General features: G+C 73.5%; 105 protein-coding genes, 1 pseudogene and 2 riboswitches (2 of these 108 cut by a window edge). Of the genes and pseudogenes, 56 read left to right on the forward strand and 50 right to left on the reverse strand.

All coding sequences use genetic code 11. From position 1 onward, the window contains the following. From DSM112329_RS02940 to DSM112329_RS02960, 5 genes are all read left to right on the forward strand, one after another. A protein-coding gene (locus DSM112329_RS02940; RefSeq protein ID WP_354700316.1) for a hypothetical protein crosses the window boundary here: on the forward strand, positions 1-5 show its final stretch. Its footprint begins 457 nt before the window's first position; 5 of the gene's 462 nt are visible here — the last part of the coding sequence; its start codon lies off the left edge, out of view; the stop codon is at positions 3-5. Between the two features lie 151 nt (positions 6-156). Next, on the forward strand, positions 157-1,326 hold the full coding sequence (locus DSM112329_RS02945; RefSeq protein WP_354700317.1) for a PQQ-binding-like beta-propeller repeat protein: 1,170 nt from the start codon (positions 157-159) through the stop codon (positions 1,324-1,326). 112 nt (positions 1,327-1,438) lie between these two features. Beyond that, positions 1,439-2,191 (forward strand): flavodoxin family protein, encoded by a 753-nt coding sequence (locus DSM112329_RS02950; RefSeq protein WP_354702541.1) that lies wholly within the window; start codon positions 1,439-1,441, stop codon positions 2,189-2,191. Further along, on the forward strand, positions 2,188-2,691 hold the full coding sequence (locus DSM112329_RS02955) for a redoxin domain-containing protein (protein ID WP_354700318.1): 504 nt from the start codon (positions 2,188-2,190) through the stop codon (positions 2,689-2,691). Before DSM112329_RS02950 ends, DSM112329_RS02955 begins: the two co-directional genes overlap by 4 nt. After that, positions 2,688-3,152, forward strand: a complete 465-nt coding sequence (locus tag DSM112329_RS02960) for a hypothetical protein (RefSeq protein ID WP_354700319.1) — start codon at positions 2,688-2,690, stop codon at positions 3,150-3,152. Before DSM112329_RS02955 ends, DSM112329_RS02960 begins: the two co-directional genes overlap by 4 nt. Before the next feature lie 16 nt (positions 3,153-3,168). Here DSM112329_RS02960 and DSM112329_RS02965 read toward each other — a convergent pair whose 3' ends face one another. The 3 genes from DSM112329_RS02965 to DSM112329_RS02975 form a co-directional block, all read right to left on the reverse strand. Then, positions 3,169-4,353 (reverse strand): diguanylate cyclase, encoded by a 1,185-nt coding sequence (locus DSM112329_RS02965; protein ID WP_354700320.1) that lies wholly within the window; start codon positions 4,351-4,353, stop codon positions 3,169-3,171. Between the two features lie 133 nt (positions 4,354-4,486). Beyond that, positions 4,487-6,073: an aldehyde dehydrogenase family protein gene (locus DSM112329_RS02970; protein ID WP_354700321.1), complete on the reverse strand. Its 1,587-nt coding sequence runs from the start codon at positions 6,071-6,073 to the stop codon at positions 4,487-4,489. Further along, positions 6,070-7,521 carry a proline dehydrogenase family protein gene (locus tag DSM112329_RS02975; RefSeq protein WP_354700322.1) on the reverse strand — a complete coding sequence of 484 codons (1,452 nt, stop codon included), beginning with the start codon at positions 7,519-7,521 and terminating at the stop codon, positions 6,070-6,072. The genes DSM112329_RS02970 and DSM112329_RS02975 overlap by 4 nt, the downstream gene beginning before the upstream one ends. A gap of 85 nt (positions 7,522-7,606) precedes the next feature. Here DSM112329_RS02975 and DSM112329_RS02980 point away from each other — a divergent pair, with 85 nt between their 5' ends. Both DSM112329_RS02980 and DSM112329_RS02985 read left to right on the forward strand, forming a co-directional pair. Continuing rightward, positions 7,607-8,668 (forward strand): helix-turn-helix domain-containing protein, encoded by a 1,062-nt coding sequence (locus tag DSM112329_RS02980; RefSeq protein WP_354700323.1) that lies wholly within the window; start codon positions 7,607-7,609, stop codon positions 8,666-8,668. Positions 8,669-8,875: 207 nt separating this feature from the next. Next, on the forward strand, positions 8,876-9,481 hold the full coding sequence (locus tag DSM112329_RS02985) for a hypothetical protein (protein WP_354700324.1): 606 nt from the start codon (positions 8,876-8,878) through the stop codon (positions 9,479-9,481). Between the two features lie 29 nt (positions 9,482-9,510). On the opposite strand, the gene DSM112329_RS02990 is transcribed toward DSM112329_RS02985, so the two are convergent. The 3 genes from DSM112329_RS02990 to DSM112329_RS03000 are packed head-to-tail and all read right to left on the reverse strand — an operon-like array spanning position 9,511 to position 11,836. After that, positions 9,511-10,167, reverse strand: coding sequence for an MOSC domain-containing protein (locus DSM112329_RS02990; RefSeq protein ID WP_354700325.1), 657 nt, complete (start codon positions 10,165-10,167; stop codon positions 9,511-9,513). Beyond that, the gene (locus tag DSM112329_RS02995) at positions 10,164-10,850 is read right to left on the reverse strand and encodes a pentapeptide repeat-containing protein (RefSeq protein ID WP_354700326.1); all 687 of its coding nucleotides are present in this window, start codon (positions 10,848-10,850) and stop codon (positions 10,164-10,166) included. The genes DSM112329_RS02990 and DSM112329_RS02995 overlap by 4 nt, the downstream gene beginning before the upstream one ends. Before the next feature lie 32 nt (positions 10,851-10,882). Then, a complete protein-coding gene (locus DSM112329_RS03000; RefSeq protein ID WP_354700327.1) occupies positions 10,883-11,836 on the reverse strand; it encodes an EamA family transporter in 954 nt (317 codons plus the stop codon). Between the two features lie 70 nt (positions 11,837-11,906). Here DSM112329_RS03000 and DSM112329_RS03005 point away from each other — a divergent pair, with 70 nt between their 5' ends. The 7 genes from DSM112329_RS03005 to DSM112329_RS03035 all read left to right on the forward strand — a co-directional run bounded on the left by DSM112329_RS03005 (position 11,907) and on the right by DSM112329_RS03035 (position 17,430). Beyond that, a complete protein-coding gene (locus DSM112329_RS03005; RefSeq protein WP_354700328.1) occupies positions 11,907-12,842 on the forward strand; it encodes a LysR family transcriptional regulator in 936 nt (311 codons plus the stop codon). A 138-nt stretch (positions 12,843-12,980) separates the two neighbouring features. After that, positions 12,981-13,160 carry a CsbD family protein gene (locus DSM112329_RS03010; RefSeq protein WP_354700329.1) on the forward strand — a complete coding sequence of 60 codons (180 nt, stop codon included), beginning with the start codon at positions 12,981-12,983 and terminating at the stop codon, positions 13,158-13,160. 171 nt (positions 13,161-13,331) lie between these two features. Then, positions 13,332-14,015, forward strand: coding sequence for an HAD family phosphatase (locus DSM112329_RS03015; protein ID WP_354700330.1), 684 nt, complete (start codon positions 13,332-13,334; stop codon positions 14,013-14,015). Positions 14,016-14,050: 35 nt separating this feature from the next. Further along, the gene (locus DSM112329_RS03020; protein ID WP_354700331.1) at positions 14,051-14,647 is read left to right on the forward strand and encodes a hypothetical protein; all 597 of its coding nucleotides are present in this window, start codon (positions 14,051-14,053) and stop codon (positions 14,645-14,647) included. A 127-nt stretch (positions 14,648-14,774) separates the two neighbouring features. After that, positions 14,775-16,205, forward strand: a complete 1,431-nt coding sequence (locus DSM112329_RS03025) for a fenitrothion hydrolase (RefSeq protein ID WP_354700332.1) — start codon at positions 14,775-14,777, stop codon at positions 16,203-16,205. 5 nt (positions 16,206-16,210) lie between these two features. After that, positions 16,211-16,390 (forward strand): hypothetical protein, encoded by a 180-nt coding sequence (locus tag DSM112329_RS03030; protein ID WP_354700333.1) that lies wholly within the window; start codon positions 16,211-16,213, stop codon positions 16,388-16,390. Beyond that, positions 16,387-17,430, forward strand: coding sequence for a hypothetical protein (locus tag DSM112329_RS03035; RefSeq protein ID WP_354700334.1), 1,044 nt, complete (start codon positions 16,387-16,389; stop codon positions 17,428-17,430). The genes DSM112329_RS03030 and DSM112329_RS03035 overlap by 4 nt, the downstream gene beginning before the upstream one ends. A 21-nt stretch (positions 17,431-17,451) precedes the next feature. Here DSM112329_RS03035 and purT read toward each other — a convergent pair whose 3' ends face one another. After that, a complete protein-coding gene (gene purT, locus DSM112329_RS03040) occupies positions 17,452-18,657 on the reverse strand; it encodes a formate-dependent phosphoribosylglycinamide formyltransferase (protein WP_354700335.1) in 1,206 nt (401 codons plus the stop codon). Between the two features lie 31 nt (positions 18,658-18,688). Between purT and DSM112329_RS03045 the strand changes: the two genes are divergently transcribed. After that, positions 18,689-19,885, forward strand: coding sequence for a lysylphosphatidylglycerol synthase transmembrane domain-containing protein (locus DSM112329_RS03045; RefSeq protein ID WP_354700336.1), 1,197 nt, complete (start codon positions 18,689-18,691; stop codon positions 19,883-19,885). 92 nt (positions 19,886-19,977) lie between these two features. Here the strand turns inward: DSM112329_RS03045 and DSM112329_RS03050 are convergent, their stop codons facing one another. From DSM112329_RS03050 to DSM112329_RS03070, 5 genes are all read right to left on the reverse strand, one after another. Next, positions 19,978-20,760: an alpha/beta fold hydrolase gene (locus DSM112329_RS03050; protein ID WP_354700337.1), complete on the reverse strand. Its 783-nt coding sequence runs from the start codon at positions 20,758-20,760 to the stop codon at positions 19,978-19,980. Between the two features lie 47 nt (positions 20,761-20,807). After that, positions 20,808-21,830, reverse strand: a complete 1,023-nt coding sequence (locus DSM112329_RS03055; protein WP_354700338.1) for a hypothetical protein — start codon at positions 21,828-21,830, stop codon at positions 20,808-20,810. 66 nt (positions 21,831-21,896) lie between these two features. Then, complete coding sequence (locus tag DSM112329_RS03060; RefSeq protein WP_354700339.1) at positions 21,897-23,201, reverse strand: TerD family protein; 1,305 nt, start codon at positions 23,199-23,201, stop codon at positions 21,897-21,899. A gap of 48 nt (positions 23,202-23,249) precedes the next feature. Beyond that, complete coding sequence (locus DSM112329_RS03065) at positions 23,250-23,939, reverse strand: hypothetical protein (RefSeq protein WP_354700340.1); 690 nt, start codon at positions 23,937-23,939, stop codon at positions 23,250-23,252. An 81-nt stretch (positions 23,940-24,020) separates the two neighbouring features. Beyond that, positions 24,021-24,287, reverse strand: coding sequence for a hypothetical protein (locus DSM112329_RS03070; protein ID WP_354700341.1), 267 nt, complete (start codon positions 24,285-24,287; stop codon positions 24,021-24,023). A 31-nt stretch (positions 24,288-24,318) separates the two neighbouring features. On the opposite strand from DSM112329_RS03070, the gene DSM112329_RS03075 reads away from it, so the two are divergent. Next, complete coding sequence (locus DSM112329_RS03075) at positions 24,319-25,068, forward strand: alpha/beta fold hydrolase (protein ID WP_354700342.1); 750 nt, start codon at positions 24,319-24,321, stop codon at positions 25,066-25,068. Further along, positions 25,065-25,844 (forward strand): SGNH/GDSL hydrolase family protein, encoded by a 780-nt coding sequence (locus DSM112329_RS03080; RefSeq protein WP_354700343.1) that lies wholly within the window; start codon positions 25,065-25,067, stop codon positions 25,842-25,844. Before DSM112329_RS03075 ends, DSM112329_RS03080 begins: the two co-directional genes overlap by 4 nt. A 47-nt stretch (positions 25,845-25,891) precedes the next feature. On the opposite strand, the gene DSM112329_RS03085 is transcribed toward DSM112329_RS03080, so the two are convergent. Beyond that, the gene (locus DSM112329_RS03085; protein ID WP_354700344.1) at positions 25,892-26,953 is read right to left on the reverse strand and encodes a class I SAM-dependent methyltransferase; all 1,062 of its coding nucleotides are present in this window, start codon (positions 26,951-26,953) and stop codon (positions 25,892-25,894) included. A 10-nt stretch (positions 26,954-26,963) separates the two neighbouring features. After that, positions 26,964-28,091: a saccharopine dehydrogenase NADP-binding domain-containing protein gene (locus DSM112329_RS03090; protein ID WP_354700345.1), complete on the reverse strand. Its 1,128-nt coding sequence runs from the start codon at positions 28,089-28,091 to the stop codon at positions 26,964-26,966. An 88-nt stretch (positions 28,092-28,179) separates the two neighbouring features. On the opposite strand from DSM112329_RS03090, the gene DSM112329_RS03095 reads away from it, so the two are divergent. Genes DSM112329_RS03095 through DSM112329_RS03105 form a run of 3 tightly spaced genes read left to right on the forward strand, consistent with a single transcriptional unit; the run spans position 28,180 to position 32,182 of the window. Next, positions 28,180-29,208, forward strand: a complete 1,029-nt coding sequence (locus DSM112329_RS03095; protein WP_354700346.1) for a hypothetical protein — start codon at positions 28,180-28,182, stop codon at positions 29,206-29,208. 57 nt (positions 29,209-29,265) lie between these two features. After that, positions 29,266-31,254, forward strand: a complete 1,989-nt coding sequence (acs, locus tag DSM112329_RS03100) for an acetate--CoA ligase (RefSeq protein ID WP_354700347.1) — start codon at positions 29,266-29,268, stop codon at positions 31,252-31,254. Positions 31,255-31,258: 4 nt separating this feature from the next. Beyond that, entirely contained in the window at positions 31,259-32,182 is a 924-nt protein-coding gene (locus DSM112329_RS03105; protein WP_354700348.1) for a hypothetical protein, read from the forward strand. A 314-nt stretch (positions 32,183-32,496) separates the two neighbouring features. On the opposite strand, the gene cobS is transcribed toward DSM112329_RS03105, so the two are convergent. From cobS to DSM112329_RS03120, 3 genes are all read right to left on the reverse strand, one after another. Further along, positions 32,497-33,720: an adenosylcobinamide-GDP ribazoletransferase gene (gene cobS, locus DSM112329_RS03110; protein WP_354700349.1), complete on the reverse strand. Its 1,224-nt coding sequence runs from the start codon at positions 33,718-33,720 to the stop codon at positions 32,497-32,499. Positions 33,721-34,085: 365 nt separating this feature from the next. Continuing rightward, positions 34,086-35,918, reverse strand: coding sequence for a nicotinate-nucleotide--dimethylbenzimidazole phosphoribosyltransferase (gene cobT / locus DSM112329_RS03115; protein ID WP_354700350.1), 1,833 nt, complete (start codon positions 35,916-35,918; stop codon positions 34,086-34,088). Between the two features lie 45 nt (positions 35,919-35,963). Continuing rightward, positions 35,964-36,716, reverse strand: a complete 753-nt coding sequence (locus DSM112329_RS03120; RefSeq protein WP_354700351.1) for a GNAT family N-acetyltransferase — start codon at positions 36,714-36,716, stop codon at positions 35,964-35,966. Positions 36,717-36,947: 231 nt separating this feature from the next. Next, positions 36,948-37,025: riboswitch (cobalamin riboswitch) on the forward strand. 79 nt (positions 37,026-37,104) lie between these two features. Between DSM112329_RS03120 and DSM112329_RS03125 the strand changes: the two genes are divergently transcribed. From DSM112329_RS03125 to DSM112329_RS03195, 15 genes and pseudogenes are all read left to right on the forward strand, one after another. Next, positions 37,105-37,773, forward strand: coding sequence for a histidine phosphatase family protein (locus DSM112329_RS03125; protein WP_354700352.1), 669 nt, complete (start codon positions 37,105-37,107; stop codon positions 37,771-37,773). After that, complete coding sequence (locus tag DSM112329_RS03130) at positions 37,770-38,801, forward strand: cobalamin biosynthesis protein (RefSeq protein ID WP_354700353.1); 1,032 nt, start codon at positions 37,770-37,772, stop codon at positions 38,799-38,801. The genes DSM112329_RS03125 and DSM112329_RS03130 overlap by 4 nt, the downstream gene beginning before the upstream one ends. Then, entirely contained in the window at positions 38,798-40,327 is a 1,530-nt protein-coding gene (locus DSM112329_RS03135) for a cobyric acid synthase (protein WP_354700354.1), read from the forward strand. The genes DSM112329_RS03130 and DSM112329_RS03135 overlap by 4 nt, the downstream gene beginning before the upstream one ends. After that, positions 40,321-44,142, forward strand: coding sequence for a cobaltochelatase subunit CobN (cobN, locus tag DSM112329_RS03140; protein WP_354700355.1), 3,822 nt, complete (start codon positions 40,321-40,323; stop codon positions 44,140-44,142). The genes DSM112329_RS03135 and cobN overlap by 7 nt, the downstream gene beginning before the upstream one ends. Further along, on the forward strand, positions 44,139-46,250 hold the full coding sequence (locus tag DSM112329_RS03145) for a VWA domain-containing protein (RefSeq protein ID WP_354700356.1): 2,112 nt from the start codon (positions 44,139-44,141) through the stop codon (positions 46,248-46,250). The genes cobN and DSM112329_RS03145 overlap by 4 nt, the downstream gene beginning before the upstream one ends. Before the next feature lie 206 nt (positions 46,251-46,456). Next, a pseudogene (gene cobO / locus DSM112329_RS03150) lies at positions 46,457-46,987 on the forward strand (cob(I)yrinic acid a,c-diamide adenosyltransferase); the annotation flags it as partial. Further along, positions 46,981-47,982 (forward strand): hypothetical protein, encoded by a 1,002-nt coding sequence (locus DSM112329_RS03155; protein WP_354700357.1) that lies wholly within the window; start codon positions 46,981-46,983, stop codon positions 47,980-47,982. The pseudogene cobO and the gene DSM112329_RS03155, both read left to right, overlap by 7 nt. Further along, positions 47,979-49,352 (forward strand): cobyrinate a,c-diamide synthase, encoded by a 1,374-nt coding sequence (locus DSM112329_RS03160; protein ID WP_354700358.1) that lies wholly within the window; start codon positions 47,979-47,981, stop codon positions 49,350-49,352. Before DSM112329_RS03155 ends, DSM112329_RS03160 begins: the two co-directional genes overlap by 4 nt. 115 nt (positions 49,353-49,467) lie before the next feature. Further along, positions 49,468-51,126 carry a bifunctional adenosylcobinamide kinase/adenosylcobinamide-phosphate guanylyltransferase gene (locus tag DSM112329_RS03165; RefSeq protein WP_354700359.1) on the forward strand — a complete coding sequence of 553 codons (1,659 nt, stop codon included), beginning with the start codon at positions 49,468-49,470 and terminating at the stop codon, positions 51,124-51,126. Then, the gene (gene cbiE / locus DSM112329_RS03170) at positions 51,123-52,331 is read left to right on the forward strand and encodes a precorrin-6y C5,15-methyltransferase (decarboxylating) subunit CbiE (protein WP_354700360.1); all 1,209 of its coding nucleotides are present in this window, start codon (positions 51,123-51,125) and stop codon (positions 52,329-52,331) included. Before DSM112329_RS03165 ends, cbiE begins: the two co-directional genes overlap by 4 nt. Further along, on the forward strand, positions 52,328-53,089 hold the full coding sequence (gene cobM / locus DSM112329_RS03175; protein WP_354700361.1) for a precorrin-4 C(11)-methyltransferase: 762 nt from the start codon (positions 52,328-52,330) through the stop codon (positions 53,087-53,089). Before cbiE ends, cobM begins: the two co-directional genes overlap by 4 nt. After that, the gene (gene cobF / locus DSM112329_RS03180; RefSeq protein WP_354700362.1) at positions 53,086-53,844 is read left to right on the forward strand and encodes a precorrin-6A synthase (deacetylating); all 759 of its coding nucleotides are present in this window, start codon (positions 53,086-53,088) and stop codon (positions 53,842-53,844) included. Before cobM ends, cobF begins: the two co-directional genes overlap by 4 nt. 5 nt (positions 53,845-53,849) lie before the next feature. Next, positions 53,850-54,596, forward strand: a complete 747-nt coding sequence (locus tag DSM112329_RS03185; RefSeq protein WP_354700363.1) for a cobalt-precorrin-6A reductase — start codon at positions 53,850-53,852, stop codon at positions 54,594-54,596. A gap of 85 nt (positions 54,597-54,681) precedes the next feature. Next, positions 54,682-56,142, forward strand: coding sequence for a hypothetical protein (locus DSM112329_RS03190; protein WP_354700364.1), 1,461 nt, complete (start codon positions 54,682-54,684; stop codon positions 56,140-56,142). Between the two features lie 130 nt (positions 56,143-56,272). After that, positions 56,273-56,458: a DUF5679 domain-containing protein gene (locus DSM112329_RS03195; protein WP_354700365.1), complete on the forward strand. Its 186-nt coding sequence runs from the start codon at positions 56,273-56,275 to the stop codon at positions 56,456-56,458. Here the strand turns inward: DSM112329_RS03195 and DSM112329_RS03200 are convergent. Next, positions 56,395-57,111 carry a TetR/AcrR family transcriptional regulator gene (locus DSM112329_RS03200; RefSeq protein WP_354700366.1) on the reverse strand — a complete coding sequence of 239 codons (717 nt, stop codon included), beginning with the start codon at positions 57,109-57,111 and terminating at the stop codon, positions 56,395-56,397. The genes DSM112329_RS03195 and DSM112329_RS03200 overlap by 64 nt on opposite strands. Positions 57,112-57,212: 101 nt before the next feature. On the opposite strand from DSM112329_RS03200, the gene DSM112329_RS03205 reads away from it, so the two are divergent. From DSM112329_RS03205 to DSM112329_RS03215, 3 genes are all read left to right on the forward strand, one after another. Beyond that, positions 57,213-58,085, forward strand: coding sequence for a PHB depolymerase family esterase (locus tag DSM112329_RS03205; RefSeq protein WP_354700367.1), 873 nt, complete (start codon positions 57,213-57,215; stop codon positions 58,083-58,085). Then, positions 58,082-59,827 carry a hypothetical protein gene (locus DSM112329_RS03210; RefSeq protein ID WP_354700368.1) on the forward strand — a complete coding sequence of 582 codons (1,746 nt, stop codon included), beginning with the start codon at positions 58,082-58,084 and terminating at the stop codon, positions 59,825-59,827. The genes DSM112329_RS03205 and DSM112329_RS03210 overlap by 4 nt, the downstream gene beginning before the upstream one ends. Before the next feature lie 84 nt (positions 59,828-59,911). After that, complete coding sequence (locus DSM112329_RS03215) at positions 59,912-60,736, forward strand: ABC transporter permease (RefSeq protein ID WP_354702542.1); 825 nt, start codon at positions 59,912-59,914, stop codon at positions 60,734-60,736. Positions 60,737-61,158: 422 nt separating this feature from the next. Here the strand turns inward: DSM112329_RS03215 and DSM112329_RS03220 are convergent, their stop codons facing one another. From DSM112329_RS03220 to DSM112329_RS03230, 3 genes are read right to left on the reverse strand one after another with little or no spacing between them, the layout of a single operon-like run. Next, positions 61,159-62,670 (reverse strand): precorrin-2 C(20)-methyltransferase, encoded by a 1,512-nt coding sequence (locus DSM112329_RS03220; protein ID WP_354700369.1) that lies wholly within the window; start codon positions 62,668-62,670, stop codon positions 61,159-61,161. 52 nt (positions 62,671-62,722) lie between these two features. Then, positions 62,723-63,349, reverse strand: a complete 627-nt coding sequence (locus DSM112329_RS03225; RefSeq protein ID WP_354700370.1) for a precorrin-8X methylmutase — start codon at positions 63,347-63,349, stop codon at positions 62,723-62,725. After that, on the reverse strand, positions 63,346-64,818 hold the full coding sequence (locus tag DSM112329_RS03230) for a precorrin-3B synthase (protein WP_354700371.1): 1,473 nt from the start codon (positions 64,816-64,818) through the stop codon (positions 63,346-63,348). Before DSM112329_RS03230 ends, DSM112329_RS03225 begins: the two co-directional genes overlap by 4 nt. A 62-nt stretch (positions 64,819-64,880) precedes the next feature. Further along, positions 64,881-65,017: riboswitch (cobalamin riboswitch) on the forward strand. 39 nt (positions 65,018-65,056) lie between these two features. Between DSM112329_RS03230 and DSM112329_RS03235 the strand changes: the two genes are divergently transcribed. The 3 genes from DSM112329_RS03235 (at position 65,057) to DSM112329_RS03245 (ending at position 67,779) form a co-directional block, all read left to right on the forward strand. Next, complete coding sequence (locus tag DSM112329_RS03235) at positions 65,057-65,275, forward strand: CbtB domain-containing protein (RefSeq protein WP_354700372.1); 219 nt, start codon at positions 65,057-65,059, stop codon at positions 65,273-65,275. 18 nt (positions 65,276-65,293) lie between these two features. Further along, positions 65,294-66,043 (forward strand): CbtA family protein, encoded by a 750-nt coding sequence (locus DSM112329_RS03240; protein WP_354700373.1) that lies wholly within the window; start codon positions 65,294-65,296, stop codon positions 66,041-66,043. 155 nt (positions 66,044-66,198) lie between these two features. Further along, positions 66,199-67,779 (forward strand): AMP-binding protein, encoded by a 1,581-nt coding sequence (locus DSM112329_RS03245; protein WP_354700374.1) that lies wholly within the window; start codon positions 66,199-66,201, stop codon positions 67,777-67,779. Between the two features lie 4 nt (positions 67,780-67,783). Here DSM112329_RS03245 and DSM112329_RS03250 read toward each other — a convergent pair whose 3' ends face one another. Further along, the gene (locus DSM112329_RS03250; protein ID WP_354700375.1) at positions 67,784-68,161 is read right to left on the reverse strand and encodes a MarR family transcriptional regulator; all 378 of its coding nucleotides are present in this window, start codon (positions 68,159-68,161) and stop codon (positions 67,784-67,786) included. A gap of 103 nt (positions 68,162-68,264) precedes the next feature. On the opposite strand from DSM112329_RS03250, the gene DSM112329_RS03255 reads away from it, so the two are divergent. The 3 genes from DSM112329_RS03255 to DSM112329_RS03265 all read left to right on the forward strand — a co-directional run bounded on the left by DSM112329_RS03255 (position 68,265) and on the right by DSM112329_RS03265 (position 70,441). Beyond that, the gene (locus tag DSM112329_RS03255; RefSeq protein WP_354700376.1) at positions 68,265-69,746 is read left to right on the forward strand and encodes an MFS transporter; all 1,482 of its coding nucleotides are present in this window, start codon (positions 68,265-68,267) and stop codon (positions 69,744-69,746) included. Beyond that, positions 69,743-69,919, forward strand: a complete 177-nt coding sequence (locus tag DSM112329_RS03260) for a hypothetical protein (protein WP_354700377.1) — start codon at positions 69,743-69,745, stop codon at positions 69,917-69,919. Before DSM112329_RS03255 ends, DSM112329_RS03260 begins: the two co-directional genes overlap by 4 nt. A 129-nt stretch (positions 69,920-70,048) precedes the next feature. After that, positions 70,049-70,441: a DUF2237 domain-containing protein gene (locus DSM112329_RS03265; protein ID WP_354700378.1), complete on the forward strand. Its 393-nt coding sequence runs from the start codon at positions 70,049-70,051 to the stop codon at positions 70,439-70,441. Between the two features lie 57 nt (positions 70,442-70,498). Here the strand turns inward: DSM112329_RS03265 and DSM112329_RS03270 are convergent, their stop codons facing one another. The 11 genes from DSM112329_RS03270 to DSM112329_RS03320 all read right to left on the reverse strand — a co-directional run bounded on the left by DSM112329_RS03270 (position 70,499) and on the right by DSM112329_RS03320 (position 82,136). Next, the gene (locus DSM112329_RS03270; RefSeq protein WP_354700379.1) at positions 70,499-71,155 is read right to left on the reverse strand and encodes a universal stress protein; all 657 of its coding nucleotides are present in this window, start codon (positions 71,153-71,155) and stop codon (positions 70,499-70,501) included. Continuing rightward, positions 71,152-72,306, reverse strand: a complete 1,155-nt coding sequence (locus tag DSM112329_RS03275; RefSeq protein WP_354700380.1) for a histidine kinase — start codon at positions 72,304-72,306, stop codon at positions 71,152-71,154. Before DSM112329_RS03275 ends, DSM112329_RS03270 begins: the two co-directional genes overlap by 4 nt. Before the next feature lie 3 nt (positions 72,307-72,309). Then, complete coding sequence (gene kdpB, locus DSM112329_RS03280; protein ID WP_354700381.1) at positions 72,310-74,382, reverse strand: potassium-transporting ATPase subunit KdpB; 2,073 nt, start codon at positions 74,380-74,382, stop codon at positions 72,310-72,312. Next, complete coding sequence (locus DSM112329_RS03285; RefSeq protein ID WP_354700382.1) at positions 74,379-75,020, reverse strand: potassium-transporting ATPase subunit C; 642 nt, start codon at positions 75,018-75,020, stop codon at positions 74,379-74,381. The genes kdpB and DSM112329_RS03285 overlap by 4 nt, the downstream gene beginning before the upstream one ends. Positions 75,021-75,041: 21 nt before the next feature. Then, entirely contained in the window at positions 75,042-76,796 is a 1,755-nt protein-coding gene (kdpA, locus tag DSM112329_RS03290; protein ID WP_354700383.1) for a potassium-transporting ATPase subunit KdpA, read from the reverse strand. Positions 76,797-76,802: 6 nt separating this feature from the next. Then, on the reverse strand, positions 76,803-76,892 hold the full coding sequence (locus tag DSM112329_RS03295) for a potassium-transporting ATPase subunit F (RefSeq protein WP_354700384.1): 90 nt from the start codon (positions 76,890-76,892) through the stop codon (positions 76,803-76,805). A gap of 155 nt (positions 76,893-77,047) precedes the next feature. Next, entirely contained in the window at positions 77,048-77,731 is a 684-nt protein-coding gene (locus tag DSM112329_RS03300) for a response regulator transcription factor (RefSeq protein ID WP_354700385.1), read from the reverse strand. Then, the gene (locus DSM112329_RS03305) at positions 77,728-79,161 is read right to left on the reverse strand and encodes an ATP-binding protein (RefSeq protein WP_354700386.1); all 1,434 of its coding nucleotides are present in this window, start codon (positions 79,159-79,161) and stop codon (positions 77,728-77,730) included. The genes DSM112329_RS03300 and DSM112329_RS03305 overlap by 4 nt, the downstream gene beginning before the upstream one ends. 41 nt (positions 79,162-79,202) lie before the next feature. Then, positions 79,203-79,646, reverse strand: coding sequence for a hypothetical protein (locus tag DSM112329_RS03310; protein ID WP_354700387.1), 444 nt, complete (start codon positions 79,644-79,646; stop codon positions 79,203-79,205). A 120-nt stretch (positions 79,647-79,766) separates the two neighbouring features. After that, entirely contained in the window at positions 79,767-81,377 is a 1,611-nt protein-coding gene (locus DSM112329_RS03315) for an FAD-dependent thymidylate synthase (RefSeq protein WP_354700388.1), read from the reverse strand. A gap of 60 nt (positions 81,378-81,437) precedes the next feature. Next, entirely contained in the window at positions 81,438-82,136 is a 699-nt protein-coding gene (locus DSM112329_RS03320; RefSeq protein ID WP_354700389.1) for an intradiol ring-cleavage dioxygenase, read from the reverse strand. Positions 82,137-82,292: 156 nt separating this feature from the next. Between DSM112329_RS03320 and DSM112329_RS03325 the strand changes: the two genes are divergently transcribed. The 4 genes from DSM112329_RS03325 to DSM112329_RS03340 are packed head-to-tail and all read left to right on the forward strand — an operon-like array spanning position 82,293 to position 86,008. Further along, positions 82,293-83,324 carry a sulfate ABC transporter substrate-binding protein gene (locus DSM112329_RS03325; protein WP_354700390.1) on the forward strand — a complete coding sequence of 344 codons (1,032 nt, stop codon included), beginning with the start codon at positions 82,293-82,295 and terminating at the stop codon, positions 83,322-83,324. Next, complete coding sequence (cysT, locus tag DSM112329_RS03330) at positions 83,325-84,215, forward strand: sulfate ABC transporter permease subunit CysT (protein WP_354700391.1); 891 nt, start codon at positions 83,325-83,327, stop codon at positions 84,213-84,215. Further along, a complete protein-coding gene (cysW, locus tag DSM112329_RS03335) occupies positions 84,208-85,014 on the forward strand; it encodes a sulfate ABC transporter permease subunit CysW (protein ID WP_354700392.1) in 807 nt (268 codons plus the stop codon). Before cysT ends, cysW begins: the two co-directional genes overlap by 8 nt. 4 nt (positions 85,015-85,018) lie before the next feature. After that, positions 85,019-86,008, forward strand: a complete 990-nt coding sequence (locus DSM112329_RS03340) for a TOBE-like domain-containing protein (RefSeq protein ID WP_354700393.1) — start codon at positions 85,019-85,021, stop codon at positions 86,006-86,008. 13 nt (positions 86,009-86,021) lie between these two features. On the opposite strand, the gene DSM112329_RS03345 is transcribed toward DSM112329_RS03340, so the two are convergent. From DSM112329_RS03345 to DSM112329_RS03420, 16 genes are all read right to left on the reverse strand, one after another. After that, positions 86,022-86,483, reverse strand: coding sequence for an Rrf2 family transcriptional regulator (locus tag DSM112329_RS03345; protein ID WP_354700394.1), 462 nt, complete (start codon positions 86,481-86,483; stop codon positions 86,022-86,024). Between the two features lie 399 nt (positions 86,484-86,882). Continuing rightward, a complete protein-coding gene (locus tag DSM112329_RS03350) occupies positions 86,883-88,454 on the reverse strand; it encodes an NADH-quinone oxidoreductase subunit N (RefSeq protein WP_354700395.1) in 1,572 nt (523 codons plus the stop codon). Beyond that, positions 88,454-90,268: an NADH-quinone oxidoreductase subunit M gene (locus DSM112329_RS03355; RefSeq protein ID WP_354700396.1), complete on the reverse strand. Its 1,815-nt coding sequence runs from the start codon at positions 90,266-90,268 to the stop codon at positions 88,454-88,456. The genes DSM112329_RS03350 and DSM112329_RS03355 overlap by 1 nt, the downstream gene beginning before the upstream one ends. After that, entirely contained in the window at positions 90,265-92,268 is a 2,004-nt protein-coding gene (nuoL, locus tag DSM112329_RS03360) for an NADH-quinone oxidoreductase subunit L (RefSeq protein ID WP_354700397.1), read from the reverse strand. Before nuoL ends, DSM112329_RS03355 begins: the two co-directional genes overlap by 4 nt. A gap of 6 nt (positions 92,269-92,274) precedes the next feature. Further along, complete coding sequence (gene nuoK / locus DSM112329_RS03365) at positions 92,275-92,574, reverse strand: NADH-quinone oxidoreductase subunit NuoK (RefSeq protein WP_354700398.1); 300 nt, start codon at positions 92,572-92,574, stop codon at positions 92,275-92,277. Continuing rightward, positions 92,571-93,239: an NADH-quinone oxidoreductase subunit J gene (locus tag DSM112329_RS03370; protein ID WP_354700399.1), complete on the reverse strand. Its 669-nt coding sequence runs from the start codon at positions 93,237-93,239 to the stop codon at positions 92,571-92,573. The genes nuoK and DSM112329_RS03370 overlap by 4 nt, the downstream gene beginning before the upstream one ends. Before the next feature lie 18 nt (positions 93,240-93,257). Continuing rightward, a complete protein-coding gene (gene nuoI / locus DSM112329_RS03375) occupies positions 93,258-93,698 on the reverse strand; it encodes an NADH-quinone oxidoreductase subunit NuoI (RefSeq protein WP_354702434.1) in 441 nt (146 codons plus the stop codon). 104 nt (positions 93,699-93,802) lie between these two features. Beyond that, complete coding sequence (nuoH, locus tag DSM112329_RS03380; RefSeq protein WP_354700400.1) at positions 93,803-94,831, reverse strand: NADH-quinone oxidoreductase subunit NuoH; 1,029 nt, start codon at positions 94,829-94,831, stop codon at positions 93,803-93,805. Next, the gene (gene nuoG, locus DSM112329_RS03385; protein ID WP_354700401.1) at positions 94,828-97,305 is read right to left on the reverse strand and encodes an NADH-quinone oxidoreductase subunit NuoG; all 2,478 of its coding nucleotides are present in this window, start codon (positions 97,303-97,305) and stop codon (positions 94,828-94,830) included. Before nuoG ends, nuoH begins: the two co-directional genes overlap by 4 nt. Beyond that, complete coding sequence (nuoF, locus tag DSM112329_RS03390) at positions 97,305-98,612, reverse strand: NADH-quinone oxidoreductase subunit NuoF (RefSeq protein WP_354700402.1); 1,308 nt, start codon at positions 98,610-98,612, stop codon at positions 97,305-97,307. Before nuoF ends, nuoG begins: the two co-directional genes overlap by 1 nt. A 28-nt stretch (positions 98,613-98,640) precedes the next feature. Next, positions 98,641-99,297 carry an NAD(P)H-dependent oxidoreductase subunit E gene (locus DSM112329_RS03395; protein ID WP_354700403.1) on the reverse strand — a complete coding sequence of 219 codons (657 nt, stop codon included), beginning with the start codon at positions 99,295-99,297 and terminating at the stop codon, positions 98,641-98,643. A 2-nt stretch (positions 99,298-99,299) separates the two neighbouring features. Further along, positions 99,300-100,568, reverse strand: coding sequence for an NADH dehydrogenase (quinone) subunit D (gene nuoD / locus DSM112329_RS03400; RefSeq protein ID WP_354700404.1), 1,269 nt, complete (start codon positions 100,566-100,568; stop codon positions 99,300-99,302). Then, complete coding sequence (locus tag DSM112329_RS03405) at positions 100,569-101,087, reverse strand: NADH-quinone oxidoreductase subunit C (protein WP_354700405.1); 519 nt, start codon at positions 101,085-101,087, stop codon at positions 100,569-100,571. Then, the gene (locus DSM112329_RS03410) at positions 101,080-101,781 is read right to left on the reverse strand and encodes an NADH-quinone oxidoreductase subunit B family protein (protein WP_354700406.1); all 702 of its coding nucleotides are present in this window, start codon (positions 101,779-101,781) and stop codon (positions 101,080-101,082) included. Before DSM112329_RS03410 ends, DSM112329_RS03405 begins: the two co-directional genes overlap by 8 nt. Beyond that, positions 101,772-102,131 carry an NADH-quinone oxidoreductase subunit A gene (gene ndhC / locus DSM112329_RS03415; RefSeq protein WP_354700407.1) on the reverse strand — a complete coding sequence of 120 codons (360 nt, stop codon included), beginning with the start codon at positions 102,129-102,131 and terminating at the stop codon, positions 101,772-101,774. Before ndhC ends, DSM112329_RS03410 begins: the two co-directional genes overlap by 10 nt. A gap of 82 nt (positions 102,132-102,213) precedes the next feature. Continuing rightward, positions 102,214-102,951, reverse strand: coding sequence for a hypothetical protein (locus DSM112329_RS03420; RefSeq protein ID WP_354700408.1), 738 nt, complete (start codon positions 102,949-102,951; stop codon positions 102,214-102,216). Between the two features lie 176 nt (positions 102,952-103,127). Here DSM112329_RS03420 and DSM112329_RS03425 point away from each other — a divergent pair, with 176 nt between their 5' ends. From DSM112329_RS03425 to DSM112329_RS03435, 3 genes are read left to right on the forward strand one after another with little or no spacing between them, the layout of a single operon-like run. Further along, positions 103,128-104,021: an ABC transporter ATP-binding protein gene (locus DSM112329_RS03425; protein WP_354700409.1), complete on the forward strand. Its 894-nt coding sequence runs from the start codon at positions 103,128-103,130 to the stop codon at positions 104,019-104,021. Continuing rightward, positions 104,018-104,821 carry an ABC transporter permease gene (locus DSM112329_RS03430; protein WP_354700410.1) on the forward strand — a complete coding sequence of 268 codons (804 nt, stop codon included), beginning with the start codon at positions 104,018-104,020 and terminating at the stop codon, positions 104,819-104,821. The genes DSM112329_RS03425 and DSM112329_RS03430 overlap by 4 nt, the downstream gene beginning before the upstream one ends. Further along, positions 104,818-105,264, forward strand: coding sequence for a hypothetical protein (locus tag DSM112329_RS03435; protein WP_354700411.1), 447 nt, complete (start codon positions 104,818-104,820; stop codon positions 105,262-105,264). Before DSM112329_RS03430 ends, DSM112329_RS03435 begins: the two co-directional genes overlap by 4 nt. 215 nt (positions 105,265-105,479) lie before the next feature. Here the strand turns inward: DSM112329_RS03435 and DSM112329_RS03440 are convergent, their stop codons facing one another. Further along, a complete protein-coding gene (locus DSM112329_RS03440) occupies positions 105,480-105,956 on the reverse strand; it encodes a hypothetical protein (RefSeq protein WP_354700412.1) in 477 nt (158 codons plus the stop codon). Between the two features lie 42 nt (positions 105,957-105,998). Here DSM112329_RS03440 and DSM112329_RS03445 point away from each other — a divergent pair, with 42 nt between their 5' ends. The 5 genes from DSM112329_RS03445 to serS all read left to right on the forward strand — a co-directional run. After that, positions 105,999-106,421 (forward strand): c-type cytochrome, encoded by a 423-nt coding sequence (locus DSM112329_RS03445; RefSeq protein WP_354700413.1) that lies wholly within the window; start codon positions 105,999-106,001, stop codon positions 106,419-106,421. Positions 106,422-106,562: 141 nt separating this feature from the next. Continuing rightward, positions 106,563-109,442 (forward strand): peroxidase family protein, encoded by a 2,880-nt coding sequence (locus DSM112329_RS03450; protein ID WP_354700414.1) that lies wholly within the window; start codon positions 106,563-106,565, stop codon positions 109,440-109,442. A 3-nt stretch (positions 109,443-109,445) separates the two neighbouring features. Further along, positions 109,446-110,780, forward strand: coding sequence for a cytochrome P450 (locus DSM112329_RS03455; RefSeq protein WP_354700415.1), 1,335 nt, complete (start codon positions 109,446-109,448; stop codon positions 110,778-110,780). Between the two features lie 14 nt (positions 110,781-110,794). Then, positions 110,795-111,766: a DUF2330 domain-containing protein gene (locus DSM112329_RS03460; RefSeq protein ID WP_354700416.1), complete on the forward strand. Its 972-nt coding sequence runs from the start codon at positions 110,795-110,797 to the stop codon at positions 111,764-111,766. Between the two features lie 38 nt (positions 111,767-111,804). Then, positions 111,805-112,519, forward strand: partial view of a serine--tRNA ligase gene (gene serS, locus DSM112329_RS03465; protein ID WP_354700417.1) — the 5' portion only. The gene runs 542 nt beyond the window's last position; 715 of the gene's 1,257 nt are visible here — the first part of the coding sequence; it begins with the start codon at positions 111,805-111,807; its stop codon lies off the right edge, out of view.

Below are 112,519 nucleotides of genomic sequence, written 5' to 3' on the forward strand. Positions count from 1 at the left end.
CGTGATCGCGATGCTGCGAGGTGCACCGGCGCTGGGCTGACACGGGCTGACGCGATGGTCCGAGCGCTCAGCGCCTGCGGGGCGACCGTGCTCGTGATGGCGGCGGCCATCACGGGTTGCGGCGCGGAGATGGACGCACGGCGAGGACCGGTGTCCATGCCGGCACCGGGGCCGGTGACACCGGTGGCGGCTCGGAGCCCGCCCCCGTCGGAGCCGCCTCCGGCCTCGTACGCCCCGTGGCCCGCGGCCGGCCATGACGCGCGGCACAGCGGGTCTGCGCCGGTCGTCGGTCCGCAGCGGGGGAGGGTGAAGTGGCGTCGCCGGCTCGAGGGACCCGTCGTCCCCGGGCCGATCGTGGGGCGCGACGGCACGGTCTTCGCGGCTTCGGGCGGCGGCGTCCTCCACGCGCTCGACCCAGCGAGCGGCCAAGACCGCTGGCGGTTCGACGGCGGTGGCGCCTACGGGAGCGACCTGTCCACGTCGCCGCTCCTGCTCCCGGACGGCCGGCTGCTGCTGTGGCCCGGCCCGGGCGACAGCTTGTACGCGATCGACGCGAGGACCGGCCAGGCACTGTGGCGGATCGCGTTCGGCGGCATGGTCCTCTCGCCGGCCCTCGGCCCGGACGGGACCGTGTACGTCGCGGACATGGCGGGCGGGCTGCGTGCGCTGCGGCCCACGGCGGGCGGCGCGCACGAGCGGTGGCGGATCGGCATCGGCGGAACCGGCTACGCAAGTCCCGCAGTAGACCGCCGTGGCGGCGTGACCACCGTGTACGTCGCAGCGGACGAGAGCCTCGTCGCCGTCCGCGACGAAAGGAGCCGCGGCCGGGTCAGCTGGCGCCGCGCCACCGGCGCGCTGATCGAGGTGTCGGCGTCGGTCGCGGTCTCCGGCACGGTGACGATCGGCTCCAACGACAAGCGCCAACATGCGTTCACCCCGAGCGGCCGCAAGCTTTGGGAGGCGCCGCTCGCGTCGCTGACCTACTCCTCGTCCGCGTCGGCCGTCGATGGGAGCGTGCTGGTCGGTGACCATCGTGGGGCGGTCAGCCGGCTGGCGGGTGCCGACGGGCACGTCCTCGCGCGGTACGTCGGCATCCCGCAGACGCCGCGACAGCGATCGGTCGGGGTCTGGACGGCGCCGGCCACCGACGCGCGCGGGAACGTCTACTTCGGCACGCGCGTCGGGCACATCTACGGCTTCGCGTACTCGGGTCGCCGGCTGTTCGACGTCAAGACGGGGGCGACGGTCGACTCGAATCCTGCGCTCGGGCCTGACGGGACGCTCTACGTCGGGTCCGAGGACGGTTACCTCTACGCGATCGGCTGAGGGCTCCGCGCTGCGGAGCGACCCGGGACGGTGCACGTTGCCGAAGTCTTACGCTGCCGCGCAGACGCTGACATCGATCGGTTGCGATGCGAGGATCGGCGCCGTGTCCACCATCCCCGCCGCCATCCAGCGCTTCATCGACGACCAGGCCGACAAGGCAACCACGCGCTACGACGACCTGCGCGCCGTCGTCTTCAACGGGACGCTCAAGCGCTCGCCCGAGCCGAGCCAGACCGACGGCCTGCTCGCCGTCGCGCGCGGCGTGCTGGAGCGTGTCGGGGTGCAGGTCGACGTGGTGCGGACGGTCGACCACGTCATCCCGCCCGGGGTCTGGCCCGACATGACGACCCAAGGGTACGAGCGCGACGACTTCCCGCAGATCTACCGCGAGCTCGTCGCGCCGGCGGACATCGTCCTCATCGCCGGGCCGATCTGGCTCGGCGACCAGAGCTCCCAGACGCGCGTTGTGATCGAGCGGCTGTACGGCTACTCCGGCGAGGTCAACGCCGCCGGGCAGTGGTCGTACTACGGCAAGGTCGGCGGCGCGCTCACCACCGGCAACGAGGACGGCGGGAAGCACGTCTCCGCTCAGGTGCTGTACGCGCTGCAGCACATCGGTCTGACCGTCCCGCCGCAGTCGGACGCCTACTGGAACGGCGAGGCCGGACCCGGCGCCTCGTACAGCGACCCCGGCAGCGGCGGCCCCGAGAACGCGTGGACCACCCGCAACACCGTGTTCATGGCATGGAACCTCCTGCACATCGCGCGCATGCTGAAGGACGCCGGCGGCATCCCGGCGTACGGCAACTCGACGCACGACTGGGACCTCGCCCAGCCCGAGCACCCGAACCCCGAGTACCGGTGAGCGCCGCGAGCCTGCGCGCGGGCGAGCGCTTCCCGGACCTCGACCTGCCGGACCACAGCGGGCGTGAGCGGACGCTCGCCGAGATCGCCGGCGGCGACCCGCTCGTGCTGCTGTTCTCGCGGGGCTGGTGGTGCCCGAAGGAGCAGCGCCACCTCCGCGAGCTGACGGCCCTGCAGGACGAGTTCGAGGTCGCGTACAGCCGCGTCGTGGTCGTCAGCGTCGATCCGCCCGAGGTCCAGGCGGCCCTGCGCGCCGGCCTCGGCGCGCGCTACCTCTTCCTGTCCGACCACGAGCGCCGCTGGCTGTCGCGGCTCGGCCTGCTCGAGGAGGACGACACGGTCCACGCCCCGTACCGCCCGACCGCGTTCAGCCTGTTCCCGAACCGCACGATCCACCGCCGCTACGACGGCTACTGGTACTGGGGACGGCCGACGGCCGAGGACCTGCGGCAGGACATGCGAGCGATCTCACGCGCGGTCCGCGCCGACTTCGAGCGATGAAGGCGCCCGTCGCCGGCGCCGCGGAGCTCACCTTCGACGGCGCGGGACTCGTCCCGGGGCCCGCATCGGGACGCGCGTTCCAGGTCGACGCCCGCTGCCTGGAGGGCATACCGGTGGCGGGGGCGTACGCCCACGTCTGCGCCCTCGTCGACCCGGCGGCGAGCGTCCCGTTCGACGATCCCGCCGTGCAACAGGCGCGCCGCGACGCCTACGCCTGGTGGATCGACCGGCTCGGGGCGGCGCTCGTCTGCATCAGCACGCTGGCCCTCGACGGGTCACGCTACGGCGGGGCGATCACCGTCACGCGATCACCGGCGCCGTGGCGGGAGGACCCGTTCGCCCGCATCTTCCCCGGCACCGTGCTGCGGACCGGGGTCTTCTGCGCGGTCCCGCCGCCGGCCGGGCCGGTCATCGAGCGGTACGCCGGGGTCGCATGGCCCGGCGGGACGTTCGCCGGCTGACGCTGTGTCCGCAGCGTCAGGCCGGGACGCGCGCCGCGTACATCGCGCGGTCGGCCGCCGCCATGAGCTCGGCCGGGGTCACGCGGTCCGCCGGCCCGAAGCACGCGAGGCCGAGCGTGGCCGCGAGCGCGACACTGCCGCCGGCGTGCTCCACGGCGACACGGCCGAGGACGTCCTGCAGCCCGGCGAGGACCGTACGCGCCTGGTGCGGCGTGGCGACCGGGAGCAGGACGGCGAACTCGTCGCCGCCGACGCGCGCGACCACGTCGGTCTCGCGGCAGCGCGCGACCATCGCCGCGCCCGCGCGCCGCAGCAGGGCGTCGCCGGTGTCGTGGCCGAAGGAGTCGTTGACGGCCTTGAAGCCGTTGAGGTCGACGTAGATGAGCGCGCCGCCGTGCCCGTGACGGGCCGATAGCGCCAGGGCATCGCGCAGTGCGCCGTCCAGCCGGCGGCGATTCGCCACGCCCGTGAGCGGGTCCTGCTCGGCCAGCTCGCGCAGCTGCGCCTCGAGCTCCTTGCGCCCGGTGATGTCCTGGAACTGGCCGAGCCACATCAGCGGGAGCCGGTCGTCGTCGCGGAGGAACGACATGTTCGCGATCGCCCAGACGACGGCGCCGTCAGGGCGGACGAAGCGCTTCTCGGTCTGCCAGGTGTCCGTCTCGCCGCGGAGGATCCGCCACGCGGCGTCGACATCGGACTGGCGGTCGTCGGCGTGGGTCAGCTCGGAGTCGCGGCGACCGAGCAGCTCGTCCTCCGAGCGGTCGAGCAGTGCGCACAGGGCCCGGTTCACGCGGATGTAACGGCCTTCGGTGTCGAAGAACGCCATGCCGATCGGCGCGCTGTCGAACGCGGCGTCGAGGTGCGCTGCCGAGTCGCCGAGCAGCACCGACTCCGGGACCTCCTGGAGCAGCGACAGGGCCGAGCCGTCGGGCCGTACGGTCGTGCTGACGTCGACGACGAACGGGACGCCGGCCGCGGAACGGGTCTCGCCGCGCCAGCGGGCACGACCGTGACCGAGGTCCTGGCGGGGCCCGCAGCCGACCACATCGCCGAAGCGGTCGCCGGTCGGGTCACGTCCGAGGAGCTCGACGGCCAGCGCGTTGGCCGCCGCGATGACGTCGGAAGCGTCGATGTCGAGCGCCGCCGCCGGGATGGCCGCGAGCGTGACGGAGCGCCGTGCGTCGTCGTCGGTCGCGGACATGGGCCCCCATGCATCGGCGCGCGACGCCCGCGACTTGATGGGTCTGGAACCGATCTATCCGTCGTGGCGTTCGCGTGCTGCCATCACGAGCTCGATGTTGCCCTCCGCCCAGTCGTGGATCGCGCCGAGGGCGTCAGACGACCATGCCGTGCCGGACCGTGTTCTCGACCACCACGCGACCCTCCACGAACGCCAGCAGGTAGTCCGGGCCGCCCGCCTTCGTCCCGCCCCCCGACAGCCGGTTGCCGCCGAACGGGTGCCGGCCGACCCGCGCACCGGTGATCTCCCGGTTGACGTACAGCGAGCCGACGGGCGTCCGGGCGGCGACGTGCGCCACGACCGCCGGGTTGCGGCTGAACAGCCCGCCGGTCAGCGCGAACGGCGAGGCGTCGACGATGTCGCAGGCGGCGTCGATCGACGCGACCGGCTCGATCGACAGCAGCGGCCCGAAGATCTCCTCGTGCAGGATCGGGCAGTCGGCGGGCAGGTCCGCCACCAGCAGCGGGGGCGCGAAGAAGCCGGGGGTCGCCACGGCGTCATCGCCGTCCGGGAGCGTCGCCTCGGCGAGCACCGTGCCGTCGGCGCGCGCCATCTCCGCGTAGCGGGCGACCCGGGCGACCGACTCGGCGTCGATCACGGGCGGCACGTCGACGCCGAACGTCTCGGCGCCGCTCACCTGCAGCGTCGCGACCGCGCCGGCCAGTCGGGTGGCCAGCTCGTCGTAGAGGTCCGCGTGGACCAGGACCCGCGCTGCCGCGGAGCACTTCTGGCCCGCGAACGCGAACGCGCTGTGCAGCAGCGCAGGGACGACGTCGTCGATGTCGGCGTCGCTGTCGACGATCACGATGTTCTTGCCGCCCATCTCGCACACGACGCGCTTCAGGTGGTGCTGGCCGGGGACGACGTCGGCGGCCCGGCGCAGGATGTCCCGGCCCGCGGCGCTCGACCCGGTGAAGGCGATCGTGTGGACGTGCGGGTGCGCGACGAGCGCCTTCGCCGGCTCGTCGCCGCCGGGCAGGACGTGCAGCGCGCCGGCCGGCAGCCCCGCCGCCTGCAGCGCGTCGTAGAGCGCGGCGGCGCAGGCCGGCGCCTGGTCCGCGGGCTTCAGGACGACGGTGTTGCCGGTGACCAGCGCCGCGGCGATCATCCCCGCCGGAATCGCGAGCGCGAAGTTCCACGGCGCGATGACGGCGCAGACACCGCGAGCCGCGTACGTCATGACGTTGCGCTCGCCCGCGACGTGGACCAGCTCGCGCGGGCCGGCGAGCGCCACCGCCGCCCGGGCGTAGTACTCCAGGAAGTCGATCGCCTCGCAGACGTCGGCGTCCGCCTCCGGCCAGGGCTTGGCGGTCTCGCGCAGGAGCAGCGCGGTGAGCTCGTGGCGGCGGGCGCGGAGCTGATCGGCGGCCCGGATCAGCACCGCGGCGCGGTCCTCGGCGTCGCGCGACGACCAGTCGGCGAAGGCCCGGCGCGCAGCAGCGACCGCGGCATCGGCGTCGTCGACCGACGCATCCCCGGACAGCGCCACGACACGGTCCGGACGGGACGGGTCGACCGAGCGCAGCGGCAGCTCCGTCCCTGCCCGGCCGTCGATCACGACCGGCGCGCGCAGCGGGAGCCGCGCGTCGAGGGCGGCCAGCGCGGCGACGAGGTCGGCCCGCGGCTGCGGGCGGCGCAGCTCCAGGAGCGGCTCGTTGCGGAACGGGGCGGTGTCGGTCATGGGGCCTCCAGGAGGCGGTCGAGGTCGGTGCCGCTCGCGTGCGCGCGCAGGAAGGAGTCGTTGGCGGTGTTCTCGAGCAGGCGGCGGACGAGGTAGGCCATGCCCGCGACGAGGTCGCCGATCGGGCAGTAGGTGCGCACGCGCAGCCCTTCGCGGGCCAGCGCGTGCCCGAGCGGGTCGCCGAGCCCGCGCAGGACCTGGTACTCGACGGCGTCCACGGGCAGCCCGCGCGCCTGCTGGCCGGCGATCGCGTGCGCGACCGACCGCAGGTTGTGCGACGCGATCAGCGGCCGCACGACGTCGGCGTGGTCCAGCAACCGGTCGGTGAGCGCCTCGAACGCGCGGTCGCACGCACGGCGATCGGTGTGGACGGGGACGGTCCAGCCGTTCTGCTCGGCCTCGACGACCTCGTGGTCCCAGTAGGCGCCTTTCACGAGGCGGATCGCGAGCGGGTGGGCGCGGGGAGTGCGGCGGGCCCAGTCCAGCAGCAGGTCGAGCTCCTCGCCGGCGTCGGTGAGGTACGCCTGGTGGACGATGCCGGCGGACGGCCCGGCGGCGAACTCGTCCTCGGCCAGCACACTCAGCGTGAGGTCGCGGACGGCCTCGCGGGAGTCGAGCGACTCCATGTCGACGTGGACGTGGGCACCGAGCTCGCGGGCGGTCCGGAGGATCGCGCGCAGGCGCGGGGCGGCGCCGGCGGCACCTCGCTGCGGCGCGTCGGCGCGCAGGTGCGGCGTCAGCGCCGAGACCTTGACGGACAGGTTGACCCGTGCGACCTGCCCGTGGGGGTCCTGCTCGAGCAGGGCGTTCGGCGCCCACGCGGCCATGCCGACGGACAGCGTCTGCAGGACCTCGACGCAGCGCTCGGCGTAGGCGTCGGCCTCCGCCTCGGACACCGTGGCCTCGCCGAGGAGGTCGACCGAGGTGGCGACCCCGTCCCGCCAGAGCCGCCGCACGGCGGGCAGCGCGTCCGCCGCGCCGGAGCCGACGATGAACCGGCCCGCCATCGCGCGGACGCCGGCGGCGCTTGCCACGCCGACCACCGTCTGCCATGCGGCGCCGCGTCCGGCCAGCGAGCGCGCGAGGCCGAATGGGGCGGCGGGGGTGTCGACCTCGTCGAGCAGCGCCGCCAGGTGCGCGGCGATGTCGGTGTAGCTGTGACACGCCGGGCGCACGTCGACCAGCCGGAAGAGCGCCGCGCGCAGGTCGTCCCGGCTGGCGATCCGGTCCATCATCCGGGCCTCGATCGCCGCCCGTGGATCGTGGTGGGTCCCCATGCCGGCGGCCAGGCGCCGGCCGATCGCCGGGACCCGGGCCTCGACGTCGGCCGGTGCCGGGCGCGGCGCCGGCGGGTCGCTGTCCGATGGCGCCGCGGTATCGCCGGGTGCTGCCGCGCCGGGCGGTCCCGAGAGGCGACGGGCGGTGGCGCGGACGGCGGCGGAGGTCACGTATCGGACGCTACGCCGGGCGTCGAGCCCTGGGGGCGGACAGGAGTCGCCCCCGGCTTGCACGGGGTGAGACGATCGTCTCACCGTGTCCGACGCCGACCAGCTGCAGGAGCTCCTCGACCGCCTCGCCGCGCGCGTGGGGCACGCCGTCTCCCTGGAGGATCCGCAGCTGCGGCTGATCGCCTACAGCCAGACCGGCGAGGACGCGGACCCCGTGCGGCTGCGCTCGATCCTGCGCCGCGAGAGCCCGGAGGACGTCCGCGCCTGGCTCTTCGGCCACGGCCTGCATGAGCTGCGGGAGCCGACGGTGCTGCCGCCGCTGGTCGACCTCGGCATGCGCGAGCGCGTGGTCTGCCCGGTCCGCCACGCAGGGGCGCTGCTCGGCTACCTCTGGGTCCAGGAGTCGGGGGACGCGGACCTGATCGCTGCCGCCGCGACGGCCGCCGAGGCCGCGGGCGTCATCCTCTACCGGCGCCGCCTGGAGCAGATGTCCGGCCGCGCACGCGAGGTCATGGAGCTCGCCGCCGGGGTCTTCGGGGACGAGGGCCGCGGAGGCGGGCTCGCACCCGTCGCCGTCGTGCGCACGGGCGTCCTGGGCGAGACGGCGGCGCTGGACCTGCACGCCGCGTTCGAGCAGGCGCTCCGCCGGCAGACCGGCGGGGCGGGCGGTCGCTGCCTGCAGCAGGAGGCGGACCTCGTCCTGGCCGGCGCGCCGGTGGCCGACCTGCAGGCGGCGCTGGCCGCCGTCGGGAGCGGGCTGCCGGCCGGGGTCGGCGGGCCGCTCGTCGAGGCCCGGCGAGCGGCGCTGCTGGCCGAGCTGCTCGGCGCGACGGTGCCGCTGCAGCTGGGGGACGTCCCCCTCGAGGCCCACGTCCTGGCGGCCGCCGGCGACGACCCGGCGCGGATCGAGGTCCCGCTCGTCGCCGCCACCCTGCTCGCCACGGACCCCGTCCTGGCCGCGACGATCGAGACCTACCTGGACCACGGCGGGGACATCGCCGCGACCACCGCCGCGCTCAGCGTCAGCCGCGCCGGCCTCTACCGGCGGCTGCACCGGGCCGAGACGGCGGGTGGGTTCGCGCTCCACGACGGCGCGCAGCGCACGCTGCTGCACCTCGGGCTGAAGGCGGCGCGGCTGACCCGCTGACCCCGGCTCGTCGGTCGCTCGATGTGCCACCACAGGCCACCCGCGCACGTGGTGGCACATCGGCGGACGGCTGCGCGGGGTGCCCCCGGGGCCGTGGGGCGCTCGATGTGCCACCACCTGCCACCCGCGCACGTGGTGGCACATCGGCGACGGGTCGGGAGGCAGCGCCCTGGTTCCCGGTGCGCTTTGCTGACACGATGCGCAGCGATGCCCCGCCCGCCGCGCGCCGCCGCCGCCCTGATCGTCGCCTCCTGCCTGCTGGGCCTCACGTTCGGCGCCGTCGGATGCGGCCGGGACAACGCCCCGCCCAAGCGCGCGGAGGACAAGGACAGCGCGGCCACCCGCCAGATCCCGGAGGACCGCGCGGCGGCCAACCGCGCCGCGATGCGCGACTGCGCCCCGCCGGACGACGACCTGGTGTCCGCGCTCCCGGACGACCTCGAGCTGGAGCCGGTGGAGAACGACCCGAACCTCGCCCTCCTCGGGGACGCCGCGCCGTCGGCGGAGGGGGTCTCGCTCAAGCAGGGCGGCACACTCGTGGGGTCGATCGTGGCCTTCCCCCTGCTGGCGGGCGAGGAGGACACGTACACGCAGACCGTGCTCAGGACCGTGCGCCGGCGCGCGAGCGTGCGCCGGCGCACGAGCGTGCGAGTCCGCAAGGGCAGGGTCGGGGGCGTCACCGCGACCCGGATCGACGTCGCGCCCGGCGGGACGCTGTACATCATCCGGCGCGACTGCCGGATCCTCGAGATCCGGGCACGGACGCCGCGGTTGGCGAAGGACCTCGCGCTGCGGCTCGCCGACCAGCCCTGACCGCCGCGCCGCCCTGAGCGCGGGGTGGCTCAGGCGTGCTCCGCCACCCAGTCGCGCCAGAACTGCGGCAGCGCGGGAGCGTGCAGCAGCTTGGGTCGCAGCGACGCGTCGTGCAGCAGCGCCTGGAACATCAGCGCGCTCGTCACGTTGTGATCCGGGCGGAAGACGACCTCGATCGCGTCTCCTGCCCCTAGGTCGCCCTCCTCGAGGATCCCGAGATACGCACCCGGCCGCCCGGCCTGCGCGAACGCCCTCACGAACAGCGGGTCGCGCATCCGCAGGCCGAGCTTGAAGCAGGGGATGCGCGTCTGGCGAACCTCGAGCAGCGTGGTGCCGACCCGCCAGCGGTCCCCGATGCGCGCGCCCGAGAGGTCAAGTCCGCGGGTGGTGAGGTTCTCGCCGAACGCACCCGGCCCGAACTCGCGCCCCGTCTGGGTCGCCCACCACGCGCTGTCCTCGCTCGCGTAGGCGTAGACCGCCTTGTCCGGCCCGCCGTGGACCGTGCGGTCGGCCTGGTCGTCGCCGGCGAGGTTCACGCCCTGCACCGGGACCCGCCACGTGACCGGCGACTTCCAGATGCCCGTCTCGATCACGCGGCTGCCGACGTGGACGTCGCGCACGCCGCCGACGCTGACGGCGAGCAGCTCGCCGGTGAGGGTCTCGGTGGACGGGGTCTGCGTGCTCATCGGCCTCGGTGCTCCTGATGGTCGTCGTCGTCGTCGTCCAGCGCGCGGACGCCCAGCGCGCCCGCGAAGATCGTGGCGGCCGCGACGATGTCCGGCAGCGGCATCGCCACCCCGCGCAGCCGCTCGGTCGCCCGCATCCGTTCGATCTCGCAGCCGCGCAGCTCGCAGCCGGTGCCGAAGCGCGTCCCCGTGAGGTCGACGCCGGTCAGCGTGCAGTCCTGGAACACGGCGGCGGTCAGCCGGCAGTCGGCCAGGTCGCTGTCGGTCAGGACGCAGTCGTCGAAGCTGACCCGCTCCAGGCGCGAGGCGGCGAACGACGCGAGGTCGATCAGGCAGCCGGTGAAGCTCACGTCCCGCAGCGTGGCCTCGGTCAAGCTCAGGCCGGTGAGGCGCACGCCCGCGAACGCGCAGCGCTGCACCGTCGCGCCGCGGCCGCGGAGGTTGGCCAGGCTGCCGCCGGTCACGCGCACGTCGCGCAGCGACAGGTGCGGCAGGTCGGCGCCGGACAGGTCGGCGTCGATCAGCTGCGACTCGTGCACCTCCAGGCCGCGCGACCGGACGCCGGGCCGGGCGCCCGTGATGTGCGCGTCCTGCACCGCCGACTCGTCCTCGAGCGCCTGCTCGGCCAGGTCGAGCGGGGCAAGGTCCGACGGGACGCGGGGTGTCGTGATCGGCCGGGCCACCGGCGTCCAGTCTACGCCGGGCCGCAGGCCGTTCAGACGGGCTGCGGCGATGGCTCGCGCGCGATTGCCTCGGGGGTGTCGGCGGTGGCCGTGAGCGGGCCCGCGCCGCCACCACCGCCGCGGCTGGGACGCCGGAGCCTGACGCCCGCCGTCAGGCCGAGACCCGCCATCACCACCGCGCCGCCGCCCAGCTCGGCGGCGGTCGGCCGCTCACCCAGCGCGATCCACGCGGCGGCGATCCCGACGACCGGGACCAGCAGCGTGAACGGCGCCACGATGGACGCCTCGTAGCGCCGCAGCAGCCAGTTCCACACGCCGTAGCCGAAGAACGTCGAGCCGATCACGATGTACGCGAGCGCGAGCAGCCCGCCCGCTCCCACGCCGGTGATCGCGTCGCCCATGCGGTCCGGGCCCTCGAGCGTCAGCGACAGCAGGCCGAGCGGGATCGGGGGGACGAGGCTGGACCAGACGAGCAGCGCGATCGCGTCCGGTGGCCGCGACCGGCGCACGATGATGTTCCCCGTCCCCCAGGAGGCGCTCGCCCCGATGCAGAGCGCGAACGCGAGCAGCGGGACGCCCTCGGCGCGGCCGGCGGCGATGATGGCGATCCCGGCCAGGGCGACGGCCGAGCCCGCGAGCTGACGGCGGCCGGGGCGCTCCCCGAGGAACGCGACCGCGAGCGCGACGGTGAAGACCGCCTGCAGCTGCAGGACGAGCGACGCGAGCCCGGCGGGCATCCCCTCGTGCAACGCGCTGAAGAGGAACGCGAACTGCCCGGCCGACAGGAACAGGCCGACGCCGATCACGTTGCGCGCCGGGACCTGCGGGCGGCCGACGAGGAAGACGGCGGGCAGCGCCACGAACACGAAGCGCAGCGCCGCGAAGAGCAGGGGCGGAAAGTCCTTCAGCCCGACGTGGATGACGACGAAGTTCACGCCCCAGACGACCATCACGGCGACGGCGAGGAGGGCGTGGCGGCGCGGCATGGGCGCAGCATGGCGCAGACGATCGTGCAGAGCGACTCGTCCTTCTGAGCGATACCCGTAAGCTCCACTGATGCTTCATCTCGGTCGTCTGCGCACGCTGCGCGAGGTCGCCGACCGCGGGACGATCGCCGCGGCCGCCGACGCCCTGCACCTGACCCCGTCAGCCGTCTCGCAGCAGCTGAGCGCCCTGGAGCGTGAGATCGGGCACCGGCTGGTGGAGAAGGACGGCCGCACCATCCGCCTGACCCCGCTGGCCGAGGTCCTGGTCCGCCGGGCGGACGCCGTCTTCGCCGAGGTGCAGGTCCTGCAGGCCGAGGTCGCCGCCCACGCCGCCGGCGAGCAGGCCCGGCTGCACGTCGCGGCCTTCGCCACCGCGATCACGAGCCTGATCGCGCCCGCGGCGATCGCGCTCCGCGAGAGCAGCCCCGGCCTGGAACTGCGCGTCACGATGGCCGAGGCGCCGGAGGCGTTCGCGGGCCTCGGGCGCCAGGAGCTCGACATCGTGATCTCGATGGAGGCGTCCGGGGCACCGACCCACGACGACCCGCGGTTCGCGCGGGAGGAGCTGCTCACCGACGTGCTGGACCTGGTCGTCCCCGCCGGCCATCCGCTGGCCGGCGCGGGACCGGTCCCGCTGACTGCCGCCGGCGCCGAGCGCTGGGTCGTCCCGCCCGGCGGCTGGACCTGCGAGCAGGTGGTCGTCGGCGCCTGCCACGCAGCGGGGTTCACGCCGCGCGTCGCCCATCGCTCGGCCGACTGGAACGCGGTCATGGCGCTGGTCGCGGCCGGCTTGGGCGTGGCGCTCGTCCCGCGGCTGGCCCGCACCGCGATCGTCCCGGGGGCGGTCGTCGTCCCGGTCGAGGGCACCGCGCCCGCGCGGCACCTGTTCGTCGCCTGCCGCCGCGGCCACCAGGACGCACCGGCGCTGCGGCGCACCATCGACGCCCTTCACACCGCCGCCCGCGGGACGGTCGGCCACGACGCGCCGGTCATGCTCGCCGCCTGACCGGGATCGACGTCCGTCGTGTGACAAAGCTCACGGAGCGCGGTGGTTTGGTGCCGCGCGGCGCGGGCAAACACCTGTTGCGGCGGTCGGCATCACCGCCCGCCGCCGAGACTTATCCATCGACCTCAGGAGCACCGTATGTCCGGTACCGCCGACAACGTCAAGGGCAACATCAAGGAGACGGCCGGCGCCGTCACGGGCGACAAGGACCTCGAGAACGAGGGCAAGGCCGATCAGGTCGTCGGCAAGCTCAAGGACGCCGTCAGCGATGTCAAGGACGCCGCCGAGGGCGCCATCGACAAGGTCCGCGGCAAGTAGCCACCCCCCCTTCGCGGTCGGCTGCGGCGCGCGTCATCGATTCTCCCCCGCCTCAATGACCTGACGCGCCCGCCGCCCGCGTAGAGCAGTACCCCAAGAACCATCCCCGACCTCGGGCGGCCCCTACGGCCGCCCGTCGTCGTTCAGCCTCATCCGCCATCATCGGCGCCGATGACCCCCCGCCTGCCGCCCGCACGTCCGCTCGCCGTCGTCTTCGACAACGACGGCCTGCTCCTCGACACCGAGGAGGCGTGGACGCGCGCCGAGGAGACGCTCTGGGCCCGGCGCGGGCTGACCTTCACGCTCGAGCAGAAGCTGACGCTGATCGGCAGCTCGGGGCCGGTGTTGCAGGGCAAGCTCGAGGCGCTCCTCGGTGAGCCGGCGGGCACCGGGCCTGCGCTGGTCGACGAGCTGCACGAGCTCGTCATGGAGGAGGCGCTGAAGCCCGTGAATCCGCGTCCCGGCGCGCTCGCGCTGATCGCGCGGCTGCAGGAGCTCGGGCTCCCGCTCGCGGTGGCGTCGAACTCGCCGCGGGTGTTCCTCGACCGCGTCCTGACCGGGGCGGGTCTCCACGAGCCGGGCGCGCCGTTCCTGGCGACGATCGCCGGGGACGAGGTCGCGAACTACAAGCCGGCACCCGACATCTACCTCGAGGCCTGCTCGCGGCTGGGCGTGGCGCCGGCGGACGCGATCGCGTTCGAGGACTCGCCGCCCGGGGTCGCGGCGGCCCGCGCGGCCGGCATCCACGTCGTCGGGGTCCCCTACGTGGCCGACACGGAGCTGCCCGAGGCCGACGCGACAGCCCCCGCGCTCGACCATCCGAGCGTCCTCGCGCTGTTTGAAACGCCGGCGTAACAAGGGCGAAACCCGGAGTAACCTAGTCTGTGCCCGTGGCCGGTCCCCGCTCACGCCTGCGCCTCATCGCGCTTCTCAGCGTCGCCGCCTGGTCCGTGCACCAGCTGCGCTACGCGCTGGCGTTCGGCTCCGGTCAGGGTGACGCGCTCGGGCGGACCGGGCACGGGTACCTTGAGCTCGCCGGTCCCGTCGTGGGGCTGCTGCTGCTCGCGGGCGCGGCCCAGGTGCTGAGCACAGTCGGCCACCGGCGCGCGCTGCCCGCCGGTCGCGGCGCGTTGCCGCTGCGGTCCCTGTGGCTGCTGCTGTCGGGCATCCTGCTCGGTGTCTTCTGCGCGCAGGAGCTGCTGGAGGGCGCGCTCAGCGCAGGCCATCCGAGCGGCGCCGACGCCCTCGTCCTGCACGGTGGCTGGCTCGCCGCGCCGCTCGCGCTGGCGGCCGGCCTCGCCTCGGCCCTGATCCTGCACGAGGCCGAAGCCGCCGGGTCGGCGACGCCCGTCCGGCTGCGCGGCATCCTGCGCTGGCTCGCGCTCCCGCCCGCACCCGCCGCGACCCCCGCCCGCGTGGTGCGCCTGCGCCGCCGCGGCACCCAGCAGGCCGGGCGTGGCCCGCCGGCCGCCTGCCCGGCCCCGTAGGCACGCCCCGCCACCGTCCGCCGGTCGCCCGCCCAGCCCTCGCTGCGGCGCCGCGCCCGGACCGGTCCGGCGCCCCGGCCCGCACGCTCGTGCGCGCCGATCGCCCGCTGTACCCGAGAGGACCCGCATGACCGCCTTCATCCGGCGCCTGGCCCTGCCGGCGCTCGCCACCCTCGCCGCCGCCCTGGTGGCCGCCGGCCCCGCCCAGGCCCACGGCCTGGTCGGCAAGCAGGACCTGCCCATCCCCAAGTGGCTGTTCGCCTGGGCCGCCTTCGCCGTGCTCGTGATCTCGTTCGTCGGGCTCGCGACCCTGTGGCGCACGCCGCGGTTCGCCGAGCTGCGCGAGCAGGCGACGCTCAGGCTGCCGGCCTTCCTGGAGCCCCTGTGCGGCCTGATCGGCATCCTGATCTTCTCCGGCGTGATCTACGCCGGGTTCGCCGGCACCGACGAGTCGGCCGCGAACGTCGTGCCGACCTCGATCTACGTCATCTTCTGGGTCGGCATCCCGATCCTGTCGCTGTTGTTCGGCGATGTCTTCCGCGCCTTCAACCCCTGGCGCGCGGTCGGCCGCGCTGCGGGCTGGGTCATGGGCCGCGTCGCCGGCGACGGGCCCGAACCGGTCGCCTACCCGGACCGCCTCGGGTACTGGCCGGCGGCCGCCGGCATCTTCGGCTTCGCGGTCCTCGAGCTCGCCATCCCCGTCACCGATCGCCAGGACCCGAGCACGCTCGCGGTCCTGGGCCTGATCTACGCCGCCGTCCAGCTGGTCGGCATGGCGCTGTTCGGCGTGAAGGCGTGGTCGGACCGCGGCGACGCGTTCGGCGTCTACTTCGGGCTGTTCGCCACGCTCTCCCCACTGCGGTGGACGGGCCGCCAACTGGTGCGCCGGCCGCTGCTGGCCGGGACGGCGACCCTCGTGCCGGCGGCCGGCCTGGTCGGCCTGATCTGCGTGATGATCGGGTCGACGAGCTTCGACGGCTTCACGGCCAGCTCGCTGTGGACCGACACCTTCGCGGTCCCGCTCCAGGGGCGCTTCGTGGACGCCGGCTTCAGCCGCGAGCACGCGAACACCCTCGTCTTCACCGGCGGGCTGATCGCCATGACCGGCGTGATCAGCGCCCTCTACCTGCTCGGGTGCGCCGGCATGAAGTCGGCGATCACGGGCGGGACGGACTCCACCACGGAGCTCGCAAAGCGCTTCGCGCCGACGCTCATCCCGATCGCGCTGGCCTACGTCGTCGCGCACTACTTCGGGCTGCTCAGCTACCAGGGGCAGGCGATGGCCTACCTGCTCTCCGACCCGCTCGGCGACGGCTCCGACTACCTCGGCCAAGCCGACTACCGGATCGACTACACCTGGATCAGCGCCACCGCGATCTACTACGTCCAGGTCGTCGCGCTGATCGCCGGCCACGCTGCCGGTCTCGCGCTCGCCCACGACCGCGCGCTGCTCAGCTTCTCGTCCGTCCGCACCGCGACCCGTTCCCAATACTGGATGCTGGCCGTGATGGTCGCCTTCACCAGCCTTGCCCTCTGGCTCCTCTCCAACTCCTCGTGATCACCATGACCTCACCACCGCTCGCGCACGCCGGCCACTGGGCCGTCGGGCTCATCTACCTCGCACCCGTGGCGATCCTCGTCGTCACGCTGCTCGTCATCAGCCGGCGCGACCGCCTGGCCGAGGCCGAGGAGCTCCGCCAAGGGGGCGGCGGCGCCGCCGCCAACGACGCGGGCGGCTCATGAGCATGCGTCGCCTGCGCCGCACCACCACGCTGCCCGCCCTCGCGGCGGCCGCCGCCGCCCTGCTGCTCGCCGGCTGCGGCGGCTCGGACGGCGGCTCCTCGACCGGGGACGCGCCGGCCCCCCGCGGGCCCTCGTCCGCCAAGCTCCGCACCGAGCTGGACAGGGCGACGAAGGTCACCGCCACCTCGTTCCCTGCCACGGGCGGACGCACGCTGCGGCAGGTCGCCGACAGCCTGGACGGCACCGGCCCGCAGGTCGCGTTCGCGACGCAGACGATCGTCCCGGGCCCGAAGCAGCGCCTGGCGTTCGGCATCGTCGACGCCAAGACGGGCTTCGTCTACGCGCCGACCGCGCTGTACATCGCGACCGCGGAGAACGCGAAGGCGTCCGGTCCGTACACGGCCCCGGCCGACCTGCTCATCACCGACCCGCCGTTCCGCAGCCAGAACGCGGCGACCGAGAGCGACCCGTTCGCCGCGATCTACGAGACCACGGCGCCGTTCGCGAAGCCGGGCCAGTACCCCGTCCTGGCCGTCAGCGTCATCAACGGCAAGCGCGTGGGCGCCGCCGGGCTGATCACCGTCAGCTCGGCGCAGTCCGACGACGTCCCGGACGTCGGGGAGGCGGCGCCGAAGGTCGCCACCGACACGGTCGCCTCGGCCGGGGGTGACCTGAAGAAGATCGACACCCGCGTCCCGCCGTCGGACATGCACGAGGTCAGCCTGAAGGACGAGCTCGGCAAGAAGCCGATCGCACTGCTGTTCGCCACGCCTCAGCTCTGCGCGTCGCGGGTCTGCGGCCCGGTCGTCGACATCGCCGCGCAGCTGAAGAAGACGTACGGCAGCCGGATGGAGTTCATCCACCAGGAGGTCTACGTCGACAACGTCGTCAGCAAGGGCCTGCGCCCGCCGCTGCAGAGCTTCAAGCTCCGCACCGAGCCGTGGCTCTTCATCATCGACAAGGACGGCAAGGTCACGTCGCGCATGGAGGGCTCGTTCGGCTTCCGCGCGTTCGAGGAGGCCATCAAGACGGGCCTGTAGCCGGGGCCGGCCCCGGGCGGTTCAGCGGACGGTGATCGCGCCCGCGGCCGCCACGGCCCGGGCGCGCGCGGTGTCCACGTCGTCCGCCGTCGCCAGCGCGACGCCGAGGCGGCGGGGCTTCGGCGCCTCGGGCTTGCCGAACAGGCGCACGCTGACCGTCGGGTCCGTCGCGAGCGCCTCCGCGAGCCCGCCGATCACGGGGGCGCCCGCCGCCGCGCTGAGGACCACCGCCGACGCGCCGGCCGGCGCGATCAGCGGCACCTCGCCCGCCGGGACGGGCAGGCCCAGGATCGCGCGGGCGTGCAGCGCGAACTCGCTCAGCGCCTGTGTCGCCATCGTCACCATGCCGGTGTCGTGGGGCCGGGGAGACACCTCGCTGAACAGGACCTCGTCGCCGCGGACGAACAGCTCGACGCCGAACAGGCCGCGGCCGCCCAGGGCCTCGGTCACCTGCTCGGCAATCTCGCGGGCCCGGGCCAGGGCGCCGTCGCTCATCGCCTGCGGCTGCCACGACTCGCGGTAGTCGCCGTCGACCTGGACGTGGCCGATGGGCGCGCAGAACGACGTGCCGCCCGCGTGGCGGACCGTGAGCAGCGTGATCTCGTAGTCGAAATCGACGAAGCCCTCGACGATCACGGCGCCGGCGTCGGCGCGCGTGCCGGCCTGCGCGAAGTCCCAGGCCGCAGGGCCGCCGTCCGCTGCGCGGACCACCGACTGCCCCTTGCCGGACGACGACATCACCGGCTTGACGACGCACGGGACGCCGACGGCGGCGACGGCCTCCGCGACCTCGTCCGCCGACGAGCAGAAGCGGTACGGCGATGTCGGCAGGCCGAGCTCCTCGGCGGCCAGGCGACGGATCCCCTCGCGGTCCATGGTCAGCCGGGCGGCGCGGGCGGTCGGGATGACGTGCAGGCCGTCCGCCTCCAGTTCGACCAGCACGTCGGTCGCGATCGCCTCGATCTCGGGGACGACGAGCAGTTCGCCGTGTGCCCGCGCACGCTCGGCGGTCAGCAGCTCGCGCAGCGCTGCAGCGTCCGTCATGTCGATCACCGCGCTGCGATGCGCGACCTGCATCGCGGGCGCGCCGTCGTAGCGATCGACGGCCAGGACCTCGCAGCCCATGCGCATCGCCTCGAGGGCGACCTCGCGGCCCAGCTCACCGCTGCCGAGGAGGATCAGGCGGACTGCGTCCGCGGTGCCGGGGGTGCCGATCGTGATGCTCATCCGGCGGGCGATCTTGTCAGAGTGTGGGCCGGTGCTCCCTCTCGCCTCACTCGGAGACGACGTCTCGGGCTTCTCCGATTCGGTCTCCTCGTTCCTGGACTCGATCGGCAACATCCAGCTTCCGGCGCTCTTCATCGCGCTGGTGAGCTTCGGGATCTACCTCTCGCTGCGGTCGCGCGCCTTCTACCACGTGCTGCGCGCCGCGTATCCGACCGAGCGCATCCAGGCGCGGCGCATCTGGGGCGCCTACATCGCGGCGTACGGCTTCAACAACGTCGTCCCGGCCCGTGGCGGCGACGTCATCAAGCTGTTCCTCACGCGGACGTCGATCCCGAACTCGTCCTATCCGGCGGTCGCCGCGGCGTTCTTCGTCGAGGGCGTGTTCGACCTCGCGATGGGCGTCTTCATCCTCACGTTCGCCTTCACGCAGGGCGTCTTTCCCAAGCCGCCGGACTTCTCGAAGCTGAACGCCTTCGACCTCTCGCTGCTCGCCTCGCACCCGCGGTTCACGCTGTTCCTGCTGACGGCGCTCGCGATCGCCGGCCTGGCCGGCTTCGCGATGCTGTCCCGGCGCGTCCAGGCGTTCTGGGCGCGGGTCCGGCAGGGGCTGACGATCCTGTTCGACCGGCCGAAGTACATGCGCGAGGTCTTCCTCGTCCAGTTCGTCGCGTGGCTGTTCCGGTTCACGGCGTTCTGGTTCATGCTCGAGGCGTTCAACGTCGGCGGGTCGGTGAAGAACGTGCTGCTGGTCCTCGGCGTCAACGCCGTCGCAGCCGTCGTCCCGTTCACGCCGGGCGGCGCCGGCGTCCAGCAGGCGTTCCTCGTGAAGGTCTTCGCGGGGACGGCCGCGGGCGCGACGATCGCCGCCTACTCGGTCGGCCAGCAGATCGCGATCGCGCTCTTCAGCCTCGGCCTCGGGTTCGTCGCCCTGCTGACGATCTTCAAGTTCCGCTCGTTCAAGGAGGTCATCGCGGCGGGCAAGGCGGCCCGCCAGGCGGAGCAGACGGGGGCGGACGTCGTCCTGGCCGAGGGCAGCGGCGCGGCGCTCGCGGTGGCCGACGACGGCGAGATCGTCAAGCGCCGCTCGGCCCCGGCCGACCTCTTCGACGACGCGGACCTCGACTTCGAGCCGACCGTCCGCCAGCCGATCACGCGCACGTCCGAGCGGCGCGACCGCGACCGCAGCGGCAAGGGCGGCCGCCGCCTGGGCCGCCGCCGCAAGCCCTGACGGGGGCGGAGGGTCGGATCAAGCGCAGCGAACGACGCTCGCTGACAGGTTCTGCCCACCCGGCGGTGCACAACCTGACACCCGGGGGTCGGTCAGCCCGTGTTCGCGAGGATCAGGTCGATCGTCTGCCGCGGCTGGTCCCAGTGCGGGAAGTGGCCGCACTTGTCGATCAGCTTCAGCTCGGCGTCCGGGAACAGCTCGAGCGCCCGGGCCGACTGACCGGGGGGCGTGACGCGGTCCTGCTTGCCCCAGACCAGCAGAACCGGGGTGCTCAGCGTGCCGGCCGGCGCGCCCTCCTGCGGGACCGCGGTCAGGTTGCGGAACGCCGACTTCGTCGACGGCGCGGTGAAGCCGCGCAGCTCCGGCAGGACCGTGTCCCGCTGGAGCGCCCACGGCCGCGCGGAGAACTGGATCAGCAGCAGCGTCCGGGTGACGGGGTTGCCGGTCAGGAAGGGCAGCAGCGGGCGGATCAGGTTCACGAGGGCGATCGACGCGCCGACCGAGCCCTTGAAGAACCGCTTCGTGCCGGTCCCCCAGAACCCGCCCGGGTCCAGCGCGACGACCTTGCCGACGACGCCGCCACCGCGCCGGGCGAGCTCGACCGCCAAGCGCGCGCCCATCGAGCTGCCGACGACGTCCACGCCGCGCAGCCCCTGGGCCTCGATGAAGCCCGTGACGGCGTCCGCGTAGGCCGGGATGGTGGCCTCGCCCGGGAGCGGCGGCGTGTCGCCGAAGCCCGGCAGGTCGATCGCGATGACCTCGCGGTGCTGCGCGAGCTCGTCGATGATCGGATCGAACGAGCCGCGGCTCCCGGCGAGTCCGTGGATGAGCAGGAGGGGCGGGCCGCTGCCCGTGCGCTTGTGGTTCAGGTCCATCCTCCGAACGTACTTGACACCGTGTCGCGCGCCCCCGGAGTTGGCGCTCAGAAGATCGCGTACTCGCGGACGACCGGGGCCAGGCGGCGGTCGTCGAACAGCAGCGACAACAGGCCGCTCTGCAGCTGGGCGGCCAGGGACCGCAGCTCGGTGAACGCCACTGACCGCGCCGCTCCGTCGTCCGTCAGCTCGATCAGGTGGCGGCGGACCTCGGGGTCGCCGAGCAGGGTGAGGACCCGGTCGTACGCGGCCAGCACGCGGATGCCGAGGTCGATCGCGTCGTAGCGCAGGAAGGCCGCGGCGATCCGGTCGGTCGCCGGAGCGGCGAAGTCCGCCGCCAGCGCGTCGAGCATCTCGTGCGCCTGCAGGCGGTGGCACTCCAGGATCGGCAGCAGGCCGCTGGCGAACAGCAGCTTGCGGGACGTGCGCAGCTTGGCCGCCCGCAGGCCCCAGCCGTCCCCGCCGCGGCTGCGGTCCTTGCCCTCGAAGTCGACCGTGATGGTCCGCCAGTAGCGGACGATGTCGTTGAGGAAAAACCGCGGCGGCCGGTAGTCGCGCGAGCGGTCGTCCAGGTACCCGGCGAGCACCGCACGGCGCGCCGCCGACCAGGCGGGTTGCCCGGTCACCGCGACCGACTCGAGGACCAGCAGCATCCGCCGCGTGAAGTTCGCGTTCGTGTCCGCCGCCAGGCCGATCTGGTCGCGGAGGTCGTCGCGGAAGGCGACCGTGCCGAACAGGCCCTCGGTGCCCGGCGGGACCTCGTCGAGCGCCAGCGCGACGGCGGCGGGCAGCGGCTGCACCTGGGGACGGGCGGGGCCGTCCACCAGGACCCACCAGTCGTCGTCGCTCGCGCTCGTGACCTCGCCGCGGCCCCACGACCCACACAGGACGACCGCCGTGTCGCGGTCGTGCGGCAGCCCGCGCAGCGCGGTGCGGCGCGCGTCGAGCCGCGTGGCGGTCAGCGCCCGGGCGGCGAACAGCGTCGGCAGGTCGGTCCCGGCCCGCTCGGCCAGGCGCACGAGCGCACCGGCGGCCGGCTCGGCGGCCAGGGGGGTGTCGGGGACGGACATCCGTCCGCTGTTCGGCCCGCCCGCCGGCTTTCCTCGCCCTGCACCGCGGCGTGCGCGGCCGGGGGCCTAGCGGCCGAAGAGCTTCTTGCGTGCCGGCCGGCCGCCGCCGGAGCCGCCGAAGTAGCCCTCGATGACGGGCATCAGGCCCTTGTACGTCCGGCCGCCGCCCATGTCCCCGCGGGCGGTCATCGTCCACGAGTCGCCGGCCCGCTCGAGCGTCGCGAGGACGACGCCCTTGTGCTGGCCGAACGGCGACGAGCCGCCGCTGATGCTCTTCTGCGTGGAGAGGTCGTAGCGGACCGCCTCGCTGCCGCTGCCGTCCAGCAGTCGGCAGAACGCGTTGGCGACCTCGGAGAACTTCTGCCCGCCGAACGAGTTGACCGTGAACGCGAGCATGTGCACGTTGGCCGGGACGCTCGCCAGGTCGACCTTGATGACCTCGTCGTCGCCGTCGCCCTCACCGGTGAGGTTGTCCCCGGAGTGGATGATGCTGCCGTCCTTGCTCTTCAGGTGCATGAAGTAGACGGCCTCGACCTTCGCGCCGCTGGAGTCGAGCATCACGCAGCCCGCGTCGAGGTCGATGCTCTTGCCGCTCGCGGCCGGGTCCCAGCCGAGCCCCATCGTGACCTTGGTCAGCGCGCGGCCGTTCTTGCGCAGCGTCACGCCCTCGCCCTTGGTGAGCTTGACCGCGCCGGCGCTCGGCAGGTCGGGCTTGGTGAGGTCGACGCCGCCGCCGCCGGAGGGGGCCGGGGTCTTGCTGTACGACGGCGGGGCGGACGGGGTGGGCGCCGGGGTCGCGGCCGGTGGCGGCGGCGGGACCGCGGCCGCCCGCGGCGGGGCCGGCGGCGGGGCGGCGGCCGGGGCCGGCGCCGGATCGCCGGACGTCTCGATCCCGTGGACGCTCAGCAGCTTCGCGAGGCCGGCCGCGTAGCCGTCCCCCAGCGCCCGGACCTTCCAGGTGCCGCCGCGCTGGTACAGCTCGATGAGCTGCACGGTCGCGAACGCCGGCGGGCGGTCGAAGCGCACGCTGGCGGCGGGGGCGCCGTCGGCCGTGATGCTGACGCTGACGCCACCGGTCTGGTCGATGGTCGGCGCGGTGTCCGCGTTGGCGACGACGAGCACGCGCTCGACCGCCGGCGGCAGCGACGTCAGGTCGACGGTGACGCGGTCGGCGGCCGGGTCCAGGCGGACCGCGCCGCCGGCGCAGACGGGCTGGCTGAAGAGCGCGACGCCGCTGTCGCCGTCCGCCTTGTCGCTCGCGTCGAGCAGGATGCAGATGACGTCGGCGTGCTGCCGGTCGTAGGTGACGGCGACCTCGATGCGGCCGGCGGGGGGCAGGGCGGCGTTCGAGCCGGGAGTGAGCACGGTCACCCGCCGGACTCTAACGCGGGGCGAGCGGCTACCCGCCGATTGGGCCGCTCAGCCGGCGGGCGCTTCGAGCAGCCACGGCACGTCGACGCAGCGGCGCAGCACCGGGCGGAAGCGCTCGGCGTCGTCGGCGGTCAGCGGGACGTGCTCGCCGTCCACCAGCGACGAGACGTGCAGCTGGCGCAGGCGCGCGCCGAAGCAGTCCAGCAGCTCGTGAGCGAGCTCCATCGACGGGTCGACCGCGGTGACGTGCGCGACGTCGAGGCAGAACCCCGCCTCGGGCAGGAGGGCGAACAGCGGCTGCAGGTCGGCCGGCGTCTGGCCGGCGGCCTTGCGCGCGTCCATGTTCTCGATCACGAGCCGGCTGCCGACCCGCGCATAGGCCGCGGGGTCGCGCAGGACGTCGGGGTGTACGACGATCGAGCGGACGGCGGCGGGCAGCCCGGCCAGGCGGGCGATCAGGGCCGGCTCGTCCTCGTCGAGCTCCTTGACGGGGGCGTGGACGCTGAGGTAGCGGAACGGCAGCGGCGGCAGGGTGTGCAGCCAGGCCTCGAGCGTCGCGAACTCGGGCAGCGACAGCGCGGCGAGCTCGGCGGCGAACGGCGAGACGGCGGCCGCGGCGCGGGCCTGGGCGGCCCAGTCGCCCACGTCGCGCAGCCACCCCGTGGAGGCCCCGACCGGATGGTGGGCGCCGAGCACGGTGGCGGGGGATGCGGGGCGGTCGTCCAGGGCGGTCACCATCGGGAGGCGCGAAGCTAGCAACGCCTCCAGACGGAGCGGGCAGGAGTTCCCGCAAGCTGCGGGAAACCGCTGGGCGGGTGGCTACGACAGGCCGGAGCGTGCTTCGCGCACGAGCGTCACGGCCTCGGGGAAGACCGTGGCCATGACCTGGCGGATCTGCTCCGCCTGCTGCTCGGTCGTGCCCTGGATGTTCACGCGGTTGATGGCCGCGACGGTCAGCGAGACCGCGAGCTGGATCGCGTTGTCCGCGCCCACCAGCTTCTGCTGCCCCGCCATGTTCTCCGCGAACTCCGCCATGCGGCGCTGCAGCTCGTCGGGGTCGCCGAACAGTCCTCCGAAGCCTTCCATCACCCCATGGTAGCCGTAGGGTGGCGTGCGGATGACCAAGCTGATCGAGGGCGCGGGCGTGGAGCTCGCCGTGGACGAGCACGGCCCGCCGGAAGGCGCCGTCGTCCTGCTCGTCCACGGGCAGGCGTCGGACGCGCGCGCCTGGCAGCCGGCGGCCCGCGACCTGGCCGCCGGCGGGCTGCGCATCGTCACCTACGACCGCCGTGGCTACGGGCGGTCGGGCGCACCGCAGCCGTACACCGGCACGACGGTCGCGGAGCAGACCGGCGACGCGGTGGCGGTGCTCGACGCCTTCGCCGCAGGACCCGCGGTCGTCGCGGGCGACGGGTTCGGCGCGCTGGTCGCGCTGGACCTCGCGCTGCGGTTCCCCGAACGCGTGCGCGCCCTGGCCTGCGCGGACCCGCCGCTGCTGGCCTTCGTCCCCGACGCCGCGCAGGAGCTGGCGGCGGAGCGCGCGCTGCTGGAGGACGCGCTCCGCGCGGGCGGCCCGGCGGCCGCGGTCGCCCGCTGGCTCGAGGGCCGCACCGACGCCGACGCCGACACCCTGGCGCGCGCGCAGTCGGCGGCGCGGGGGTTCTTCGCGGACTACGCGGGCCTGTCGAGCCTCGCGGTGACCCGTGCGGAGCTCCGTGCCCTTAGCGTCCCTGCGGTGATCACCACCGGACCGCTGACCCCGCCTGGCGTCGTCGCCGCTGCCGACGCGCTGGCCGCGCTGCTGCCCGGCGCCCGGCGCGACCCGGCCGGCGACCTCGCCGGCGCGGTCCGCGCGGTGACGGCATGAGGCGCGCGGCGTCCGTCCTCGCGGCCTGCGTCCTCCTGGCGCTGGCGCCGGCGGGCTGCGGTTCGGACAACGAGGGCGACAGCGGCGCGCCCGGCGTTGTAGCGACCGGGCCGGCCAGCAGCGTTCCCGCGACGCGCGTTCCCGGGGTCTCGGGCAACGTCCCGGTCAACCCGACGCCGCGCCCGCGGTCCGGGACGGTGGCCGTCGCGGCCCTGGGCGACTCGATCACCGCCGGGACGCCGCTCTACGACCCGGACCCGGACGTCCGCAAGCAGATCGGCGACGACCTCGACGAGCGCTCCCAGTGGGAGTACTGGTTCACCGCCGCCCATCCCCGCTACGAGATCCGCAACTGCGGGGTCAACGGCGAGCGGACCGACGAGATCGCCAGGCGCCTGCAGACCTGCGCGGCCGGCGCGAAGGTCCTGGTCGTCCAGGGCGGCATCAACGACATCGCGCAGGGCCGGTCGGTGGAGGACGCCGCGAGGAACCTGCGCGTCATGTACGCGGCGGGCAAGAAGCTCGGGCTGGACGTCTACGGCGTCGAGGTCCTGCCGTGGAACAACGGCTACCCGCAGGCGGCGCCGCTGGTCACCCGGCTCAACACGCTGCTGCGGGCGGCGGCCAAGGCCGAGGGCGTGACCGTCTTCCCGTGGTACGCGGCGCTCGAGGACCCGGAGAACCGGGGGCGCATGCGCGCGGAGCTGACGATCGAGGGCAACCACCCGACGGTCGCCGGCTACAAGAAGCTCGCGGAGGCGATGGAGCTGCCCTGAGTCGCCGGTCCGCGTCGGGCTGACGGGCGGGCGTGCGGGCGTGCGGCTCAGACCCGGCGGCGGGCGATGACGGCGACCGTCCCGCCCCGCCGGCACAGGCCCGCGACCAGTTCGGCGAGGACCGCCAGCGGGATCAGGACGGTCCCGAGCGCGACCGCCGCGAGGTCCCGGGCGTTCACGGGCGCGCTGCGCTTGAGCAGGTGGTAGAGGTAGGACGGCCGGTGCGTGAGGCGGCTGACCCCGGACTCCCACATCCCGTACGGGTTGTGCTCGGCGAGGACGTGCACCGTGCGGACGGTCTCGAACCCGTGCGCGTCCAGCAGGCGCCGCAGCCCGGGCGCGGTGAAGTGGGTGCGGTGGCGCGGCAGGTCGAGGTGGAACCAGACCCGGCCCGACAGGCGCGCCTGCCACGAGGCGAGGTTCGGGCAGCCGACGACCAGCACGCCGCCGGGGCGCAGCCAGGCGTGCAGGACGTCGAGGACCGCGGCCGGGTCGTCGACGTGCTCCAGGACGTGCCACAGCGTGACCGCGTCGGCCTCGCCGTCCGGGCGACCGGCGTCCTCGATCCCGGCGCGCTGGAGCGTCACGCCGTAGCGCGAGCGGGCGGCGTCCACCCCGCGCACCGTCGGCTCCACACCGGTGGCCAGCGGATAGCCCTGGGCGCGCGCGTGGGCGACGAACCGGCCGCGGCCGGCGCCGGCGTCCACGAGGCGCGTCCCGGCAGCCGCCGATCCGCCGCCGGTCGCCCAGCGGACGAGCCGCAGGCGCTGGCGGTCGAACAACCGCAGCAGCGGCGCGGCCAGGGTCGCGCCGCGCGGGGGTGCCGGCGCGTAGTCCCCGGTCTCGTGCAGGTCGACGCCGTCCGGGACCGGGGTCAGCGTGACCGCGGTGCCGCACTCCGGGCAGCGTGCGAGGTCGATGTCCCCGGCGTCGTACGCGGCGCCGGGTGCGGACATCCAGGCGGACGTCGCCGTCCCGCACGCGGGGCAGGCGGGCAGGCCGGCCCCGCCGACGCCGACGCCGACGCCGACGCCGACGCCGGCGGTCGGGACGGACCGGGCCGCGCCGCCGGGCGTGCCGCCGTCGCTGCCCCTGCCACCGCCGGTCATCGGGGCCGGCTCAGCGGACCGCGATCGAGTAGCTGATCCCGTGCGGCGCGAGCGCGTCGAGGAACGACGCGGCGTCGTAGGCCTCGGCCGGGGCCAGCCCGCCGGCCTTGTCGTAGCCCGCTGCGGTCATCAGCTCCGCTGCATGCGCGGTGGTGACCGCGGTGATGCCGTAGATGTCGCTGCCGTGCAGCACGCCGCGGCGGACCGGCCCGCCGTCCGCCGGGGTCGCCTCGCACACGAGCGTGTAGGCGACGGCGCGGCGCGCATCCTCGGCCGGGCCGGCCGGCAGCCGGTCGATGCCCTTCGCCAGCAGCGACCGCAGCGGCGTCTTCAGCAGCAGCCCGATCGCCGGGGTCGTGATCGGGACGACGGACTCCATCAGCGGGTGGGGGGCGAACGTCGCGGCCGTGATCAGCGACGTCACCTGAGCGGTGTCGACATGACGGGGGACCGTGATGACCTCGCCGGCGGGGTAGCGCGCGACGGTCTTCACGCCCAGGCCGGGGCCGTAGTCGAAGGTCCGCCCGAGCGGCTGGCGGACGGGCGCGGGCCGCAGCGCGCCGTCCGTGTAGACGTCCTCCCCGGAGGCGAGCATCAGCAGCGCCGACTTCGCGGTGCCGCGCGTCGCGCCGAAGCCCTGGATCGCGTAGGCGATCGTGAGGTCGCTCAGCGGGCCGGCGCCGGCCGCCGTGACGTTGCACAGCAGGTCGCCCGGCAGGTAGTCGAAGCCCATGCCGCTGACGAGCGCGACGCCGGCGTTGCGGGCGCCGGGTCCGTACTGCTTGACCACGGCCTTGATGAACGGCTGCTCGCCGGTCGTGTCCACGTAGTGCGCCCCGGCCGCGACGGCGGCCTGGACGACGCCGTGCCCGTGCTGGCCGAACGGGCCCGCACACGCGATGACGGCGCCGCAGCCGGCGAACGCGGCGGTCAGCGCGGGGAGGTCGTCGGCCGCGGCGGCGCGCACGGCAGCGCCGGGGTCCAGGCCGTGCTTCGCCGCCACCGCTGCGAGCGCATCCGGCCGGCGGCCGCTGAGGACGACGTCCAGCCCGCGCCGCCGCAGCTCGGCCACGACCAGATCGCCGGTGTAGCCGGTGGCGCCGTAGACGGCGATCGGACGCGTGCTCGGGGCGGTCATCCGCCGTGAGGGTAGTGGAGGGACACACGGGGGGTGGGCGTGTATCACGCGACGCCGCGCCGCCGTCTGCATCATGATCTGTGCTCGCATGGCTGACGCTTCCCTCCCTTCCGTCGACGAGACCCTCGCCTGGGAGTCCGCGCAGAAGACGCGCGCGGGCCTGCTCGCCCTCGTCGCAGGCAACCTCACCCTGTTCGGCGGGATCGCCGCCTCGATCCAGTTCCAGGACTTCCCGAAGGTCTCGGGGCTCGACGGGTTGCGGGACGCCGCCGGCGACAAGCTGAGCCCGGCGCTCGGCGAGGGCCTGCGCACGAGCCAGCTGCTCTTCTACGACGACAAGGCCGTGACGCTGCTGTTCGTGGCGGTCGTGCTGGCGATCGGCTCGGCGTCGATGGCCGGTGTCCTCGGCTACCTGTTCCGGGCGACGCAGGCCCGCAACCCGAACCTCCCGCGGATGGCGCTCTACGGCGCGCTGCTCGGCCCGATCCTGCTGGGCGTCTCCGAGCTCGCGCTGCAGATCGGGATCAGCGTCAAGGCCGGGGAGTTCGTCGACGGCAAGGACTACTCGACCGAAGCGGCCCACGATGCGCTGCAGGGCGGAGTCGTCCTCGCCGCGCAGGTCCTGCGCCAGGCCGGCGTCCTGCTGATGGCCTTCTCGCTCGTGCTGCTGAGCCTGAACGCGATGCGCGTCGGCCTGCTCACGCGGTTCATGGGGATCCTGGGCATCATCGTCGGCGCCCTGTTCGTCATCCCGATCGGGGGGAACCTCCCGGTCGTGCAGTGCTTCTGGCTGATCGCGATCGGCTTCCTGATCATGGACCGCTGGCCCGGTGCGGTCGGCCGTCCGCCCGCGTGGACGACCGGCAAGTCCGAGCCGTGGCCGACCCAGCAGGAGCTCCGCGAGCAGAAGGCGCTCGCCGGCGCGGCGGCGCGGGGCGCGGACCCGGACACGGACTCCGGCTCCGAGGACTCCGGCGACGGCGAATCCGTCGATCTCGGCAAGCGCTCGTCGGGCCCGCAGACCGGGACGGATGGCCTGCCCGGCACGGCCGCCCGTCGCCCGGACGGCGTGCCGCACTCGGCCTCGAAGAAGCGGAAGAACCGCAAGCGGCGCTGACCGGGCCGCGCCCGGCCGCAACGTTGCCGCAACGCGGGGCGCGGGTAGGCTCCGCGCATGGCCGCCAGCACGAACGAGACCGCACTGCAGACACGCCTCGGGGAGCTTCTGGAGCAGGAGCGCTTCCCGCCCCCGGTGCCCTTCGCGGGCTCCGCGCTGATCTCCGACTCCTCCGTCCACGACGCCGCCGCCGCCGACCCCGCCGCCTGGTGGCTCGAGCAGGCGCGCGAGATCCTCGACTGGGACGTCGTCCCCGAGCAGGGGCTCGACGACTCGGCGCCCCCGTTCTACAAGTGGTTCGCGGACGGGAAGCTGAACGCGTCGGCGCAGTGCCTGGACCGCCACGTGGATGCGGGCCACGGCTCGCGCGTGGCGTTCCACTGGTACGGCGAGGAGGGCGAGACGCGGGACATCACGTACGCCGAGCTGCTGGCGGACGTGCAGCGGATGGCGAACGCGCTGCTCGCACGGGGCGTCAAGGCGGGGGACGTGGTCGGGATCTTCCTGCCGATGATCCCCGAGGTCCTCGTCGCGATCCTCGCCTGCGCCCGGATCGGCGCGCCGCACAACGTCGTCTTCGGCGGCTTCAGCGCCGGGTCCGTGCGGGAGCGGATGGAGGTGTCGCAGGCGAAGGCGCTGATCACGGTCGACGGCGCGCGGCGCAAGGGCAAGACGGCGCCGGTGAAGGCGTCGGTCGACGAGGTGATCGGCGACGTCGCGTCCCTGGAGACGATCTTCGTCGTGCAGCACACCGGGATCGACGTGGAGATGCAGGACGGCCGCGACGTGTGGGTGCACGAGGCGATGGCGGCCGCCGACCCCGAGTGTCCCGCCGAGGCGTTCGACGCCGAGCACCCGCTGTTCATCCTCTACTCGTCCGGGTCGACGGCGGCGCCGAAGGGCATCCTGCACTCGACCGCCGGCTACATGACCGGCGTGACGTGGACGCACCGCAACGTCTTCGACCTGCGGCCGGAGGAGGACGTCTGGTTCTGCAGCGCCGATGTCGGCTGGATCACCGGCCACTCGTACATCGTGTACGGCCCGCTGAGCAACGGCGTGACGTCGGTGATGTACGAGGGTGCCCCGGACTATCCGCACAAGGGGATCTGGTGGGAGCTGTGCGAGAAGTCGCAGGCGACGGTCTTCTACACCGCGCCGACGGCGATCCGCGCCTGCATGAAGTGGGGCGCCGAGCACGTCGAGAAGGCGGACCTCTCCAAGCTGCGGCTGCTGGGGTCGGTCGGCGAGCCGATCAATCCCAAGGCGTGGCTCTGGTACTGGGAGGTCGTCGGCGGCGGGCGCTGCCCGGTCGTCGACACGTGGTGGCAGACCGAGACCGGCGCGATCATGATCACGACGCTCCCGGGCGCGCAGGACGCGAAGCCCGGGTCGGCCGGGACGACGCTGCCGGGGGTCGCCGCCGCGGTCGTGGACGAGGAGGGCAACGAGGTCCCGCGCGGCGAGCAGGGCCTGCTGACGCTCACCCAGCCGTGGCCGGCGATGCTGCGGACCCTGTACGGGGACGACGACCGCTACGTGTCGACCTACTGGGAGAAGTTCGGCGCGACGACCTACCTCGTGGGGGACGCGTCGCGGCAGGACGAGGAGGGCTACGTCTCGATCATCGGCCGCATCGACGACGTCATCAACGTCTCCGGCCACCGGCTGTCGACCGCCGAGGTCGAGTCGGCGCTCGTCTCCCACCCGCAGGTCGCCGAGGCCGCGGTCATCGGGCAGGCCGACGAGGACACCGGGCAGTCGATCGCGGCGTTCGTGACGCTCGAGGGGGACCTGGCGGGGGACGACGAGATGGTCGGCGTCCTGCGCGAGCACGTCGCCGCGCGGATCGGGAAGCTCGCGCGGCCGAAGCGCATCCTGTGGGCCGACGACCTGCCCAAGACGCGGTCGGGCAAGATCATGCGGCGGCTGCTGCGGGACATCGCCGAGGGCCGCGCGCTGGGCGACGTGACCACGCTGCGCGACCCGGACGTGATGAAGGAGCTCGAGTCGCAGGTGAAGGCAGCGCAGGCCGCCGAGGGCTGAGCGCGTGGACGCGGGGGCGCTCCTCGACCGCTGCGACGCGGCGCTCGGGGCGCGTGGCCTCCGTGGCCACCGGTGGCCGTGGCTCCGGGACGACGACGGGGAGCCCGTCGTGGTCGACGCGTTCTGGCCGGACGACGCGCTGGCGGTGGTGCTCGTCGATCCACCGGCCTCGCCGGCGTGGGTGACGGCCGCCGAGACCGCTGCGGTGCGCGGGATCACGGTCGTCGGCCTGCCGCCGACGCTGGCCGGCGACAGCGACGAGCGGCTGCTGCGGATGGTGCTGCTGCTGGAGCCGCGGGCGTCGCGCTCGTCGCTGACCGCGGAGGGGGCGGCGTTCTGGCAACGCTCCGAGCCGACGGTCGTCGGGGTGTTCATGGGGGACCTCGATCCGCGGCTGACGGCAGATTGGGAGGACCTCGACGACGACGAGGACGACTTCGACGCCTTCGACCTCGGGGATGACGAAGACGAGGACGGGGACGGGGACGAGGACGACGACTGGGACACGCCGCGGGTCGAGCTGGGCTGGCGGACGCGGCCGCTGGCGCTGGCGGCGCTGGGGGCCGTCGCGCTGGCCAACCGGGCGTTCGCGGACGGCATGCCGGGCCGCCTCGACCCGGTCGCGTTGCAGCTGCTGGTGGCGGTCGCGGTCGCCGAGGGGGACGCGTCCGGCGGACCGGCCGACGACCTCGCCGGGCTGGCGGCGCGGCTCGGCGTCCGCTGGCCGGCGGAGCTGCGCCACGTGCAGGAGGACCTGGTCCAGGCGCGGCTGATCGTCGCCACGCCGCCGTTCGACGACGGCGACCTCGAGCCGCCGTCTCTCACCGAGGCCGGGCGTGAGGTCGTCGAGCGCTGGCTCGCCCAGGTCGCGCCGCTGTTCCGCGACTGGCCGCCGGAGCATCCGGGCGTGGATGACGCAGTCGGCTGACCGGGCGGGGGCGTCCGCGCCGGGTGAATGTGGATTCACGGGGGTGGGAGCCGTGCGGTCCGCCAGTGGTGCCCCACATGGCGGTGAATGACGATTCACCGGGGTGGGAGCCGTGCGATCCGCCGGCGGGACCCCCTTCGGCGGTGAATGTGGATTCACCGGGGTCGGAGCCGTGCGATCCGCCAGTGGTGCCCCCCCATGGGCGGTGAATGTCGATTCACCGGGGTCGGAGCCGTGCGATCCGCCAGTGAGCACGCACGCCGGAGACGCCTGCGGTCTCGCGTCCGGCCCTCAGCGGCCGACCGCGTGGTGGATCAGTTCGCCGCGAGCACGGCCAGGAGCACCGCGACCTCGGTGACGACCACCGTCGCCCCGAGCGTGTCGCCGGTGTATCCGCCGACCGCGACCTCGGCCCACAGGCCGGCCGCCGCGACCGCGACGACCGCGGCCAGGATCGCCGCGACGCCCGCACCGAACCCGCAGGCGACGAACGTGACGACGACGGCCGTCCCCGCGCCCGCCAGAACAGCGGTCGACGTCGGGGCGAACGCCGCGCCCAGCCCGTCGCGCCGGGCGGACGGCGTGCGGTAGGCGTGCGCCAGCACCGCCCAGCGGCCGAGCGCGGCGCTCGCGATGAGCGCCCCCGCCGCGTCGCGGGTCGACAGCTGCGCGAGCGTGGTGGTGGTCAGCAACAGCCAGAACCCGAGGGCGAGCGTCCCGAAGCTGCCGATGGCCGAGTCCCGCATGACCTCCAGGCGGCGCGCGCGGTCACCGCGGACGCCGAGCCCGTCGGCGCAGTCCGCGAGGCCGTCCTGGTGCAGGCCGCCGGTGAGGACCGTGGTCGCGAGGACCGCGAGGATCGCCGCGGCGAGCGCGCCCAGAGACGGCCGGGCCGCGGTCAGGACGAGTGCCCCCACACCGCCGATCGCCGCGCCGACGATCGCGTAGAAGGTCGGCGCGAGGTCGCGTCCGTGCGGACCGGTTCGAAGCGGGACGATCGTGAGGAACGTGACGGCGTGCAGCAGTCCGCCCGCCCAGCCGGGGGCGGGCTCGGGGCCGGCGATGCCGGGTCCGCCGGGCGGTGAGGACGCTGAGGGGTGCGGCCCGATGTCGGCCTGGCCGTCCTTGGCCAGCGCGTGGGGCGCGGACTCAGGGTGGGCCTGCGCGTCGGGACCGCCCTCGCGGCCGGCCGCGAGCGGCGCGGACGGTGGGGGGTGGGGACCCGGGTCGGCTCTGTCGTCCTTGCCGGGCGCGGGGTGCGCGGATCCGGGAGGGGCCTGCGCGTCGGGACCGCCCTCGCCCCCGGCCGCGAGCGGCGAGGACGCCGGCTGGGCCTTGGAGTCCGTGTCGCTGGGCCCGCCGGGTGCCCGCGGCGACGGCGCCGGCCGGGCCTCGGCGTCGGCGGCCGCCCCGCGGTCGGTGGCGACCGGCCGGGACGGACCAGGAACGCCGGGCGCCGCCGCGCGCTCGCCCGTCGGCTCCGCGCCCGTCGGCTCCGCGCCCGCCGGTCGTCCCCCGATCGCCTCCCGGGGTACCACCGGCCTGTCCGGCGACCGGTCAGGCGCGGGCTGTCCGGCGCTCGGGGGCGCCGGCGGGACCTCGGGTGCGGCGTCCCGCGTCGGCGTGGGCTGACGACGGGTGGGCGCGTCCGCGGGGTCGTCGACCGGTGCGGGGTCGTCGCCGCCCGGCCTGGTCGCGGGCTCGCCGCCGTCGCCGGCCCGCGTCCCACTCGCGGGATCGTTGCCGCCGGACCTCGTCCCAAGGCGCGGACGCGGCCGGCCGGGGATCCACGACCGCGCGCGAGCGGGTGTGTCCGCGGGCGGGACGGGTTCGTCGTCCGGCGACGGCGGGTCGGGCCGGCCGTCGTCCTCCGGCTGCGGGCCCGACCAGAGTCCACCGCCGCTCATGCGCCCGCCCCGTCGGCCGGGGTCACGCCCGCGTCGGCGAACGTCGCCATGTCGCGGTGCAGGGCGCCGGCCGCCTCGATCATCGGCAGCGCCAGCAGCCCGCCGGACGCCTCACCCAGGCGCAGCCGCAGGTTCAGCAGCGGCTCGAGGCCGAGCTCCGCCAGGACGAGGTCGTGGCCCAGCTCCGCGGACCGGTGACCCGCGACCAGGACCTCGCCCGCGAGCGGGTCAAGCCGGATGGCGGCGAGGGCGGCCGCGCCGACCGCATAGCCGTCGAGGACGACGGGCAGCCCGCGGCGGGCGGCCTCGAGGATCGCGCCGGTGAGCGCGGCGAGCTCGAGCCCGCCGACCGCGAGCAGCGCCGCCCGGGGGGAGGCCCCCGCGTCGGGGTGGCGGGCGAGGGCCGCCGTGACGACCGCCCGCTTGCGGTCCAGGCCGGCCGCGTCCATGCCGGTCCCGCGGCCGACCGTCACATCCGGCGAGGCGCCGGTGAGCGCGGTCACGAGGGCGGCGGTCGTCGCGGTGTTCCCGATGCCGATCTCGCCCAGGACGAGGCAGTCGGCGTGGCCACCGGAGGCCAGCTCGCCCGCCAGGCGCGCGCCGGCGTCGAGCGCGCGGTTCAGCTGCGCGTCGGTCAGGGCGGGCCCGTCCAGCATGTCGGCGCTGCCGCGCGCGACCTTCTCGTCCCGGACCCCGGGCGGGGTGGGTCCGGCCAGGCCCAGGTCGGCAATCAGGAGCGGGTGCCCGCCGCGCCGGGCCAGGACGCCGACCGCGGACTCCCCACGGGCCGCGGCCGCAGTCACCTGCGTGGAGACCTCGCTCGCGAACAGGCTCGTGCCGTGGGTGGTGTGGCCGTGGTCGGCCGCGCACACGAGGACGCCGGCCCGCAGCGGTGCGGGCGGCGGCGCGCCGGTGATCGAGGCCCAGCGCTCGACGACGGCCTCGAGCGCCCCCAGGGAGCCGGCGGGCTTGATCAGCTGATCGCTGCGATCGCGGGCGGCGATCGCCGCCAGCCGGTTCGGGGTCGCCGTCGCGGCCGTGCTCGCGGTCACGGGCGGGACGGGACGGCCGGGCACGTGGCGGTTCGCGGCCGGGGTCACGTCGCGATCGTCCCAGCGCTCGTGCATGACGACGTCGTCCAGGCTCATCCGCTGCGACCAGCCGGCCGACTCGAGGCCCGGGCGGACCGGGCGCTCGTCGGGCCAGCCGACGGCGAGGTACGCCATCGGGTCGACGCGGCCCGGTATGCCGAGCAGGTCCCGCAGGTCCTGCGGGCGGTAGTAGCTGACCCAGCCGACGCCGAGGCCCTCGGCCCGCGCGGCGAGCCAGAGGTTCTGGATGGCGCACGCCGCCGAGTAGACGTCGGTCTCGGGGATCGTCCCGCGGCCCAGGATCTCGGCCTCCGGGTCGCCGTGGTCGCAGCACAGGACGATGCCGAGCGGCGCCTCGACGACACCTTCGATCTTCTGGTCCAGGAAGTGCCGCGCGCGCTCGTCGAAGCGGTCGGCCTGCAGCACCCGCTCGCGCTGCGCGAGGCGGCGGACGGCGCTGCGGGTCGCGATGTCGGCCACGACGATGATCCGCCACGGCTGCATCAGGCCCACCGATGGCGCCCGGTGCGCCGCTTCGAGCACACGCTGCAGGACGTCGCCCGGGACCGGGTCGGGGCGAAACCGCCGGATGTCCCGCCGCTCGGCGATGACGCGGTGCACGATCGCGCGCTCGTCCGCGGTGTAGCGCCAGCCGTGCGGGTCGGCCGCGCGCTCGGCGGCCCGGGAGGCGTCGAAGCCCTCCGGCGTCTCCGGTCGCGGTAGGTGGTCGGTGGCCACGCACCGGAGGGTAGACGGGCCGCCCGGCCCGCGCCGCGCCGGCCCTCAGCCGGGGAGCAGCAGCGTCAGCGCGGATTCCAGGACGACGAAGCCGCGGTCGACGTACAGCGTCTGCGCCGGGTTGCCGTCGGTGACCGCCAAACCGACCTGGATGCCGCCCACGTCCCGGACCGCCGCGACGGCGTGGTCCAGGAGCAGGCTGCCCAGGCCGCGTGTCGCCGGGCCGGGGCGGCGGAAGATGTCCGTGATCCACGGTCCGGACGCGGGGCGGTCGTTCACGAACACCGCGCCGAGCGGGCTGGCGTCCGCGCCGATCGCCATCCGGGTCGCGGGATGGAGGGGCCCGGTGACGAGGCCGTCGGCGATGCGCTGCAGCTCCGCGAGCGCGCTCGCAGCGGTCTCGCCGGGACGCGCGTCCGGGTGGCCGGCGGGGTACGCGGCCAGGTTCGGCTCGCCGAGACCGGCCGGGAGCTCGCGCGGGTCGAGCGCGGCGACGGTGACGCCGGGCGGGGCGGGCGCCGGGGGACGGGGCGGGACGCGCGCGAGGTCGAGCCGCATCACGTGGGCATGCCGGCGCAGCGTGGCGCCCGCGGCCAGGAGCGCGTCCCCGAGCGGGCCGGGATGCACCGCGACCAGCCAGCCGGGGAACGTGTCGACGGCAGCGGCGGCGACCACGTGCGGCGCGGCGCCGTCGCGCGGTCGCAGCCGGTCGGCGAGCGGGAGCCCGTCGCGCGTTCCGCGCACGTACGTGGCGCAGGCCACGCCGTCGGGTCCGGCCAGCACGGTCCGCGCAGTCACGCCGGACAGCCTGGCAGCTGCGGGCGACGTCGACCCCGGGTTCCGGCCCCCGGACGAGGCCCGAGCTCCTGCTGACACCGCGTCACCCGCGGCGCTTCCGGTGACCCGTCGTTCCGGCCCCGCCACGGTGGTCGATCTCCTGATGACGCTGCGTCAGCGCGCTGTCGTCCTTCGGGCACGGGACGCCGCAGGGCGGCCGGTAACATGCCCGGCACTACCGCGTGGCGGCGTGAGGAACCCGGCGAGACTCCGGGACGGTCGCGCCACTGTGTCCCGGACGGGTTCTGCGTTCCGGGGAGTCAGGAACTCCTGCCGCCGCGACCAAGCCCTCGACGCGAACGGGACGCGAGATCCCGTGGAGGACCGTTCAGATGGACTTCACCCCGACGTGAGGCGCCTGCTCCTCGTCCGGCATGCGGCGACGCCTGCCACGCGCACGCTCACGTTCCCGGCGGACGAAGCGCTCGACGCCCGCGGGCTGACCGATGCGGCGGCGCTCGCCCGCGCGCTGCCGGCCGACCCGGGCGAGGTCCTGTGCAGCCCGGCCGGACGCTGTCGGCAGACCGTCACGGCGGCCGGGCTGGCGACGCCCGTCGTCGACGCGCGGCTCGCCGAGGGTGACTTCGGCACCTGGGCGGGCCGCACGCTCGAGGAGATCCACGCGGACGACCTCGCCGCCGCGACGGCGTGGATGACCGACCCGGACGCCGCCCCGCACGGGGGCGAGTCGCTCACGACCTTCAGCGCGCGCGTGGGCGAGTGGCTCGACGAGCAGGGGCAGCTGGACGGCCGGGCGGTGGCCGTCACGCACGGCGGGGTCATCAAGGCGGCCATCGTCCGCGCGCTCGGCGCGCCGGTCATGAGCTTCTGGCGGGTCGACGTCGCCCCGCTCTCGATCACGACGCTGCACGCTCACCAGGGCCGCTGGACGGTGGTGCGGACCAACGCGCTCACGGCGACCAAGCGCGTCGGCGCCCCGGCCGCTGCCGCCCAGGCCCCCGGTCTCGCGCTCGGGTCTGCCGGTGTCCGGCCGGCCGACCAGGGGGTCGACCGATGACCGGCGCAGGACTCGCGGGCGGGTACGTCGCCGACCTCCTCCTCGGCGACCCCGCGCGCCGGCACCCGGTTGCGGGCTTCGGGCAGGCGGCGTTGCGCGCGGAGGCCGCGCTGTACGCGCCGTCCCGGCCGCGAGGCGTCGTCTACGCCGGCGTCCTCGTCGGCGGCGCCGCCGCAGCCGGCGCCCTCGCGGGACGGACCGGCGCGGCACTCGGCGGCGCGCTGGGTGGGGACGCCGGGCGCCGCCGCGGGGCGACCGCGGTCCTGGCCGCCGTCACCTGGGGCGCACTCGGCGGGCGCTCGCTCACGCGGGTCGCGGGGCGGCTGGCGGACGACCTCGAGCGCAGCGACCTGGCTGCGGCCCGCACGACGCTGCCGTCGCTCTGCGGGCGCGACCCCGAGGCGCTCGACGCGGACGGCCTGGCGCGCGCGGCCCTCGAGTCGGTCGCCGAGAACACCAGCGACGCGGTCGTCGGCGCGCTCTTCTGGGGGGCCGTCGCCGGCCCGGGAGGGGTGGCGGCGTACCGCGCGGCCAACACGCTCGACGCGATGGTCGGCCACCGCAGCGACCGCTACCGCGAGTTCGGCTGGGCCGCGGCCAAGCTGGACGACGCGCTGAACTGGCCACCGGCCCGCCTCGCCGCGGGCCTCACCGCTGTCTGTGCGCCCGTGGTTGGCGGGGCGCCCGACACGACGCTGGAGACCGTCCTGCGCGACGGCGCCAAGCACCCGTCCCCCAACGCGGGCCGGGTCGAGTCCGCGTTCGCGGGGGCACTCGGCGTCCGGCTCGGCGGTCCGCTGGCCTACGCGGGCCGCGACGAGATCCGCCCGACGATGGGGGACGGTCGCGCGCCGACGGCTACCGACGTGCACCGCGCGACCCGCCTGAGCCTCGCGGTCGGCGCCGCGGCGACCATCGCGTGCGCGGCCGCCCGCACGCTCATCGTCCGCCTCCGGACGCCGAAACCCGTTGTTCGTCACCCAGTCCGATGGAGAACGGGTCTCGGCGCGAAACGGGGCGGAACATGAAGGGGGCCGTGCTCGTCGCCGGGACCCACAGCGACGCCGGCAAGTCGCTCGTGACCGCCGGCCTATGCCGCTGGCTGAAGCGCCGGGGCGTCAGCGTCGCGCCGTTCAAGGCGCAGAACATGGCGCTGAACTCGGTCGTCGCCCGCGGCGGCTTCGAGATCGGGCGCGCGCAGGCGATGCAGGCCGCGGCCGCGGGGATCGCGCCCGAGGTCGCCATGAACCCGATCCTTATCAAGCCGTCCGGCGACCGTCACTCGCAGGTCATCGTCATGGGCAAGCCCTACGCGGACGTCGGGGCGACGACCTACCAGGGGCTGAAGGACGAGCTGCGGCCGATCGTCGCCGACGCCCTGAATGACCTCCGCACCCGCTACGACGTCGTCGTCTGCGAGGGCGCCGGCTCGCCTGCGGAGATCAACCTCCGCGCCGCGGACCTCACGAACATGGGCCTCGCCCGCGCCGCCGACCTGCCCGTGATTCTTGTCGGCGACATCGACCGCGGCGGCGTGTTCGCCTCGCTGCTCGGGACCGTCGCCGCGCTCGAGCCCGCCGACCAGCGCCACATCGCGGGCTTTGTCATCAACAAGTTCCGCGGGGACGCGTCGATCCTCGCGCCGGGCCTGGAGCAGATCAGCGCGCTCACCGGCCGCCCGATGTTCGGCGTGCTGCCGTTCGCGGAGAACCTGACGATCGACGCCGAGGACTCGCTCGCGATCGCGGCACCCCGCCAGGATGTCGACGGCGGCACCGGGACCCTGGACGTGGCGGTGGTGCGGCTCAGGTGGATGTCGAACTTCACCGACCTCGACGCCCTCGCCCGTGAGCCCGGCGTCCGCGTCCGCTTCACCCGCAGCCCCGTCGACATCGAGCGCGCGGACCTCGTCGTCGTCCCCGGCACCAAGGCCACCGTGCAGGACCTGCAGCGCCTGCGGGACGACGGCCTGGACCTCGCCCTGCAGCAGCGGGCGGCCACGGGCGACCCGATCCTCGGCGTCTGCGGCGGCTACCAGCTGCTCGGCGAGCACATCTCCGACGACGTGGAGTCCAGAGCCGGAGCGGTCGCGGGCCTGGGCATCCTCCCGATCACCACGCCGTTCGAGCGCGACAAGGTCCTCGCCAACGTGCACGGTCACAGCGCGTTCCTGCAGAGCGCCGTCGGCGGCTACGAGATCCGCCACGGCCGCCCGCGGCCCACCGACCCGGCAAGCGCGGCGCAGCCCCTGATCGTCCGCAACGACGGCGAGCCCGAGGGCTGCGTCGCCGGCGCGACCATCGGCACGAGCTGGCACGGCCTGCTCGAGCACGACGAAGCGCGCCGCGCGCTCCTGCGCTGGACGGCAGCGCAGCGCGGCCTGCCCTTCGTCCCTGCGACCATCGACTTCCACGCCGAGCGCGAGCGTCAGCTCGACCGCCTCGGCGATCTCATCGAGGACCACCTCGACACCGCCGCGCTGCTCGAGCTGATCGAGCGCGGCGTCCCGACGGACCTTCCCGACCTGCTGCTGGAGCGTGCTGCCACGTGCTGAGATTCATCACGACCGCCGACACCGAGATCCTCGCCACCGCCGCCGCGGTGCGCCGCCTGCCGGACGACTTCCCGGCCGTCCGCTGCGCGAACCCGAAGGGCACGCGTGACATCGATCCGTTCCTGGACCACGTCCTGGAGGACGCGCGCGTTGTCGTCATCCGCGTCCTCGGCGGCCGCCGTGGCTGGCAGGGTGGGGTCGACCGCCTGGCCGAGCGCTGCCGCGAGCAGCGCATCGTCCTGATCGCGCTCGGCGGCGAGTCGGCCCCGGACGCCGAGATGACCGCGCTGTCGACGGCACCGTCGGGCGCCGTCGCCCAGGTCGGCGAGTACCTGTCCAGCGGCGACGTCGACAACATCGAGCAGCTGCTGCGCTTCCTGGCCGACACCTTCCTGCTGGAGGGCTACGGCTTCGAGGAGCCCAAGCCCGTCGAGAAGCTCGGCATCTACCTGCCCGGCCGCGGGGACGTCACGATCGAGGAGGCGCTCGAGGGCCGGGACCCGCAGCGGCCCGTCGTCGGCATCACCTTCTACCGCTCGCACCGCCTGACCGGGAACACCGACTTCATCGACGGCCTCTGCGCGGCGATCGAGCGCAAGGGCGGGCACCCCGTCCCGGTCTGGGCCTACACGATGAAGCGCGACCACGCGGGCGGCGCCGTCCCGGCCCTGGATCTCCTGCGCGGCCACGTCGACGTCCTCATCACGACGATGCTCGCGACCGGCGGCGCCAACGCGGGTGACGCAGCGGGGGACATCGCCGCGGCGGACGGCGGCCACGAGGAGCAGATGGCGTGGGACTCGAGCGCGCTGGAATCGCTGAAGGTCCCCGTGATCCAGGCGCTGTGCGTGACGATGTCCCGCGAGCGCTGGGGCGAGGGTGGCGAGGGGCTGCTGCCGATCGACGCCGCCACGCAGGTCGCGATCCCTGAGTTCGACGGCCGCATCATCGGCGGGCCCATCTGCTTCAAGGAGATGGACGCGACCGACTCGCCGGTCGGCACCGCGGTCCCGCGCTACGTCCCGGACGCCGAGCGTTGCGACCGGCTCGCCGGGCTCGTCATCCGGCACGCCAAGCTGCGGCCCGGCGCCTGGAACGACGACGGTGCCGCGCGGCGGAAGATCGCCGTCGTCCTGACCGCGTTCCCGACCAAGCACGCACGCATCGGCATGGCGGTCGGGCTCGACACGCCGGCGTCTGCGATCGGGCTGCTGCACCAGCTGAAGGCGGACGGCATCGACGTGCAGGACATCCCTGCCGACGGCGACGCGCTGATGCACGAGCTGATCGCCGCGGGTGGGCACGACCCCGAGTTCCTCACCGATCAGCTGCTGCAGGACGCCAAGCTGCGCATCTCGGTCGCCGACTACCTGTCCTGGTACGAGTCGCTCCCCGCCGAGCTGACCGACGACATGGTCGACAAGTGGGGCGAGGCTCCGGGTGACCGCTACCTGGACCAGTCCGACACCGCATCCGACGGCGGCGGGGACCTCGTGGTCGCCGGCGTCGAGTACGGCGACGTCGTCGTCCTCATCCAGCCGCCGCGCGGCTACGGCGACGACCAGGTCGGCATCTACCACGACCCCGAGCTCGCGCCCGCGCACCACTACATGGCGGCCTACCGCTGGCTGAACGCGCACTGGAAGGCGGACGCGATCGTCCACCTCGGCAAGCACGGGACGCTCGAGTGGCTGCCCGGCAAGATGCTCGCGCTCGGCGAGTCGTGCGCCCCCGACGCCGCGCTCGCGGACATGCCGCTGGTCTACCCGTTCGTCGTCAACGACCCCGGCGAGGGCGCGCAGGCCAAGCGTCGCGCGCACGCCGTCGTGATCGACCACCTCGTCCCGCCGATGATGCGCGCGGAGTCCTACGACGAGCTCGCCGACCTCGAGGCGCTGATGGACGAGTACGCGCGCCTGGAGGTGCTGGACCCGTCCAAGCTGCCCGGCCTCGGGGCGGAGATCTGGAAGGCCATCCAGGCCGCGAACCTGCACGAGGACCTGGGCCTCAACGCCGAGCACGAGCCGGACGACGCGGGCACGCTGGTCGAGCATCTCGACGGCTACCTCTGCGAGGTGAAGGACGTCCAGATCAAGGACGGGCTGCACGTGCTGGGCGTCGTCCCGGAGGGTCCGCACCTGCGCGGCCTGGTCGCGGCGATCGGCCGGCACGGCAGCGGTGACGTCCCGGGCCTGCGGCGCGCGGTGGCGGACGCGTTCGGGCTGCACGAGGAGACGCTGGTCGCGGACCCGGGCGTGAAGGTGGACGAGGCGCGATCGCGCGCGCTCATCGACCGCTTCCCCGGTACCGCGTACCGCGGCAGCGACCTGCTCGACCGCCTGGAGGAGGCGCAGCACGCGCTGCTGACGTCGCTCTCGGAGCACGACTGGGACGTGGCGCGCTGCGAGGAGCTGACGCGATCGGTGCTCGGCCGTGAGCACGCCGGCGTGACCTCCGCCCTGCGGTTCGCCGCCGGCCAGATCGTGCCGAAGCTGCTGCAGACGACGGACGAGATGACCAACACCCTGGGCGCGCTGCGCGGGCAGCACGTCCCGGCCGGCCCGTCCGGCGCGCCGACCCGGGGGCGCTTCGACGTCCTGCCGACCGGGCGCAACTTCTACTCGGTCGACCCGCGCGCGCTGCCGTCCGAGCTGTCGTTCGCGACCGGCGTCAAGCTCGCCGACGCCGTCATCGAGCGCTACGTCGCCGACAAGGGCGAGCTGCCGGAGATGGTCGGCCTGGTCGCCTGGGGCACCGCTGCCATGCGGACCCAGGGGGACGACGCCGCGGAGGTGCTCGCGCTGCTCGGCGTGCGGCCGACGTGGCATCCGTCGTCCCGCCGGGTCGTCGGGCTTGAGGTCATCCCGCTCGAGGAGCTGGGCCGGCCGCGCGTCGACGTGACGCTGCGGATCTCCGGCTTCTTCCGCGACGCGTTCCCGCACCTGCTCGGGCTGCTGGACGACGCGGTGACGATGGTCGCGGGGCTGGACGAGCCCGACGAGCAGAACTTCGTCGCCAAGCACGCGCGAGCGGAGGCGGCGTCGCTGGCGTCGTCCCTCGACAAGTCCGCCGCCTGGCGCCGGGCGACCACGCGCATCTTCGGCTCCAAGCCGGGCACGTACGGCGCCGGCCTGATCCAGCTGCTGGAGACGCGCGACTGGCGCGACGACAAGGACCTCGCCGCGGTCTACGAGGCGTGGGGCGGGTTCGCATACGGCCGCGGCCTGGGTGGCGTGGCGGCGGGGGACGCGATGCGCTCCTGCTTCGAGCAGATCGACGTCGCGGTGAAGAACGTCGACTCGCGCGAGCACGACCACCTCGACAGCGACGACTACTACCAGTACCACGGCGGCATGATCGCCACGATCCGGGCGCTGTCGGGGTCCGAGCCGGAGGCGTACCTGGGCGACTCGTCCGACCCCGCCAAGGTCAAGGTCCGCACGCTCGCGGAAGAGACGCGGCGCATCTTCCGCGCCCGCGTCGCGAACCCGCGCTGGATCGGCTCGATGGTCCGCCACGGGTTCAAGGGCGCGGCCGAGCTGGCAGCGACCGTCGACTACCTGTTCGGCTACGACGCGACGACCGACGTGGCCAGCGACTGGATGTACGAGCAGGTCGCCGACAAGTACCTCCTGGACGAGGAGGTCGCCGCGTTCATGGACCAGGCCAACCCGTGGGCGGCGCGGTCGATCGCCGAGAAGCTGCTGGAGGCGGCGGATCGCGGGCTCTGGGCCGAGCCGCCCGCCGAGACGATCGACGCGATCAAGGCGCGGTACCTGTCGCTGGAAGACGCCCTGGAGGGCGCGACTGCATGAGCGCGTCGGTCCCCTATCCGCTGAGCGCCATCGTCGGTCAAGCAGATTTGATCGAGGCCCTGCTGGTCTGCGCCGTCAACCCCGTGGTGGGCGGCGTGCTGGTGCGCGGGGAGCGGGGGACGGCGAAGTCGACGGCGGTGCGCGCGCTCGCGCCGATGCTGGGGGACGGCGCGCCGCTGGTCGACCTGCCGCTGGGCGCGACGCTCGACCGGCTGGTCGGGACGCTCGACCTGCGTGCCGCGCTCGACGGCGAGCACCGGGTGGAGCCGGGTCTGCTGTCGCGGGCCGACGGCGGCGTCCTGTACGTCGACGAGGTCAACCTGCTGCCCGACCACCTGGTCGACGCGCTGCTGGACGCGGCGGCCTCCGGGTCGGTGACGGTCGAGCGGGACGGGGTCTCCGTCGTGCAGGACGCGCGCTTCCTGCTCGTGGGGACGATGAACCCGGAGGAGGGCGAGCTGCGGCCGCAGCTGCTGGACCGGTTCGGGCTGGGCGTGCAGATCGCCGGTCCGCGCGACGCGGCGGTGCGCGCGCAGATCGTCCGGCGGCGGATGGAGTTCGACGCAGGCCCGGCCGCGTTCGCCGCGACGTGGGCGGACGCCGAGCGCACGCTGGCCGTCCGGATCGCGGCGGCACGCGCGGTGGTGGGGCGGGTCCGCATCAGCGAGCGCGAGCTCCTGCGCATCACCCGCGTCTGCGTCGAGCTGGACCTGGACGGGGTTCGCGGCGACCTCGTCTGCGCGCAGGCGGCACGCGCCCTGGCGGCGCTGGACGGCGTGGAGGACGTCGACGCATCCCACGTCGAGCGCGCCGCGCACCTGGCGCTGCGCCACCGTATGCGGCGGGACCCACTGGCGCCGCCGCCGTCGGGCGGTGGCAACGACCCGGCGATCGACGACGCGCTGGAGTCGGCGAACGATGCGGACGACGGTGACGCGGACGACAGCGACGCCCCGGACGCGAGTGGCTCCCCCGACGCGGGCGCGGACGGAAGCCCGGACGCGGATGGGAGCACGAACGCGGACGGCGACCCGGAGACGGACGGCGGCCCGGACACCCCCGCCGACGGTCTGACGACCAATTCTGGTCGTCAGGACGACCAAAACCGGTCGTCAGACGGTGTGGGGGGTGCGCCGCCGCCGTCGTGGGCGCCGGACCCCGACCTCGTCCCGCCCCCGCGTGCCGCACCGCCGCCCTCGGCCGATGGCGACGACCAGCGCCGTCCGCCGCGCCGGCCGACCGTTCCCGCCGCGATGGCCGCGCGCCTGCCGGAGGACGCCCTCGGCCTGACCCGTGGCCGGACGCCGCGCGCCGCCGCGGCCGCTGCCGGCCGCCGCGCACACGACCCCGCCACGCCGTTGCCGAGCGGCCGCGCGCCGGGCGGGAACCTCGCGCACCTCGACAGCCGGCCCGCACGGGACGGCGATCCGATAGCCGTCCTTCCGACGATCCTCGCTGCCCTCCGCGCGGGAGCCGCGTCCCGTTCTCCGCGTCCCGGTGCGGACGAAGGGACGCCGCTGGGCGCTCCGGTCGCCGGGATCCGGCCGTACACCGCCATCGTCGGCGGTGGGCGCGGCGCGCTGCTGTGCCTCGTCGTCGACACCAGCGGCTCGATGGCCGCGCAGCGTCGCCTGGCCCGTGTGAAGGGCGCGCTGGAAGCGGCGCTGCGCCGTGCGTATGCGCGCCGCGACCTCGTCGCCGTGGTCGGCTTCGGCGGCGACGGCGCCCGGACGCACGTCGCGCCCGGGGCACCGCTCGAGCAGGCCGCCGCCGCGTGCCGGGCCCTGCCGGCCGGCGGTCGCACGCCCCTGGCCGCCGGCATCGACCACGCGGCGCAGCTGCTCGAAGCGCTCGCGCGCGACCCCCGGCCGAACCTGGCCGGCCGCGCGCGCGTCGCCGTCCTGCTCACCGACGGTCGCGCGCCCGACCCGGACGGCCACGCCCGTCGCGCCCTCGCCCGGCTCGCGAACGCCGCCGACCGCACCGTCGTCGCCGACCTCGAGGACGGCCCCGTCAGACTGGGACTCGCCGCGGAGCTGGCCCGCGCCGTCGGCGCCGACCTCACCCGCCTCATCACGAACGACCCGCCACGAAGGAACGCCGCGTAATGAGCGACCACACGAAGACCGAACGCCCCGCCGGGTACGTGGCCAAGTGCTCCTTGCGCGGCGCCGCCCCGGACCCCGAGGACGCGCCGATCGAGCGCCAGTTCCGCAAACCGGAGACCGACGCCGAGGCCCTCGCGCGCAACACGGCCCCCGGCGTCGACGTCCCGCACGCGCCCACCGACAGGGGCACCGCCGAGCCCCGCCGCCGCAAGCCGCGCGACAAGCCGCTGCTGATCGTCGTCACGGGCGAGGGCAAGGGGAAGTCCACTGCCGGCTTCGGCATGCTGCTGCGCTCGTGGAACCGCGACTACCGCTGCGGCGTCGTGCAGTTCATCAAGTCGGGCAAGTGGAAGGTCGGCGAGCAGCGCGCCGCCGAGGCGCTCGGCGGCATCGACTGGATGAAGATGGGCGACGGGTGGTCCTGGATCTCGAAGGACATCGTCGAGTCCGCCGACCTCGCCCGCGCCGGCTGGGAGCAGGTCAAGCAGTTCGTTGCCGAGGAGCGCTACGAGTTCCTCATGCTCGACGAGTTCACGTACCCCCTGAAGTGGGGCTGGATCGACGTCGACGAGGTGGTCGACGTCCTGGCGAACCGGCCGGGCTTCCAGCACATCGTCATCACCGGCCGCGACGCACCGCAGGCCCTGATCGACGCCGCGGACCTCGTGTCCGAGGTCACTCTCGTCAAGCACCAGATGGAGCAGGGCATCCGCGGGCAGCAGGGCATCGAATGGTGACCGAGGTCGTCGTCATCCTCGACGGCGCCAGCGAGCGGCCGGACGACACGCGCGAGACCTCGCTCGAGCGCGCGTGCACCCCGACGCTCGACGCGCTGGCCCGCAGCGGCAGCCTGACGCGGCTGCGCACGGTGCCGCTCGGCCTTCCGCCCGGGACCGAGGTCGCGGTCCCGACGCTCCTGGGCTGGACGCCGGACGCGCCGGTCGACCGCGGCGCGATCGAGGCAGCGGCGCACGCGATCGTCGTCCCGTACGGTGCCCGCGCCTGGCGGGTCGACGTCCTCGCCGCCGGCGGCGCTCGCGCCGACGAGGACGCTGCGGTCCGCGCCGCCGTCGCCCTCCGGATGGGGGCGCCCGGACACCAGGTCCACCGCCTCGGCGGCCACCGCCTGCTGGTCGTCGGCCCCGAGCCGTTGCCCGCCGCGGTCCGCGAGCCGACAGGGCTCGACCTGCACGTGTGGCCCGAGGGCCTGCTGGTCCCGGCGACGCTGGACGCCGGCACGGTGATGATCGCGGCCGCCGGCGCGGCGGCCGGTGTCGCACGGCTGATGGGCGCCGAGGTCGTCATCCCCGACGGCGCCACCGGCACCGCCGCCAGCGACCTGGCCGCGAAAGCGGCGGCGGCGATCGCAGCGATCGGCGGCGGCGCTAGCCGTGTCGTCGTCCACATCGGCGGCACCGACGAGGCATCCCACCTGCACGACCAGGCCGCCAAGATCGATGTCCTCGAGCGCGCCGACGAGCTGCTGATCGCCCCCCTCGTGGCCGCGCTGGAGAAGGCCGGCGGCGGCAAGCTGCGCGTCTGCCCCGACCACGGCTGCGACCCGGGAACGGGCCTGCACCTCGCCGACCCCGTGCCGTCCGTGACCTGGTCGCCGGCGACCGCCGCCGAGCATCCCGACGAGCAGCCCCCGCGGCGCCTGACCGAGAACGCCGTCGCGAAGCTGCCGCTCACCGACCTCACCGTCCCCGCCGTTCAGGAGCCTGCCGCGTGATCCCCCGCATCGTCGTCGCCGGCACCAGCTCCGGGGCCGGGAAGACCACCGTCGCCTGCGGCCTCATCGGCGCTCTGCGCGCCCGCGGGCTCAAGGTGCAGGGCTTCAAGGTCGGCCCGGACTACATCGACCCGAGCCACCACGCGCTCGCGTCGGGCCGGCCCGGTCGCAACCTGGACGCGTTTCTGTCCGGGCCCGACCTGATCGCGCCGCTCGTCCGCCACGGCAGCGGCGACGCCGACATCGCCGTCATCGAGGGCGTGATGGGGATGTTCGACGGGGCGTCGGGCCGCGGCGAGCTCGCGTCGACTGCGCACATCGCCAAGCTCCTCGGCGCGCCGGTGCTGCTCGTCCTGGACGCGGCCGCCATGGCCCGCTCGGCGGCGGCGATGGTGCACGGCTTCCGGACCTTCGACCCGGAGGTGAACGTCGCGGGCGTGATCTTCAACAAGGTCGGGTCGGACATCCACGAGCAGCTGCTGCGCGAGGCCGTGGAGGACAGCGGGCTGCCCGTCCTCGGCGCCCTGCGGCGGGACGAGCGGGTGACGACGCCCGAGCGCCACCTCGGCCTCGTCCCGGTGGCCGAGCGCGAGCACGACGCACGCGCGGCCCTCGACGCGCTCGCCGATGCCGCGGCACGATACGTCGACATGGATGCCGTGGTCCGGCTGGCCGGCACGGCGCCCGACACGCCCGGGCCCACCTGGTCGCCGGTCGCGGAGCGCCCGGTCGCGCGGGGGACGCGGATCGCGATCGCCCGCGGTCCCGCGTTCTCCTTCCACTACCAGGAGAACCTCGAGCTGCTCGAGGGTGCCGGGGCGGAGCTCGTCGGCTTCGACCCGATGGTCGACGAGGCGCTGCCGACCGGCGCCGGGGCCCTGGTGCTCGCCGGCGGGTTCCCGGAGATCTTCGGCGCCGAGCTGTCGGCGAACGCGCCGCTGCGGGCGCAGGTCGCCGCGTTCGCCGCGTCGGGCCGGCCGATCCTCGCCGAGTGCGGCGGGCTGCTGTACCTCTGCAGCGAGCTGGACGGGCACGAGATGTGCGGCGTCCTGCCGGCGCGTGCGTTCATGGCGGGACGGCTGACGCTCGGCTACCGCGAGGCGGTCGCCGCGACGGCGACCCCATGGCTGGCGGCCGGCCACGCGCTGCGCGGGCACGAGTTCCACTACTCAAAGGTCGAGTCCCTCGACCCGCGCGCCCAGGCGGCCTGGCAGCTGTCGACGCGGACGTTCGAGCGCCCCGAGGGCGTCGTCAGCGGCGGCGTCCAGGCCGGGTACCTGCACGTGAACTGGGCGGCGTATCCGGAGGTCGCCCACGCCTTCGCCCGCGCGGCCGCGCCGCTCCGCGCCGTGGTCTCGGAGGTCGCGTGAGGAACTCGGGGCCGGCCCCGGGCACCTTCGAGGGGTGTGGCAGCGTCAGCTGTCGGAGAACGACACCTGGTGCTGCCACCCCCCTCGTAACGGCGGCCGCCGGCGGTGCGGTCGGGTGAGCCTGACGGTCGTCACCGGCGGCACGCGGTCCGGCAAGAGCGCCCACGCCGAGCGGCTCGCTGCAGCGAGCGGCCTTCCCGTCCGGTACGTCGCCACCGGCGACGCCTCGATGGGGGACCGCATCGCGGCCCACGTCGCCCGCCGACCGGCGGACTGGACGACGGTGATCGCGGGCCCCGACCTCGCCGTCGTGCTGGGCGGCGCGTCGGCGGCCGCGTCGTGCGTCCTGATCGACGGGCTCGGCCCGTGGATCGCGAGCGCGCTGCACCACGCGGGCGCGTTCGATGACCCCGGCCGCCTTCCGGCCGTCAGCGACGCCGTGCTCACCTCCGTCGACGCGGCCGTGCGCGCGTCCCGTGACGCCGCTGCGGTGATTGTCGTCGCCGAGCAGGCGGGGTCCGGCGTCACGCCCCCCGACCCCGCGTCGCGTGCCTGGGTCGACCTCCTGGGCGCTGCCACCGAGCGCTTCGCGGCCGCGGCGGACGACGTCGTCCTGGTGGTCGCGGGCCGCCCCGTCCCCCTCGCGGGACCGCAGGACGAGGGTGTTGCCGACCACCCGTTCCGCACGGTCGACCCGCGGAGCCGTCCCGGGGCGCGCACCGATGACGCCGATCTGCGCCGCCACGGCGACCGCGACGTGCGCCCCGGGGACGCGGACCATGCCGTGAACGTCGTCGCCGGCGGCCCGCCCGCGTGGCTGCGCGCCGCGCTCGATGCGGCGCTCGACAACGGCGCCGCGCAGTACCCGCGAGAGGACGACGCGATCGCCGCCGTCGCGGCACAGCACGGCCGCGGCACGCGCGAGGTGATCCCGACCAACGGCGGCGCCGAGGCGCTCTGGCTGCTCGGGCCGGCCCTGCGGCCGCGCCTCGCGGCCTGTGTCCACCCGGCCTTCACCGAGTCCGAGGCCGCGCTGCACGCGCACGGGATCCCCGTCGTCCGCGTCCAGCGCGACCCCGAGCGCGGTTTCGCCCTCGAGCCGGAGGCCGTCCCGGACACCGCCGACCTGGTCATCGTCGGCAACCCCGCGTCGCCCAGCGGGACGCTCGACCCGGCGTCGGCGATCCTCGCCCTCCGGCGGCCCGGCCGGATCGTCGTCGTCGACGAGGCGTTCATGGACCTCGTCCCCGGTGAGCCCGGCTCGCTCGCGGGCGAGCCGCTGGACGACGTCATCGTCGTCCGGAGCCTCACGAAGGTGCTGAGCGTCCCCGGCCTGCGTGCCGGGTACGCGCTGGCGCCGCCGCCCGTCGCCGACCGGCTGCGCGCCGTACGCCCGCCGTGGTCCGCCAACGCCCTGGCGCTCGCCGCGCTGCAGGCCGCGGCGGCGAACCCGCACGAGCTGCACGCGATCGCCGAGCGCGCCGCCGGCGAGCGGGCCGACCTCCACGCGCGCCTGCTCGACATCGACGGCGTCCGCGTCTGGCCGGGCGCGGCGAACTTCCTCCTGGTCGGGGTGGACGACGGGCCGCGCGCGGTCGCCGCCCTCCGCGGGCGCGGGATCGCGGTCCGTCCCGCGGGATCGTTCCCCGGCCTGGACGAGCGCCACATCCGCGTCACCGCCCGGGACCCGGAGCAGAACGCGCTGCTGGCCGCCGCCCTCACCGCCGCCCTCACCGCCGCCGTGGCCGGCGCCACGACGGGGACCACCGCGTGATCACCGTCGTCGGCATCGGGGCGGACGGCTGGGACGGCCTGACCGGCCCGGCCCGAGCGGCCCTCGGCCAGGCTGCGCAGGTGGTCGGCTCCGCGCGGCAGCTCGACCTGCTCCCCGCCCGCGAGGTCGCCGCCGTCCGCACGCCGTGGCCGTCCCCGCTGGCGCCGCTCGCCGACGAGCTCGCCGCGCGCGCAGCGCAGGACGACCGCATCGCGGTCCTCGCCAGCGGCGACCCGATGCTCCACGGCATCGGCGCGACCCTCGTGCGCGCGGCCGGCGCGCAGCACGTCAGCGTCATCCCGCACCCGTCCGCGTTCGCGCTGGCCTGCGCCCGGATGGGCTGGCCGCAGGACGACGTCGAGCTCGTCAGCACCGTCGCCCGCGACCCTGCCGTCGTCCTGCGCGCCCTGCAGCCCGGCCGCCGGATCGTCGCCTACGTCACCGGGACGGACGGCGCGGCGCGGCTGGCCGCAGCGGTCACCGGCCACGGCGCCGGGGCCAGCGCGTTCACGGTCCTGGAGCAACTCGGCGGGCCGGGCGAGCAGCGCCACGACACGACCGCGGCGCGCGCCCTGGACCACGTCGCCGACCCGCTCCACGTCGTCGCGCTGCAGGTCGCCGGTGGCCGCGGCCACGCGCGGACCCCCGGCCTCCCGGACGACGCGTTCGTCGCGTCCGACGGCCAGCTGACCAAGCGCCACATCCGCGCGGTGACGGTCGCGGCGCTCGGGCCGCTCCCGGGTGAGCTGCTGTGGGACGTCGGCGCCGGCAACGGCTCGGTCGCGATCGAGTGGCTGCGGGCGGAGCGGACGACCCGCGCGATCGCCGTCGAACCGCGCGCCGACCGCCTCGGCCGCATCGCCCAGAACGCGGCGGCGCTCGGCGTCCCGGAGCTGGACATCGTCGAGGGTCGCGCGCCCGCAGCGCTCGCCGGACTCGCGGCGCCCGACGTCATCTTTGTCGGCGGCGGGCTCAGCACGCCCGGTCTCCTCGACGCTTGCTGGAACGCGCTGAAGCCCGGCGGCCGCATCGTCGCGAACGTCGTCACGCTCGAGGGCGAGCAGGCCGCGTTCGCCGCGCAGCGGTCCCGCGGCGGGACGCTGACGCGCATCGACGTCGCCCACGCCGAGCCGATCGGCACCTTCACCGGCTGGCGCGCGCAGATGACGGTCGTGCAGTGGTCCGCGACGAAGGCGGCGACATGACGGTCCACTTCATCGGCGCCGGCCCCGGGGCGCCCGACCTGCTGACGCTCCGCGCCCAGCGGCTCATCGCCGCGGCACCGGTCGTGCTCTACGCGGGCGCGCTGGTGCCGGCCGAGATCCTCGGGCACGCTCCGGCCGAGGCGCAGGTGATCGACACGCAGCACCTGCAGCTGGACGAGATCATCGCCGCCTGCCAGGCCGCGCACGGCGCCGGACACGACGTCGCCCGTCTGCACTCCGGGGACCTGTCGATCTACAGCGCGGTCGCCGAGCAGACCCGCCGCCTGGACGCGCTGGGCATCCCCTGGGACGTCACGCCAGGCGTCCCCGCGTTCGCTGCGGCCGCCGCCGCGCTGCGCTGCGAGCTGACGGTGCCCGAGGTCGCCCAGACCGTGATCCTCACCCGCTACGGGAAGCTCGCGTCGAAGATCCCGGCGGGGGAGGACCTCGCGTCGCTCGCCGCGCACGGCACCACGCTCGTGGTGCACCTCGGGACGCAGGCGATCGACGAGATCGTCGCGGCCGTGACGCCGCACTACGGTCCCGACTGCGCCGCCGCGGTGGTCGCCCGCGCGAGCTGGCCGGACGAGCTGGTCCTGCGCGGGACGCTGGCGACCATCGCCGCCCAGGTCGCGGACGCCGGCATCCGCCGCACCGCCACGATCCTGGTCGGCCCCGCGCTCGCCGCGCACGACTTCCGCGAGAGCCACCTGTACTCCAAGGCGCGCGACCGCCCCGCCGCGGGCGACGACGCATGAGGACCGTCCTGCTGATCGGCATCGGCGCCGGCGACCCGGGCCACGTGACCCAGCAGGCGGTCGCCGCGCTCCAGCGGTTCGACGTCCTCTTCGTCGTGACCAAGAACGCGGCGGACGAGCTGGTCGCCCTGCGCCGTCAGGTGGTCGACACGCACCGCGCACCCGGCCGGTCGTACCGGACCGTCGAGCTGGCGGACCCGCCGCGGCCGTGGCGGGATGCGCCGGACTACCGGGCCGCCGTCGATCGCTGGCGGCAGCAGCGCACCGACCTCTGGGGCGCCGCGATCGCGCAGCACCTCGGCGAGGACGAGACGGGTGCGTTCCTGGTCTGGGGCGACCCGTCGCTGTACGAGTCCACGCTCGCGGTCGTCGACGAGGTGGCCGCCCGTGGGGAGGTCGCGTTCACGCACGAGGTCGTCCCCGGCGTCAGCTCCGTCCACGCGCTCACCGCCCGCCACCGCATCCCGCTGAACCGCGTCGGCCGGGCCGTGCAGATCATGCCCGCGCGGCTGCTGGCCGGCGGGATGCCGGACGGCGTCGACGACGTGGTCGTGATGCTCGACGCCGGCGCGACGTTCGCGACGATCCCGGCGGACGGCATCGACATCTACTGGGGCGCGTACCTGGGAACGCCGGACGAGCTCCTGCGCAGCGGACCGCTCGCGGAGGTCGCGCCGCAGATCGTCCGCGACCGGGACGCGGCGAAGGCGCGCAAGGGCTGGATGTTCGACATCTACCTGCTGCGGCGCCGATGACCGGGGTGGGCGCTCCCACCGTCCTGATCCTGGGCGGGACGGCCGAGGCGCGCGCGCTCGCCGCGACGCTGGACGCCGCCGGCGTCGTTGTGCTCTCGTCGCTGGCCGGCCGCGTGGCACGGCCGCGCCTGCCCGTCGGCGCAGTCCGGATCGGCGGCTTCGGCGGCCCGGATGCGCTCGCGGACTGGCTCGTCGAGCACGGCATCGAGCGCGTCGTCGACGCCACCCACCCCTTCGCCGAGCGGATCTCCGGCTCCGCGGTCCACGCGTGCGGGGTGGCCCAGATCCCGCTCCTGCGCCTGGAGCGCCCGGGGTGGACGGCCGGTCCGGAGGACCGCTGGCACTGGGTCGACGACCTGCCGCAGGCCGAGACCGCGCTGCGGGAGCTCGGCGCGCGCCGCGTCCTGCTCACCAGCGGGCGCCAGGGCCTGGCCGCGTTCACCGCCAACGCAGACGCCTGGTTCCTCATCCGCTGCGTCGACCCGCCCGCGCCCGCCGACCTGCCACCGCAGCACGAGGTCCTGCTCGACCGCGGGCCCTACACGCTCGAGGGCGAGCTGGGGCTCATCGACTCCCACGCCGTCGACACCATCGTCACGAAGGACAGCGGCGGGCCGCTCACCGAGGCGAAGCTGCACGCGGCCCGGGCCCGCGGCCTGCCGGTGATCGTGGTCCGGCGGCCGCCGCGCGCGGACGTGGAGACCGTCGCCACGGTCGACGACGCCGCCGGCTGGGTGTTGTCCCAGCGCTGACCGGCCGGCGGAACCTCGCGGGGCCGTCGGGCGTTCGGAGAGGGCGGTGCGGGCCGCGCCCGTCCCCCGACCCGAAGGACCACCCATGCCGCACCCTCTCTTCCGCCTGATCCCCGGCTCGCGCCGGGTCCGCCCGGCCCTCGGCAGTCTGGTCGCCGGCACGGCGGCCACCGCCGTCGCCGCGGCGATCGTCGTCCCGGGCTTCACCGCTGCGGCCGCGGCCGCCGGCCCGGGCGGTGCCCCAGGGGCCTGGGGGCCGGCGACGCCGCTGCGCTACGGCGGGCCGGCGTCGCTCGCGGGCAACCCCGCGCTGGCGCTCAACGCGGACGGCCTCGGGGTGGCGGTGTCCGACGTCGGGGGCGGCGACGCACCCGGACCGCGTTCGGATGCGAGTGCGTTCACCAACGGCGTCTTCCTGGACCCGCTGCCGTTCAGCACCGGCAGCACCCGCGTCGGCCTGGGCTTGGGCGGCGTCGCCGCGTACGGCCGGGGCGGCCTCATCGCTGCGGGCGTCAGGGCGCGAGCGGACAGCTCGCAGGCCGTCCTGGCCCTCGGCAGCCTGTCGGCGAACCGCGCGCAGCTGGGCACCGTGCACCCGGTCGGTCCGGCCGCCATGCACGCGTCGGCGCCCGCTCTGGCGGTGAACGCGCGTGGGGACGCCGCGCTCGTGGTCCCCGTCTGCCGCGACGGCGGCTGCCGGCGGTCGATCATCTACCTGGCCGTGCGCCGCATGGGCTCCAGCCGCATCACGACTACGCGGATCGCGGAGCCCACGCGCACGCTGCCGCGCGTGGCCGCGGCGATCAACGAGCGCGGCGACGCGCTGGCGGTGTGGACGGACAACGAGGCCGTGAACGCCCGCGTCCGCACGCTCGGCGGTTGGCTCAGGGCGACGCAGCGGGCCGGGACGACGGTGCGCGGATCGCTCGCTGCGCCGAGCGCGTCCCTCAGCCTGCACCGCGCCGAGCTCGTCGGCTGGTCCACGCAGGTGGTCCACGAGGGGGACGGGACGGCCGGCGCGGTGCGGGTCGCCCAGGCGCGGGACGGCGGTCGCTTCTCGGCCGCCGCCGAGCTCGCGCAGCTGCCCGCTCTCAGCGGCCGGTCGGCGAGCGGCGCCGTCGTCCGGGTCGACATCGACCCGAACGGCCTGCGCCACCTGGCGTGGACCGGGTACGCCGACGGGCACTTCACGGTGAGCAGCGCGCTGCTGAACGGCGCGGCCGACAGCGGGACCGCCAAGCCGGTGGACCGGCAGACGCTGACGGCCCCCGGGACCGACGCCGTGCTCGAGGACCTCGACACGGGTGCCGACGGGAGCGAGGTCGTGACGCTGCGGACCGGCGTGCGCGGCGACGAGCCGGTCGACGGACACGCGGTGGTCGCGGTCGCCACCCGCGCGTCGGCGGACGCGTCCTACACCGTGACCGCGCTCTCGGCTGCGGACGAGCTCGCGACCAGCGCCCAGACGGTGCTGCAGCCCGGCCGCGCGATCGTCGCCTGGGGCACGGCCGCGGCCGGTGCGCGTTACGCGGAGCGCATCGGCTGAGACGGACCGCCGGACACGCCGGGCTGGGCGCACGGGGGTGTGGCGGTACCAGGTGTCGTTCTCCGGCACCTGGTACTGCCACGTCGCTCCCGCGCGGCCTCGGGGGCCGCGTCGATCTATCCTGCGGTGGATGAGCGACGCCGCCGTCCCCGACCCGTCGACCGCCATGGGCTGGTGCGTCTGCGGCGAGAAGGTCACGATCGCCGACGCGCAGGCGGTCACCCTGACGAACGGGAAGCCCGGCTGGCAGGGCTACTGCCCGGAGTGCGGGGCGCCGCTGTTCGCGATCCGCCGCGCCCCGAAGGCCGCCACCTGAACGACGGGGCGCGTTGCCGCCGTCACGATCAGCTCCGTCGCCACCGCGACGACATCGTCCAGGCTGTCGTCCCACGCGGAGTCACCCGCCCAGGTGTTCACCAGCCCGTTGATGGCGCCGACCAGCGCGATGGCGGTCAGCCGGAAGTCACGCGCCGGGATGAGGCCGGCCTCGGCCAGCCGCGTGAACTCCAGCTGCAGCAGGTCGGCGAACCGCTGGATCGCCTCGCGGCGATGGCGCTCGGTGGTCTGGCTCACGCCGACCGACTCCACGATCGCGATCCGCGCCCAGCGGCGATCTGACGTCACCACCGTGAAGTAGGCGCGCACCCCGGCGCCCGCGCGGCCGGGAAGGTCATCCGGGTCGACGGCGGCGACCGCCTCGGCGACGGCGGTCAGCGCCCGGGCGTTGAGGTCGTCGTGCAGGGCGAGCAGCAGCGCCTCGCGGCCGGCGAACAGCTCGTAGAAGTTCCGCGTCGAGACGCGGGCCTGCGCGCACAACTGCTCGATCGACGTCTGCCCGTAGCCGGTGGTCCCGAACGCCTCCAGTGCGGCGGCGACGAGGCGGCCGCGGCGGTCCTCGCTGCGCTCCGCCGCGGTGCGGTCGCCGTAGCGGCGGCCGGGCTCGGCATCGGTGGGCGGCGTCCTCGTCACGGACGCCGGATCATATCTGGTCAGAGCACTTGTCAGAAGCGGTAGGCCGCTGGTAGCGTCCGTTCCCGAATCTGGTCAGCCGTCGTTTCAAAGGAGAGAGCATGAGGTCGACTCGTCGCATCCTGGGGGCCGCGCTGTCACTCGCGGCCATCCTCACCGCCGGCAGCGCAGGGGTCGCCGGCGCGGCCACCCGTGCCGCGCCGTCCGCGTCGGCCGCCACCGACGGCTGCTCGCTAGCGCCGACGGCGGGCACCGTGACCCGCACGGTGGGCCGGCGCAGCTACCGCGTGAACGTCCCGGCGGGACTCAGCGGCCCGCGCGTCCCGCTGCTGCTGAGCCTGCACGGTGCCGGGAGCACGGGGGCCCAGGACGAGCTCTTCACGGGCTGGACGCCGTTCGCGGCGTCGCACCCCTTCATCGTCGCCTACCCGCAGGCGCGCGGCGTCTCGTTCTCCGGTCTCTGGGACCCGTACACGCCCGTCTCGACCGACGTCGCCGACCTGAAGGCGATGGCGGCCGACATCGCTGCGCAGTGGTGCGTGGACCCGCAGCGGATCCACGTCGACGGGTGGTCGAACGGCGCGGTCATGAGCCAGCGCGTGGCCTGCGACGGAGCGGACACGTTCGCGTCGGTGACCTCCTACGCCGGCGGCACCCCGAGCCTCGCGGGACTGGCCGCGCCGTGCTCCCCGTCGCGCCCGATCGCGGTCGGCCTGATCGCCGGGCAGTTCGACTTCACCTACGGCGGCCTGGCCCAGAACACGGACGAGTGGACCGGGATCAACGACTGCGCTGCAACCCCGGCGCGCTCCACCGATGCGTTCGGAACGTCCGAGCTCTACACGTGCGCGGGCGGGGTGAGGGTGCTCTCGCGCGTCGTGGGGCTCACCTCGCACAACTGGCCGTCCGGCGCCCGGGGCGAGGATCAGCGCAGCCGCATGTGGGCGTTCTTCGAGGCACACCCACGCCCGTGAGCGCGCGCGCCGCGGCGGCCCTTGTCGTCCTCCTGGGAGTAGTCACGGGGGCCGCCGCCGCGCCCGGGGCAGCCGCGGCCGCCACGCGGACGTGGTACGTCGAGGCGGGCGCCGCGGACGGCGGGCGGGGGACGACGCGCGCGGCGCCGCTGGCGACCCTGGCCGCCGTGGAGGCGAAGTCCCGAGCGGGCGACCGGATCGTCGTCCTGCCGGCCGTGACCGCGCTCGACGGAGGGCTGCAGCTCAAGCCGCGGCAGCGGCTGATCGGGGACGGCCGGTCCGTCACCGGCGGCCTGCCGGCGGACGCGCCGGCGCCGCGCCTGACGAACTCGACGGCCGTGCACCTCGAGGGCGACGCCGTCCGCCTGGCCGACCGCACCACCGTCCGCAACATCCGCGTCACCGGTGCGCGGCGGGGCGGGGTCTACGGCACCGATGTCCGCAAGGTCAGCGTTCTCGCGAGCGACATCAGCGGCCACAACGTCGGCTGCACCCGCGGCTTCCTCATCCCGCCCTTCAACGTCCCGACGACGGTCGCGGGCGTCGGCATCCCGATCAGCGCCGGCCTGCACAACGGCTGGGCTGGGATCATGGTGGACATCGGCTCCGGCCGCTCCCAGATCGCCATCCGCGGCAACCAGGTCCACGACGCCGACTGCGGCGACGGCATCGACATCCGCGTGTCGGGCGACGCCGACGTGCGCGCGACCATCGCGGGCAACGACGTGCGCGAGCTGCGTCAGGGGGACGACCTGGAGTCCGTGCTCGCCATCGGCCTGCAGACCCGCGAGCGGTCCCGGCTCGTCGCGCGCGTGGAGGGCAACCGGCAGTCCGGCCTTGGCAACGACGAGGACCCCGGGCTCGGTCCGGCCGGGGCGGATTCCGAGGGGGTCTTCGTGAACGTCGTCGGCCCGTCGAGCCTGCGGGCGACGATCGTCCGCAACCGCTACACGCACACCCCCGGCCGCGGCGGCTTCTCGGCGAACGGCCTGGAGTTCGTCAGCATGGGGGACGGCGGGCGCGGCCTCGTCGAGGTGTCGGACAGCACCTTCTCCGGCACCCCGGGGGACGTGATCGAGCAGCTCGCGCTCGGGACCGGCGCGCGCCTGCGGATGCGCCTGGACAACGTGGTCGCCTCGGGCTCGACGGGCTTCGGGGGTTCGGGCTTCGGCGACACGGTCGTCATCCCGGGCAACAACGCCGACTGCCTGATCGCGGCGAGCGGCGGGGCCCGCAACGTCGTCGACCTCGCTGTCCGGCGGAGCCGGCTGACGGACTGCGCGAACAACGGCCTCACGTTCGGCTCGTCGGTCGCCAACGGCACGGGCCCGACCCAGGAGCTCGCCCTGCACGTCAGCGACTCGACGATCGCGGGCAACCACGCGGGCAACCTGCGGATCGCGAACGCCGGGGCGGTGTCGCGCCTCTCGGCGCTCGTCCAGCGGACGGACCTGTCCGGCAGCGGCGGGGTCGGGTCGACCCCGGCGAACCTCACGATCGAGGACCTCGGTGACGCGTCGAACGCGACGATCGACCTCGGTGGTGGGGGGCTCGGGTCACTGGGAGGGAACTGCCTGCAGGGCGGCACCTTCGCCGCCGCGGTCGTGGGCTTCGACGTCTCGGCGCGAGGGAACTGGTGGGGCACGCCGGGCGGTCCCGCTCCGGGACGCGCGTTGGCGATCGGGGGCGCGCTGGACACCGGTGCGCCCCTGCCTGCCGCGCCGGCGCGTTGCCGTCCGTGACCGCTCGTGTCGCGTGTCCGCTCGAGTCGCGTGACCGCTCGAGTCTGGGGTGGCGCGCGGGCCGCGGTGCCGCTGCGCCGAGCCATGCCGCGGTCCTGGTTCGCGCTCGCGCCTGATCGAGGGCCCGTCTCGGGATCGCAGCGGCCGGGGCGGGCTCGCCCGCGGGTGCCGTCGTGTCTCTCCCTAGCGGCCGGCGGCGGGACCTGCCAGCGCCGACACGTTCCGCCGAATCGCCTGCGCTTTCGGCGAGACCCGCCCGGGCCCGTCGGGTGTCGCGCGGCCGCTGCCGACGATTCCGCGGAATCGGCTGTCGCCCGGCCGTCCGTCTGCGGGGGTCGCCGGATCGCCTTCCCGAACGCTCCTCGCCGGTCGTCGCCGGCCGGTCGCGAGTCGCTCGCTGTCGACGATTCCGCGGAATCGGCCGCTGCTCTGCGCAGGATCTGCCGCGGAATCGCGCTGCGGTGGCGAAGTCGGCACGGCCAGCATGCACGCACGCGACGATTCCGCGGAATCGCCCGTCCGCCCTTTCGGTCGTCCGCCCGTCGTCCGCCTGGTCGTCGTCCGGCGCCGGACGCGGTCGCCTCGTGGTCACGACGCACGGGCAGGAGCGCCGGCGCCGTCTCTGACACGCTGCTCCGCGCCCTCGCGGGCGTCGCCTTCGCCGCGATCGCCGCCGGCCTCGCTTACCGCCTGCGCCTCGGTCTCGCGCGGGAGATCGCCGTCGCCGCGCTGCGCGCCGTGGTCCAGCTCGCCGTGGTCGGGGCGGCCATCGTGCTCGTCCTCGTCCTCGAGGTCGAGGTCGAGGTCGAGGCGCTTGCGCTGCTCTTCGTCGCGGTCATGGCGGCGACCGCGGGCGCGACGGCCGGCGGACGGCTGCAGGGGCGGCATCGCGCGCGGATCCGCGCCTGATCGCGATCGCCGCCCCGGCCCGCGCCGCGACCGGGCTGCTGCTCGCGGTCGAACTCGCCGCGGCGGTCCTGATCGGCGAGCTCATCCAGCGTGCGGTGATCAGGCCGGGCGAGCGCGTCGAGGCGCCGACCGGCCGTCGCTGATCGACGCCGGGACGACTCCCCCGGCGCTTGGTCTGCGTCGGCGCAGCGCATTCCCCGGTCGTCGCTGACCGCCCTCGCGCAGACCCGCCCGATCTCGTGCGACCCAGCGCGTTCCCCCGGCCGTTCGTCCGGCCGTCGCTGTCCGGCCGCCGACTCAGACACACCGGCGCCCGGCCTGCGTGCGACGCAGCGCACGACCCGGCCGCCTCCGCGTCTCACGGAGGACCCGGCCCACGCAGGACCCCGCCTCAGCGTGACGACGGACTCCGAGAGAGAGGCTCAGGCGGTCGGCGGGTACGTGCGCGGCGTGTAGACCTGTCCGCTGCCCGCGATCGTCTTCGTCTGCGAGGAGCCGACGATCAGCAGCGTCCGCATGTCGACCGCGTCCGGGTCGAGCTCGCCGAGCGTGACGACGGTGACCGTCTCCGCGGCCGGGTCGCCGACCGCCCGCGCGATCACCACGGGGGTCGACGGCGCGCGGTGCTCGCGCAGGATCGCGACCGCGCGGTCGAGCTGCTCGCGCCGCGTCTTCGACGCCGGGTTGTAGAGCGCGAGCGCGAAGTCCGCGGCGGCCGCGGCGGCGAGGCGCTGCTCGACGACGGGCCACGGCTTGAGGATGTCCGACAAAGAGACGACCGCGAAGTCGTGCCCCAGGGGTGCACCGACGCGCGCGGCCGCGGCCTGCATCGCCGAGAGCCCCGGCACGATCCGGACGTCCACGCCGGCGAACTCGTCGGCGGCGCCATCGAGCACCTCGAGCACGGCGGTCGCCATCGCGAAGATCCCCGGGTCGCCGCTCGAGACCACGGCGACACGGCGGCCGGCCACGGCGAGCTCGAGGGCGTGCCGGGCGCGGTCGGCCTCGACGCGGTTGTCGGTCGGGAAGCGCTCCTGGCCGGGACGATGGGGGACCCGGTCCACGTAGGTCTGGTACCCGATCAGGACATCCGCGGCCGCAAGCTCGGCCTGGGCCTCGGGGGTCAGCCACTGCGCCCCGGCGGGCCCGAGCCCGACGACGGCCACGCTGCCGACCGCTGCCGGCGGGCGTGCGGTGGAGCTCCAGTCGGTCGGCACGAGCACCAGCGACATGTACGGCACGGTCGCAGCGTCGACGTCCAGGAGCGGCGTCGTCTGCTCCCGCTCGGAGGACGCGCGCTCGACGTACTGCGCACGGTCGGCGACGCCGGCGGCACGTGCCGCGTCGCGGACCTTCTCGAAGGTCCGGCCGAGCTTCATGACGACCGCCGCCTCGGCCGTCCGCAGGCGCGTCGCGAGGACGTCGGGGGGCAGCGTCCCCGGCAGGATGGTGAGGACGTCGTCCCGCTTGACGAGCGGCGTCCCCGCGGCGGCGGACGCAGCGCTGAATGACGTGACCCCCGGGACGACCTCGGTCACGTAGCGATGCGCGAGCCGGTCGTGGATGTACATGTACGAGCCGTAGAAGAACGGGTCGCCCTCGCAGAGGACGACGACGTCGCGGCCCGCGTCCAGGTGCACGGCCAGCGCGGCGGCGGACTCGTCGTAGAAGTCGACGATGGCGGCCTCGTAGCCGCCGGGATGGTCGCTCTCCTCGACGGTGATGGGGTAGACCATCGGCACCTCGATCACGTCCGGCCGCATGTGCGACGCAGCGATCGAACGCGCGACGCCGCCGGTGGTCGAGCGCGGCGCGATCGGGAACGCGATGACGTCCGCCGCTGCGATCAGGCGATGTGCCTTCAGGGTGACGAGCTCGGGGTCGCCGGGACCGACGCCGACGCCGTAGAGCCGCCCAGGCCCTGTGCCGCTCACCGGACGACCTCCGGCTTGGGCGAACGAGCACCCTGGACGACGCCTTCGACGCTCATTCGTCGGGACTCGCGAGCGCGTTGACAGCCGCGGCGGCGATCGCGCTGCCGCCGCGCCGGCCGTGGACGACGAGGTACTCGAGGCCGAGGTCGTTCGCGGCCAGCGCCGCCTTGGACTCCGCCGCGCCGATGAAGCCGACCGGGATCCCGATGACCGCCGCCGGCCGCGGGCCACCGGCGGCAACGAGGTCGAGCAGGTGGAAGAGCGCGGTCGGCGCGTTGCCGAAGACGACGAGCGCGCCCTCGAGGCGCTCGCGCCACAGCTCGACGGCGGCCGCCGTGCGGGTGTTGCCGATCTCGGCGGCCAGCGGCGCCACGCGCGGATCGGTGAGGGTGCAGACCACGTCGTTGCCCGCCGGAAGGCGACGACGGGTGACGCCCGAGGCGACCATGTTCGTGTCGCAGAGCACCGGGACGCCCGCGCGGAGCGCGGCCTCCGCCGCGGGCGCGAACCCGGGCGACGCCGCCACGTCCGGCACCAGGTCGACCATGCCGCAGGCGTGGATCATGCGCACGATGGTCCGCTCGAGGATCGGCTCGACGCCGGCCAGGTCCGTCTCGGCGCGGATCGTCGCGAACGACTGCCGGTAGATCTCGGCGCCGTCGCGGATGTAGTCGGTCATGGCGTGAGTCCTTCGCGGGAGGCAGGGGAGGGACGCGCACGGTCGGCGGTCGCCAGGAGGTCGAGGGCGGCGGGCACGTCTGCGGCCCGCAGCGGGTCGTCGCCGGGGCGGTCGACGAGCAGGCCGCCATCCGCGCTCGCGCGGATCGTCAGCGCGCCGGAGGGGGACCCGCAGCCACGCTCGCACGCGGTCCAGTGCTCGCGCACCGGCCCGTCGCCGCCGGCGGGTCGGTCGCTGCCCGTGCCCGCCGCGCGTGCCGCGGCTCGCCCGGCCGCGAGCGCCCGCACATCGAGGAGCGCGCTCGCGCAGGCACCCTGCCCGGCGCACGCGGAGAGCCCGTCCCAGCCAGATCCCTCCATGGTGACGAAGCCCAGCGCGCCGAGCTCGGCCAGGACGGCGTCGGCGTCCCCGGCGGGAACATCGGCCAGCGTCAGGGTGCGGTCAGGCGACAGGCGCACGTCGCCGCCGTGGCGGGCGGCGAGACGGGACAGCGGCATGAGCGTGTCCTGCGGGAGCCGTCCCAGGGGCGGAAGGACGGTCAGCGCGACGCGCCCGTCGGCCTGGGTGGTCGTCCCGATCGCGAGCGGGCGCCCGGCACCGAGCACCGCGCCACCGGTCAGCGCGCCGCCCAGCGCGGCGGCGATCCGCGCCGTCCCGTCCGGCAGGTCGCTGATGCGCCATGTGCGCTCGGCGTCGACCGGCAGGGCACGGAGGAAGGCGTGGGCCGCCGAAAGCATGAGCTGCGCAGCACCGCCCGCGTCGGTCGTGAGCGTGGTCGCCGCACCGGCCAGGTACAGCCGCAGGGTGGTCGCCCGCACGCCGCGTCCCGCCGCGGTCCCGCCGACCGCGTCCCCGCCGACCGCGTCCCCGCCGACCCCGCGGCCGCCGACCACGGGCCCGGCGGCCGCCAGCTGGGCCACCAGGGTGACGTCGGCGCCGTGCCGGGCGAGGGTCGCGCTGCCGTCCTCGATCGCGAACAGGAAGCGTCCGGGCAGGCCGGCCAGCACCGGGTCCGCGCACAGCGCGCGGTCGAGCGCCGCAACCAGCGCGTCGGCGTCGACGAGCGCCGCCGGATGCCGGGGACCGAGCGGCGGCGCGACGACGTTGCGCACGCGATCGTGACCCGGCGACGGCAGCAGACCGGCGGACCACAGGCGGTCGGCGGCGGCACGCGAGTCGCCCGCGTCGAGCCCGCGGACCTGCATGCTCGCGCGCGAGGTGAGCTCGACGAGGCCGTTGCCCAGTCGGCTCAGGTCGGCGATCGCGTCCAGGCCGGCGGCCGGGAGGCGCCCGCCGGGGAGTCGGACGCGCGCCAGCGCGCCGTCGGCGGCGTCGTGAAGGCGCAGGACGCCGGGACAGCGGTCGTCGTTGACGACGGCAGGGATGATCGTGCGCTGCGGCATCACCAGGATCGACGGCCCGCGGTCGCGGATCCGGCTGCGACGGCTCGGAACATCGGTCGCGAGCATATCCAGCGCCCCTGCGAAAGGCCTCCCCGCCCGGGGGTCGCGGGGCGCGCCGTGCTCGCGTGGCCAGGGGCGCTCGGGTAGTATCCGCCGGACGTTCGACGACGGAGGAAGCCGGTGCAAAACCGGCGCGGTCGCGCCACTGTGAACGGGCTGCAAACGGCCCGCAAGCCAGACACTCCACCGCCGGACGACAACCACTGACTGACGGGACGCGTGATCCCGAGGAAGGCCTCACCAGATGTCCGAGACGCTTGTTGAACGTGGCACCGGAGCCGTCGCCGGCCCCATCGCCTCGCCGAAGGAACTGCTGCCCTACGCGATCTTCGGGGGCTTGCTCATGTCCCTCCTCGTGTACTTCGTCGGCGCCGAGGAAGGCGCCGCATCGCTGATCGGTGGCAGCTCCGTGCACGAGTTCGTGCACGACGCGCGGCATCTTCTCGGCTTTCCCTGCCACTAGCGGCACGGGCTCAGCGACATGGTTCGTTCCCTCCTGATCCGGGGGATGCTGGTCGGCCTGCTCGCAGGCCTGCTCGCGTTCGCCGTCGCCTACATCTTCGGCGAGCCCCAGGTCCAGAAGGCCATCGACTACGAGGGCGCCCTCGCGGCGGCCGCCGGTGAGGCCGGCGGGGAGCCGCTCGTCAGCCGCGGCGTCCAGCGCTCGATCGGCCTGGCCACCGGCACGATCGCGCTCGGTGTCGCCCTCGGCGGCATGTTCGCGCTCGTGTACGCGTACGCGTACGGCCGCATCAGCGTCAAGGGCGCTCGCTCCACGGCCGCGGCACTCGCGCTGACCGGCTTCGTGACGATCACCCTGGTGCCGTTCACCAAGTACCCGGCGAGCCCGCCCGCGCTCAACGCGGACGACACGATCGACCGGCGCACCCTGCTGTTCTTCGCGATGGTCGCCATCTCGATGCTGGCGTTCGTCGGCGCCGCGCGCATCCGGCGCGAGTTCCTCGATCGCCTCGGCCCCTGGAACGCGGCCATCCTGGCCGGGGTGACGTTCATCGCCGTGATCGTCGTCGCGCAGCTGATCCTCCCGGCGGTGCACGAGACGCCGGCGACCTACCCCGCCGACGTGATGTACCGCTTCCGCGTCGCCTCGCTGGCGATCAGCGCGACGCTCTGGGCGACGATCGGCCTGGCCTTCGGGGCCGCGGCCGAGCGCCTGCTCGCCCCCGTCGCCGCACGGCGCTCAGCGCCCGCCGGCGCCGAACCCGCCTGACGGACGTCCCGCCGGGGCCGGCCGCCCGGCCGTCGACCGGATGCAGCCAGTCGCGCTCAGCGTGACTGGCTGCATTCCGTTTCCGCGACGGCTCCCGGTGGGGCCGCGCACGTCGCTGTTGCGCTCTCCCGGCGCGGGGCGCGAGACTCGGCAGCATGAGCACCACCGAGCGCACGTACGACCAGGCTGTCGCCGACCATCGCTGGGAGGTGCCCGACCGCTACAACATCGCCCAGGACGTGTGCGAGAAGCATCCGCCGGAGCAGCTGGCGATGGTGCACGAGCACTTCGACGGGACGGTCCGCGAGCTCGCGTGGGGTGAGCTGCAGGAGCTCGCGAACCGCGCGGCGAACCTGCTGCGCGAGGCCGGGGTCCAGAAGGGCGACCGCGTCGCCGTCGTCCTGCCGCCCACACCCGAGACCGCGGCGCTGTTCTTCGGCACGTGGAAGCTGGGCGCGGTGCTGCTGTCGATGTCGGTCCTCTACGGGGACGACGGGATCGGCTACCGGCTGGAGGACTCCCGGTCGAAGGTGCTCGTCACGGACGCGGCCAACGTCGGCCGCTTCGACACCTCGCTGGTCGAGACCGTGATCGTGCTCGACGCCGACGTCCTGGCGGCTGCCGACGCGACCCCGGTCCTCGCCGACACGCACAAGGACGACCCGGCCCAGCTCTACTACACGTCGGGCACCACGGGCACGGCGAAGGGCATCGTCCACGCCCACCGCTACCTGCTCGCCCACAACGAGTTCGTCTACGCCCACGACGTGCAGCCCGGCGAGCGGTTCCACGGCATGGGGGAGTGGGCGTGGGCGGCGGGGATCGCGCCGCTCCTGGGGCCCTGGCGGCTGGGCGCGGTGCAGTGCGTGCTGCAGCGCGAGGGCGGCTTCGACGGTCGCCGGCAGCTGGACTTCCTCTCGCGCCACGAGGTCACGAACGTCTTCACGACGCCGACGGCGATGCGCTCGATGATGTCGATCGCGGACGCGGGCACGACGTACCCGCAGAAGTTCCGTGTCGTCTGCAGCGCCGGCGAGCCGCTGAACCCGGAGGCCATCCGCTGGTTCCGCGAGCAGTTCGGCCTGACGTGCCTGGACTACTACGGGATGACCGAGTCCTACCCGATGGTCGCCAACTACCCGTTCATGGAGGTCCGGGAGGGGTCGATGGGCAAGCCCTGCCCCGGGTGGGAGATGGCGATCCTGGACGAGGACGGCGTCCCGGTCACCGAGCCGGAAACCCGTGGCGAGATCGCCCTCAAGGCGCGGTCGAACCCGCACTACCCGCTGGGATACTGGAACCGTGACGAGGACACCGAGCGCGTCTTCGGCGGCGAGTGGTTCCGGACGGGCGACGCCGCCAGCGCCGACGCCGACGGCTACTACTGGTACGAGGGCCGGGCGGACGACCTCATCATCGCCGCCGGCTACCGCATCGGTCCGTTCGAGGTGGAGTCGGCCTGCCTGGAGCATCCGGCGGTCGCCGAGGCGGCGGCGGTCGCCTCACCCGACGAGCGCCGCGGCCATGTCGTCAAGGCGTTTGTCGTCCTCGCCGGCGGCCACGAGCCGACCGACGAGCTGGCGGACGAGATCAAGGCCTTCGTCCGCGAGCGGCTGTCGGCGTACGCCTACCCACGGCTCATCGAGTTCGTCCCGGACCTGCCGAAGACGCTGACCGGCAAGATCCGCCGGATCGAGCTGCGCCAGCAGGAAGCGGAGCGGGCGAAGGGCGGCTGAGCCGTCAGTCGCGGAGCGTGCGCTCGAGCACCGCTTCGTGCGTCGGCTTGGCCTCGGCGAGCCGCTGCCGGCCGGCGTCGGTGATCACCGCGAAGATCCCGCGCCGGTCGGAGGTGCAGCTGCGACGCTCGACCAGGCCCTCGTCCGTGAGCCGGCCGATCAGGCGTGAGAGCGCGCTCTGGCTCATGTGGACGTCGTCCACGAGCTGCTGAAGGCGACAGCCGTCCACGTCGTTCTCCGCGAGGTGCTGCAGCGCCTCGAACTCCGTGACCGACAGGCGGTGATGGCGTTCGAGCTCACGCTCGAGCGCTTCGTTGACCCTGGCATGACGGGCGAGCAGCTCGCGCCATTCACCCATGAGAGACGACCCGGTTGTGCTCATGGTTCGCTACACAGTAGCTCATAGTGCATGCATGCGGTGTCAATGCATGGTCAATCAATGAATGCGGTGACATTGCATGCACATGCATGTATAGTCTCGCCGCATGCCTTCCACCCACATCACCGACGACCGTTTCGACAAGCGGGCCTGGGCCCTGCTGCTCGTCGTCTGCGGCGCGGTCTTCCTCGACGGACTCGACGTCTCCATGGTCGGCGTCGCGCTTCCGTCCATCGACTCCGACCTCCACCTCTCCACCACCAGCCTGCAGTGGATCGTCTCGGGCTACGTGCTCGGCTACGGCGGGTTCCTGCTGCTCGGTGGCCGTGCCGCCGACCTCCTCGGCCGGCGCCGCGTCTTCCTCGCCGCGCTCGTCGTCTTCGCCCTTGCGTCCCTGCTCGGCGGCCTCGTCTCCGACGGCACGCTGCTCATCGCGACGCGCTTCCTGAAGGGCATCGCCGCCGCGTTCACCGCGCCGGCCGCCCTGTCGATCGTCACCACCACCTTCTCCGAAGGGCCGGCGCGCAACCGCGCCCTGGCCATCTACGCCGCGACCGGGGCCACCGGCTTCTCGAGCGGCCTGATCTTCGGCGGGGTCCTGACCGAGCTCGGCTGGCGCTTCACGTTCCTGGTCCCCGTCGTCCTGACGGCAGGCCTGCTCGTGCTCGCCCTCAAGTACATCCCGGACACGGGCGTGCCGGAGCGGGACGGGCGCACGTTCGACATCCCCGGCGCGTCCCTGATCACGGGCTCGATGCTGCTCGCGGTCTTCACGATCGTCGAGGCCCCGAATGCCGGGTGGACCTCGATGCGGACCCTCGGCGGCGCGTTCGTCGCCCTCGCGCTGGTCTCGCTCTTCATCCAGATCGAGCAGCGCAGCAAGCATCCGCTGGTGCGCCTCGGCATCCTGCGCTCGGCGAAGCTGCGCCGCGCGAACCTGACAGCCATGACGGTCTTCGGGGCCTGGATCGGCTTCCAGTTCGTCGGGACGCTGTACATGCAGCAGCTCCGCGGCTGGTCGGCCTTCGAGATGGCCGGGGCGTTCCTGCCCGCCGGCCTGATCGTCGCCTTCGGCTCGCCGCGCTCGGGCACCCTGGTCAACCGCTTCGGCACCGCCCGGGTCGTGACGGCCGGCATGGCGTCGTTCGTCGGCGCCTACGCGCTGTCGACCGGGATCACCGCCGACTCGAGCTACGCCACCGGGATCCTCCCGACGATGGTGCTCGGCGGCCTCGGGTTCATGTTCACCTTCGGCCCGCTCAACATGGCGGCGACCGAGGGGATCACGGACGACGAGCAGGGCCTGGCGTCCGGCCTGCTGTTCACCTCCCTGCAGTTCGGCGGCGCCGTCGCGCTCGCCATCGCCACCGCGGCGATGGACGCGGCGACCGACGCCTCGCAGTCCCCGGCCGGCTCCGCCGCCGCCCAGCTCGACGGCTACCACGCCGCCCTGCTGGTCTCGGTCGCCGTCGCCGTGATCGGGTTGGGGGTGGCCGCCTCCGGGCTGGTCGGCCCCGCACGCGCCTGGGCGGGACGGTTCCGCTCGGCGTGGCAGACGTCCTACAACGCAGCCGGAGATCACCGATGAGCCCGATGACCCTCACCCCGCCCACCATCGAACCCGCGGCCGTCGCGGCGCGCCGGGACCTGACCGTCCCGCCGGTCGCCGACGCCGCCGCCTCCCGTCGGGCCCTCCGGGCGATGGCGGGGGCCCAGGCCACCTGGCTGCGCGAGCGGCCGGGCGGCCGGCGCCCCGCCTGACGTCCCGGAGCAGCCTGCGCCCCCGGGCGCCGAGCGTCCATTCCCCCGTCTCCACGCGCGGGGAAATCGACGTTCGGCGCCGGGAGCGGGTGTCACGCGCCGGGGGCCCGTCCGCGCGATACTCATCGAGTGAGCGATCGCAACGTGCTGGGTGGGGAGCTCGAGCTGTGCGGTATCGACCCCGTCACCGGCTTCTTCCGTGACGGCTGCTGCACCACCGGGCCTGAGGACCTCGGCAGCCACACGATCTGCGCCGTGGTGACCGCCGAGTTCCTCGAGCACCAGCGGGCGATCGGGAACGACCTCGGCACGCCGATGCCGCAGTTCCAGTTCCCGGGCCTCGTCCCGGGTGACCGCTGGTGCGTGACCGCCGCCAACTGGCTGCGGGCGCACGAGGACGGCGCCGCCGCGTTCGTCGTGCTCGCCTGCACGCACGAACGGGCGCTGGACATCGTCCCGCTCGAGATCCTGCGCGAGCACGCGGTCGACGTCCCGGCCGACCCGGGCACCCTGGCGGACTAGGAGCGCCGACCGCGCGCACGGCTCGGGTCAGTCCGCGCAGGCCGGTGCCGACCTGCGTCAGAAGTGGCCGACGACGTTGTCCGCCGAGACGCGCCGGTCATCCTCCGGGGCGGGCCGCAGGATCAGCACCTCGGTCGGCGCCTTGGTGAGCAGCCACTGCAGGTCCTGGGCGCTGGGCCCGCCACGCGGGTTCGCGGACGCCGACACGATGATCCGGTCGACCGGCTCGTCGGCGATCACCTGGCGCAGCGCGTCGCGGAACGAGCGCCCGCGGCCGACGCGGGCGTCCACCCGGACGCCGGCGGCGATCGCCCGTTGCTCGATCGCCTCCAGCAGCGGCATCGCCTGCAGGCACTGCGCGGGCAGCGGGGCCCCGAGCGGCAGGTGCCGGGGGACGCTGGCGAGGAACGCGGGCATGATGATCGCGTCCTCGGCGCGGGCCAGGCGGATGGCCGCCTCGAGGGACCGGCGGGAGATCGACGTGCCGGTGAACGGCAGCAGGATCCGGCGCGCCGTGCCGCCGTCGCTGTCGCCGGACTCGTCCCGCCTCCGGCCACGGCTACCACGCGGTCCGCGGCCGCCGCGGGAGCGCCTTGGCAACGCGCGCCCCGGCAAGGAGCGCGACGGCCGCGAGCGCCGTGGCAGCAACCAGGCGACGATCAGCCCCGCCGCAAGGCCGGTGACGACTGCGGCCGTCAACAGCAGCGCGGTCACGGTCCGTCCGTCCGGTCGTGCCGCGTCGACCGGTCCGCGACGATCCGCACGTCGACCGCCGGCAGCGCGGACATCAGGCGCTGGGGCAAGGGTGTCGCCAGCCGGCCGAGGCCGCGGGCCGGACGCGAGCGACCGAGCAGGATGTACGTCGTCCCGCGGGTGCGGGCCACGGCGGCGACCGTCCCCGCGACGTCCCCGGACGCCTCGACGAGGAACGTTGCGCCCAGCAGCGACGCGAGCTGGCGCAGGGCGCCCAGCTGCCGCTCGACCTCGCCGTCCGCGCGGCCGCCGGCGTAGGCCGGGGGCGCCACCCAGAGCAGGTCCAGATCGGCGCCGAGCCGCTGGGCCGACCGCCAGGCGCGGCGGACGAGGCGCTGCGCGGCCGGGACGGGCTCGACCAGCGCGAGCAGCCGCTCGCCGACCGCCTGCGGGGTGTCGCGGGCCAGCGCCTGCGTGCGCGTGCCGACGGCCCCGGTGACGAGCCGCCGGGACTCGACCTCCTCCGCCACCTGTCGCAGCGCGACCTCGCGCAGCGCCGCCAGGTTCTCGATCCGGAAGAACCCGTTGAGCGACGCCGCGATCCGCGCGGCCGGGTAGACCTTCCCGTCGCGGAGGCGCGCCAGCAGTGCCTCGGGGGTCAGGTCGATCAGCACCACCTCGTCCGCGCGGCCGAGGACGGCGTCGGGGAACGTCTCGCGGACGCGCACCCCGGAGAGCTCGGCGACCTGGTCGTTCAGCGATTCCAGGTGCTGGACGTTGACGGTCGAGAGGACGTCGATGCCGGCGGCGACCAGGGCCTCGACGTCGTCGTGGCGCTTGGGGTGCTCGGTGCCCGGGGCGTTCGTGTGGGCCAGCTCGTCGACGAGGCAGAGCGCCGGGGCGCGGGTCAGCAGTCCCGGCAGGTCGAGCTCGTCGAGGGTGACGCCGCGGTGGACCAGGGTGCGGCGCGGCAGGACCGGCAGACCCGCGACGAGCGCGGCCGTCTCCGCCCGGCCGTGGCTCTCGACCACGCCGACCACGACGTCGCGCCCGGCCGCAAGCGCCGCGTGCCCGTCCTGGAGCATGCGGAACGTCTTGCCCACCCCCGGGGCCATCCCGAGGTAGATGGTCAGGTGACCGCGACGGCCGACGGTGCCCGCGTCCTCGCCCACGGCCTACGCTCCGAAGACCCCATGGACCACGAGGTCGATCAGCTTGATCCCGGCGAACGGCACGATCAGCCCGCCGAGCCCGTAGATCAGCAGGTTGCGCTGCAGCAGGGCCGAGGCGCCCACGGGCTTGTACTGCACGCCGCGCAGGGCGAGCGGCACGAGGAACGGGATGATCAGCGCGTTGAAGACGATCGCGCTGATGATCGCCGACTGCGGCGTCCCGAGCTGCATGACGTTGAGGTCGTCGAGCGGTCCCCGCGCACCGTCCTCCGTGGCGTAGGTGAAGGCGAAGATCGCGGGCAGGATCGCGAAGTACTTGGCGACGTCGTTCGCGATCGAGAACGTGGTCAGCGCGCCACGGGTGATCAGCAGCTGCTTGCCGACCTCGACGATCTCGATGAGCTTCGTCGGGTTGGAGTCCAGGTCGACCATGTTGCCGGCCTCGCGGGCGGCCTGGGTGCCGGTGTTCATCGCCACGCCGACGTCGGCCTGGGCCAGCGCGGGCGCGTCGTTCGTGCCGTCGCCGGTCATCGCGACGAGGCGCCCCTCGGCCTGCTCGGCGCGGATCAGCTCGAGTTTGCGCTCGGGCGTCGCCTCGGCCAGGAAGTCGTCCACGCCGGCCTCGGCCGCGATCTTGGCCGCGGTGAGCTTGTTGTCACCGGTCACCATGACGGTGCGGATGCCCATCGCCCGCAGCCGCTCGAAGCGGGCCGCCATGCCGTCCTTGACCGTGTCCTTCAGATAGATGACGCCGAGCACGCGACCGTCCCGGGCCACGGTCAGCGGGGTGCCGCCGTCGTTCGCGACGCGGTCGACCACGGCCTGCAGCTCCGGCGGGGTCTGCCCGCCCTCGGCGCGGACCCAGTCGGCGACCGAGTCGGCTGCGCCCTTGCGCAGCTGCGTGCCGTCGACGTCGACGCCGGACATCCGGGTCTGGGCGGTGAACGGGACGAACGTGGGGGCGGCGTCCCCGCCGGCGGCGAACTCCCGCTCGCGGATCCCGAACTGCTTCGCGAGGACGACGATCGACCGTCCCTCCGGCGTCTCGTCCGCGAGCGAGGACAGCTGAGCGGCCTCGGCCAGCTCGGCCTCGGTCACCCCGGGCATCGGCAGGAACTCTGCCGCCTGCCGGTTGCCGAGCGTGATCGTGCCGGTCTTGTCGAGCAGCAGGACGTCGATGTCGCCGGACGCCTCGACGGCACGACCCGACAGGGCGAGCACGTTGCGTCGCACGAGCCGGTCCATGCCCGCGATGCCGATCGCGCTCAGCAGCGCGCCGATCGTCGTCGGGATCAGCGCCACGAGCAGCGCGACCAGCGTCGTGGTGGAGATCGTCGTGTCCGCGTAGGCGGCGAACGGCTGCAGCGTGACGACGACGAGCAGGAAGATCAGCGTCAGCCCGGCGAGCAGGATCCCGAGCGCGATCTCGTTCGGGGTCTTGCGCCGCTCGGCGCCCTCGACGAGCGCGATCATGCGGTCCAGGAACGACTGCCCTGGCTCCTGCGTGATCTCGACGACGATCCGGTCCGACAGGACGCGGGTGCCGCCGGTGACGGCGCTGCGGTCGCCGCCGGACTCGCGGATGACCGGGGCGGACTCGCCGGTGATCGCCGACTCGTCCACCGAGGCGATGCCCTCGACGACGGTGCCGTCCCCGGGGATGCCCTCGCCCGCCACGACGACGACGCGGTCGCCGCGGTGCAGCTCGTTCGCCTGCCGCGTGGTGCCGTCCTCCATCGTCGCCACCGACTCGGTGCGCATCGATCGCAGGGCGTCGGCCTGCGCGCGGCCGCGGCCCTCGGCCAGCGCCTCGGCGAGGTTCGCGAAGACCACGGTCAGCCACAGCCAGACGGCGATCGTCACCGTGAACGCGACGGACTCGTCACCGCCGCCGAAGGCGCTCCCGTCGACCAGCTGGTACCCGAGCGCGAACGTGACGAGGAACGCGCTGACCTCGACCACGAACATGACGGGGTTGCGGACCTGGATCCGGGGGTCGAGCTTGCGGAGCGACCCGATGAGCGCCGGGCGCAGCAGGTCGGCGGTGAACAGCGACTGCGATTCGCGTGGGTTCATGACGTGGCCTCGAGGTTCCGCAGGGAGCGGTTGAGCTCGGGGACGTTCACGCCCGGCTCGCCGAAGACGCCCAGGAAGCGACCACGGGAGTGCTTCCGGACGAGCGCGGCGACCTGCGCCGGCGGCAGCCCGCGCGCGGCGGCGACGCGGCGGGCCTGGATCGCCGCGTTCGCCTTCGAGATCTCGGGGTCGACGCCGGACCCGGAGGTCGTGACCGCGTCGATCGGGATCTTCCCGACCGTCAGCCCCGGGCTGGTCGGCGCGTTGAGCGCCAGGTAGGCGGCCGCCTCTTCCTTGTAGAACTGCCGTGCGGTGTCCGAGTTCGGGCCGCGGTTGGAGAAGTACGACGTATCCGTCGCGTAGCCGGTCGCGGACGGACGCGGCTGGAAGAACGACGGGTCGGGCGCGGTGACGGGATCGCCGTTGTCGTCCTGCTTGCCGGTGTCGAGGGTGGGCGCGACGCCCAGCAGTCGCGATCCGGTGACCTGACCGTCCGACGCGATGAACGACCCGTTCGCGCGGTCCGGCATCGTGAGCTGGGCGACGCCGGTGACGACCGCCGGGTAGGCGAGCCCGAGCAGGACGGTCAGGACGACCATCGCGCGGACCGCGGTGAGGACTTCTTTGGGCAAGGGCATGGGCATTGGCTGGGATCCGGGCTAGAAGAGGTGGTCGGTCAGGCCCTGCACGACGGGGCCGAGGAGGAGGGCGGGGAAGAACGTCAGCGCGCCGATCAGCACGACGACGCCGATCAGCAGCCCGGCGAAGGTGCCGGTGTCCGTCCGGAGCGTGCCCGCCCCCACGGGGGCGGCGCGCTTGCCGGCGAGCGAGCCCGCGAGGGCCAGCACGATCAGGATCGGGACGAAGCGGCCGGCGAGCATGACGAGCCCGCCGATCACGTCCGCGAACGTCACGCCGTTGGAACCCGCGTTGCCGGCATCCGGCTGCAGGAAGCCCGTGTAGCCGGCGAAAGCCGACCCGTTGTTGTTGGCCTGCGAGAGGTAGGCGTAGAACGTCTCGCTGAAGCCCTGCGGCCCGGTCGCGTAGATCGACGGTGCGCCGTACTTCGTCGCCAGCGCCAGCCCCGAGCCGAGCAGCACGAGCAGCGGCGTGACGAGGATGCCGAGCGAGACCAGCTTGATCTCCTTGGCCTCGATCTTCTTCCCCAGGAACTCCGGGGTGCGGCCCACCATCAGGCCGCCGATGAAGACCGCCAGCAGGACGTACATCAGCATCGTGTAGAGGCCGGTGCCGACGCCGCCGAAGACCGACTCGCCGTAGCCCAGGTTGACCATCGGGACCAGGCCGCCGAGGCCGGTCATCGACTCGAACGCCGAGTTGACGGCGCCGCACGAGGTGACGGTGGTGACGGCGGTGAACAGCGCGGACATCGTCGACCCGTTGCGCAGCTCCTTGCCCTCGAGGTTCACGCCGTGCAGGCCCGCGATCGTCTGCGCGGGCGTCCCGTGACGCTCGGCGGCGAAGACCACCGCGACGCTGACGAGGAACAGCAGGCTCATCGCCCCAAAGACCGCCCAGCCCTGCCGCCGGCTGCCGACCATCCGGCCGTAGGTCATCGTCAGCGACGCCGGGATCGCCAGGATCAGCAGCATCTCGAGCAGGTTCGAGAACGCGGTGGGGTTCTCGAACGGGTGCGCGGCGTTGACGTTGAAGAAGCCGCCGCCGTTGGTGCCGAGCTCCTTGATCGCCTCCTGCGAGGCGACCGGCCCGCGGGCCACGCCATGCGCCGTGGCGCCGAGCGTCTGCAGGACGCCCTGCGTCACGAGCACCAGCGCGGCGACGAACGCGATCGGTAGCAGCACGTGCGTGATCGCGCGGGTGAGGTCCTGCCAGAAGTTGCCGATCGTGCCGGCGGCCGCACCGGCATCGGGATCGCCGGCCGTCGGGACGCGGCGGCCGGCGAGCGCCCGGATCAGCGCGACGGCGACCGCAAGGCCGACCGCGGCCGAGACGAAGTTCTGCACCGTGAGGCCGACGGCCTGCGAGACGTACGTCATCGTCGTCTCGCCGCCGTAGAACTGCCAGTTCGTGTTGGTGACGAACGACGAGACGGTGTTGAACGTCACGTCCCAGGGCGCCGAGCGGAAGTCGCCGTGATTCAGCGGGTGCAGGCTCTGCGTCCGCAGGATCACGAACAGCAGCAGCCAGCCGGCCGCCGAGAACAGCAGGACGGAGCGCGCGTACGCCTTCCAGTCCTGGGGATCCGGCTCCCACCGCCCGCCCCGGCCGCCGACCCCGAGCAGGCGGTAGGTCCCGCGCTCCAGGCGGCCGCTGAGCGGGTCGAGGAACGTGCGCTCCCCGCGGAAGACGCGGGCCATGTGGCCGCCGAGGAGCGGGACGATGGCGACGATCAGCGCGCAGAAGAGCGCGATCTGGAGGATGCCCTGGGCCATGGCGGACTACAGGTCCTCGCCGCGGAGCAGCGCGTAGACGAGGTAGAGCGCGACGAGGGCGGCCACGCTGACGCCGAGGGCGTTCGCGAGCGTCATACGCGATCGAGTCCCTTGAGGACGAGGGCCAGGGCCGCGAAGCACGCGACCGCGATGGCGAGAGCGAGAAGATCCATGCCTGCACTGTGCGCCCAGCCCCGTGTGGGCCGCATGGGCAGGCCCGGGCCCGGCGTGCAGATGTTGTGAAGATCGCCTCAGCCCGCGAAGCGGTACCCGACGCCCGGGTCCGTGCGGATGATCCGCGGCGGCCCGTCGCCCGCCTCGATCTTGCGGCGCAGGTTCGCGATGTGCGTCCGCAGGACCGCCGTGTCGTCGGCGTATCCGGGTCCCCAGACCTCGACCAGCAGCGAGCGGTGCGTCAGCAGCCGACCGCGGTTGCGGGCGAGCTGGCGCAGCAGGTCGAACTCGATCGGGGTGAGGTGGACGTCGGTCCCGCCCCGCCGCACGACCCGAGCGGCGAGGTCGATCGTCAGGCCGCCGGCCTCGATCAGCGGCTCGTCGGGGACGGCGCCCGTCCGTCTCAGTGCGGCCTGCAACCGGGCGACGAGCTCGCGCGGGCTGAACGGCTTGGTGACGTAGTCGTCGGCCCCGGACTGCAGCGCGCCGACCTTCATGTCCTCCTCGTCGACGGCGCTGAGGACGATGATCGGCATGGCGCTCCACTCGCGCAGGCGGCGGCACAGCTCGACGCCGTCGCCGTCGGGCAGGACGAGGTCGACGATCGCCGCGTCGGGCGGCCGGACAGCGGCCTGGTCGAGCGCGGACTCCATGGTCGCGGCCTCAGCCACCTCGTAGCCCGCCTCGCGCAGGATGACCTTCAGCGCCCGCAGGATCTGGGGCTCGTCGTCGCAGACGAGGATGCGGCTGCCGGCGCTCATGGCGACGCCTGCGGGACGGCCTGGACCGGCTGCTCGGCCAGCGGGAAGGACACCACGAAGCTCGAGCCCTGGCCGGGCAGCGACTCGACGCCGACCTCGCCGCCGTTGGCCTCCACGAACCCGCGGACGATCGCGAGGCCCAGGCCGGAGCCCGCGGGGGCACCGGACCCGTCGTGCGGGCCACGCCAGAACGGCTCGAAGACACGCTCCTGGTCGGCCGGCGTGATGCCCGGTCCCTGGTCGACGACGCGCACGACCAGCCGCGTCCCGACCGCCCGCGCCCGGACCGACACCACCTCGCCGGGGGCGTGCCGGACCGCGTTCGCGATCAGGTTCGTGAACGCCCGCTCGAGCTGGGCCGCGTCCGCCCGCAGCAGCGGGAGCTGCGCGTCGATCACGAAGCGGACGTCCGGCGCCGGCTCGGGCAGGCCCTCCGCGGCGGCGTGGAGGACCTCGTCCAGCGCGCACCAGTCGGGACGCGGGGCCGCCGTCCCCGCTTCCAGGCGCGAGAGGTCCAGGAGGTTGTCGACCACGCGGGCGAGCCGCTCGGCCTCGACGACGACGCCCCCCGCGAGCGCCTCGCGGTCCTCGGCGTCCAGGGCGGCCGAGCCGAGGGCGGTGCCGGCGGTGATGATCGACGTCAGCGGGCTGCGCAGGTCGTGGGAGACGGCGCGCAGGATGGCGGTCTTGACGACGTCGCTGCGCCGCAGTGCCTGGGTCTCGACGACCTCGGCCTGCAGCGCGTCGCGCTCGAGCGCGGCCGCGAGCAGCGCCTCGAGCGCCGGCAGCACGTGCGCGAGCAGCCGGTCGCGGAGTGCGGGGTCCAGCGCGGCGGGTAGCAGCAGCGTCGCCACGGTGCGATCGCCGGCGCGGAGGGGGTAGGCCTCGCGGCGCGGGTCGCCGGCCGTGTCGACCGCCCCCCGCTCGAGCGCCGCGGACGGGACGCCCAGCGCCGCCGCGACCCGGTGGGCCGCGGTCCGCAGGAGCTCGTCGGGGTCGCCGCCGGCCAGCATGCCCCGCGCCAGCTCGGCCGCGAGGTCGGCCTCCTGGCGGCGGGCCTCGGCCTCGCCGGCGCGGGCCCGGGCGAGGTCCGCCACGCGGCTGGTCGCGATCGCGACGACGACGAAGGTCAGCAGCGCGGCGAGGTTGCGATCGTCGGCGACGGTCAGGCGGCCCGTCGGTTCCAGGAAGCAGACGTTGAAGGCGAGCGCGGACGCGAGCGCCGTCGCCAGCGCCAGCCGCAGCCCCCAGTACGTCGCCACCAGCAAGACGGGCAGGATGTAGAGGACGGCGAGCGACGCGGCCGGCGTCAGCTCGTCGAGCCCGGCCACCGCGGCGGTGCAGCCCCCGACGCCCAGCGCGGCGACGGCCGCCCCGGCGCGCATCGGCGGCCGGTGGCCCGGCAGCAGCAGTGGGGGGACGGACTCCATCGCCACCGGAGCCTACGCGGCGCGCGGCCGCGGGAAGGGCGTCAGCAGACGCCGGCGGGCACGCGTTCCCACTCGTGCCGGGCCCCGTCGAACGCGTCCCAGTCCAGGCTGGGGCCGTCGGGGGCCGGTGGTGCGGGGGGACCGGGGTCCTCGGGAGGCCCCGGACGGTTGCGCCGGCGCTGGCCGCCGTCCTCGTCGTCGCTGTCCGACGTCTCCTCGGCCCGGGCCGGGCCGTCGTTCCGGCGGCCGGTCACGAACAGCGCCAGCGCCAGCAGCAGCGCGGCGACGCAGGCGAAGCGCGAATCCTCGTGCAGCGCCACCTTAATCAGCGAGTACGAGACGAACGCCAGGAACGCGGCGAACGTGAGGATGATGATCGCGATGTAGCTGCCGACCAGCGCCCGGTCGAAGCCGACGGGCGAGACCACGAGCGTGGCCGTGCCGGCGACGGTGAACAGGGAGAGGAGGATCCAGGGAGTCGTCACGGTTCGGCGAGGGTCCGGCGGCGGGGCGGGCTACGGCGAGCGACGATGTTACGCGGACGTACGAGCAGAGCGCAACCGACGACCGGGCCGAACGTCAGCCCGATTGCCGCGCGGCGGCGGTCAGCCGGACTGCGGCAGCAGGCCGTCGAGCTTCGACTGGGTGCGCATCTCCGCCAGGATGCGCTCGAGCCGCGGCTCGTTGTCGTTGTCGACGTGGATCATCGTCGCCGCGACCGCCGGGTGCACCGCGGCGATCTGCCGGTGCATCTCGTGGGCGACGGCGCGGTAGGACGGGTGGCCCTCGCGGCCGGACCGCAGCTCGATCAGCTGCATCGCCTCACGCGCGTTCAGGTCCAGGACGTAGCGCATCCGGTACCCGAGGCAGAGCGCGTACATCGCGACCCGCGCGTCGTGGCCGTCGTCGAGGATCCGCTGGTGCGCGACGCGCGAGAGCTCGAGCGCGTGGCGGTACTCGCCGCCGCAGCCGGCGAGGTCGACCTCGTCCGGGACGCCTGCGCCGAGGTCCGGCGTGAGCTTCTGCCACTGCACCGTCAGCATGCGGTGGCGCTGCAGATCGCGGAAGGCGCCGTAATCGGACACGATCTCGAAGCGGTAGCGCAGCGCCTCGTAGCCCCGCCCGGGCCGGTGACGGCGGTTCGCGCGCTCGCCGACGAGGTCGCTGAGCAGTGCAGCCCGCTCGTCGGGGGACAGGGCGGTGAGGCGCATGCGGGCGTCCTCCTCGCTCGTGCCCGCCGCCTCGAACAGCAGCGCGGCGAGGAGCGCGTCCTCGTCGCCGTCGACGTGCAGGAGCCGCACCGACGGGCGCCCGGCGTCGGCGGCCGCGGGCCGGTCCAGGCCCAGGCGCGTGACCCAGCGCGCGGCGGCGGCGTCGCGCTCCTGCAGGTAGCCGATCCACTCGCCGCCGCGCTCGGGGCGCGGGATGCGGGAGACGAACGACGGCATGATCGCCTGGATGGCGTCCAGGATCTGGGTTCCGGCCTCGCGGGCCTCCGGCAGGGGATGTGCCAGGAGATGCAGGATCAGCTGCTCGTAGGTCTGGCCGGTCGCGTAGATCCCCATGTGCGACAGGGACGATGCGGGCAGCAGGCCGCGGACCAGGTCCAGGGCCTTCGCGGCGATCGCGCGGTCACGGGCGGGCCCGGGGTCGCCGGGGAACGAGCCGTCGACCCAGGCGCGGACCTTCGGCAGCAGCCCCGAGTAGACGCCGAAGATCTCGTCCATCGAGCGTTCGTAGACCGGGCCGAGGGCGGGGTCGCGGAAGTAGCGATAGCGGGCGTGCTTGGTCCCGGCGCCGTCCATCGGGACGTCGTAGGCGATGTACCGGGTGGACTGCTCCAGGTACGCCCCGAGCCGCGGACGCTGCAGGACCTTGGTCAGGACGTTCGAGACCCACTCGCAGGCGACGTGCGCCCCGCCGAGCTGCGCGACGCTGTCGTCCCCGTAGCCGACGAAGATCCGCTCGTAGAGCTCCGCCGCACGGGCACCCTCGGTGTCGTCCGAGCCGCCGGCGACGACCGGGAGGGAATCCGCGAACTCGTCCAGGAACATCCGGCGCAGGGTTCCCGGGTACCGCGAGTAGCGCGCGAACATCGCGCCCTTGACCGTCTCCGGCAGGTTCGTCAGCGCGAAGACCGGGCGGTCCAGGTTCGTGACGTGCGGCGCGAGGCGCGCCTGCTCGTCCGGGGTGAAGCTCTCGACGGGGTAGTCCATACGGGGTTCGTGACCCTAGCGCGCCGGGCGGCGTCGAACGCGTCCCGGGTGAGCCTGGCGTCAGCGCTGAACACCGAGCGTCAGGCCGCCCGTGTAGCCGCTCGCCGCGGTCGCCCCCCGCCGTTTGAGGGCGAGGACCGCGCGCGACCCGCCCTCCGCTCCGAAGATGCCGTCCGACGCGTTCGTCGTGTCCTGCCGGCCGCGTGCGCGGTAGCGGCCCTGGGCGTAGACCGCCTGGGTCACCGCGGGGCGGAAGTACAGCTGCCCGGTGTGGACCACGTCCCCGCCCACGAAGACCTTCACGTGGATGTGCGGCGTGCGGCCCGGATACCACCCGGGGACGATCGTCGTGAACCGGGCCACGCCGCTGCGGTCGGTCCGCTGGGCGCCGCGCATGAACGTCTTGCCGGAGGTGCCTTCGCTCGCGATCCCGGAGTACTTCCCGCCGGCGTCGGTGTGCCAGAGCTCGACGACCGCGCCGCGGATCGGACGGCACGTCCCCGCGTCCACGACCTTCAGCCGCAGCGCCAGGTTCGTCCCCGTCCGCCCGCCGCGGAGGTCGCGGCGCAGCAGGTCGACGTCGAGGTAGAACGGGCCCTCGGTCGACTCCTGCTGGAGCACGCAGTCGGCAGCGACGGCAGGGTCGGCGCCCACCAGCCGCCAGGCCCCGAGCGCGCCGGCGGCACCGGCTCCCGCCAGCACGACGAGGGCCTCGCGGCGGCGGAGGGCATCCGTCCAGGGCAACGGTGGAGAGGGCATCGCGGACCCGAACCTATCCCGTCCGGGCCTGGCTCCACGCCGGTTCGGTGCAGCCTTACTGCACTTAAACGGTAGGAAAATAGGGCACTACTCCAGTAGGGAATGTGTATTCTGGCTAATCCCGACTGACAAACACCTGTTTTGGAGGACTCACCCGTGAAGCGCACGCTGCCGACCCTGACCGCCCTGCTGGCCACCACCCTCGTGGTCGCCGGCTGCGGTGGCGCGTCGGATACGAACGACGGAGCAGACAACGCGAGCGCGTCGTCGGGCAAGGCGACCCTGAGCCTGGTCGCCTACTCCACCCCGCAGGTCGTCTACGACGAGATCATCCCGGCGTTCAAGAAGACCCCGGCCGGCGAGGGCATCGGCTTCAAGACCAGCTTCGGCGCGTCCGGCGACCAGAGCCGCGCGGTCGAGGCCGGGCAGAAGGCGGACGTCGTCTCCTTCTCGATCGAGCCCGACATCACGCGCCTCGTGAAGGCCAAGCTCGTCGGGGAGGACTGGAACACGACGCCGAACAAGGGCCTCGTCACCACGTCGCTCGTCTCCTTCATCGTCCGCAAGGGCAACCCGAAGAACATCAAGACCTGGGACGACCTGCTGAAGCCGGGCGTCAAGGTCCTCACGCCGAACCCGTTCACCTCGGGCGCGGCGAAGTGGAACATCCTCGCGGCCTACGGGCAGGCGTCGGGCAGCGGCAAGGACCCCGCGGCCGGCCTGAAGTACGTCGAGAAGCTCATCAAGGACCAGGTCGTCGTGCAGGACAAGTCCGGCCGCGAGGCGCTGCAGAACTTCACGTCCGGAACCGGCGACGTGCTGCTGTCCTACGAGTACGAGGCGACGACGGCGCAGAAGAAGGGCGAGAAGGTCGACTTCGTCACGCCGGACGACACGATCAAGATCAACATCGACATCGCGAAGACGCTCGACGCCGACCCGTCGGCGCAGGCGTTCCTGGACTACGTCCTGTCGCCCGCCGGACAGGAGAAGTTCGCGGACTGGGGCTACCGCCCGGTGAACCAGACGGTCCTGGACGCCAACAAGGACAAGTTCCCGGACCCGTCGGGCCTCTTCACGATCGAGGACCTGGGCGGCTGGACGAAGGTCAACGACGAGCTGTTCGACCCGGAGAAGGGCTCGGTCGCCAAGATCGAGGCCGAGGCCGGGGTCTCCACGGACAAGTAGATGAGCACCTCCCTCGTCAAGGACGTGCCTGAGCTCCCGGACGCGGCGAAGCAGCCCGCCGGGGGGCCCGGGCGCGGGCGAGGGAGCCGTTCCGCGCGTCGTGCGCGGGCGGGCGGCGCCGGCCCCCTGGGGGTCGGCGTCGTCACGATCTGGCTGAGCCTGATCGTCCTGCTGCCGCTGGCAGCCGTCACCGCCAAGTCGTTCGAGGACGGGACGGACACCTTCTGGACCGCCGTCAGCTCGCGCCAGGCGGTCAACGCGCTGGTGTTCACGCTCGTCGTGTCGCTCATCGCCGCGGCGATCAACGCGGTGATGGGGACGCTCGTGGCGTGGGTCCTCGTCCGCGACAAGTTCCGCGGCAAGGCGGCCGTCAACGCCCTGATCGACCTGCCGTTCGCGCTGCCGACGATCGTCGCCGGCCTGACGCTGATCGCGCTGTACGGCCGCAACTCGCCGGTCGGCATCGACGTCACCTACACGCGCGTGGCGGTCCTGCTCGCGCTGATGTTCGTCACGCTGCCGTTCGTCGTCCGCTCGGTGCAGCCGGTGCTGCACGAGCTCGACCGCGAGATGGAGGAGGCGTCGACGTCGCTCGGCGCCACGCCCGGTCAGACGTTCCGCCGGATCGTCCTGCCGAACCTGCGTCCCGCGATCCTCTCGGGCGCCGCGCTCAGCTTCGCCCGCGCGGTCGGCGAGTTCGGGTCGATCGTCCTGATCAGCGGCAACGTCCCGTTCAAGACCGAGGTCAGCGCCGTCTACATCTTCAAGCTGCAGGAGTCGAGCGACAACCCGATCCGGGCGGCGGCCGTCTCGGTCGTCCTGCTCGGGCTCTCGCTCGCCGTCCTGATCGGCATCCGCATCTTCGAGCGCCGGGGAGGCGACCATGGTTGAGACATCCCGCTGGAGCCGCATCTCGCTCCGCGTCATCGCCCTCGGCTACCTCGCCCTGCTCCTCGGGATCCCGGTCGGCGTCGTCCTCTACCGGACGTTCGAGCACGGGGTCGGCCCTGTATGGGACTCGGTGACGACCCCTGCCGCCATCTCCGCCTTCACGCTGACGCTGACCGTGGCCGCGATCGCCGTGCCGCTGAACACGGTGCTCGGCATCCTCACCGCCCTGGTCCTGGTCCGCGGCCGCGTCCGCGGGAAGGCGATCCTCGAGGCGATCGTCGACCTGCCGTTCGCGATCAGCCCGATCGTCGTCGGCCTCGCGCTCATCCTCGTCTACAGCCGCACGGGTTGGTTCGGCCCGTGGTTCATCGACCATGGCTTCCCGATCATCTTCAGCCTGCCGGGCATCGTCCTGGCGACGGTGTTCGTCTCGCTGCCGTTCGTCGCCCGCGAGGTCGCCCCCGTGCTGCGCGAGATCGGCGACGAGCAGGAGCAGGCAGCCGCCACGCTCGGGGCGTCCTCCTGGCAGACGTTCTGGCGCATCACCCTGCCCGCCATCCGCTGGGGCGTCGCCTACGGCGTCGTCCTGACGGTCGCCCGCTGCATCGGCGAGTTCGGTGCGGTCTCGATCGTCAGCGGCAAGATCTCAGGGGAGACCGAGACGCTCACCCTGCTCGTCGAGAAGCGCTTCAACAACTTCGACCTGGCGGGGGCGTACGCCGCCTCCGCGCTGCTGTCCGTCATCGCTCTCGTCACCCTGCTCGCGATGACGCGGCTCAACCCCCGGAAGGACCTGTAAGCCCATGATCACCGTCGAGAACGTCCAGAAGCACTACGGCGACTTCCACGCCCTGAAGGGCATCGACCTGGAGATCGAGTCCGGGTCGCTGACCGCGCTGCTGGGCCCGTCAGGGTCCGGCAAGTCCACCCTCCTGCGCGTGATCGCGGGGCTCGAGGTCCCTGACTCGGGGCGCGTGATCCTGGACGGTAAGGACGTCACGCGGCTCGCACCGCAGCAGCGCGGCATCGGCTTCGTCTTCCAGCACTACGCCGCGTTCAAGCACATGAACGTCCGCGACAACGTCGCGTTCGGCCTGAAGATCCGCAAGCGCCCGAAGGCCGAGGTCAAGCAGAAGGTCGACGAGCTGCTCCGCGTCGTCGGCCTCGACGGCTACCAGCAGCGCTACCCGTCGCAGCTCTCGGGCGGCCAGCGGCAGCGGATGGCGCTGGCGCGGGCGCTCGCGATCGAGCCGGCGGTCCTGCTCCTGGACGAGCCGTTCGGCGCGCTCGACGCGAAGGTCCGGGCCGAGCTGCGGACGTGGCTGCGCCGCCTGCACGACGAGGTCCACGTCACGACGGTCCTGGTCACCCACGACCAGGAGGAGGCGCTCGACGTCGCCGACACGATCGCGGTCATGGACGCCGGCGACATCGCGCAGACCGGCAGCCCGCGCGAGCTCTACGACGCGCCGACCTCGGAGTTCGTGATGTCGTTCCTGGGCCCGGTCGCGCGCCTGAGCGGCGGCCTGGTCCGCCCGCACGACCTCGACCTGTCGCTCGAGGCGCGCGAGGGCGCGCTGGAGGCGCAGGTGACGCGCGTCGTGCACCTCGGGTTCGAGGTCCGCGTCGAGCTCGAGCTCCCGGAGACCGCCGAGCCGGTCGTCGCCCAGATCACCCGCGGCGAGGCGCAGGCGCTGGAGCTGAAGGCGGGGGACATCGTCTGGGTCCGGGCGTCCGCGCAGGGGACGGGGCTGCCGGCCGCGCCCGCGGTGTCGTTGGACAAGGCGGCCTGACGGCCGCCGGGCGCTACCGCGTGACCCAGGCCTCGGGGTCCTCGGACAGCTTGACCACGTCGCCCGGGAGCGCGCCGGCCGCCAGTTCGGCGAGCGAGACGCGCTCCAGCACGGCCCGCAGGTTGTGCCGGACGGCGATCCAGACGCGCTGCAGCGGCTCGGCCGAGCCCTCGTAGGGAACATCCTCGGGACGCTGGCCACGGACGGACGCGAGCGGCCCGTCGACCGCGCGGATGATGTCCGCCACCGAGATCTCGGCCGCCGGGCGGTTGAGCCAGTAGCCCCCGTCCGCACCGCGCTGGCTGCGCACCAGACCCGCGTGGCGCAGGTCGCCGAGGATGTTCTCCAGGAACTTCATCGGGATGCCCTGGGTGGTCGCGATCGCCTCGCCCTTGGTGGGGCGCTCGGTCGCCTCGTTGGCGGCCAGGTGGATCGCGGCCCGGACGGCGTAGTCGGCCTTCGCGGAGATGCGCATTGGCCGCCATCCTCCCGCACGGGGCGGCGTCGCGCGCTGCCGCGCTGCGAATGTGGCGCGGGCTGTTGCTCTGCGCGCGTCGTGCAGACACCGGCGGCATTCGGGGTCGGTGGCGCTGACGCCGAGGGCCTGGTGGTCGGTGGTCGGCGGCGCTGACGCCGAGCGGGGCATGGGGCGGGCGGCTGGCCGGGGCGGACGCGTGGTGGATCGCACAACTCCGTGGAGGATCCGGCGGGGCACGCCCCCCAAACCCTCCGCGCGCGCGGGGCACGGCCGGGCGGCAATGCCACCTCGGAGGATTCGGCGGGGCATACCCCCCAAACCCTCCACGCGTCGGGGGCACGGCCCGGGGAGCGCAGCTCCCGGACGTCCGCACCGCTCGGCTGCCACCGCGGCCTCTTAGAAGAGCGCGGTGAAGCTCGAGCTGGCGCGTTCGACGAAGTCGAACAGCGGCTGCGGGACGACGCCGAAGACGACCGTGGCCGCGGCGAACAGCACCGCGACGAACGTGAGCTCCCACGCCGGCCCGGCGGGGGGGCCGCTGACCTCGGCGTCGGGGGAGCCGCCGGCCAGAGCGGGCAGCGGGGGACCGGCCACGGCGGCGGGCTTCGCGTCCGCGGCGTCCGACGTCCAGATCGCGGCGACGACCCTCAGGTAGTAGCCGAGCGAGATCATCGACCCGACGACGATGACGATGCCGAGCCAGGCGTAGTCGCCGTCGACCGACGCGCGGATCAGCTGGAACTTGCCGATGAAGCCGGCGGTCGCGGGCACGCCGGCCAGGGCCAGCATGGCGATCGTGAGCGGCCACGCGAGCAGCGGGCGCGTGGCGCCGATGCCGGAGACCGCGGAGATGTCGTCGCCGAGGCCGGTCTCGCGCTCGCGGGCGATGATGACGCCGAACGCGGCGAGGTTCATCAGCAAGTAGGCCGCCAGGTAGAAGACCGTCGCGCGGATGCCCAGCTGCGTCGTCACGAGCACACCGGCCAGCATGTAGCCGGCCTGGGCGACGGACGAGTAGGCCAGCATCCGCTTGAGCGAGGTCTGCCCGAGGGCGCCGACGTTGCCGACGAGGATCGTGATGGTGGCGAGGACCGCCAGGACGGGTGCCCAGGTGGCCTGGGCGTCGACCAGGGCGACGTCGAAGAACCGCAGGAAGACGCCGAACGCGGCGGCCTTCGTGGCGACGGCCATGAACGCGGTGATCGGGCTCGGTGCACCCTCGTAGACGTCCGGCGTCCACTGGTGGAACGGGGCGACGGAGCACTTGAAGCACATGCCGACCACGACGAGCGCGATGCCGACGAGGGCGAGCGAGTCGGTGGCCAGGGAGTCGGCGGTGAAGGCACGTGCCATCTCGCCGTAGTTCGTGGTGCCGGTGGCGCCGTAGAGCATCGCCAGGCCGTAGAGCAGCGTTGCCGAGCCGACGGAGCCGACGATCAGGTACTTCAGCCCGGACTCGAGCGACCGGGGCCGGCGCATCTCGGTCGCGCACAGCACGTAGAGCGGGATCGACAGCAGCTCCAGGCCCAGGAACAGCGAGATCATGTCCTGCGCCCAGACCAGGACGATCATGCCGGCGATGCTGGTCAGCATCATCGCGAAGTACTCGCCGTGGGCCGATTCGCGCGGCGCCATCGCCCGCCAGGACAGCAGCGTCGCGGCCATGCCGGCGACGAGGAAGACGACGGTCAGCGTCGTCGACAGCCCGTCGAGCTGCAGGGAGCCTGAGACGAGCGACTTCTGCTCGTCCAGCTGCCAGATGGTGAGGCCGAGGGACGTGCCCAGGGTGACGAGCGTCAGGCCGGGCACCAGCTGCTCGCGGATGAACCGCGGGCGCAGCAGGCCGGTCATGAGGACGATGACGACGCCGCTGAGGACGGCGAGCAGCGGCGACAGGCCGGCCCAGTCGATTTTCGGGCCGTCGACCTTGCCCGCGGAGGCGGCGAGGTTCAGCGCGGTGGCGAGCATCAGGGGGTGCCTCCGGTCGCGTTCGGGTCCACGGCGTTCGGGTCGACGGGCTCACCGGTGCCCGGGTCGATCACGACGCCAGGGTCGGCCGGGTTCGCGGGGTCGACCGGCTGGCCGGTGGACGGGTCGATCTGCACGGGCTGGCCGCCGCCTGCGCTCGGGTCGACGGGCTGGCCCGTGGCCGGGTCGATGACGACACCCTGGCCGCCGCCTGCGCTCGGGTCGACGGGCTGGCCCGTGGCCGGGTCGATGACGACACCCTGGCCGCCACCGGGCGTGACCGGGACGGGGGTCGTGCCCGCGGTCCGCGGCGGGGTCTTCGGCGGGTCCTGGACGAGGCGCGCCGCGGCGACGGAGCCCTTGACGGTCTCCTCGCCCTTCTCGAGCGCGAGCTGCGGGTAGAGCGCCAGCGCGAGGATGCAGAGCACCAGCGGCACGAGCACGACCGCGTCGTGGAGCGAGAGGTCACGCGAGTCGACGTCCTGACCGACGCGGTTGTGCATCGCGCGGATGAACAGGCGCAGCGTGTAGACCGCGGCCAGCGCGACGCCCGTGAAGGCGATGCACGCGATGGCGAGCTTGGCGTCGAACACGCCGAGCAGGATCAGGAACTCGCCGACGAAGTTGGACGAGCCCGGGATCGCGAGGTTCGCCATCGCGACGATCAGGAAGAGCGTGGTGAGGATCGGCGCGCGGAAGGCGATACCGCCCATGTCGCGGATGTCCTCGGAGCCGCCGCAGCGCACGGCGGCGGCACCGGCCAGGAAGAAGGCCGGGGCGACGACGAGCCCGTGGTTGACCGACTGCAGGATCGCGCCCTGCGCGCCCTGCTCGGTCAGCGAGAAGGCGCCGAGCACGATGAACCCGAGCTGCGCGAGCGACGAGTAGCCCAGGATCAGGCGGGCGTTCGTCACCGTGAACGCCATGACCGACCCGTAGAGGATCGAGGCCAGCGCGATCAGCAGCATCAGCGTCTGGAAGTGGACCGCCGCGTCGGGCAGGATCGGGATGACGATCCGCAGGAAGCCGTAGGCGGCGACCTTCGACAGGATCCCGGAGAAGACGGCGAGCACCGGCAGCGGAAGCACCTTGTAGCCGTCGGGCATCCAGCCGTGGAACGGGAACGAGGGCATCTTCACGAGGAACGCGGCGGCGAAGCACAGGAAGATCCACTCCTGCGAGCCCTTCGTCAGCGTCACCTGCGTGAGGTCGGTGAAGGCGAACGACAGGTCGTTGCCCGACTGCGAGGCGCTCAGCACCGCGAGGGCGATCGCTGCGGTCAGCATCAGCAGCGAGCCGACCAGCGTGTAGATGACGAGCTTGATGATCGCCGCGGTCTTCTCGGCGCGGGCGCCCTCGCCCCAGCCCAGGGCCAGGAAGAAGAACGGGATCAGCATCAGGTCGAAGAAGACGACGAACAGCGCGAGGTCCTGCGCCATCAGGGCGCCGAGCACGAACGAGTGGCCGAGGCCGAGGTGCAGCCAGTACTGGCCCTCGCGCTCGCGCGTCTTCTCGCTGAGGGACCACAGCGTCGTCGCCGTGAAGAGGATCGTCGTCAGCAGGACGAGGAACAGGTTCAGGCCGTCGACGCCGAGCTTGTAGTGGACGCCGAGCTCCCGGATCCAGATCTCGTCGGTGACGTACTGCAGTCCGCCGCCGGACTCGTAGTCGATGACCAGCGCGATCGCGTAGGCGAGCGCGGCGAACGCGCCGAGGCCGGCGAGGGCACGCCCGACCGCGCGGCCCGGGAGGACCGCGCCGACCAGCGCGAGCGCGGCCGGGGCCCAGAGCAGGAGGGACAGGTGGATGGTCATGCGCTCAGGAGGAAGTAGAGGCCGACGACGGTCAGGCCGAGGAGCAGGAGCGCGGCGTAGGAGCGCAGGAGGCCGGTCTGGACGGCGCGGACGGCGGACGAGGAGGCCTTGATGACCCCGGTGCTGCCGCCGACCAGCGTGCCGTTGACGAAGATCCGCTCGAACGAGCTGCGGGCGACGCGGCCGATCCAGGCGCCGGGCCGGACGACGACCAGGCCGATCAGCTCGTCGAAGTACCACTTGTTGACGAACAGGGTGTGGAGCGGCTTGAAGCGCTCGAGCACCTTGGCGCTCGTCCCGGGCTGCTGGACCCAGACGCGGTAGGCGACCGCGATGCCCGCGAGGCCGAGGACAGCTCCGAGGACGAGGCCCAGGACCAGCAGGCCGTCGCTCGTGGCGTGGTGGACGTGCGAGTCCGCGAACGTCGGCTCCAGGAAGTCCTCGAGGATGTGCGTCACCTTCGGGATCTGCAGGAAGCCGCCGATGGTGGCCAGGACGGCGAGGACGCCCATGGCGACCTTCATCTCCGGCGCGCGCTCGGCGATGTGGTGCTCGCTGCCGGGGAAGCCGACGTCGGTGTCCTCGACCTCGCCGTTGGCGGGGTTCGTGTGGACCTCGGCGTGGTGCAGGTGCCCGCCCTCGAGCTCCTTGGCCTCCGGGCACGCCTCGCCGAAGAACGCGCGGAAGATCATGCGCCAGGTGTAGACGGCGGTCAGGAACGCGCCGACGTAGCCGGCGACGTAGAGGCCCCAGTGCCAGCCGCCCTCCTCGCCGATGACGAGCAGGATCTCGTCCTTGGAGAAGAAGCCGGAGAACGGCGGGATGCCCGCGAGCGCGAGGCCGCCGATGACGAAGCAGCCGAACGTGAACGGCATCGCCTTGCGGAAGCCGCCCATCTTGTCCAGGTTCTGCTGACCGGCCATTGCGCCGATGACCGAGCCGGCCGCCATGAAGAGCAGCGCCTTGAAGAAGGCGTGGGTCATGAGGTGGAAGAGGCCGGCGACGTAGGCGCCGGAGCTCACGCCCATGACCATGTAGCCGATCTGCGACATCGTCGAGTAGGCGATGACCCGCTTGAGGTCGGTGACGACCAGGCCGATCGTGCCCGCGACCAGCAGCGTGACCGCGCCGATCACGGCACCGACGTCGGCGGCCGTCGGGGCCAGCTCGAACAGCGGGTGCATGCGGGCGATCAGGTACACGCCGGCGGTGACCATCGTCGCCGCGTGGATCAGGGAGGAGACGGGGGTCGGGCCCTCCATCGCGTCCGGCAGCCAGGTGTGCAGCGGGATCTGCGCGGACTTGGCGAACGCACCGACCAGCAGCAGCAGGCAGCCGGCGGTGAGGTCGTTGTTGCCGTGCTCGCCGAACGACTTCTCCGCGCCCTCGAAGGTCGTGAGGAAGTCGAGCGACCCGGAGTGCTTGAAGATGAAGTACGTCCCGAGCACCAGGCCGATGTCGCCGACGACGTTGATGACGAACGCCTTGATGCCGGCGTCGGTCGCGCTCTTGCGGCGGTACCAGAAGCTGATCAGCAGGTAGGAGGCCGCGCCGACGAACGCCCAGCCGATGACCAGCACCAGGAAGTTCGCCGCCATGACCAGCAGCAGCATCGAGAAGACGAAGAAGTTCAGGTACGCGAAGAACCGGTTGTAGCCCTTGTCGCTGACCATGTACGCGATCGAGTACAGGTGGATCAGCGTGGAGACGCCGGTGACGACGCCCATCATCAGCAGCGACAGCGGGTCGATCAGGATCGACAGCTGCGCGTCGACGCCGACGGTCTTCGCGTAGTCCCACGCGACGAAGACGACCTGGCGCTCCTCCTCGGTCCGGTCCTGGAGCGAGATCAGCGTGAGGATCGTGCAGAGGAAGGCCCCGGCGAGGACGGCGGTGCCGAGGTAGCCGGCGGCCTTGCCCTTGAGCTGCTTGTGGAGCAGGCCGATCAGGATCGACCCAGCGAGAGGGAGGCCCAGGACGAGCCAAGCGGTGGTCTGCATCAGTTCCTAGCCCTGGAGCTCACGGAGCTCGTCGACGTCGATCGGGACCCGCCGGCGGTACATCGCGACGATGACGCCGAGGCCGACGGTCACCTCGCAGGCGGCGACGACCATCACGATGACGGCGAAGACCTGCCCGTCGTGGTTGCCGTGCATGCGGCTGAAGGCGATCAGCGCGAGGTTGGCCGCGTTGAGCATCAGCTCGAGGCAGAGAAGGATCACCAGCGGGTTGCGCCGGGTGATGACGCCCGCGGCGCCGATGCAGAAGATCAGCGCGCTGACGGTGAGGAACCACTCGATGTTCACTGCTTGACCTCGGGCTCGGAGGCGGGCTCCGGGTCGCGCTCGTCGATGCCGGCGGGCAGGCGGCGACGGCCACCGACGCCCTCGGCCATCGTGCCGGTGCCGGCGGGGCGCAGGAAGTCGACCGCGGTGTAACGGGCCAGCTCGCCCGGGGTCTCCAGGCCGCCGCGGCGGCGGGCCAGCGTGACCGCGCCGACGGCAGCGATCAGCAGCAGGAAGGAGGCGATCTCGAAGGGCAGCAGGAAGTCGGTCAGCAGCAGCTCGCCGATCTCCTTCGGGGACCCGAAGCCGGCCTCGTAGGGCACGCCCTGCGTCCCCAGGGCCTGCAGCCCGGTGCCCAGGACCGCGGCGGTCAGCACGATGAACAGCGCGGCGCCGAAGCCGAGCGAGGCGATCTTGAAGGGCTTGCCGAGCGAGGAGGCCATGGGCTCGTCGCTGCCGCCGACGTAGGAGACGACGAAGACGTAGAGCACCATGACGGCGCCTGCGTAGACGATGACCTGGGCCGCGGCGACGAACTCCGCGCGCAGCAGCAGGAACAGGAGCGCGAGGCTGATCAGGTGCGAGACCAGCGCCAGCACGCTGTAGAAGGGGTTCCGCAGGGCGACGACGCCGACGGCGCCGGTGACGGCGCCGATCGCGGTGAGGAAGAAGAGGACTTCGGCCATAACGGTGAGGCGGGAAAGCTACTCCCCGTCAGCGCGCAGCGGCGTGCGCTCGACGGGCTCGGCGAGAAGCATCTCCTTCGTGAAGATCAGATCCGAGCGCTGGTAGTCGCTCATCTCGTAGTCGTTGCCCATCGTGATCGCGTCGAACGGGCACGCGACCTCGCAGTAGCCGCAGAAGATGCAGCGCGAGAGGTTGATCTCGTAGACCGCGGCGTAGCGTTCGCCGGCGGACACGCGGGTGTCCGGTGTGTTCTCGGCGGCGACGACGCGGATGCAGTCGGCGGGGCAGGCGGCGGCGCAGAGCGAGCAGCCGACGCACTTCTCCAGGCCGGTGTCCTCGAACTTGTGCAGGCGGTGACGCCCGCGGAAGCGCGGGTAGACCGCGGTCTTCTGCTCGGGGTACTGCAGCGTGTGGACGCCCTCGACGACGCGCGAGAAGGTGGTCTTCAGCCCGCGCATGGTCTCTGCGAACACGCGGTAGGTGCCGCCGGCCGCGCCGGGCGCGGGCGGCCTCATGACGGTGACGTGCTCGTCTCCGGGGTGCCAGCTCATATGGGGAGGCCTCAGTCCGTCACGACGATGATGACCGCCGTCGCGAGGGTGTTCAGGGTGGCCAGGGGCAGCAGGATCTTCCAGCCGAAGGACATCAGCTGGTCGTAGCGCAGGCGCGGGAGCGTCGCGCGGATCCAGATGAAGAAGATCAGGAAGACCGAGGTCTTGGCGAGGACGACGAACGGGTCGACCCAGCCGGGCGGGTTGATCCCGAAGGGCAGCAGCCACCCGCCGAAGAACACCGTGACCATGATCAGGCAGACCACGCACATGTTGATGTACTCGGCGAACAGGTAGGACGTGAAGCGCGTCCCGCCGTACTCGGTGAAGTAGCCGCCGACGATCTCGGCGTCGGCCTCGACCAGGTCGAACGGCGCGCGGTTGGTCTCCGCGAACGAGGCCACCAGGAAGATCAGGAACCCGAGGAACTGCGGGATGAAGTACCACATGCCCTCCTGGGCATGGACGATCTCCGTCAGCGACAGGGTCTGCGACGTCATGATCACGCCGACGAGCGCGAGGCCCTGCGCGACCTCGTAGGAGATCAGCTGCGCCGCGGCGCGCATCGCGCCCAGGAACGAGTACTTCGAGCCGGACGAGAAGCCGCCGAGCATGATCCCGTAGAAGGCCACGGCGCCCATCGCGAAGACGAACAGCGGGCCGACCGAGACGTCGATGCCGTAGAGGCCGACGTCGGTGCCGAAGATGTCCTGCGTGTCGCCGAACGGGATGATCGCGATCGCGCCGACCGCGGTGAGCACCGAGATGACCGGCGCCAGGGCGAACATCCAGCCGATCGACGTGTCGGGACGGAACTGCTCCTTCGTCGCCAGCTTGATGATGTCCGCCAGCGGCGTCGCGAGGCCGTAGGGACCGACGCGGTTCGGGCCGTAGCGGCCCTGGAAGCGGCCCAGGAGCTTGCGCTCACCGACGATCAGGATGGGCTGCAGCTGCAGGATGATCGCGAAGATCACGATCGCCTTGATGATCTGGATCCACCACGGCTCGTAGTACTGGACGACGGCGGGGTAGTCGATCATGCCTTGCGGATCTCCACCAGCGGCCCGTCCAGGACGTTCGCTGCGTTGTTCGTGATGCCCGTCTGCAGGAAGACGCTGCCCGGGAGGGCGGCGTCGCGCAGCGTGACGGTCGCCTCGACGGTCGTGCCGTCGCCGCCTGAGCCGACGAGGACCTTCTCGCCGTGGCGAACGCCGAGGCGGCGCGCGTCGGCGGGGGCCATCTCGACCTGCTGGCGCGGCGCGAGGAACTTGAGCGCGGGGGACGCCTCGACCTCGGACGACGCCCAGATCGAGCGGAACGTCCCGAGGCGCAGGCGGCCGTTCGGCGTGGGGACGGCCTCGTAGCCGGAGTCGCGGCGCGACTCGGGCGGCACGGGGTAGGCGGCGACCGCGTCCGGGTCGGCGGGCCAGCGCAGGCCCTTGCCGCCGATCGCGTCGAGCGTCAGGCCCTTGTAGAACGGGACCGCGTCGAAGAGCTGCTTGGAGGCCATGGCGCCGGTGAGGACGCCGAGGTCGGAGCCGAGCCGCTTGGCGAGCTCGCCCAGGATCCACCACTCCGCCCGGGTCTCGCCCTGGCGGCCGATGGCGGGACGCAGGCGCTGCACGCGGCCGTCGGTGTGGGTGATCGTCCCCTCCTTCTCGGCGTAGGACTCCGCCGGGAAGATGACGTTCGCGTGCGCCTCGAGGCCGGGGCTGAGGAACTGCGCGTGCGCGATGACCGCGGTGGTCTTCTCGAGCGCGTGGTCCCAGCCGGCGCTGCCGGGCCGGTCGCGCAGCGGGTCCTCGTGCATGAGGTACAGCGCGGTGAGGTCGCCGGCGCGTAGCGCGGCCGCGATGCCCTCGACGTGGTAGGCCTCGCCCTCGGGCACCTCGCCGAAGCCGGGCGCCATGCCCGGGGCGACGCCGGCCTCCAGCAGGCCGCGCTCGTTGGCGGAGGCGGGGACGGCCAGCAGGCCGGCGCCCTCGCGGCCGCGGACGTTCAGGCCGGCGGTCAGCTTCAGCAGCGCGGGGGCCACCGCGCCGCCGTCGGTCTGCAGCATCGAGGTGCCCCAGACGATGACGACGTCACCCGGGGCGTCGCCGCCGCCGGTGCGCAGCAGCTCGGCCAGCGCGCGGACGGCGTCGGCGTCGGCGCCGGCCGCCTCCGCGGGGGCGACGACGTCGCCGCCGTAGACCGCCGCCGTCAGGGCAGCCACGAGGGCGCCCTCTCCACCGGGGGCGTAGCGCAGCGACAGCTCCGCGTTCGCGTCCAGGGAGGACGGGCGCGGCGTGGCGACCGCGAGCTTCACGCGGTTGCGGCGCACGCCCTTGCGGATGCGCAGGTCGATGATCGGCATGTCGTCGACCGGCTCGGTACCGAGGACGAGGACGGTGTGCGCGAACTCGAGGTCCGGGACGGTGGCCTGAAGCTCGGGGTCGAGCAGCGTCCACAGGTCGTCCGGGTTCACGCCCGAGGCGTCGAGGTGCTGGGAGCCGATGACCTCGCGCATGAGGCGCTGCAGGAGGAAGCCCTCCTCGTTGGTCGTCCCGCCGCCGGCCAGGGCGCCGACGCGGGGGCCGGCCTTCTTGAGCAGCGAGGCGGCCTCGTCCAGTGCGCGCTCCCAGGAGACGGGGCGCAGGACGCCGCCGTCGCGGAAGAGCGGCGTGGTGATGCGCTCGTCGACGTGGATCGCCTGGTAGGCGAAGCGGCCGCGGTCGCAGAGCCAGCCGTCGTCCACGCCCTCGTTCTCGCGGGCGAGCACGCGCAGGACGCGGTCGTCGCGGACGGTGAAGGTGACGTTGCACTGCCCCGGACAGAGGGCGCAGACCGATCCGGAGCCCTCGATGTCCCACGGCCGCGCGCGGAAGCGGTACGGGCGGGACGTGAGCGCGCCGACCGGGCACAGCTCGATGATGTTGCCGCTGAACGGGGCGACGTACGGATGCCCGTCGAACGTGCCGACGAAGGTCGCGGCGCCGCGCTCGTGGAGGATCAGCTGGTAGTCCTCGGAGAGCTCCTGCGAGAAGCGCACGCAGCGGTAGCAGAGGATGCAGCGCTCGCGGTCGATCGCGATCAGCGGGCTGAGCTCGAGCGGCTTCTGGAAGTGGCGCTTGGGCTCGATGAAGCGGGTCTTGCCGCCGCCCCAGCCGAAGGAGATGTCCTGCAGCGGGCACTCGCCGCCCTTGTCGCAGACGGGGCAGTCGAGCGGGTGGTTGATCAGCAGGAACTCGACGACGGCCTGCTGTGCCTCCTTCACCCGGTCGGTCGCGGTGTGGACGACCATGCCGTCCTTGACCGGCGTGGAGCAGCCGGTCTGCAGCTTCGGGATGCCCTCGATCTCCACGAGGCACATGCGGCAGGCGCCGACGGGCGCGCCGAGCTTGGGCTCGTAGCAAAAGACGGGGATGTCGACGTCGCCGTGCTTGGCGGCGTCGACGAGGATCATGTTCTCCGGAGCCTTCACCTCACGACCGTCGATCGTGAACGTGATCTCCTTCAGCTCGGGGCGGGGCATTACGCCGCGACTTCCACGCTTGGAGTGATGGAGGCGATCAGCTCGCGCTCGGCACGCTCGCGGGCGGCCTCGATGTACTCCTCGAACTCGCCGCGGAACTTCTTGACCATCGAGCCGACCGGCATCGCCATCGCGTCGCCGAGGACGCAGAGGCAGTTGCCGATGATGTTCTCGCAGACGCTGGCCATGAGGTCGAGGTCCATCGGGGTGGCCTCGCCGCTCTTGATGCGCTCGAGCATCTTCACGGTCCAGTTCGTGCCCTCGCGGCAGGGCGTGCACTTGCCGCAGGACTCGTGGCGGTAGAACTGCGCGGTCTTCAGCGCCACGTCCACGACCGAGGTCTGGTCGTCGACGACGATGATCGCGCCGGAGCCGAGCATCGTGCCCGCCTTCGCCATCGAGTTGAAGTCGTACGGGATGTCGAGGTCGTCGCCCGTGAGGACCGGGGAGGACGAGCCGCCCGGGAACCACAGCTTCACGCTGCGGCCCTCGCCGGGGCCGCCGGCCAGGCCGTAGATGATGTCCCGTGAGGACATGCCGAGCTCGATCTCGTAGTTGCCGGGCTTCATGACGTGCCCGGAGATCGAGATCAGCTTCGTGCCGGTCGAGTTCTCGACGCCGATCTTCGCGTACTCGCCCGCGCCCATCTCGACGATGTGCGGCAGCGTCGCGAGCGTCTCGACGTTGTTGATCAGCGTGGGGCCCTGGTACAGGCCCTGGTTCGCCGGGAACGGCGGCTTCAGGCGCGGGTTGCCGCGCTTGCCCTCGAGCGAGTCGAGCAGCGCGGTCTCCTCGCCGCAGATGTACGCGCCGGCGCCGCGGTGCAGCCACAGCTCGAGGTTCACGTCGAAGCCCAGGATGCGGTCGCCCAGCAGGCCGGCCGCCTTCGCCTCGGCGATCGCGCGCTCGAGGATGTCCGCCTGCTGCTGGTACTCGCCGCGGATGTAGATGAACGCGCGCGTGGCGCCCGCCGCGTAGGCCGCGATGATCATGCCCTCGAGCAGCATGTGCGGGCACTTCTGCATCAGCTCGCGGTCCTTGAAGGTCCCGGGCTCGGACTCGTCCGCGTTGCAGACGAGGTACTTGTCCATCTGGCCCTTCGGCATGAACGACGCCTTGGTGCCCATCGAGAAGCCGGCACCGCCGCGGCCACGCAGGCCGGACGCCTTGAGCTCCTCGACGAGGCCGTCGCGCGGCATCGACAGGGCCTTGCGCAGCCGGTCCCCGTAGCCACCGCGAGCGCGGTAGACGTCGAGCGTGGCGAGGCCGGGCTCGTCGATGTTCTTGAAGAGGATCAGGTCGGTCATGGCGAAGGGGATTCCGGCGGGAGGGGGGCTAGGAAGGGCCCGAGTTGGGGTCCTGGCACGCGCGCTTCAGCAGCTGCTTGGCCGGCAGGGGGTCCTCGCCGGCGCGGATCTGGGCGGCGAGCTCGGCGATCTCCTCGGGAGACTCGACCGGGCCGACGTAGACGCCCTCGACCGAGACCATCGGCGCGATGTCGCAGGCGCCGAGGCACTCGAAGCCGCGCAGGTTCACGTCGAGCGAGTCGTGGAGCTCGTCCTGCAGCGACGCGAGCAGCTCGTCGGCGCCGCGCAGCGAGCAGGAGATGTTCGTGCAGACGTAGACCGGGCGGTGGCCCATCGGCTGCAGGTCGAACTGGTCGTAGAAGCCGGCGACCGCGGTGAGGTAGCCGGGGGTGAGGCGCATGACGCAGGCGACCTGCTCGATCGCCTCCGGGGAGCACCAGCCGTAGATCTTCTGGGCGGCGTGCAGCGCCGGGATCGCCGCAGAGCGGTGGTCCGGGTAGCGCGACATGTAGTCCTCGATGGACGCGCGCAGGTCCGCGGGGACGCTGACCTGAGCCGGGTCCGGCACGCCGGCCGGGTCCTTCGTGAGGTCGACGGCGTCGTCCCAGCCGGGGACGCGCGAGCCGTGGGCGTAGCGCGGGACGGCCTGCAGCCCCTCGCCGGTGAGGTGTCCGATGTTCGCCATGGCTAGCGGTCGATGCCTCCGAGGACCGGGTCCATCATCGCGAGCGTCGCGATGAGGTCGGCGACGTAGGCGTCCTGGCACATCGGCGCCGTCGCCTGCAGGTTGACGAACGAGGGGTCGCGCATGTGCACGCGCGCGGGCTTCGAGGAGCCGTCCGACCGCACGAAGCAGCCGAGCTCGCCGCGCGGGGACTCGATCGGGAAGTACGCCTCGCCCTCGGGGACCCGGAAGCCCTCGGTGACGAGCTTGAAGTGGTGGATCAGCGCCTCCATCGACGTCGCGAGCTCGTGCCGGGGCGGCAGTGAGATCTTGCGGTCGTCGGTGATGAACGGGCCCTCGGGCAGGCCCTCGAGCGCCTGCAGGATGATCGCGGAGGACTCCTTCATCTCCTGCATGCGGACGGCGAAGCGGTCGTAGTTGTCGCCGTCGACGCCGACCGGGATCTTGAAGTCGAAGTCCTCGTACGAGCAGTACGGCATCGCCTTGCGCAGGTCCCACGGGTTGCCGGCGGCGCGCAGCAGGGGGCCGGTGACGCCGAGCTCGAGCAGGACCGACTCGTCCAGCGGGCAGACGCCGCGCAGGCGCCGCAGCAGGATCTCGTTCTTGTTCAGCAGCGCGCCGTACTGGTCGACGCGGGTCGGCATCTTCTCGGCGAACTCCTTGACCTTCGCGGCCCAGCCGGCCGGGATGTCCTCGATGACGCCGCCGACCTGGAAGTAGCGCGTGTGCATGCGCTGGCCGGTCGAGTACTCGAACAGGTCGAGGATCGCCTCGCGCTCGCGGAAGCAGTACCAGAACATCGACATCGCGCCGAGGTCCAGGGCGCTCGTCCCGAGCCACACGAGGTGGCTCATGATGCGGTTGAGCTCCATGTGGATGACGCGCAGGTACTGGCCCCGCTTGGGGACCTCGGTCTGGGTCAGCGTCTCCACGGCGCCGCAGAAGGCGTAGGAGTTGAAGAAGTAGGCCAGGTAGTCCATCCGCTCGACGACGGGGATGACCTTCCAGTACGCCTTCTGCTCGGCGGTCTTCTCGATGCCGGTGTGGACGTAGCCGATGACCGGCTTGATGTCGCGGACGATCTCGCCGTCGAGCGTGACGAGCAGGCGCAGCACGCCGTGGGTCGCGGGGTGGTGCGGCCCCATGTTGAGGGTCAGGAGCTCGTGGGTCGCGCCGTCGCCGGGGAGGTGCTGCTCCATGGCGGAGAGGTCGATGCTCTCCTCCATCTGGCGGTACGCGCTCTTGGTCGGGACCTTCTCGACGCTCGACATCTAGTGGAACTCCCCCTGCGCGGTGTAGTCCTTCTCGTCGTCCTTGGTGAAGAGGACCGGCTCGCCGCCGATGGGGAAGTCGCGGCGCTGCGGGAAGCCCAGGTAGTCCTCGGGCATCAGGATGCGGCGCAGGTCCGGGTGCCCGGGGAAGTCGACGCCGAACATGTCGTAGACCTCGCGCTCCTGGTGGTTCGCGGTCGGCCACTCGGGGGTGACGGACGGGACCGCGGCCTCCGCGAGCGGGACGCGCACCTTCACGCGCACGCGATCGAGGGCGGTGCGGTCGAGCAGCTCGTACATCACGCCGAGGCGCGGCTCCTCGGGGTAGTAGTCGACCCCGTGCACGCTCATCAGGTGCCCGAAGCCCTCGCCCTTGAGCGCCTGCAGGACCTCGCGGATCGTGCCGGGCGCGGCCAGCAGCGTGGCCTGGTCGCGGAAGTGGACGGTGCCCAGGACGCTGCCGGGGACCGCATCGCCGACGGTCTGCGCGAGCAGCTCGAGGCCGGTCTGATCAGGCACGCGGAGCCTCCACCGGCGCGTCGGCCGGGTCCTCCTGGCGTGCCTCCTCGAGCAGCTGCTCACCTTCGTCGGGCAGGACCTCGATGGTCTCGCCGGCGCCGTAGCGCGTGCGCCAGCCCAGGGCCGGGTCCAGCTGGATCTGCTGGCGCAGCTTGAGGATCCCGTGCATCAGCGCCTCGGGCCGCGGCGGACAGCCGGGGACGTGGACGTCGACCGGCATGAACTTGTCCGCCGGGACGATCGCGTAGTTGTTGAAGACGCCCATCGAGGACGAGCACGCGCCCATCGCGATGGAGTACTTCGGCTCGAGCATCTGGTCGTAGATGCGGCGGACGACCGGGGCCATCTTGATCGAGACGCGGCCGGAGAGGATCAGCAGGTCGGCCTGGCGCGGGGAGGCGCGGAAGGCCTCGAACCCGAAGCGGGCGACGTCGACGCGGGCAGCGACGATCGACATCATCTCGATGGCGCAGCACGCGAGGCCGAAGGTCGCGGGGAACATCGCGTTGCCGCGGGCCCAGGCGACGGCCTTGTCCATCGTCGTCGTGATGATCTTCGACTGGACGTACTCCTCGAGCTCGGCGTCCGTGAGGTCGCCGCGGAGCAGGTCGCGGGAGCGGCGCTGCTCGATGCGGAAGCTCTCCTGCGAGCCGGCCGCGCGGGCAGGCCCGAGGTTGGTGCGGACTACCTCCATTCGAGGGCTCCTCTCCGCCAGACGTAGATGAAGGCCACGAACAGCAGTACGACGAACACGCTGATCTCGATGAGGGCGAAGGTCCCGTACTCACGCAGGTTCATCGCGACGGGGTAGAGGAACAACACCTCGATGTCGAACAGGATGAACAGCATGGCGATCAGGTAGAAGCTGATCCCGAAGCGGAAGCGCGACTGGATCTCCGACGGGATGCCGCACTCGTACGGATCGTTCTTGCTCTGGATCGGCTTGCTCTTGACGCCCACGAGCGTGTTGAGGACCGAGAAGAGGACGCCGACGGCCCCGCCGAGAACGAGGAAGACGATCGCTGGGAGATATCCACGCAGCATTGCCGACCGGTTCTATCACGTCTTTGTAACTTGTTGCTACTAAGTGACAGACCGCGCTATGGACGCCGTGGAACGATCGTTGTCAGGGCCTGACCATGACCTCCGGCGACCAGCCCGTGCCCCTGCTCTCGTCCTTCTCCTGGCGCATGCGGGCGCGGACCTTCGAGGTCGTCCCGCGCTTGCCCGAGGCGATCGTGATGGTGGTGTCGACGGTCCGCGTCAGCAGCGGCTTCCACGGTCCCGCGCCGCGCTTGACCTGGACGTCGTAGGCCTGGCCCTCGGTCGGCTCGACCGTGGCCCAGGTGAGCGTCAGCCGGCGCTGGAAGTTCTTCTTCAGCTCGGCGCGCCGCGCCTTCCCGGCCTTCGTCCTGGCGGGGATCCTCGGGGCCTTGTAGCCGGGGCCGAGCGCCGTCACGACCGGTGCCCGGAAGACCCCGCTCATCCGGCCCGGATGCACGCGGCAGATGTAGGTCGTGGTGCCGGCGAACGCGGTCAGCTCGACCGTGCTGCCCGGCCCGAAGCCGGCCGGGCTGGAGGCCGTCCCGCCGACGGCGTTGCCGGTCAGATCGAAGAGCCCGTGCGGCTCGGTGACGGTGTGCGGGGCGATCCGGTTCGTGTTCCGCCAGTGGATCGTCTGCCCGATCACGACGTCGGCCGTCGCCGGCGTGAAGCCGAGGTTCCCGAAGGCGTTCCCGTCCGCGGTCGCCTCCAGGACGGGCACGCCGGCGGTGTCCTGGGCGCGTGCGGGCAGGGCGCCGGCCCCGGCCGCCACCGTGATGCCCGCTGTCCCGATCGTCCCCATCAGTGCTGCCCTGCGCATCGCGTCCCTCTGTGTCCGGTCCGGTCACGCCGACGGTATCGACCGGGTGGTGGAAGGCGCGCCGCTTGACCCGGGCACCCCTGCCTGTGGGGAGCGCCCCCGCTCCCGACGGTGAATGGCGATCCACCCGGCTCGGGGCCGTGCGATCCGCCGGCGACCGCGTACCCTGCCTCGCTGTGCCGTCCGCCCTCTCCGTCACCGCGCTGCGCAAGTCGTTCGGGGACGTCCACGCGGTCGCGGGCCTGGACCTCGACGTGCCCGAGGGCACCTGCGTCGGGCTGCTCGGGCCCAACGGCGCCGGGAAGTCGACGACGATGAGAATCCTCACAGGTCAGACCCGGGCGGACGCCGGGACGATCACCGCGCTCGGCTGGAAGCTGCCCGAGGAGTCCAAGCAGGCGCGGGCGCAGATGGGCGTCGTCCCCCAGCTCGACAACCTCGACACCACGCTGAGCGCCCGGGACAACCTGCGGATCTTCGCGCGCCTTTACCGCGTGCCGGCGGGGGAGCGCGACGCCGCGGTCGCCCGTGGGCTGCAGATCGCGCGCCTGACCGAGCGTGCCGACGCGCTGACCGGGGCGTTGTCGGGCGGGATGCGGCGGCGGCTGCTGATCGCGCGGGCGCTGCTGCATCGGCCGCGGCTGCTGTTGCTGGACGAGCCGACGGTCGGCCTGGACCCCCAGGTGCGCCAGGAGCTGTGGGCGATGATCGACGGCCTGCGGACCGAGGGCACGTCGATCCTCATGACCACGCACTACATCGAGGAGGCCGAGCGCCTGGCGGACTCGGTGACGATCGTGGCGGCCGGCGCCGCGGTCGACGCCGGCCCCCCGTCCGAGCTCGTCGCCCGCCACGCGGGTGCCGAGGTCCGCGAGGTCTACGGCCCGCCGGCGCGGCTGGCCGAGATCGAGTCGGACGCGCATGCGGCGGGCTTCGCGACGCGGCGGACGGGGACCTCGGTCGCGATCCTGGGGGCCGAGGGCGCGGGCGACCGGCTGCCCGCCGGTGAGACTCGGGCCTCGCGCCTGGAGGACGTGTTCGTAAAGCTCACCGGTGAGGAAGTGTCATGAGCGACGGTCCTGCTCCGGCCCCCCGGCGCCGCCTGCGGCTGATCGAGTGGGACGCGATCACCGGCGTGATGATGCGCGAGGTCATCAACTTCGGCGCGGCGTGGAAGCAGGGCGTCTTCGCGTCGACCGTGCAGCCCGTCGTCTACCTGCTGGCGTTCGGCCTCGGCTTCGGGCAGCTCGTCGACGAGGTCGACGGCAAGGACTACATCGACTACGTCTCGACGGGGACGGTCGCCACCGCCGTCCTGTTCTCCACCGCCTTCAACGCGATGTTCGGCTCGTTCGTCAAGCGCGAGTTCCAGCGCACGTACGACGCGATCCTGTCCACGCCCGTGGACGTCGAGGAGCTCGTCACGGCCGAGGTGCTGTGGCTCGCGATCCGCGGCGGGCTGTTCGGCTCGGTCCCGATCCTGGTGGGGATCTGCTTCGGCCTCGACCCCGCCTGGACGACGATCTTCGTGGTGCCGGTGGCGATGCTCACCGGGTTCGGCTTCGCCGCGGCCGGGACCATGATCAGCGGGATGGTCCGCTCGATCGACGACTTCTCCTACGTCACGAGCGCGCTGTTCACCCCGTTGTTCCTCGTCGCCGGGACGTTCTTCCCGCTCACCGGGCTGCCCCTGTCGCTCCAGATCGCCGCCGAGCTGAACCCCCTGCACCACTGCGTGGAACTCGTCCGGGACTGCACGTTCGGCGCCCTCGACGCGATCGACCTGCTGCGGGTGGGCGCCCTCGTGCTGTTCGCCGGGCTGATGTGGTGGGGCGCCGTCAACCGCACCCGCAGGAAGCTCATCCAGTGACCGGGGCGGCGCAGGGGGTCGCGGTGGCGGCCGCCGTGGTGAACCTCGTCGTCGCGGCCTGGGGCGGGATCCTCTGGTACCGGGTGGCGGCGCAGGGCCGCGCGATCTGGCGCGGGGTGCGCGCGTCCCAGGCGGCGAGCGTGGTGCACGCCCTGGCCGTGGGCGGCCTCTACATCGGCGGCCTGGACCCGGCCGACGACCTGTACGTGCTCTACGTCGGCCTCCCGATCGCGGTCTCGTTCGTCGCCGAGCAGCTACGGGCGCTGTCGGCGCAGACGGTCCTGGACGCGCGCGGGCTGGAGGACGCGGCGGCGGTCGGGAAGCTCGACGCGGCGGCGCAGCAGTCGGTGGTCACCGCGATCCTGCGGCGGGAGCTGGGCGTGATGGCGGCGGCCTGCGCGGTCGCGACGTTCCTGCTGCTGCGCGCGGCCGACACCGTCTGACGCGTTCGCTGACCCCGCGTTCCGCCACCGCGGCGGTGGTCAACCCACGGATGAGGCCCGGCGCCGACCAGGTTGCCGCCGTGTCGAGAGCGGTCGCGCGGTGAAGCTGGCGACGACCGGTCCAGGGCCGGCGCCGGGATGGCCACCTCTTCGCCGCAGCCGCGGCGGTTCCTCCCGCGCCCGCGCCCGCGACGCCCCGCCCCGGCCCGGGCTCCTCAGCCCGTCTTCGGCGGCAGGATCGTCAGGGACCCGTAGGCCCCGAGGTTCTCGTGGTTGCCGATCGTGTCGGCCAGCCGGTACTCGCCCGGCTCGAGCAGCAGGTCGTCGCCGTCCTCGCCCCCGCTGCGGGCCTCGCCGCCGGGCGGCGCGTTGCCCGCCTGGGTGCCGACGATGTCGGGCTCCTCCTCGACGGGGGCGACCACGGCCTCCTCGTCCGGCTCCTCGTCCTCGTCTTCGACGCGCTCGATCTTGACCGTATGCGTCAGCTTTCCCACGTTCGTCGCGACGACCTTGATGCGCTGCGGATTCGTGGTCGCCTGGACCGTGATGTTCTGCGGCGTGATGCGGTATTCGTCGACCTTCACTCGCAGGACGGCGTCCTTGTCGACGACGGCGGTGGGCTCGCTCGCGCAGCCCGCGAGCACGGCGGCGGCGGCTGCGAGGGCGGGTGAGAGGCGGCGCGGGACGGACATGACCTCACACGATGATGACCGTTCCGTATTATCCACGCGGTCATGCGCCGTCCCGCTCTCGCCGCCCTCGCCACCGTCTCCCTCGCCTTCGCGCTCGGTGCGTGCGGTACCGAGGAGAACTCCGTGGTCGTCTCCAACGCGTCCGCGGACGTCAAGACGGGGTCCCGGCTGTTCGTCGAACGCTGCGCGAGCTGCCACACGCTCGACGCCGTCGGCGCCCAGGGGTCGAGCTACGACATCCGCGACAAGGAGCGGGTCGACGGCCCGAACTTCAACGTCCGCAAGGAGTGCGTCGAGAACGTGCTCTACGCGATCCGCAACGGTGGCTACTCGGGCGCGATCATGCCCGAGAACCTCGCGGTCGGGAAGGACGCCGAGGCGATCGCGCAGTTCCTCCAGAAGTACTCCGGCACCCAGCGCAAGTCGACTGCCGGCTCCGTGCAGCTGAAGTGCGCGGGCGAGTAGCCCCCGCGTAGCGCCCGGCAGGGCCTGCCGTTCTCCTGGCTGAGCGCGCTCTCATGTCGCGAGCGCTTGCGTCCCATCGCCGGTGCGGAGAGACTCGCGCCCGGCGCGTGGATGGTCCACGCCCGCGAGAGGGAGAGCGGCATGACGTACTTGGTGACGGGCGCGACGGGCTTCATCGGGCGGTTCCTGGTCGAGCGGCTGGTGGCGCGCGAAGGGGACATCCACGTGCTTGTCCGCGCCTCCTCGGTCCACAAGATCGACAAGCTCGCGGCGCGCCTCGGTCCGCAGGCCGCGGGACGCATCAAGCCCGTCGTCGGCGACCTCTCGCTGCCGAACCTCGGGATCGAGTGGAGCTGGGTCGAGGAGCACACGGGGACGATCGACCACGTCTTCCACCTCGCCGCCGTCTACGACATGGAGGCCGACGAGGAGGCCAACCGCGTCGCCAACGTCGGCGGGACACGGGAGGCGGTGAAGGTCGCCAACGCGCTGCGCGCGGGCGCCTTCCACCACACCTCGTCCGTCGCGGCCGCGGGCCTGTACAAGGGCGACTTCACCGAGGACATGTTCGACGAGGGCCAGCCCCTCGACCACCCGTACCACGCCACGAAGTTCGAGTCGGAGAAGATCGCCCGCGAGGAGACGACGATCCCGTGGCGCGTCTACCGGCCCGCGATCGTGCTCGGGCACTCGCAGACCGGCGAGATGGACAAGCTCGACGGGCCCTACTACTTCTTCAAGGCGCTGGCGCTGGCCGCCCACCTGCCCGGGATCATGCCCGCGATCGGGCCGCGGCTGGGGGAGACGAACGTGGTCCCCGTCGACTTCGTCGCCGCCGCGATGGACCACATCGCGCACGTCCCGGGCCTCGACGGGCACGCCTTCCACCTCGTGAGCCCGGAGCCGCAGGGCTCGATCGAGGTGCTCAACACGTTCGCGCGGGCCGCCGGTTCGCCGCAGCTGACGCAGGTGCTGCCGAAGGTGACCGTGCCGCTCGCGCTGAAGGTCCCCGGCGTGAAGGGCGCGCTGCTGCAGACGCTGGGCATCCCCGACGCCGCGCTCGAGTACATCGACTTCAGCGCACGCTTCGACACGGCCCGCACCGACGCCGCGTTGGCCGGGTCGGGCATCGCGGTCCCGCCGCTGGCGAGCTATGCGGACGTTCTCTGGCGCTACTGGCAGGTGCACATCGACGGGGACGGGACGGATCCGGCCGCCGGCACCACGGCGCGGGATCCGAACGAGAACCCGATCCGCCGGCCGCTGCGGAAGATCAACTCCACGATCTTCGGGCAGGTCAACAAGGTCGTCGAGTGGCACCGGCTGCCGCTGCCCCTCGCGCTGCTGAACCTGCGCGCGTTCCGCGACGAGATGCGCGAAGCGAACCTTTACGACCCCGCGTACATCGACGCCGCGGAGAACGGGAAGGCCGGCCAGAACGGCGTCCAGGAGATCCCGAAGTTCCGCACCTACGACGGGGCGATGAACGACCCGGCCCACCCGGACATGGGCAAGGCCGGGGCGCTCTTCGGCCGCAACCACCCGCTGGGCGCGTCCGTCCCGGAGACACCGCCGCGGCTGATGACGCCGAACCCGCGGGTCGTGGCCCGCAGCCTGCTCGAGCGCGACACGTTCAAGCCGGCGACCACGCTCAACTCGCTGGCGGCCGCCTGGATCCAGTTCCAGAACCACGACTGGTTCAGCCACGGGGACAACTCACCGACCGGAACGATGCAGGTCCCCCTGGACCCCTCCGATGCGTGGGGCGGCGAGCACATGGTCGTCCGGACCACCGCCGACGCGACGCAGTACATCAACACGGTCACGCACTGGTGGGACGGTTCGCAGATCTACGGCTCCTCCGAGGAGCACTGCCGGCAGATGCGCACCGGGGAGGGCGGCAAGATGATCGTCGAGGACGGTCGCCTGCCCAACGAGACCAAGGAGGGGCTCGACGGCATCGACCTGACCGGCTTCAGCGACAACTACTGGGTCGGCCTGTCGATCCTGCACACGCTGTTCGTCAAGGAGCACAACGCGATCAGCGACTACCTCGCGGGCCACAACCCGACCTGGAGCGACGAGAAGCTGTTCCACATCGCGCGTCTGGCCAACAGCGCGCTGATGGCGAAGATCCACACCGTCGAATGGACGCCGGGCATCCTCGCCACGCCCGTCCTGAAGCGCGGCATGAACGCGAACTGGTTCGGCGCGCTCCCCGAGTGGGCCAAGACGCGCCTGCCCCGGATCGATCCGCTCGAGGGCATCTTCGGGATCGTCGGCGGCGAGCAGGAGCACCACGCCGCGCCGTACGCGATCACCGAGGAGTTCGCGTCCGTCTACCGGCTGCACCCGCTGATCGCTGACGAGTGGTCCTTCCGGTCGCACCGCACGGGCGCGCTGATCCGCGAGGAGGAGTTCACGAACATCCAGGGCAAGGCGACGCGGTCGGTCGTCGACGAGCTCGGCTGGTCGGACCTCATCTACAGCTTCGGCACCTCGCACCCGGGCGCCATCACGCTGCACAACCACCCCCGCGCCCTGATGAACCTCACACGGGTCAACGGGGACCGGGTGGACATCGGCACGATCGACATCCTGCGCGACCGCGAGCGCGGCGTCCTGCGCTACAACGACTTCCGCCAGAAGCTCGGAAGGCCGGCGCTGAAGGCGTTCGCCGACATCACCGAGAACCCCGCGTGGGCCGCGGAGATCGAGGACATCTACGGCGGGGACCTCAACGCCGTCGACCTGCAGGTCGGCCTGATGGCGGAGACGCCGCCCAAGGGCTTCGGCTTCAGCGACACCGCCTTCCGGATCTTCATCCTGATGGCGTCGCGGCGGCTGAAGAGCGACCGCTTCTTCACGAACGACTACACGCCCGAGGTCTACACCCACGAGGGCCTGGACTGGGTCGCCCGCAACACGATGGGGTCGGTCCTCCTGCGCCACCACCCCGAGCTGGCGCCCGCGCTCGAGGGCGTTGAGAACGCGTTCGGACCGTGGAAGGACGTCGGGTAGCCGATGCGCGAGCTGCCGTCCGCCTCGATCGTCGACTCGGTCCAGTTCAACCAGGCCGTCATCGTCCCGAACGCCGTCCAGGGCCTGTTCCGGCGGCGGCCGGCGGCGGTCGGCGTCGCCACGCGGCTCGGCCTCGACGGGCGCGCGATCCGGCTGATGGAGGGCCTGCGGTCGCGCTACGGGCCCGGCCCCGTCTGGATCCGCGTGATGACCGATCAAGCGCTGCTGTGCCTCGACGTCGCCGACGTGGCCCGGGTGCTGGACGGCTCGCCGCACCCGTTCGCGTCCGACCCCGCGGCCAAGAAGAAGGGCATGGGCGTCTTCCAGCCCGACGCGCTGACGATCTCCCGCGGGGAGTTGTGGGCCAACCGGCGGGCGTTCACCGAGGCGGTGCTCGAGAGCCCGGCGGAGGTGCACTCGCTCGTGGGCGCGTTCCTGGAGGTCGTCGTCGAGGAGACGGACGCGATGTTCGACGGCCTCGGCGGGCCGGGTGCGACCCTCGATCCGGACGCCTTCAGCGCGATGTTCCGGCGCATCGTGCGGCGGGTGGTCCTGGGCGACCCGGCGGCGGGCGACGAGGAGCTGAGCGAGCTGTTGGCGGCGCTGATGAGCGAGGCGAACGGCCTGCCGTCGGACCCGTCCGAGCACTACCCGGCGTACCTCGACCGGCTGCAGTCCCACGTCGATGCCGCGGAGCCGGGGTCGCTCGTCTCGCTGTTCGGCGCCGCGCCGCAGGACGTCGACACGCGGGTCACCGGACAGGTGACCCACTGGCTGTTCGCCCTGCAGGACACGCTCGCGACGAACGCCCTGCGGACCCTGGCGCTGATCGCGACGCACCCCGAGCAGCGCGCCGTGGTCCTGGGGGAGCTGGAGGGGGACGAGGCGCCGTACCTCGCCGCCTGCCTGCAGGAGGCGATGCGCCTGTTCCCGACGACGCCGCTGCTGTCCCGCGAGACCGTCGTAGACGTCGCCTGGCATGGGGTGAGCGTGCCGGCGGGCACGCAGGTGCTGATCGTCAACGGATTCCATCACCGGGATCGCACCGCACTGGACTACGCCGATCGCTTCGCCCCTGAGGAGTGGACCGACGGCAGCGCGGGCAGCGAGCGGGCGTTCAACCACTTCAGCCAGGGGCCGCAGGGCTGCCCGGGCCGCAACCTCGCCCTGCTGCTGGGGACGGCGGTGCTCGCGCAGACGCTGCGGGCCTGGCCGGGCCTGGAGGTCACCGCGGGCGCCGACGGCCTCGACCCCGCGGCGCCGCTGCCCTACAGCCTGAACCCCTACGCGCTGCGCTTCGGGCCGGGGGTCGTCCTGCCCGCGGCAGGCGTGCGGTGACGTAGGCTGCGCGCGTGCGCCGGTCCGTCGTCGTCGTCCTGCTGCTGCTCGCCCCGGTGCTCGGCGCCGTGCTCGCAGCGCCGTCGCAGGCCTGCGCCTGCGGCATCGCGCTGCAGGCGGACGTGACCCGCGAGCGCGCGCTCGTCATCCAGCGCGGCGCGGGTCGCGAGGAGATAGTGGCGTCCTTCGACCTCGAGGTCGACGACGGCGGGACCGCCGCCGTCGTGCTCCCGGTCCCAGGCGACCCGACGGTCGAGGCGGTCGACGGTGACCCACTCGGGTACCTGGACGCCGCGACGGCGCCGAAGCCCTCGGGCGACGAGACGGGCGCGGCGGGCGGCGCGGCGGCCCCGGGGGCAGGCGTGGACGTCATCGGCCGCGAGACCGTCGGCGGCTACGACGTCTCCCGCCTGCGCGCGGACGACCCACGTGCGCTCGCGACCTGGCTGCAGGAGAACGGCTACACGCTGCCCCCTGACGCCGGCCCGATCCTGAAGCAGTACGTCGAACGCGGCTGGCGGTACGTGGCGATCCGCCTGGCCGAGGGCGAGGAGGGGGCGCTGAAGCCGCTGCGCGTCGCGTTCCCGTCACGGCAGCTGGTCTACCCGATGCGGCTGAGCAGCCTGTCCGAGCGGCCGGTCTCGGTGACGTTGTACGTCCTGGCGGGGGCCGAGCAGCAGGTGCCGATCCTGTCGACGTCGTTCGCGGAGCCGGTCGCGAGGCTCGACCCGCAGCCCCCGCCGGAGCTCGGCGACCTGTTCGAGGGCGGGACGTTCGTGACGAAGTTCGTCGCGGAGTCCGTCCCCCCGTCGGAGTTCCGGCGTGACCTGGTCATCACCCCGGCGCCGGCCGCGGTCCGCGCGCCCGGGATCGCCGGCCAGGGCGACGGCGAAGGTGTCGCCTGGTGGATCGTCGTCGGCGGGCTGGTGGTGTTCGGCGGCGCGGCCGTCACGGCCGGCCTGCGCCCGCCGCGTCCGCGCGCCTGAGGACCAGATCCGCAGCACCCGGCTAAGGTCCCGCAGCGATGCTCGACCTCAAGCTCCTGCGGACCGAGACCGACGCCGTGCGCACCGCGCTCGCCCGGCGGGGGCCGGGGGTCGCCGAGTCCCTCGACGCCGTCCTCGCGCTCGACGGCCGGCGCCGCGAGCTGATCCCCCAGACCGAGTCGCTGAAGGCCGAGCAGAACGCCGCCGGCGCGGCGATCGCCGCGGCGAAGAAGGCGGGCGAGGACGCCGCGGACGCCATCGCGGCGATGTCCGCGGTCAAGGCGCGCGGGCAGGCGCTCGGCGAGGAGCTGACCGCGGTCGAGGCCGAGCTCGACGCCAAGCTCGCGGCGCTGCCCAACCTGCCCGACGCCACCGCGGCCGACGCGGACACCGTCCTGGCCGAGAAGGGCACGATCCGCGAGCTCGGGTTCGAGGCCCGCGACCACCAGGACCTCGCCGGCGACCGCATCGACATGGAGCGCGGCGCGCGCCTGTCCGGTTCGCGCTTCGCCTACCTGAAGGGCGACCTCGTCTTCCTCGAGCTCGCGCTCGTCCGCTGGACGCTCGACAAGCTGAAGGGCCACGGCTTCACGCCCGTCGTCCCGCCGGTCCTGGTCCGCGAGGAGGCGCTGTACGGCACCGGGTTCCTGCCCGACACCGAGCAGCAGATCTACCACCTGCCCGCCGACGACCTCTACCTGGTCGGCACGTCCGAGGTCGCGCTGGCGTCCCTGCACGCCGGCGAGATCCTGG

It is taken from the genome of Paraconexibacter sp. AEG42_29 (assembly GCF_040581415.1).
In the GTDB taxonomy this organism is placed as follows: domain Bacteria; phylum Actinomycetota; class Thermoleophilia; order Solirubrobacterales; family Solirubrobacteraceae; genus Paraconexibacter.

What these genes read in the sequence shown, in the direction of transcription:
- DSM112329_RS02945 (WP_354700317.1), top strand. Translation starts at nt 157, where the DNA reads ATGCCGGCACCGGGGCCGGTGACACCGGTGGCGGCTCGGAGCCCGCCC.
- DSM112329_RS02960 (WP_354700319.1), top strand. Translation starts at nt 2,688, where the DNA reads ATGAAGGCGCCCGTCGCCGGCGCCGCGGAGCTCACCTTCGACGGCGCG.
- DSM112329_RS02965 (WP_354700320.1), bottom strand. Translation starts at nt 4,353, where the DNA reads ATGTCCGCGACCGACGACGACGCACGGCGCTCCGTCACGCTCGCGGCC.
- DSM112329_RS02970 (WP_354700321.1), bottom strand. Translation starts at nt 6,073, where the DNA reads ATGACCGACACCGCCCCGTTCCGCAACGAGCCGCTCCTGGAGCTGCGC.
- DSM112329_RS02985 (WP_354700324.1), top strand. Translation starts at nt 8,876, where the DNA reads ATGCCCCGCCCGCCGCGCGCCGCCGCCGCCCTGATCGTCGCCTCCTGC.
- DSM112329_RS02990 (WP_354700325.1), bottom strand. Translation starts at nt 10,167, where the DNA reads ATGAGCACGCAGACCCCGTCCACCGAGACCCTCACCGGCGAGCTGCTC.
- DSM112329_RS03000 (WP_354700327.1), bottom strand. Translation starts at nt 11,836, where the DNA reads ATGCCGCGCCGCCACGCCCTCCTCGCCGTCGCCGTGATGGTCGTCTGG.
- DSM112329_RS03005 (WP_354700328.1), top strand. Translation starts at nt 11,907, where the DNA reads ATGCTTCATCTCGGTCGTCTGCGCACGCTGCGCGAGGTCGCCGACCGC.
- DSM112329_RS03010 (WP_354700329.1), top strand. Translation starts at nt 12,981, where the DNA reads ATGTCCGGTACCGCCGACAACGTCAAGGGCAACATCAAGGAGACGGCC.
- DSM112329_RS03015 (WP_354700330.1), top strand. Translation starts at nt 13,332, where the DNA reads ATGACCCCCCGCCTGCCGCCCGCACGTCCGCTCGCCGTCGTCTTCGAC.
- DSM112329_RS03025 (WP_354700332.1), top strand. Translation starts at nt 14,775, where the DNA reads ATGACCGCCTTCATCCGGCGCCTGGCCCTGCCGGCGCTCGCCACCCTC.
- DSM112329_RS03030 (WP_354700333.1), top strand. Translation starts at nt 16,211, where the DNA reads ATGACCTCACCACCGCTCGCGCACGCCGGCCACTGGGCCGTCGGGCTC.
- DSM112329_RS03035 (WP_354700334.1), top strand. Translation starts at nt 16,387, where the DNA reads ATGAGCATGCGTCGCCTGCGCCGCACCACCACGCTGCCCGCCCTCGCG.
- purT (WP_354700335.1), bottom strand. Translation starts at nt 18,657, where the DNA reads ATGAGCATCACGATCGGCACCCCCGGCACCGCGGACGCAGTCCGCCTG.
- DSM112329_RS03050 (WP_354700337.1), bottom strand. Translation starts at nt 20,760, where the DNA reads ATGGACCTGAACCACAAGCGCACGGGCAGCGGCCCGCCCCTCCTGCTC.
- DSM112329_RS03055 (WP_354700338.1), bottom strand. Translation starts at nt 21,830, where the DNA reads ATGTCCGTCCCCGACACCCCCCTGGCCGCCGAGCCGGCCGCCGGTGCG.
- DSM112329_RS03065 (WP_354700340.1), bottom strand. Translation starts at nt 23,939, where the DNA reads ATGGTGACCGCCCTGGACGACCGCCCCGCATCCCCCGCCACCGTGCTC.
- DSM112329_RS03070 (WP_354700341.1), bottom strand. Translation starts at nt 24,287, where the DNA reads ATGGAAGGCTTCGGAGGACTGTTCGGCGACCCCGACGAGCTGCAGCGC.
- DSM112329_RS03075 (WP_354700342.1), top strand. Translation starts at nt 24,319, where the DNA reads ATGACCAAGCTGATCGAGGGCGCGGGCGTGGAGCTCGCCGTGGACGAG.
- DSM112329_RS03080 (WP_354700343.1), top strand. Translation starts at nt 25,065, where the DNA reads ATGAGGCGCGCGGCGTCCGTCCTCGCGGCCTGCGTCCTCCTGGCGCTG.
- DSM112329_RS03085 (WP_354700344.1), bottom strand. Translation starts at nt 26,953, where the DNA reads ATGACCGGCGGTGGCAGGGGCAGCGACGGCGGCACGCCCGGCGGCGCG.
- DSM112329_RS03090 (WP_354700345.1), bottom strand. Translation starts at nt 28,091, where the DNA reads ATGACCGCCCCGAGCACGCGTCCGATCGCCGTCTACGGCGCCACCGGC.
- DSM112329_RS03095 (WP_354700346.1), top strand. Translation starts at nt 28,180, where the DNA reads ATGGCTGACGCTTCCCTCCCTTCCGTCGACGAGACCCTCGCCTGGGAG.
- acs (WP_354700347.1), top strand. Translation starts at nt 29,266, where the DNA reads ATGGCCGCCAGCACGAACGAGACCGCACTGCAGACACGCCTCGGGGAG.
- DSM112329_RS03130 (WP_354700353.1), top strand. Translation starts at nt 37,770, where the DNA reads ATGACCGGCGCAGGACTCGCGGGCGGGTACGTCGCCGACCTCCTCCTC.
- DSM112329_RS03135 (WP_354700354.1), top strand. Translation starts at nt 38,798, where the DNA reads ATGAAGGGGGCCGTGCTCGTCGCCGGGACCCACAGCGACGCCGGCAAG.
- DSM112329_RS03145 (WP_354700356.1), top strand. Translation starts at nt 44,139, where the DNA reads ATGAGCGCGTCGGTCCCCTATCCGCTGAGCGCCATCGTCGGTCAAGCA.
- DSM112329_RS03155 (WP_354700357.1), top strand. Translation starts at nt 46,981, where the DNA reads ATGGTGACCGAGGTCGTCGTCATCCTCGACGGCGCCAGCGAGCGGCCG.
- cobM (WP_354700361.1), top strand. Translation starts at nt 52,328, where the DNA reads ATGACGGTCCACTTCATCGGCGCCGGCCCCGGGGCGCCCGACCTGCTG.
- cobF (WP_354700362.1), top strand. Translation starts at nt 53,086, where the DNA reads ATGAGGACCGTCCTGCTGATCGGCATCGGCGCCGGCGACCCGGGCCAC.
- DSM112329_RS03190 (WP_354700364.1), top strand. Translation starts at nt 54,682, where the DNA reads ATGCCGCACCCTCTCTTCCGCCTGATCCCCGGCTCGCGCCGGGTCCGC.
- DSM112329_RS03195 (WP_354700365.1), top strand. Translation starts at nt 56,273, where the DNA reads ATGAGCGACGCCGCCGTCCCCGACCCGTCGACCGCCATGGGCTGGTGC.
- DSM112329_RS03205 (WP_354700367.1), top strand. Translation starts at nt 57,213, where the DNA reads ATGAGGTCGACTCGTCGCATCCTGGGGGCCGCGCTGTCACTCGCGGCC.
- DSM112329_RS03215 (WP_354702542.1), top strand. Translation starts at nt 59,912, where the DNA reads ATGCCGCGGTCCTGGTTCGCGCTCGCGCCTGATCGAGGGCCCGTCTCG.
- DSM112329_RS03225 (WP_354700370.1), bottom strand. Translation starts at nt 63,349, where the DNA reads ATGACCGACTACATCCGCGACGGCGCCGAGATCTACCGGCAGTCGTTC.
- DSM112329_RS03230 (WP_354700371.1), bottom strand. Translation starts at nt 64,818, where the DNA reads ATGCTCGCGACCGATGTTCCGAGCCGTCGCAGCCGGATCCGCGACCGC.
- DSM112329_RS03235 (WP_354700372.1), top strand. Translation starts at nt 65,057, where the DNA reads ATGTCCGAGACGCTTGTTGAACGTGGCACCGGAGCCGTCGCCGGCCCC.
- DSM112329_RS03240 (WP_354700373.1), top strand. Translation starts at nt 65,294, where the DNA reads ATGGTTCGTTCCCTCCTGATCCGGGGGATGCTGGTCGGCCTGCTCGCA.
- DSM112329_RS03245 (WP_354700374.1), top strand. Translation starts at nt 66,199, where the DNA reads ATGAGCACCACCGAGCGCACGTACGACCAGGCTGTCGCCGACCATCGC.
- DSM112329_RS03250 (WP_354700375.1), bottom strand. Translation starts at nt 68,161, where the DNA reads ATGAGCACAACCGGGTCGTCTCTCATGGGTGAATGGCGCGAGCTGCTC.
- DSM112329_RS03255 (WP_354700376.1), top strand. Translation starts at nt 68,265, where the DNA reads ATGCCTTCCACCCACATCACCGACGACCGTTTCGACAAGCGGGCCTGG.
- DSM112329_RS03260 (WP_354700377.1), top strand. Translation starts at nt 69,743, where the DNA reads ATGAGCCCGATGACCCTCACCCCGCCCACCATCGAACCCGCGGCCGTC.
- kdpB (WP_354700381.1), bottom strand. Translation starts at nt 74,382, where the DNA reads ATGAACCCACGCGAATCGCAGTCGCTGTTCACCGCCGACCTGCTGCGC.
- DSM112329_RS03285 (WP_354700382.1), bottom strand. Translation starts at nt 75,020, where the DNA reads ATGCCCTTGCCCAAAGAAGTCCTCACCGCGGTCCGCGCGATGGTCGTC.
- kdpA (WP_354700383.1), bottom strand. Translation starts at nt 76,796, where the DNA reads ATGGCCCAGGGCATCCTCCAGATCGCGCTCTTCTGCGCGCTGATCGTC.
- DSM112329_RS03295 (WP_354700384.1), bottom strand. Translation starts at nt 76,892, where the DNA reads ATGACGCTCGCGAACGCCCTCGGCGTCAGCGTGGCCGCCCTCGTCGCG.
- DSM112329_RS03300 (WP_354700385.1), bottom strand. Translation starts at nt 77,731, where the DNA reads ATGAGCGCCGGCAGCCGCATCCTCGTCTGCGACGACGAGCCCCAGATC.
- DSM112329_RS03305 (WP_354700386.1), bottom strand. Translation starts at nt 79,161, where the DNA reads ATGGAGTCCGTCCCCCCACTGCTGCTGCCGGGCCACCGGCCGCCGATG.
- DSM112329_RS03315 (WP_354700388.1), bottom strand. Translation starts at nt 81,377, where the DNA reads ATGGACTACCCCGTCGAGAGCTTCACCCCGGACGAGCAGGCGCGCCTC.
- DSM112329_RS03320 (WP_354700389.1), bottom strand. Translation starts at nt 82,136, where the DNA reads ATGCCCTCTCCACCGTTGCCCTGGACGGATGCCCTCCGCCGCCGCGAG.
- cysT (WP_354700391.1), top strand. Translation starts at nt 83,325, where the DNA reads ATGAGCACCTCCCTCGTCAAGGACGTGCCTGAGCTCCCGGACGCGGCG.
- cysW (WP_354700392.1), top strand. Translation starts at nt 84,208, where the DNA reads ATGGTTGAGACATCCCGCTGGAGCCGCATCTCGCTCCGCGTCATCGCC.
- DSM112329_RS03340 (WP_354700393.1), top strand. Translation starts at nt 85,019, where the DNA reads ATGATCACCGTCGAGAACGTCCAGAAGCACTACGGCGACTTCCACGCC.
- DSM112329_RS03345 (WP_354700394.1), bottom strand. Translation starts at nt 86,483, where the DNA reads ATGCGCATCTCCGCGAAGGCCGACTACGCCGTCCGGGCCGCGATCCAC.
- DSM112329_RS03350 (WP_354700395.1), bottom strand. Translation starts at nt 88,454, where the DNA reads ATGCTCGCCACCGCGCTGAACCTCGCCGCCTCCGCGGGCAAGGTCGAC.
- DSM112329_RS03355 (WP_354700396.1), bottom strand. Translation starts at nt 90,268, where the DNA reads ATGACCATCCACCTGTCCCTCCTGCTCTGGGCCCCGGCCGCGCTCGCG.
- nuoL (WP_354700397.1), bottom strand. Translation starts at nt 92,268, where the DNA reads ATGCAGACCACCGCTTGGCTCGTCCTGGGCCTCCCTCTCGCTGGGTCG.
- DSM112329_RS03370 (WP_354700399.1), bottom strand. Translation starts at nt 93,239, where the DNA reads ATGGCCGAAGTCCTCTTCTTCCTCACCGCGATCGGCGCCGTCACCGGC.
- nuoI (WP_354702434.1), bottom strand. Translation starts at nt 93,698, where the DNA reads ATGCGCGGGCTGAAGACCACCTTCTCGCGCGTCGTCGAGGGCGTCCAC.
- nuoH (WP_354700400.1), bottom strand. Translation starts at nt 94,831, where the DNA reads ATGATCGACTACCCCGCCGTCGTCCAGTACTACGAGCCGTGGTGGATC.
- nuoG (WP_354700401.1), bottom strand. Translation starts at nt 97,305, where the DNA reads ATGCCCCGCCCCGAGCTGAAGGAGATCACGTTCACGATCGACGGTCGT.
- nuoF (WP_354700402.1), bottom strand. Translation starts at nt 98,612, where the DNA reads ATGACCGACCTGATCCTCTTCAAGAACATCGACGAGCCCGGCCTCGCC.
- DSM112329_RS03395 (WP_354700403.1), bottom strand. Translation starts at nt 99,297, where the DNA reads ATGGCGAACATCGGACACCTCACCGGCGAGGGGCTGCAGGCCGTCCCG.
- nuoD (WP_354700404.1), bottom strand. Translation starts at nt 100,568, where the DNA reads ATGTCGAGCGTCGAGAAGGTCCCGACCAAGAGCGCGTACCGCCAGATG.
- DSM112329_RS03410 (WP_354700406.1), bottom strand. Translation starts at nt 101,781, where the DNA reads ATGGAGGTAGTCCGCACCAACCTCGGGCCTGCCCGCGCGGCCGGCTCG.
- ndhC (WP_354700407.1), bottom strand. Translation starts at nt 102,131, where the DNA reads ATGCTGCGTGGATATCTCCCAGCGATCGTCTTCCTCGTTCTCGGCGGG.
- DSM112329_RS03420 (WP_354700408.1), bottom strand. Translation starts at nt 102,951, where the DNA reads ATGCGCAGGGCAGCACTGATGGGGACGATCGGGACAGCGGGCATCACG.
- DSM112329_RS03430 (WP_354700410.1), top strand. Translation starts at nt 104,018, where the DNA reads ATGAGCGACGGTCCTGCTCCGGCCCCCCGGCGCCGCCTGCGGCTGATC.
- DSM112329_RS03440 (WP_354700412.1), bottom strand. Translation starts at nt 105,956, where the DNA reads ATGTCCGTCCCGCGCCGCCTCTCACCCGCCCTCGCAGCCGCCGCCGCC.
- DSM112329_RS03445 (WP_354700413.1), top strand. Translation starts at nt 105,999, where the DNA reads ATGCGCCGTCCCGCTCTCGCCGCCCTCGCCACCGTCTCCCTCGCCTTC.
- DSM112329_RS03450 (WP_354700414.1), top strand. Translation starts at nt 106,563, where the DNA reads ATGACGTACTTGGTGACGGGCGCGACGGGCTTCATCGGGCGGTTCCTG.
- DSM112329_RS03455 (WP_354700415.1), top strand. Translation starts at nt 109,446, where the DNA reads ATGCGCGAGCTGCCGTCCGCCTCGATCGTCGACTCGGTCCAGTTCAAC.